The following is a 115,343-nucleotide window of genomic DNA, read 5'->3' as shown; positions in this document are numbered from 1 at the left end:
AGAACCATAGACAATCTGGACAAATACAAATTAAATAAACTGTTTCTTATCTCTGTTCCAGTGACATTGGAATTATTCCGCTGAAAAGAAACAATATATGCATAGACTTCTAAATGTTTTAAAGATTTACCCATTAACCAACAAATACAAATCCCAATAAAAACAGAGATAGAGAGAATTGTCCATTTATCACTTATAAAATGAAATGGGTTAAAGAACACTAGTAAAGACTGGATAATATAATGGTTGTAAATTAATAAGTAATTTTCCCTTACCAAGCTACTAGGTATATATTCAATAAAAGGAAAAAGAATAGAAAAAAAGAGTATAGTTATTATTATTTTTGTGAATAAAAGAAACAGGCTATAATTCAATCCAATTCTTTTACTTACTTTAGCCGAAATTATTTTCATCACTATATAGATTTTTAACGTCGCTACAATTAATATTATAGGAGTTATAAAAAGAAATAAAAACATCCCAGTTGCTAAACTAAAGTTCAGCTTTGCGGCTATATGAATGAAAAAGAGCACGAATATTACGAATAGTAGTAAACTTTTAAATAATTCACGCCCAATTAACTTACTGAGTATTATTTTATTAACAGATGGAACAATAGAAGATAGTAACTTAAAGTCTTTAAGTTCTAGCATACGGTACACATTAGAATAAACATTGCTAGTCAGAATGATTAATATTATTAATAAAAATAGTCTATAGGTCCATTCACTTTGCTCTTTTCTAGTTAATGGTTCTAAATTCTCAATCATAAATTCAACTGTATAAGAAGTAAAAAAATTAATAATAGTCAATGTAACAGTGATGATGATACTTCCTACAAGAAATGGGAGATAAACACTATGCATTCCACCATTTTTATGGGTATACAAAAATCTGTTTAAGATACTTCTAAATTTATATTTGTTAATCAAATAAATTTCTCTCATATCCATCTACCTCTAAACATCAAAATGATATTTAAAACTAACTTCATATATTTAGGAGTATTAATCCTTCAATCAATGACGCTGTGAATAAAAAAATAATATACATAGTAAGTAGGATAACCATATCTATTAAGTCCTGCTTCTGTATAAATTTCCGGTTTCCACGAATGGATTCAATCGTTATTTCACCAGGTTTTATAGCAAATGCAGTGACTAGAGCTATAGCAATCATCTCAAAAATCCCATGAAATATCGTGAATGTAATTACAGTTGAAATTGACATTGTTTGAGAGATGCTATAGATGGATACTCCAAGTAAATATCCTTGTAAGGAAACATATATTATTGATAAAAAACCGAGTGAAAAAACTCCAATTAACGCTGGCAGCAAGATAATGAAATTATGCGAAAAAATTGAGAAACAAACAGCAAACCCATCATTCTCACTATCACTAACCCCTTCCTCCAAATAACTAAGAGGAATGGTAGTCACGCTCATATCATTGTTAATCGATAAGAATAATATAGTACCGAAAAAGCTAATAAAAACAACTAATAAAGCCAACTTCAACACCCGGAAATTTCTCTTTATAAATAGTTTTAGCCAATTATATTTGAAATGGTTCAGTTTAGCCTTCATATAATCACCTTGTTGACTCAATTGGTTTTCTTTATGTTCTCAATTCGTTTTTCAAAAGAGGGGTGACTTTCACGCCATTCAGACTTTCTTCCATAATCTCCATCTTCTTCTTCAATAAGACTGCTTAATTTAATCAAAGTATTGAGATACAGTGTTTTATTCTCAAGATGGGAAACAGCAAAGTTATCAGCCTGAATCTCAAATAACCGGCTGATTTTCTTTGGCAACCATTCCGTTATGAAGATCATGAGAATTACTCCTACTGGGAAAATAAGAACATATTGCCACCATCCGTTAGCAAGCATAACCTGTCTGGCATAATACATACTGATGCCCATAAATAATGTTACGATCAAAGTTAGAAACATGGTATAGTGCGCATGTTTTAACTTCGCATGCCCCATTTCATGGTATAAGATAGCACGAATTTCATCTTTATCAAACTTATCTAACAACCCTTCTGTCACATACACATCGACTCTTCTTTTAAATGGAAGTTTAAAAGAATATATCCAAGCATTCACATCCTGTTGAGAGTCTTTTTTCACCCAAATATTTACCTTTTGTTTTGTCTTATTCTCAATATCCTTGCGAATATTCATGAATGCTTCCGTATTTAAAAGTTCATATTTGTTTATTATTTTTTGAATGATTGAGTAACCAAAAATAAATAATATGATTAGGGCGAAGTACCAGCCACAAAATAGAAAAAGGTTATCCATGATCTTCGCTTGAAACGACAAAGGAAGTAATAAATATGATCCGAAATATAACAAAGATAAGGTGGCAGCACCAAACAAAACAACTTGCTCCCTAACATTCATTAAGAACGAATTTCCTGACGCGCCTTCATTTTCTTCTAAATCTTCAGGCGTATCTTTTGTAGTATACTCAAATGAATAAGCTGTCAATAAAATTGACAGGAAACTAGGTACAAGTATAGAGAGAATAATGCTTAATACATAAGAGCCTGTTATTGATAGCACATACCCCATTAAGAAATAATAATTTAATCCCAAGGGAAGAAAGATGGCTAAAACAAAGGGAATAAATAATGTGAATAGGTTTTTCATAGATTCATGAAGATTAAAAAATAAAAATAACATAGCTGGAAAAAGAATTCCCATTAAGGTAATTAATATAATATATGTGGTATTATGCTTAAAACCTGTTTTGACCTTAGTAGTTTCTGTTAAATTCGTTAGATTGTATTTAGAGAAAAAAGGATTTTGCGATACCTGTTCCATCTTGATTTTATCATCATGAATAGGTACAAAACCTCTTCTTAGAAAAACTGTTGCCTTATCTTTCATTAATTTGTCAGTTTCAATTGTGCTAATTCCATCCCTAGATGGAATCTCTGTGAAATGTATTTGCTTTCCCCCCAATTGAAAGGCTGCTTCTGATCGATCTTTGGAGTGACCTTCTTGATAGGTTAATAAAAAATCACCTTGATAAAGGGAATGGGAGATTAATACTTTTGGATTGTTATCTTTGTTCGAATCAAGTAGAACAAATGGAGAAACAACTGCTGAACGGATACCAACTTCAATCAAAATGACTATTATTGTAATAATGCTTGCAATAAAATAAGAAAGTGAGGCTTTTCGTAACATTTCATCACATCCTACTAACTGATTATAGGGTTAAAACAATTACATAAATGAAGTGAAAATCTCTGGAATTATTTTTAAAATTGTGTTTAGTAAGAAGGTGAAAGCGATAATCATTATGGACATCCACTTACTAGAATCCCTTAACAAAATTTTCACACCTAAATACATGATTATGTACTGCCAAATGACAAAAAAATCTATATTTTTTAAAAAGCTGCTTAAAAGAGAATTATCGGTATCTTTTAATATACCAGAAAATCCTTTAATCTCGTACAATTCTCCAGAAAACATCACTAATAACGAGAAAGAAAACACCTTAATGGCTATTGGAACCCAACTATAACCGATAATACTGGATACCGCTCTGAATTCCCGGGTTTCAGTAGAAAACAGTGATACCATAAAATAGATGACAATTGCTTGAATCAACCACTCTATAAGTAATCCTCCACTTATAATAAAAGTGAAAATACCAATAATGATAGCTGAATTAGACAACTTGTCTTCTAATTCAAACAGGTGAGAAATTTCCTGTATTAAAAATTGTGAGGTGGATAGTACTAAAAATATTCCTATTAGCATAATTAAAATGAACGGATAAAAATTCTTAGGTTTTTCAATTAATTTATTAAATAAAGATACTGGTTCAAATAATACAGATACGAATGATTTAACGCCCTCTACAATTTCTTTCACCACACGGCTCCCCTTATACGTAATTAGTAAAGAAGAAGTAGTTATGAGGATCATAACTACTCTTCATTACTTACCAAGTAACAGCTGCTTTTTTACCTTTTCGTTTGATATACCACTTTAATGACATCCTTGCTGCCCAAGCAATAGCCGTTACGGTTCCAAATGAAAAGGCACCTAACACTATAGATATTGCCGAAGCAACGTCAGACCCCGTCATCACCATGTTGACAATTTTGGATGCCTTTTTTTGAGCCTGGTTCCAAGTAGTCTTTTTACTATATTTATTAATGATTTTGGCAAGGTTCACTTCTAATGATGATTTTTCTAAAGTCTGAATATTAGAATTACTAAATTCGTTTTGATTATACTTCACTGGTGACCCAATAGTTCCAAACATCACTAAAATAGATAAAAAGACCATCCCAAAAGCGGCTAGGATTTTAGAATGTTTACTATCAATTTTACCCACAATTACCACCTCCTCCTATTATTATCTAATATTACAATAAATAAAATTAGAGTTCAACATTATCATATGAAAAAAAGTTACTTTGTTACTATTTTTTGTTGGTTAAAAGATAGTTAACTTCTACAGGTATAAGGATGATGTAAGAGTAGGAAAAATAAGAGGGTGATTAACCATTGAGTTGATCTGTTTATATAAAAAACGTTATATTGACTGGGCTACAGCTGGAGAGGAACTTAATGATGCTTGAAGCATAATCCACATGAGAAAACGCCCTTTTCGCAGGGCGTTTTTTGATGTTTATTTTGAAATCAATTCACGAATTCTTTCTTCAATAGGTGTTACCGGCCGGCCTAGTAATGTTTCGAAATCTTCACTTTCGACAGCTAAAGCACCATCGCGTATGCCGCTTTGAATGGCTTTGACAAATGGCACTGCTTCTTTTGGTACACCATTTGAAGCTAAAAAGTCTCCAAATGTGTCTACATCTATTTTTTCTACTTTGATTTCTTTTCCACTCACCTTACTAACAATTTGTGCAAGTTCACTATGTGTCCGAAGCGGGCCTGACAGTTCATATATCTCCTGATCATGTACGGGAAGTGTTAACGCATTTGCTGCCGCTTCGGCGTAGTCATTTCTTGTTGCCCAGCCAACCTTTCCTTCGCCAATAGGGCTTAAAAATGGTGCGCCGCTGACTGACGCCAGAATCGTATCTTTTTCGTTATCAACATACCAGTTGTTTCTTAAAAATACATGAGGAATGCCAGAGGCCAAAATGGCTTCTTCTGTTTTGGCATGGTCATGTGCAAGGACAAGCTGACTCTCTCTTGCATTGACAACACTTGTATAAGCAATAAACCTCACATTTGCTGCTTTCGCCGCTTCAATTGCCGCTTTATGCTGCTCGACGCGGTCTCCATCCGCCGTTGAAATGATCAACAGACGGTCAATGCCTTCAAATGCTGATGTCAGGGTGTCTGGCTGAGTAAAATCTCCACGGCGTACATCCACCCCAGCATCCTTCAAATGTGCTGCTTTTTGCGGATTTCGAACACTGACTGCAATTTGTTCAGCCGGTACTTTTGTGAGCAAATGCTTGACGACGAGCGATCCAAGTTGTCCTGTTGCGCCTGTTACTAATAATTTCATTTGTTTGACCTCCTCATTTTTCGTTCAACGGTGATGTGCATACGTTATAATCAAAATGGTTACAACAAAGGGTTAAAAAAAGCTCCAATGTATGAGCTTTTTTATTCCGTCTCTGTCAATAATTGCTGAATAGTCACTTGCTTTAGGTGATTCTCAAGTGCAGTTTGTGCTTCTTTTAGTTCATGCCGAAGTCTCGTGTCCATCGCTTGACCAATCGGGCATGCGATGACGGGCTGATGAAAGTTAAATAATTCTTCATCCTCGCTTACATCCACAGCACGGTACACATCTAAGAGTGTGATATCCTCAGCCGGTCTTTTTAAATAAGCACCGCCTACTCCGCGGCGAATTTCAATGAGACCCGCCCGTTTGAGCATTGCCATCATTTTTCGAACAATGGCAGGATTTGAATTCACGCTCTCTGCAATAAAATCACTAGTACACTCTTTTGGAACACCTGCAATAAATGACACAATATGAACAGCAATCGGATACCTGCTGCTAATTTGTTTCACAATCTTTCACCACCGTTGTAATCAATATAGTTACAATGAGTGATTTTGTCAATCAATAAACGGATTTTTCTTTCGATCCCAGTCCTCATATGTCATGATATCGTAGTCTTCTCCTGTATCAAGCTCAAGCGGCGCAATGCATTCAAGCAGATTCTCATCTGGGTCAAGAAAATAGATCGCTGCATGAAATTGCGGCGGATTATCGAGAACTAAAGGCTGCTTTTCTTCTGAAAAACCAAACATTGGGTGAATGCTGATGCCTCTTTCAATCAGCCAAGTCTTAATCTGTTCGATACTGGACGTTGTAATTTGAAAGGCAACGTGCCGAGTCGAGGGATGGTATGGAAAATTGTTCATATCTACTTTCCACAGGCCAAGCCAGCTCTTTCCTTTCTCAATCCATAAAAAAGCAACTCTTTCATTTTCATGAGCAAGTGTCAATTCCAATTTTTCATAAAACGCAATCGATGTCTTCAAGTCACTCACAGGTAAATGTGCTTCATATAAACCTTTCATCATCATCAAAATCACTCCTTTTCTACCTTCTATTCTGCAGGAGTTGATGATATTCTGCCTCAGCAAAACGATGTATTTTATCCCTAACATTAGTTTGAGAGACATTGTATGTTTGACCCTTTGCAGATGGGGGAAGATGTTCAAATAAAATAAAAGAAAGGAGCGGTCCATATGCCTTGGACGATGAACGATTATCCAGCTTCATTTCAATCATTAGACAACGTCATTCGAAAAAAAGCGCTTGAGATTGCCAATAAAATGATCCAGGAAGGATATGAGGAAAATAGAGCCATTCCAATTGCAATCAGTCAAGCGAAAGAGTGGAAAAAGAACGCAACAGAGAAAGAGGTAGAGAATTTTTCATCTCATGGTTCTGTCAAACCTTCAGAGAGCAGCAGCTCCGCAAGACCAGAGCTCATGGATCATGCGCAGCATGTAGTGAAACACGAGGAAGGCTGGGCGATTCAAACAGAGAAAGCGAAACGAGCAAGTGAGGTCAAAGAAACAAAACAAGAAGCAGTTGACCGGGCAAAGGAGATTTCAGCTAATAAAGGAACTTCCGTTGTCATTCACCGAAAAGACGGGACGATTCAGGACGTGTTAAAGCCGCAATAAGACCGCTTGTCAGCGGTCTTAGCGTGTAGACAAACCCTCGCATTCGGTGTCAGTCCTGCGTGCCGGTGCTCACGAAGGTTAAATTCGCTCCGCTCCGGTACTCGTCCTTCCTAGGGCTGCAAAGGTTTTCTATCACGCTGAAGGAAAACAAAAGGCTAAAATAAAGATCATTTTAGTCTTTTGTTAACAATTTAAGACCGCTTGTCAGCGGTCATTTTTATGCATTTTTTTCTTTTTTCGCTGGTGTTTTTCTTTTCTTAGGTGCTGCTTTTTTCGCTTTGGCTGGTTTTGATCGGTCAATCGAGGCCTGTAGTGCGGCCATCAAATCAGTCACATTAGCTGCAGGATCTTTTTTGCCTGTCGTTTCTGGCTGAACGGTATGTTCTCCAGATATTTTATCGCCAATTAAATTCATCAGCTGTTCTCTGTATTCATCTTGATATGCCGCTGGATCGAATGTCGTGGTCAGCTGCTCGATTAAAAGGAGCGCTGTATCTAACTCTTTCTTTACAATGTTCTCCTCTTGGGGGATATTCGGTACATCTGATACTTGTCTAATTTCGTCAGGGAAATGAATGGTTTCCATCAGCAAAATATGTTCATAGCACCTAACGATTGCTAATTGTTCCTTTGAACGGATCATAATCTTTGCGACACCAATTTTCCCCGATTCCTCTAGAGCTTTTCTTAATAATGAATAAGCCTTTGCTCCGCCGGTATCCGGTGATAAGAAATAACTTCTTTCATAATAGATTGGATCAATCTCTTCAATTTTTACAAAATCAATGATTTCAACGGCTTTTTCTTCATTTTCTTTTCGCAGTTTTTCCAGCTCTTCATCGTCCAATTCAATAAATTTATTTTTCGCATATTCATACGCCTTGACGATTTGTTCCGGCGCTACTTCTTCACCGCAATTGGCACATACTTTCTTGTAGTTAATGGGCGTGTGACACTCTTTATGCAGCTGTCTTAATTTAATGTCTTTGTTCTCTGTAGCGGTAAACAGCTTGACTGGTATATTGACCAATCCGAAACTAATGCCGCCTTTCCATACTGTATGCATCGCGCTTCCTCCGTTCTTTTCTCCTTACTATGTAATGTTTTCATCAGACTTATGTATGTGATTGAAAATTTCATCCCACTATAAGAACACATGATATAAGGAAGTGACATGCACAATGAAACCTATGCGATTAACACCTGCACATGATATACCTGCCGGTGCAGACTGGGTATATGAATTAAAATATGATGGCTTTCGGGCTATTCTTGTATGGGAAGAAGACGAGATTCGTTTAGAAAGCAGGACCGGAAAACGGCTAAATAAGCAATTTCCTGAAGTAATGGATCAATGCGAACAATTAAGAAACCAATTTGCTCCTTTTTTACCGCTGACACTTGACGGAGAATTGGTCTTTTTACTAAGTGAACAGCAAAGTGAGTTTGCGAAGGTTCAGCAAAGAGGCAGGCTGAAAAACAAAGAAGCCATCCAAAGACAGGCTGAACGATTTCCATGTCATTTCATTGCATTCGATCTATTAAGCTGCAAAGGGAAACCTCTCGTTGATTCACCGTTGATGGAAAGAAAAAATCAGCTGCAGCAATTATTCCAAGAAGCTAAGCTCCCCTCATCAGTTCAGCTAGAGCACCCTTCCCTTTTGCAGGTCATTCATACAGACCCAGACTCTGATTACATGAAAAACGTGATGACGACGTATTTAGCAGAAGGACTAGTAGCGAAAAAAAAGACGAGTAAATGGCATGACAATACTCGTTCAAAAGAATGGCTAAAAATGAAAAACTGGCGGTATGTCTCTGTCATTGTCACCCGTTTTGACAAAGAAAATGGCTATTTCCAAGGATCCATTTATCAAGATTCGACACTCATCGAGGTTGTTCAATTCAAGCATGGTTTTTCTAAAGAAGAAGAACAAACGCTGCGTACACTATTTCAGACAAAAGGCCAGTTAACAGGAGGATCTTTATACGAAATCCCTCCTTCTATCGTTGCCAGCATTGCTTGTATATCCTTTGATGGCTCGGCGTTAAGAGAGCCGCGTTTTTCTTCCTTTTTACTAGATGCGGATCCAGCAGCATGTACATTTCAGCAAATGCTCAAACAGCTGTATCCACTCCCTGCTGCTATAGAAGTCACTCACCCTGAAAAACCGATTGTCCCGGCTCTTCAACTAAACAAGGCAGATTACTTACTTTATTTAAGACAAGCGGCTCCCTACCTTTTGCCCTTTTTACGTGAAAGGCGTCTTACTTTAATTCGGTATCCGCATGGCACTGGAGACGAATTCTTTTATCAAAAGTCGACACCTGATTATGCGCCGGATTTTGTTTTAACAGATGAAGTTGATGATATTTCTTATACGATCTGTAATGATCCTCGTACGCTTCTTTGGCTTGGCAACCAGCTGGCGATGGAATTTCATATCCCTTTTGAGACAAGAGATACGGATCGGCCGACAGAAATTGTCTTTGATCTAGACCCGCCATCTGTAAATGAGTTTCATCTAGCCATAGAAGCGGCTAAACGAATCAAAGCGCTTTTAGACGGGCTTTTTCTCACAGCCTTTATTAAAACAAGCGGAGGTAAAGGGCTTCAAGTCTATATTCCTTTAAAGAAAAACGCCTTCACATACGAAGAAACAAGACAATTCACCGCGTTCATATGCCAATTTTTATGTGAGCAAGCACCGGATCTTTTTACTCTGGAACGCCTTAAGAAAAAACGCGGCAAACGCTTGTATTTAGATTACATTCAGCACGATGCTGGGAAAACAATCATCGCTCCATATTCTCCAAGAGGAAATGAGCTTGGGCTTGTTGCGACACCGCTTGAATGGGACGAACTCTATCATGATGAGCTTCATCCTTCTCTTTTTACGATGCCGGCTGTTATAGAGCGTTTAAAGGAAAAGGGCGATCCGTTCCGCCGCATGAGGCACCTTGTGAATGATGATGCTTTTAGACAAGTTTTACATCAGCTTGCACACATGTGACCATCTCATCAGATGGACATTTGCGGTCATGACGCGTTACACTTATTCATTAGAGAGGAAGAAAGGGATGACTATTTTGACCGCACATTCATTTCGAAATACAGCTTTGATTTTCTTATGTCTTTCCGCAGGAATTGTGGATGTGATTGGCTATTTAAGCCTAGGGCATGTGTTTACAGCCAATATGACAGGTAATATTGTGCTGCTTGGCATTGCAGCAGGAAGCTCCTTGCAGCTAACAGCCCTTCATTCCATCATTGCTCTAAGTGGATTCGTTTTAGGGGTTTTACTTGCAGTGGTGATAGGCGGAAATCACGAGAAAACGTTTTGGCCAAAAGCCGTAACCCGCATTTTTATCATCGAATTGATGATTTTGCTTCTATTTGCTCTCATGACCATTTTCCCTTATACACAAGGTGCTTACTTTATGCTGATCATTCTTTTAAGTATGGCTATGGGCATGCAAACGGCGGCCGCACGTAAATTGAATGTTGCTGGCATTTCCACAACCGTTCTCACAAGTACACTTGCTAACCTATTTGAAGATGCAGCCCAGCGCATATCATACCGGGAAAAAAGAAAGGCCCCTATCCAGCTTGTAAGCTTGATGCGAATAGGCTCTATTGTCTTCTACTGCCTAGGTGCAGCTATTGCTGCATACACAGATCGTTACGATCCGTTTATCATCATATGGCTGCCGATCATCATTCTAGGCATCATTGTGATCACTGCTGGATTGAAGCACTTTCACCAATTGAAATAGCCTCTCTTTAGATGGCTATTTCAATTATTGTGATCTTACACTAATAACTCCTGACATAAAAACCAGGAGGGCGTCCCATGATGAACGTTGAACCATATGGATATCCAGAAAATGTCCCGAATCCCCCGTAACCAGGAAAACCGCCCAAGCCAGAGAACACACCAGGGCTCAAATAAGACCCGCCAAAGCCGATATGGGAACCAACAGGCCCAATATGTGCCCCGCCTCCGCTAAAACCGCCTCCATGAAAACCACCATAAACCCGCGGATACATACAATCACCTGCCTTCGAATCAGACCTTATCTCATCATATGCATGACGAATGGGCGGTGCTCCTGCTTTTTCTTTCCTTCTATGTACATTAGACCAATTTAATAAAATTTGAATGAAAAGTCCTGCAAAAAATTAAATTAAGCAAAGAAAAGTGACCTTTTTAACTTGTTGCTCTGCCCTATGTTTATTTAGAATAATGGAGCAGGTAATAAATTTGCACACCCCCTTTGTTGCGAATTCTTCTTATTAAACGTTCTTGCAGCGTTTAATAAGAAGAGCCTATTAAAACACAAAAAACCCTTGCTGACGATCATCAACAAGGGCGAGAGATAAATGGTATTAACCACCAATGATTTTTTCTGCAACTTCGAATGAACCCGCAACGTTTTGCGATAGAACAGTCGCAGCGACCGCTAAACCGACAACGAATAATACTTTTAATCCTGTTTTCATCTTAAATCAACCCCATTCTTTTCATATGTAAATCCGCTTCTAAACTTTTGTTCAAGTAAAAAACAGACTGCTCATAAAGTGATTGCTTTTCACAATATTTTGCTGCAAATTGTGATAGCTCTTTTACTTCATGATATTCATTCTTCTCTTCTAACTTTCTTAATTTCTCATCAATTTGCTGAAATCTTTGTGGCGCATGCGTTAAGTAAAGATCATGTACGATGCCTATTTTTAGCTGAAACACTTCATGAGAAGCATCTTTTATTCTGGCATATGCAGCCTCTATATATTGGCTTGCACGCTGCTTTTCACCAATCACACAGAGTTCCCGGCTGATCAGATACGTAGAATGGAAAAAGAAATCTGAATCATAATACTCTTGATGGGACAGTGCTTTTTCAAGATGACGTATCGATTCCTTCGGTTTATTCCAAAATGAATATAAAATGGCCACATTGTGATGAAGCTGAGCCAGCATAAAATCATCCTGCTCATTTGTCAAAACTTCTTCCGCCAGACGATAATTCTCAAGCGCCTCTTCATACCGGCCGATCTCCGTTAGATTCGCTGCTATAAGAGAGTATGAAAGGGCCGTTCTTCTTTCATACTGCTTGTGCCGCTTATAGACGTGCAGCGCTCTGCGGATATAGCTTAATGAGAGCATGATATGACTGAGCCGGTAATAAAGCCATGCCACTTTAAAATCGAAATCAGCACGTTCTATCTCACTTGGAATTTTATCTAAGAGCTTTTCAGCACTTTGATACATTTGCAATGCAACCTCATAATTACCTTGATGCTGCTCATACACACCCTCATAAAAATCAAAATAATAGGCAAGACGATTAGACAGGTCATCTTCTTTTTTTCCATAATGACCCTCTATGCTTTTCGTTGAAACATTGCCTTTTTGACCTCTTAAATTGTACATAAGAATGTGATGCCTCTTCTCAAGAAGAGAATAGTATATGAGGATATCCGCATCGTCAATTTCCTCTACCGCTTTTTTCGCTTTGGCAAATAACCGTTCTGCCTCATCTGCATGATCTTTTTTGATTTCCATGTTCCAGTCATTTAATAGTGATGCCAATTCCGCAACAGGAACTTTGCTCATTCTACACCCCCAATCACCTTCAGCTGCAACACATGATTTCACTAAATATGGAACTTCTATTAGCAATTGCTAATTAGTCCATTTGACATCATTTTAATATGAATCACTTGAATCTTCAATAACCGTTTCCATTGAAAGTACGTTTCTTTCTCCTAGTCAATGATATTTGCGAAAAAATTCCGCCTTTTTTTAAAATAAACATCTTGAGATGAAATGAAAAAAGCCCAATGTCGAGGCTTTCTAATCTTATGATGGTTCATAGCAGCTTTTCATTTATCCAGTTTCTTTATATAATATGATCAATCACTTACACGCCTCAGTAGCTCTAGAAGGGAAGAGCGCCGTAAAACAAATTGTAGCTGGCGGGTCGCAAGGCAAGGGTTTCAGAAGCACCGAAAAGCACATGAGCTGAGACAGGTGAAATTCCTGTCGGTGAAATTCCGTAGGGAAGCGTGTTGCCCCTAGCCTATGCTTACGAAAGGAGTGCGGGTTCGAATCCCGTCTGAGGCTTATGAGGTAGATGGATTGGGAGGTTAAAATATTATGCATGTGTTTGAAGAATATATCAGTAAAATCGGTAACCCTGAGCTGAAGCAGCGCACTCAAGCCATCTTACAATGGGTAGAAGACACATTCCCTCAATTAGAGCCAAGAATTGCTTGGAATCAGCCCATGTTCACAGATCACGGCACATTTATTATTGGGTTTAGCGTGGCAAAACATCACATTTCTGTCGCACCAGAAGCAAAAGGAATTGATCAATTTTCAGCTGACATTGTACAAGCTGGGTACGATCATGGGAAAAATCTGTTTCGCATGAAAGAAAGCTTGCCAGTTGATTATCCTCTCCTAAAAAAAATCATCGCATTTAATATCGAAGACAAAGCGGATTGTTCAACGTTTTGGCGAAAATAAACAGTACCCCGATCTCAGCTTTACAGATCGGGGTATTTTGCTGCAACAATATTATTTTGTTCTCTTCCCTACCAATTTTTGTTCAACCCATTCATAACATGACAAGAGGGCATCAACGCTCTTTTGGCATATCGGCAAATATACAACGGCGACGGCTGTTAAACACGCTATAGCAGCTCCTGCTAAGACATCAAATGGATAATGAACACCTACCCAAATCCTTGAAAAACCAACAGCACACGCAATGATCAGCCAATACATATGGCGTTTGTGAAACAGCCAAAAGATCACGCAAATCGAAAAAATAAAGATGGTATGATCACTCGGAAACGAGTTATTCACTTCCTTTTGAATCAAAAGATTGACGCGGCTCATTTCTGCAAAGGGCTGCTGATTAAAATAAAACACCCCAGCGATTTTCCCAAGTAACTCGGCGAGTACGAAGGTCAGTCCGGCAGAAACGACCATCGCCCTATTGTACCTGCTGCGATTTTGAAACCATACGAACAGACACACGAGCGCTGCCAGCAGCACTGTATATTCAGCTAGTCCAATAAATATTGGATTCAAGTAACCATGATCGATACTGAGTTCATTCACCCACCTAAATAAATCTTCATTAAGTCCCCGCATCTCATTTCATCCCTTTTTACTTGATTTACGATAAGGATAATTGTAATGAGATGTCTGCCTCCATCGATCGAACGAACAAACCATGGAATCATATGACATGTTTGTCACTTTGCTGTCACCTGAACTCATGTACTAACTAAAAACTCATCAAAAGCTATTAAATCACAGGAACAAAACTGTTATAATAGAACATAAGTTTGCATTTTATCAAAAAGGGGTTACTGCATATGATCAAAACGGTAGACGGCAATATATTAGAGGCAAGCGAAGACATCATTTGTCACCAGGTGAACTGTAAAGGAGTCATGGGAGCTGGATTAGCGAAACAGATCAAAAGCAAATATCCGAATGTGTACAAAGATTATAAACAGTTATGTACAGAACAAGGAGATGACTTGTTAAGCTCCGTTCAACTCATCACAACAAAAGACGGAAAAACAATGGCCAACTTATTTGCCCAAGCTGGATACGGAAGAACAAGACAGCAAACAGACTACGATGCCTTACGCAACTGCTTTCAACACCTAAAGGATACAGTGACACAATCACCTGAAGAGAAAAACCCAACGTCCATCGCCATTCCATACGGGATCGGCTGCGGATTAGCAGGCGGCGATTGGACGATTGTGGAAGAGATGATTGAAGAGGTGCTGGGTGATTGTGAAGTGACGGTTTATCGGTTTAGATAATGGAAATGAGATTTTATGAAACATATATGAGAAATACCCTCCTTAAATTGGAGGGTATTGTGCGTTAGTTATCGTCTTTATTTTTTATATAATTTAATACGGCTTCTTTATCTTCCTCATCTTCAGGGAGATATCCCAAATTTTCATATTCCCAAATAGCCATTCGTTGATAGGTATTGTAATGAGAGTTCAATACATCATCATAATTAAAATCAATGGTAAATCGATTCCTATTCTTGATTTTCAGCGTTAAATTTGTCCAAGTTTTTTGCTCATTAATTTTAAATTCATCTCTGAGTTTCTTAAAAGAATCCTGTAAATTAATTAATAAGTCATCATATATATTTTCACTGACCTCAAATATATCAGGAATATCATGAGAATAAATATATTCTTGTTGTTTGTTTGTATTAAAGAAAAAATAAACTTCACGAGAGTCATCCAGAATTTCCGCATATAGCAAAACATTCTCCCAATCAACAGGTATTATTTCATTTATTGTATTCAAAATTTCTTGATAAACTTCATTCGATGGTTCCATTTCCATTGAATTAACCTCCTGGCTTATTTTCAATCGATACCTTTTTAACTCTCCTAGCTCCAATTTTATACTTAATTTTAAATAAAGTTGGTCGCATAGAATCTCCTTCATATCTAATGCTTTCTATGGAAACTGATACTGTCTGAGGTGGATCTTTCCTCAAGGCTGCCAACCATTCCTGCTCCAACTGATACCATTTCCCACCACTACGATTAATCTGTGAACTCATCGGAACAAGGTTATCAATATCCCCGGAACCTTTAAAAATAGACGCTATCAAATGACCTCCATCATCATCCATTAATCGATCCGGCTTCCCTGAATTGGATTGGGCATATTGGTTTCTTTTAACCTCTCCGTATTTTAAATCACTTGCTTCGACTTTGACAATACGTCCGTAGTGGTCGGTTGTGTAGGTGTAGCCTTGCTTTGTTGAATAAACAACATTTGGTTTTAACACTTTTTTACGTTTCCATCTCACATAGTGATCTCCGTAACTGACAACGGTTGGTGGTGATTTTGGTGCTGGTAAGCGTCTGCCTGTCTTAGAGATGCCGTATCCTGAATTGTTGTCTAGACGCTTCGCCATAGAGAGGAGTTTATTTTTGAGATTTTCTCCGTCAAACACGTTATACGGCAGCTTCGGGCCGCCAGCCATTTGAAACTTTGGTGAGTATGGCAATAGATTCGGAATAGAGACATTGTCTAATGATTTTGCTCCTTGTTCAAGGCCTTTCTTCACCGTTGTTTTTGCCGCTGTTGTCCCCGTTTTTGTAATGGCACCTGCCCCTTTAGAACCAAAGACGATTTCTGCTAGAGAACCAGTTGCATAGGCGAACCAGTGTGATCGAGAATATGCATCACCATCGATGACTTCTTTTTGGAATGAGTCTGAAATCGACTTTCCAATCGCTTTCGATGTTTCAATTGGATGTGAAACAGCCGTTACGACCGATTCAACGGCACCTCCAGGATCTGTCACAAGATCGTAGATGCCAACTACTGTATCTTTGGCCACATCATATAGACCAACTGCTGCACCTTTTACAACATCAATAAACCCCTCTGATGCTTCTTCCTGCGCTTTGATCTGGAGAAGCTGGCTGTAATACATTTTTTGATCGTAAGAAAGATTCTCATATCCAATTTCGTTTACAATCTCAAAGTATTTCTCTTCTGATATACACGAAGGATCGTTGAGTTTTTCTTTCAATTCTTTGATTCTTCGTTTCTCTTTTTCTTCTTTTTTCAATTTTAAATATGCTTTCACCTGTGCATCGATTTTATCATGATTCTTGTACACATCTGTCTCATGAAATGCTTTTGCATCGTAATACATTGGCTGCGCATTTTTCCCTTTTCCTGTAGCAGCCATCATTTTTGTATAAAAGGTTGTAAGATGTTTCTCAATCGCTTCTGATTTTGCGTATTCTGTTTTTAGGGCATGATCTAATTTATGTACAGCATCAATTGCCTCTTTTCTTTTTTTATTCGCATCGTCTAAATGTTCATTGACCTCTTTACTTGAAAATACATTCAGTTCTATGAGATCACTGATGTCATCAAAAATAGTGGATAGGGCTTCTTTTTGTTCCTTGACCATATCTTTATTATTCTGAATCCCTTGTTTCAGTTGAGCGTCTAAGAAATGCTCATCAATAAATGTACTCCCGCCTAACGATTCATCATCAAGCTTTCCTTTTACCCCATCTAAAAAAGCTTTTTGCATATCAATAAAATCAAGATAAGTGTCCGTGTAAAGCGCAAGATCCTCATAAAAGGCTTTGATATTGTCTGCACCTTTTCCAGTAAATTCATCACCTAATCCCGACACACTTTTTAATGCTATTTTCACATGCTGCATTTCGTCTCGAAGCTCCTGATAGACTTTTGATCTTTGTTCGACAGCTGACAGTAAAGATGGAGCATCTAATATTTTCATATAAAAAAGACTCCTTTTATGGAATATTCTTTTACTAGAATACCATAAGGAGTCTTACACTTTAATCCACTTTATCGTTTTTTAACCAATTATCCTCCAGAGCTCCTTCTTGATGCGACGGTTTGGACATCATCATGTTGAGGTTGAATGAAACCACTTTTTATTTTATAAAAAGAGTGCTCTGAGTTTCTTTAAACTGTTTTTCGTTTAGATAGAACCTTGTCAAGAACTGTGACTCCGACAGCAATAGCAAGAGTAAAAGCCCCAATCCAAGGAAGATAATTCAACAAACCATTTTTGACAGCAATACCGCCGATACCAGCTCCACCTGCCATTCCAAGTTGTCCCAAAGCACTGTGCAAACTAAGCACAATGCTTGCCGCAGCAGGGGCAAGGCTTATTAACTGAAATTGTATTGGCGAGCCGGAAGACCAAGCTGCAAGCGCCCAGAAAATAAGTAATACATAGAAAAGAAAAGCAAACTGACCGATAAACGGGAAGAGCAATAGTGCAATAGCATGGAGTAACATTCCTCCAGTTAATGTACGAAATGCCCCCCACTTATCTGTACTAAAGCCTCCTAATTGAGCTCCAATAGCACTAGCAATCCCAAAAATAAAGAGTGCTGTCGTTACCCCATGATTGCTCATGCCGAATATATCTAGGAAATATGGTGAAATATACGTAAATACAACGGAATATGCACCTAACCATAGAAAAGTTATAAGCAAGTATGCTGCGATACGTGGTCTCATAAAAAATTTAAACTGCTCACGTAAAGGTACGGGTTTTTCAGCAACTGTTTTTGGTATAGCAAACAAAGTTAAGACAGAGAAAAGTAATCCTACTGCCCCAATTCCAATGAATATGACATTCCAATCATAATGTGAAGCCACAACTCTTCCTATAGGTACACCTGCAACCAAAGCAGAACTTTGTCCCATAATAACTGTAGCAATCGCACCTCCTTGCTTTCCTGGAGCTGCTAAAACTGCAGCAAGGGTTAGAACTGTGACTTGCATAACACCAGCACTAAGGGCAGAGATTATTCTAGCTGACATTAGCATTTCATACCCTGTTATTATCGCAATAAGAATATTAATGACAGAGAAAACGGTTAAAGCATAGACAAGAAGTTTTTTTCGGTCCATTCGAGCAAACATAGCAATTAGAAAGGGTGTCCCTGCACCAAAAGCTACTGAAAACACAGTGATTAACTGTCCTGCAGATGAAACTGAAATGTGATTAGCCTCAGCAATTTTGTCTAAGATTCCCGCAATAACATATTCTGATGTACCATTAAGAAAACTAATGGCAGCTAATAAATAAATTTTCCACATATTTGACAAAATAATTCACACCTATTTGTTTTATATTTCGATATTTCTAGAAATACAGATTTATTTTCATAAATTAACCGAGCGCTTGAAAAATTAACTGTAAAGAGCTTAAAGTGTTACGCTTCTTATACTTTTGGAGAACTTGCTTTGACAGCCGTTGTTATACTGGCTTTTACAATGTAGACAGGAACAAGTTCCAATTCAGTTACAGGTTCTGAAAAAGCAGTGGTAGTTGAAAATGTAACTCTCAAACAAGATAAGTAAAAGCTATGGGCGCCTTCCTCGGTAGAGAAAAGCCACTTTTTTGCAGATTTTTACTTGTTCTTAAGATACAGTCCATCCTCAAAAGCATCCCCTGCTTTTTCTCCTATTTTATGGTAATTCCTACTTCCCCTATCAAATACAAGTGGGCTGAATTTATCCAGATTGATTTTACCTTTCTCATCTAGTATATCCTCCTCAACACTGATGTTCACGATTTCAGCAATCATGCGCCATTCTTTTTCATTATAACTTTTCACTTTACACTCTAACGCAAATGGAAGTTCCTCAATCAGTGGTGCATCAACAAAGTCCGCCTTAACTGCATGAAATCCAGCTCTTGCAAATTTATCTGGAACCTCATTTCCAGTTTCATTTCCAAGATAATCACATGCCTCAAGAAAAGACGCATCTGACATGCTTACGGTAAATGCACCATGCAGCATAATATTCTTTAACGTCTTTCGTTCTGAACTAATGCAGATTGAAATTTCATTTTCATTACTAATACCGCCCCATGTAGAAGCCATGGCATTCGGAATTCCATTTTCGTCATACGCTGCAATAATAAAAACTGGTTGTGGTAACACGTAAGATTTTGCTCCAATATTTTTTCTCATTATCTTTCTCCTTTTGGTTTTATTTCGGTATTTCTAGAAATTTAGATTTAATTTCATAAATTAACCGAACGTTTGAAAAATTAGCTGTAAAGAGCTGATTTTTGCATGTAGAAAAAGTGATCTTTACAGTTTCTTTAAAAATGTTTTATAAAGGTGACACCCTTGAATTTAACGCACTTATGATAAAGATAGATGGTTCGCTTTAGCTTTTTTATATAAAGTACTAGTAATGGATCTACTCAAAATTTAGATGAGGATACCTATCGAGTAATTTAGCCATAATCCGGACAAGAAAAATCATACCTCTTATTTCTATATTTCCTTAAGTATAGAAATAAGAAAAATTACTCCATCACATATGGAGCATACTTTCCAATCAACTCACGGTCTAGGCTGTAGTATATATATGTGCCTTCTTTATAAGTACTCATTAGCCCGCAATCAGTTAATTGTTTTAAGTGATGGGATAAAGTTGATCCAGCAATTGATTCAAGTTTTATTCCTATATCTGAACAACATAAATTTGCTTCATTAGCAAGCAAACGAGCAATTTTTAATCGGGTTGGTTCACCGAGTGCTTTATATATTTTTGTCGCCTGCTGTAACTTCGAGTTATTCTCCATCATTATCACCCCCTTTCCTGAATAAATACTTCAAATGAGTACTAGCTAACCTTACAGTTATAAGAATAGATTTATTTCACAGATAACCCCTCTTCATTAGCATGAGCTGACTTAGTGATTTTCCATCCCAATAACATAACAATGAAACCTAAAAGTATAAGAAGATATAATGTTGGAACGAAACTGCCTAGAAAATCATGGAGAAAACCGATGATAAACGGGCCCGTTGCACCAATCATGTATCCAATTGCTTGAGTCATTGCTGACCAAGTACTTGCTTCCATAGGGGACGATGCCTTATCTATCGGTAATAATAAAGTGAGTGAGACAAGACCGCCACTGCCAATCCCTAGACATATACTTGAAACAATAGGTGTCACGTTTGTAAAACATAAAAGAGATAATCCAGTCATTACACTAAGGGTAAAGACTAAAATCCAAAGTCTTCTACTTGGCAGCTTCTTCAAGAGACTAGGCAATAAAAGAGTAGCTGGCAATTGTGCAATCATAGCTATTGTACCTACAAGACCACCAAATGCTGACGTCCATCCTTTTTCCTCTACGATGGCTGGTAGCCAAGCTGCAAAACAATAAAACATAAGAGTGACAAGCCCTACAAAAGAGGTTAATAACCACGCCTTTTTATTTTTTAATGGCAAGGAGGCACTTCTCTTTTGTGATGCTGTATGTGTATGAGAATGTTTAATGACCATAAGCCAAAGTGGAACAGCCATTAGAGCAAGAATACTCCAGAACGCTAATCCGTTTTTCCATGAATTATTGAGCCAGTGTTGAAGTGGTGTCGTCAGCCCAATAGAAATGGATGCTCCAACTACCATTGAAGTAGAATATACGCCTATCATGGAGGCTGCCTTCTCCGGAAAGTAACTTTTGATGAAACCAGAGAGCAAAGGACTTACAATCCCAATTCCCGCACCAATGAATAAAGCCGTTATCAATAGATAGATAGACGAATTTGTAAAGACACGCGAAAGCGTTACAATACCTATAAAAGCGATAAAAAATGTGATGGTTTTCTCTGATTGATAGCGATTTGCTAAACGACCAGCGAATAACGAGCAAAAGCCAAAACATAATAAAGGAATAGATGTAAGTAGACTAGCTGAAGCAGAACTCATGCCTAATTCATTTGATATTCCGTGCAAAACTGGACTAACTGAAGTTATACCAGGCCTAAGATTAAATGCAGCTAATATAAGTGCAAATAGAAATAATATATGACGACTGATCAAATTTGTTACCTCCGATACTTTTCTTGATGTGTAATCCTATTTAATGGTACATGAAGCCACAACATAAATAAAATGCATATTAATCATGCAACACATAAACAAATTGATATGACATTTTTAGTATAAAAGCAAAAAGCTGAAGCCTCCACCGCTGGGAGTCATCAGCTTTTTTGCTTTAATTAGGGCAAAGGATCTATCCTATCTTATAAATCTGGCATCGATAAGATTTTAATGGTTCGGAACCTGATATGGGGTCAATCTCATCGGTACCTATTAATTGATTGACATTTGCACCTTCTACTGAAAATGGATCAAATCCAGCTAATTCAAGTTCATCACACTCATCCCACCAGCCCGCTTGAGTATATATTGTCCCCACGGGTATACTTTCTGTCAGTCGAGCGACTGCCTTCATCCTGCCGAAAGGAGAGGCTAAATAAATCCATTCACCTTCATTTAGCCTATACATTTGAGCTGTTTGGGGATGGATTTCAGCAAAAGGATCGGGATGCAGTTTTCTTAGTCTAGCAATATTACGATGCTGGCTATGACAAAAACTTTTTAATTTAAAAGAAGAAAGAACTAACGGAAAATCATTCGATTGATTCTGATATTGCGGAACAGTTAATGGTTTTTCAAATTGAGGCAGTGGAGCATATCCATGCTCTAACAAAAACTCGGAATAAATCTCCAGCTTTCTTGTCGGAGTAGAAAAACCTTTGACTCTTTCATTCATTTTTTCTCTATATTTACAATATTTTATTTTTAAGGGCACAGACAGACCTTCAGGGTGAGATCGAAGTTGGTCTAATGTGACATTCACTGGTTTAAGATAGTCATTAAACGCTTTCTCAATATTTCCATTCCAAAACTCTTCTTGATAACCCATTTCAACCGCTATTTCCATGATTATTTGTAGATCAGGACGAGCTTCCCCAGGAGCCTTTGACATTGCAGGTTTGTATTGAATATGTTGATCCGTTTGTAAATTCCCTTCAAAGCCTGCCAACAAACTTGGGGACTCCCATGCATGTGCAGCTGGTAATACAATGTCTGCAAACTTCGTCATTGGACTATGAAACATGTCAACGTGTACATGAAATTCTAATTTTTTCAAGGCTTCTATCATATTCTTGGTTCCAGGGTTTTGAGTGACCATATTACCCCCAAAACTTAACAAGCCTCTCATATAATACGGAGATTCGTTTAATACAGCATGAACAAAATCATACCCTGAAGCAGATATTTTGGGAGCACCTAAAGGTCTCTGATCTAATCCTAAACGCTTCTGCTCTTGTGAAGTTGGCAGTAAATCTTGACCTTTTATTAAGTTTACTGGTAAAGACGGGAGGATAATATTCCCCCCTTGCTTATCAAAACAACCGGTCAGACTATAAAGGATACATAATGCTCGATTGGTAGATGAACTATTTACATGCTGTTCTAATCCATTCCATGAATAATAGGTTATCGGATTTTCTTGGCTTAATAATTCCCCAAGTTCCGTTAATTTCTCAGCTGGAATACCCGTTATTTTTTCCACATGTTCCATTCTAAATGAAGATACTTGTTTCAATAATTGAGAAAAAACGGTTTCTGAAGAAACGTCCTCATTTTCGTATTCGCCTGAAAGTAAAATATGTTCTGACCATGTCTCAGGATCTGCCCGAGTATCGATTTTAAATGGCTTCTGTTTTTGATCAAGAACTAAAAATTCATATGGCTGATGATGTGCTGGTCGAAGGAATTTTCCTGTTCGCTTATCCACTAAGAAAGGGGCATTGGTCCATTGGAGAAGAAATTGCTCATCATACGAATGGTTCTCAATCAAAAATTGAAGACACCCTAATATTAAAGCGATATCAGTTCCATGATTCGGAGAAATCCATAAATCTGCTGCGGCAGCTGTCGTTGTTCGGCGTGGATCGATGACTACTAGTTTACTGCCTCTTTTTCTAGCTGCCATGAGCCTTTTCCAAGTCTGAAGATTCGTATCTGCTGGATTGTGCCCCCATATCAATATCAAGCTAGCACGTTCAAAGTCGGGTTGAGGCAATCCAACACCATATGTGTATTTTGATCCCTCGTCCCTTGTCCACTGGCAGACATTGGTATGAGAAATATAGTTGGGGGTGCCGTATAGATTCATCAAGCGCTGTAAATATGGCCCCCAGCTAAAACTTCCGCTTGCACCAACTGTTGGAAAAGTGTAAGAAACTGTTTCTGCCCCTGTTTCAGAACGAATCTGTTTTAGTTTACTTGCAATGGTTTGGATGGCTTCTTCCCATGTGATTTTCTCCCATAGTGGATCTTGCCCCTTTGGGTTAGTTCTCTTTAAAGGAAAAACGATGCGATCAGGATGATTGACGATTTGAGGTGCTGCTGCTCCTTTTGGACAGATTCCCCCATTCGGATGATTTTTATCCGGGAGCACCTTTACTAACTGATCATTTTGTGTAACGGATATCACTCCACATTTTGAAACGCATTGCGAACAAAATCCCGCTCTTCTTTTTTCACTAGTACTCATCATCCTTCTCTCCTTTTTAAGATTGAAGTCATTGGTCAAAAACTAGGAATTTTTTCGGGTGAATGGTGAAGCATACATCTCAAATACGGATTTCTGTCATTTTAAGATAAAGAAAATATCTCTTCTAAATGCTGATCCGTCTTTTCAAATACTTTCTCCATGTCAGGCTTGAGCGCCGAATGATTTGAGAGTGTTTTTAATGGTTTCATCCCTATGAATTGCTGTGCTTTGTGCATTGCAACTAGGACCTCGTCTACTTCCTTCCCCTCAAAGAAAGGCTGCTCTATCGGATTATCGAACACCCATTCACCTGCACCCCAAGTAACAGAAAGCATGTAATGACGTCCTTCTAATAAACCTCCTTCACCATAAATATCTGTCCCTCTATAAAAAATTCCGTGCTCATATACAGTATCCATGTACTTCTTAAATGCAGCAGGATAGTGATACCAATAAACTGGTGTTTGAATAATCACAAAATCAGCCCATTTGAATTTTTCCTGTTCTTCTTTTACATCATAGTGATTTGCAACAATTGTGGTTTTAACATGATAAAGTGGGCTTAGCTTGTCTACCATTCTTTCTACTAATGTCTGGTTTAATTGGCCTTTGGCCATCTCATGGTACTCATGTGCGTTAATGATTAAAATATTTTTCACGTTAATCCTCCTATAAAATTCAAACCCAAAATGATAAGGTTATGATGATCATCACCTTAATGAGTATGATTAGCCTCACTTATTGTCTCGGATTATATCTTGAAGTTCTATTTTCTTTTATGGTACATTAAGTTCCAATATAAATGAAATGCATATTAATCATACAGGAGATAACAAAAACGCTATGAATAGATCGCAAATTCAACTAATTGTCCAAATTTCTGAAACAGGAAGTTTTACAAAAGCCGGTGAGGAATTACATATGACACAGCCGGCTGTAAGTCGAGCCGTAGCTACAATTGAATCGCAACTAGGAACAAAGTTAATTGAAAGAGATAAGAAAAATGGCTTATTTTTCACAGATATAGGAGAACGTATATTAGTTATTTTCAGGAAGGTTCTAAGTGAATTACAAAAAGTAGATGAATTAGTTGCAGCTGAACAAGGGTTAGAGATTGGGAAGATACATATAGGAGCTTACCGAACTGCTTGTACTAGATTTATTCCTAAAATCATACGTGCAATGGAGAATCAATATCCAGGCCTAGAAATCAAACTTTCAGAAGGGAGTGTAGATCAAGTTAAAGAGTGGTTACGTTCTAAATACATTGATGTGGGCATTATTATTCCTCCTGATAAAGATTTTGATACCGTACATTTAATGAAAGATCAACTGATTGTACTGATGCATTCAAGCCATCCTTTATATCAGAAAGAAATAATAAGTATTCCCGACTTACAAGGTGAAGATATACTATTGGGGAAAGGGGGTTATGAGGTACAAGTTCATGATTTATTTAAAAAGTATAACGTAACTCCTCACGTTCGGTTTGAAATGGAGTATATAGAGACAGGATTAAGTATGATACAAGAAGGTTTAGGAATAACCATTACAACTAAAAAAAATATTTGGTCACTGCCAGACCAAGTCGTTTTTCGTGAATTAACACCAGATACGTTCAGAGATATCAATATTGCAGTGCTTGATATGAAAGATATATCCAAAGCAACAGATGCCTTTATTCAAACAGCTCTTAGGCTTTTTGCTACCGAAGATGGTTAACTGTCTCTGGATAATTTTTAGTATTGCAGCATACCAGAAAGTTGATGATTCGACTTTTCGATTTTATCAACGAAGTCTGCAATAGATAAAGACCGCTGCTGTGAGGATTTTATATTAACAAGCATAAGCTGATGGCGGAAGCAAATTAATTGATAGTAGATCAGTAAATCCTGGTCTTCTTCTATTTATTCAATCTTTTGTTCTACCTCAGCTTTCAAAATCTCTGCGTCTGGAACACTGAATTGCCGGATCATTTTATACCATTCATTTATTTTCACACCAACATGTGAAAGAACTGTCTCCATGCCTCACTCTCCTTCCACCAAATCTCCTTATGTGACATTTATTATGACTTGCAGAAATTTACAAATCATCGAACAGAAACCGCAAAAAGGCTCCAGTAAAAGAGCTTTTTTGCGGTTATGGATTTAATATGAAGCTTGTTTATAAAAATACATCATTGAAAATTATTTATAATTGTATTCAATGCTTTCTTTAGCACAACCTTATCATGTTTTGACAAGTTTTGAAGCGCTGTTTTGTTCAGCTCAATTGTTGCTGCTTCAACTTTATCTCTAATGACTAAAGATTTTTGAGTAGCATCTACTAAAATATTTCTTCGATTTTTTGGATCTATTGTGCGTTCAATTAAGTCAGCTTTTTGCATTTTATCTAAAATTCCAGAAACTGTTGAGGCTTCTAAATACACAAGTTCTCCAATTTGTTTGGGAGATAGCTGGCCCTCTCTCCACAAACAGTTCAACACACCATATTGAGCGGGTGTCAAATCACATTCCTCTAAAAGCTTACTAAAGTACTTAAACACTTTATTTTGACTAACACTTAGTAAAAAATTTATGCACTCTGATAATTCCATCGTATCTCCCCCACATTGACTTTACCTATAATATCATGGTAGTTTTTTAATTGAAATACTTTTGCACCGGAAATGTTTTGTCATAATATATTTTTAGAGAGGAAGATAAATAATGGATTCATTTAAAGCGATTCTAGTTACAGAAAAAAATGATCAAGTTAGTTACGATCTTCAAAATGTAAGTGTTAATGATTTATCTGAGGGAGAAGTATTAATTAAAGTTGCATATTCTTCAATCAATTATAAAGATATGCTGGCCGTTCAAAAAAATGGAGGTGTTATTCGTAACTATCCAATGATTCCCGGAATTGATCTAAGTGGAACTATCGTTCATACAACAGATAATCGTTTCGTAGAGGGTCAACAAGTTATTGTCACAGGTTTCGCATTGGGCATGAGCCACACTGGAGGTTTTTCAGAATATGCTAGAGTACCTGCGGATTGGATTGTTCCTTTGCCAAATAACTTGACTTTAAAAGAAGCAATGATTTTTGGAACAGCAGGCTTTACTGCTGCTCTTTCGATCATGGCTTTACAGGAAAATGGTATGAATACAAAAAATCAACCTAATATACTCGTTACGGGCTCAACTGGTGGAGTTGGTAGCATCTCTATACAATTATTATCTAAAATTGGGTACAAAAATATCTTTGCTTTAGTGCGTAAAGATAATCAAGTTGACATAGCAAAATCTTTAGGAGCAAATGATGTCATTTTTGCAAACCAGTTAGGAGAGTTAAAAAAACCATTAAACAAGCAAAAATTTGACTTCGTATTAGATACTGTTGGAGGAGATGTAGCTTCTGTATTAATCCCTCAAATTTCTTACGGTGGAAGCATGAGCATGTGCGGAAATGCAGGTGGAATTAAATTAACAACAACTGTGTTACCTTTTATTTTAAGAGGGATCAACCTTCTGGGGATCGATTCTGTAAATGTGCCAATCAATAAACGCAAAGTAATTTGGAACGAGATAGCAAACGAATGGAATATCTCCCAAACGACTCTAGTCAATGAGATTACTCTCGATACGTTACCTGAAAAAATTGAAGCCATTAAAAATGGCCAACATTTAGGAAGAACAATTATTAAATATTAAAATAAAACAAACTTTATTACACAAGACAAAAATTGAATTTATTGATACAGCTACCCCATCCGGTTCAAGATGGGGTACATTTGTTTTAATATCCCGGATAGAAGTATACAGCAACCAGAGTCTTTTACTGATAATTAAAACTCTTGATTTTAGAGCAAAAAATCAAATGATCTATTGAGACCCAAAACCTTTACATCAATACGGCTCATAACATGACGCTAGACTCGTTCTTAATGACGTTTACCTGTATGAGTTGAATTTAGTAACTCTAATTGAAAGATGGATATCCCCTACCGAAATCATTTTTATTCAATGCATATGAACGTATGCTTAAACAAGCAGCCACACCGAAAATGCTCATCTATGCCCTTCGTTATACCCCAAAAAACAAAAACCCCCTGAAGCCAATGGCTCCAAGGGGTTTTTTATTAATACTGAGACATATACTGATCGCGTTCCCATGGGTGTACTTGGGTGCGGAACATATCCCATTCGATTTCTTTTGATTCGATGAAGTGCTCGAATAGGTGATCGCCTAGTGCGTTAATCATGACTTCGTTTGATTTCAGCAGCTCGAGTGCTTCTGCAAGTGTTGCAGGAAGGTCAGAGATGCCGTTTTCAAGACGCTCTTCTTTGTCCATGACATAGATGTTTCTGTCGATTGGTGCTGGTGCTTCTAGTTTGTTTTTGATTCCGTCAAGACCTGCTGCAAGTAATACGCTTAGTGCAAGGTATGGGTTTGCAGATGGGTCTACGCTGCGTACTTCTACGCGTGTGCTGATGCCGCGTGATGCCGGGATACGGATCAATGGGCTGCGGTTTTGTGCACTCCAAGCCACATAGCAAGGTGCTTCATAGCCAGGTACAAGACGCTTGTAAGAGTTTACAGTTGGGTTTGTGACCGCTGTAAAGCTTGTTGCGTGCTTGACGATACCTGCGATAAAGTGTCTAGCAGTCTCGCTTAATTGTAAATCTGCTTTTTCATCAAAGAATGCGTTTTTACCATTTTTGAATAATGATAGGTTACAGTGCATACCAGATCCGTTTACACCGAACAATGGTTTTGGCATGAATGTCGCATGAAGACCATGCTTTCTCGCAATGGTTTTGACAACGAGTTTGAACGTTTGAATGTCATCACAAGAACGGATCGCGCCTGCATATTTGAAGTCAATTTCATGCTGCCCTGGTGCTACTTCGTGGTGAGATGCTTCAATTTCAAAGCCCATTTCTTCAAGCTCTAGCACGATATCACGGCGGCAGTTTTCGCCTAGATCTGTTGGCGCAAGGTCAAAGTATCCGCCTTTATCGTTTAGTTCAAGCGTTGGCTCGCCTTTTTCATCTAATTTAAATAAGAAGAATTCTGGCTCAGGTCCAAGGTTGAAATCACTAAATCCTAGTTCTTCCATTTCCTTTAAGATACGCTTTAAGTTGTTACGCGGGTCTCCATCAAATGGTGTCCCGTCTGGCTTATAAATGTCACAAATAAAGCGTGCAACTTTACCTTTTTCTGCTGTCCAAGGGAAAATAACAAATGTGTTTAGATCTGGGTATAGATACATATCTGATTCTTCGATACGTACGAATCCTTCAATAGATGAACCGTCAAACATACATTTGTTATCGAGAGCTTTTTCTAACTGGCTCACAGGAATCTCAACATTTTTAATCGTTCCGAGAATGTCTGTAAATTGCAGACGGATGTACTTTACGTTTTCCTCATTTACTAATTTTACGATATCTTCTCTTGTGTACTTTGCCATTTCGTAAAACTCCTCCCCTACAAAAGGTAAAATGTGTGTATAGCAATGCTTTTGCTAATTGGTTAACGGAAGAACCTTGACATATCCCCCTGCCTAAAGGTCGTTCCTTGTTGGAAACGTCCAGCCTGAATGAGTTCTTTCTTCAGTAGCTTCCTGAGTTCATCATCTGTCAAGTTGTGCTTAGCTGTAGCTTTTTCCTCCGTCTTTGTATCAGACGATGGATTTTCTGCCTCAGCTTTGGCAAAAAGTTTTTTGATTCCTGCCATGTTTACACCTTGTTCGATGAGGTTTTTAATTTCTAGTAATTTATCAACATCATGAAAAGAAAATAATCGGCGGTTTCCATCACTTCTTGCTGGAAATACTAAACCATTTTCCTCATAATAGCGAATTTGTCTTGCAGATAATTCTGTTAGCTGCATGACAATCCCAATTGGGAATAAAGGCATTGAGCGGCGAATGTTATCACTCATCTCAACTGTCTCCTCCTCTTTGCTTAAATTTATTATATGTCATGTTATATTATGTGTCAACAAGATGTTAGGAATATTAACATGGATTTTTTTATTGAGCAGGTACTTCAATAAAACCTTGTTCCAATAAGGCATCGACAGCACTGCAAATCGCATTTTTCACATGAGCATACGTGAGTCCGCCTTGAACGTAGGCAGTATAAGGCGGTCTGATCGGACCATCGGCTGATAATTCAATACTGGCTCCTTGTACAAAGGTGCCCGCTGCCATAATGACATCGTCTTCGTAGCCTGGCATATAGCTTGCATGTGGTGTGACGTGACTATTAATCGGAGATGCATACTGGATTGCCTGACAGAACGCAATCATTTTTTTAGGATCTCCAAATTCGACTGATTGAATCAAATCTGTTCTCTTCGCATTCCACGCTGGGTTTGTTTGGAATCCGAGCTTCTCAAGAAAACGAGCCGTAAACACTGCGCCTTTTAAGCTTTGAGCTACAACATGCGGCGCCAAGAAAAAGCCTTGATACATTTCTTGAAGCGCATACAGCGATGCACCCGCTTCACTGCCGATGCCTGGAGAAGTCATTCGATAAGAGCAAGCTTCTACCCATTTTTCTTTTCCAACGATATAGCCGCCTGTTTTGGCAAGGCCTCCGCCTGGGTTTTTAATGAGTGAACCGGCCATGAGGTCAGCTCCGACATGACATGGCTCTTTTAATTCAGTAAATTCACCATAACAGTTATCTACAAACACAATGATTTCTTCATTCATCTCTTTCACAAATGAAATCATTTGCTCAATTTCTTCTATAGTAAAGGAGGGTCTTGACGCATAGCCTTTTGAACGCTGAATGCCGATGACTTTTGTTTTAGAGGAAATCGACTCTTTTACTTTCTCATAATCGACGGATCCATCTTGTCGTAAATCAATGGCTTTGTAGTCAATCTGGAAGTCTTTTAATGAGCCTGTCCCTTCTTTCCCGCGAATCCCGACAATTTCTTCTAGCGTATCGTATGGTTTTCCCGTCATATAGATCAATTCATCGCCAGGTCTCAGCACACCAAATAAGGCAATGGAAATCGCGTGTGTGCCGGAAATGATTTGCGGACGCACAAGCCCGCTTTCTCCGCCGAAGACATCCGCATAAATCTTTTCTAATGTGTCTCTCCCCATATCATCGTAGCCATATCCAGTCGTCGGATTAAAGTGAGAGTCACTGACTTTGTGCTTTCGATAGCTTTCAAGCACCCGCCACTCATTTTGTTCGCTCTTTTGATCAATTTGCTGATGCACGTGTAAAATCTCTTGTTCTGTTTCTGCTGCTGCTTTTTCTAAAATACTGCCGTGTTTTAATGTGTGAAACATCTTGATTTAATTCCTTTCCAACATATACTTCTTGATTTGACCTAAAATGGTCTGATCCTCACCACTATAGCCAGTGATGTCATATATCTCTGCTTCTTTTTGAAATTCTAGTGATTCCACAAGCGTTTCTGATTTTAATGCGGAGATGAGCTTGCCTTCATGCGCTGGAATCTTTACATGATATGGCTTTAAAAAGGCTTTTTTCAGCTCAGCCATAATATCCGCTTTTAACCTTTTTACATCTTCCTTGCGCTTAGCACTGATTAAGATGTGGCGATGCTTTGAAGATGGGATGAAATCTGGTCTAATTTGATCTTCCTTGTTATAAACAGTCAGCATCGGAATGCGGTCCGCTTCTAATTCTTCTAAAAGCTCATGAACCGTTCGTTCGTGCCCTTCATAATCCTCATTAGAAGAGTCGATGACATGAAGCAAATAATCGGCTTCCTTCACTTCTTCAAGGGTGGAACGAAATGCGGCAATCAGTGTGGTCGGAAGGTCTTGGATAAAGCCAACTGTATCTGAAATCAGCACACTGTAGCCAGATTCTAATGTCATCTTACGTGTCATTGGATCAAGTGTCGCAAACAGCAGGTCCTCTTCATGACTATCCGCTTCTGTTAATTGGTTAAACAAAGTTGATTTTCCGGCATTCGTATACCCGACAATGGCAATTTGGAACACACCATTTTTCTTTCGGCGCTCCCGGTATCTTGTTCGGTGTTCTTTGACTGCAGATAACTGCCCGTTAATTTCATGAATGCGGTTTCGAATATGACGTCTGTCTGTTTCAAGTTTTGTTTCACCTGGACCTCTTGCGCCAATTCCGCCCCCTTGTCTTGAAAGGCTGATCCCTTGTCCACTTAGTCTCGGCAAGGCATACTGAAGCTGGGCAAGCTCTATTTGCAGCTTCCCCTCTCTTGTACGGGCTCTTTTTGCAAAGATATCTAAAATCAGTTGCGTACGATCAATAATTTTTACATCTAAAGCAGTCGCCAAAGCTTTTAGCTGGCTTGGAGAAAGCTCGTCATTAAAAATAATGACATCACATTCGAGTTCCTCGCAAAGCACTTCAAGTTCTTCTACTTTCCCTTTCCCGATATACGTTGCACTGTCTTGTCTATTTCTCTTCTGCGTCATCACGCTGACAGCTGCACCGCCAGCCGTTTTGGTTAACGAAGCTAATTCTTCCATTGAGTATTGAAAGCGTTCATCCGTTACATGCGGCAATTGGCAGCCGACAAGGATCGCTTTTTCAGTCATTTCATGTTCATTCAACGTTAGTTGTTTCCTTTCTGTACTTAAGTTTTCAGTAGTACCATCATACCAAACACATCAGACGTATACCACTATTCGGATGGTTTATTTTAGTGACTCTTTATAAAAAGGATACGCCATTTCAAGAAGGCGTATCCTCTTTCATTTGAAGATCGTGACTTTTAATGGTCAGCAGATCTTTTTTATCATAATGATCCACAAGAAGCAGTCTCATCGCCTGGGTTCGTATGGCTTTTTCAATGGTGTTTCGCACAAACCGGCCGTTGCTGAATTTTGCCGGGCTTGTGGTACTTTTAATGTGCATTAAATAATCCCGCAGCTTCCATTCAGCTTCTTGTGTAAATACATATTCTCTGTCTGCCATCATTCGTTTTGCAATATCCATGAGCTGATCGACTGTATAATCAGGAAAGCTGATGTTGATTGGAAATCTTGATTGCAGGCCGGGGTTTAAAGAAAGAAAATGATCCATTTCCTTGGAGTAGCCTGCAAGAATGAGAATGAATTCGTGCTGTTTGTCCTCCATATGTTTTACAAGGGTATCAATCGCTTCTTTTCCAAAATCCTTTTCTCCTCCGCGTGCAAGAGAATAGGCTTCGTCAATGAACAAAATACCACCTAATGATTTTTTAATTAAATCCCTTGTTTTTTGCGCTGTATGACCAATGTACTCTCCAACAAGATCACCTCGTTCTGCTTCAATTAAGTGACCCTTTGAGAGCACATTCATTTCAAAGAAAAGCTTCCCGACAAGTCTTGCAACTGTGGTTTTTCCTGTGCCAGGATTTCCTTTGAACATCATATGAAGCGCTTGTTTTCCTACCTTTAACCCTTGTTCCTGCCGTTTTTGATTAACAAAAATCCAAGCATAAATCTCTTTTATGTTTCGTTTCATTTCATCCATACCGACAAGGCTGTTCATTTCACGCTCTATTTCCCGTAAGATGCTGTGTTTTGCCTCATTTTTCTGCAAGGCTTCTAGGTATTCTGCCTCTGAGTCTGCATCAACCAATACTTGCTTTTGTCCGTTAAGTATAATATTGATTTGGCCGTTGTTTTTATATGTGACAGCTCGGTCCAACGTATTCACCTCTCGCTCTTCTCTCTTTATTCTATTCGGGTGGAGCTGTAATCGTGACAATCGCCCGCTTAAGCCCAAGTTTGCTGTCAAAATGACCCGAGATACCGAATATTGTAGGGATTTCTGCGGTTTCCCAGGAAATGATGTGCTATTTCCATTGTATTCATCCCGTTTGGGCGGACAAACCAACAATTTGCTTTTTCTTAGAAAAATGTAGCTTTTTGATCACAAATGATGCAGAAAAGAGTCTCAATGATTTCCGCATTTTGTACAGGCAATTCTTCTATTTTCTCATAAAATAAAGACGAGGTGATGAATAGATGGTGAAAATTTTTATTGATCCTGGCCACGGAGGAACAGATTCTGGAGCTAGTGCTAATGGGCTTTTGGAGAAAAATATAACACTTCAAATCGCGCTTTTATTGAGAGACATTTTGATTAGTGAATATGATGGGGTTTCCGTCCGCTTAAGTCGTTCAACTGACCAATCCGTCACTTTGTCCCAGCGTACAAATGCGGCAAACAGCTGGGGAGCTGACTATTTCGTGTCTATTCATATTAATGCTGGCGGGGGCACAGGGTTTGAAAGCTATGTGTATCCTGGCGTTTCAGCACCGACCACCACGTATCGCAATGCCCTTCATGATGAAATTGTCCGCTCGGTTGATTTTGCGAACCGCGGCAAGAAAACTGCGAACTTCCACGTTCTTCGAGAAACTTCTATGCCCGCTATTTTAACAGAGAATGGTTTCATCGATACGGCAGCTGATGCTAATAAGCTCCGCAACGCAACCTTCCTTCAAGGCATCGCTCGCGCTCATGCGACTGGTCTAGAAGAAGCCTTTCAATTGAAAAAAAAAGCAAGTAATCTTTATAAAGTGCAGGCAGGAGCTTTCAAAGTGAAAGCCAATGCAGATGAATTAGCAGCAACACTTAAATCCAAAGGCTTTGACGCGTTTGTTGTATTAGACGGCGGCATGTTCCGAGTGCAAGCCGGGGCTTTCCGTACAAAGCAAAATGCAGATGATCTCGTCGCAAGATTGAAGCAGGCCGGTCACGACGCATTCGTTTTCCAATAAGCTGAAGCTGTTGTAACGAAACAAACCGGCTCAAGTCTTCTGCTGAGCCGGTTTGTTGTGTATTCATTTACGCTAAGATGTTAACGACAAATTGAGACCATGTTTCAAGACGATCGAAGTATTCAGGCTTTTTCAAATCGGCTGCTTTCATCCATTTTCCTGAGATTTGATCTGTTTCTTTTACTTCCACATGAGCACCCGGAGATAGCTCAAGCGCTGATAACAGTCCGATGTGCACACGGCCGACACTGTTGTCATCGTCATTGATTAACCCAAGGGTTTTCATTTCAAGTTTGTCTTCTTCTTGAATTGAAAGTTCTTCGTCCAGTTCACGATCTGTATTTTCTTTTAGAATCTCAGCAAAGTTTTTTCCTTCGATGAAATTCATATGCCCCCCAAAGCCAAGAGATAACTTATGATGTAAGCGAGTCTCTCCTCCGCCTTGAAGTCTTTCGTATACATACACTTCGTCCTCACGCTTAATCACGACATAAGGAATCGGCTGCTTGAAGTCAGGATTTTCTTCTGCATCGCCTCTTCGCATTTGCTCGAAGTGCTCTTCGATTTCTTTCATAATGGTGCTGATTGTTTTCTCTTCACTGTTCACACCATTAAACGCAAGTGTTTCGTTTTGAAACACGCGTGCGCGTGGTGCTACTAAAATGATTTCGTCCATTTTTCCCATGTTGGTAACCTCCAGTATGTAACTATCACATTGTTAGAAATGGCAAAAAGCCAAAACGAGTGATGCGTTTTGACTTTTACGCTTTCCTTATGATTCATCTCCAAAGAAGAAGTCGTCATCTTTTAACGGCTCAACTGTTGCTTTTTTGTAGCCGTTCCCTTTCATTGAGAAGAAGTCATGCGATTTTGTTTTTGTATTGAGTCCGTTCAATACAATAGGGTTAATCTCTTCTTCTTCAAAATAAGGGGCAAATCCAAGGTTCATTAACGCTTTATTGGCATTGTAACGAATGAACTTTTTCACATCATGCGATAAATTGACTTGGTCATAAATATCTTCCGTGTAATGAAGTTCATTTTCATAAAGCTCGTTTAAAAGGTCAATAGAGAAATCATACAGCTCTTTTTGCACGTCAGGTGTTTGTTTGTTGTAAATTTCTTGTGCTAATAATCCAACGTACACACCATGAATCGCTTCATCACGCAAAATTAAGTTGATGATTTCACCACTTTGCATGAGCTTTCCTTGTCCATAGAAATAAAGAGGGTAGTAAAAACCACTATAAAATAGGAAGCTTTCTAAATAAACAGAAGCAACCATTGCTTTAAAGAGAGAAATAGGATCGTCCTTTTGAATCGAACGGTATAAACTGACAATCATATCTGCTTTCTTTTGCAGGAATTTATTCTTCTTGACCCATTCAAACACTTCACTGATCGTTTCAGTTGGTGCGAGTGTCATGAAGATATTTGAGTATGATTTCGCATGCACCGCATTTTCCATCATTGCCATAAAGTTGAGTACTGCTTTACGCTGATGGCCGTCCACATGTTCAGCAACAATCGGCATCCCTGTATTTCCTTGTTCTGTATCAAGTAAAGTCAGTCCAGCAAGTACCTTCATATACGTATCTCGCTCTTTTTCGCCTAAATATTTCCATGTTAAGAGATCTCCGTTTAAGGAAATCTCTTCTGGAAGCCAGAACTGCTTTACATTTTGGTTGTAAAACATTTGTGTAAAATCGTCTTCGTGTTTTGACCAGTTGGCTGCATCATAAATTTTTGTCACGTTAAACTCTCCTTTAATCAAACAACACAAGAAAGACAGCCTTCCTGCCCTGTATCCTTCGTTCTTGCATAATAAAGTGTCTTAATGCCTTTATGGTGTGCATAAAGATCGATGCGGTTTAAATCACGCGTTGTCATCGTATCTTTTAAGAATAGTGTAAAGCTGATTCCTTGATCGACGTGCTGCTGAATCGTTGCGATCATATCGACCACTTTAAACATGTCCATATCGTACGCTTCTTTATAGAAGAACCAGTTTTGGGCTGAAAGACCTGGCATTGGGTAATAGGTTTTGCTGTTGCCGTATGTTCTTTCTTCGATACGTTCCATAATTGGCATCACAGAAGCTGTTGCCGATTGAACATAAGAAATGGAACCTGTTGGTGCAATACATAAACGATAGCTGTGATACATGCCATGTTCCGCTACAAATTCTTTGAGTGCGGCCCAATCTTCTTTTGTTGGAATGTGCATACCTTCAAATAGTGCTGCTGCTTTTTCTGTTTTTGGTGTGAAATCATTCTCCACGTATTTATTGAAGTACTCACCAGTTGCATAGCCAGAGCCTTCATAACGATGGAATGTTTCTCCTTTTTCTTTCGCAAGCTCACTTGAGCGTTTAATTGAATAATAGTTCACCATCATAAAGAACGTATTTGCGAAATCTCTTGCTTCTTCACTTTCATAAGCAATTTGGTTTTGAGCTAAATACCCATGAAGGTTCATCGCACCAAGTCCGATTGACTTCATCGCTTTGTTCGCTTTTCGAACAGCTGGTGCATTGCGAATGTCTGTTGTTTCAGACACAAGCGTTAGTGAGTCTGTTGCAAGCTTAACCGTTTTTTCAATCGATTTGTTTTTCATGACATTCATGATATTTAATGAACCAAGGTTACAAGAAATATCAAGACCGATTTCATCTTCTTGATCATAGTCCGTGTAAGAAGAAACCTCTGAAGCCTGAAGCACTTCTGAGCAAAGGTTTGAGAATTTCACTCGTGAAATATGGTTCAAGGCATGCTCTCTGTTTACATTATCTTGGAACATGATATATGGATAGCCTGATTCTGAGCGTAGAACAGCCAATTTTTCAAGAAGCTTTCTCGGATTGACTTTTTCTTTTTTAACTTTTGGGTTTTCTACAAGCTCGTCATACATTTCTTCCATGTCCATCTCATCAAGGTGCTGTCCATATTCTTTATAGACTGTATGCGGATAGAAAGTGTAAGCTGTTTTATCTTCTCTAGCAAGCTCGATAAATTTATCCGGGATGACAACTCCAATGGATAGAGTTTTCACGCGAACATCTTCATCGGCAGAGATTTTTTTCGTATCTAAGAAATCATTGATATCTCTGTGGAAAATATTCAGGTAGGCACTGCCTGATCCTTGTCTTTGCCCCATTTGATCTGCATATCTGAATGCATTATCAAGAAGCTTCATCACACCGACGACACCTTTTGTCGCGTTTTCGACATCTTTGATTGCTTCGCCTTTTGCACGAAGTTTTGACAGGTTCAAACTGACGCCGCCACCTAGTTTTGACAACTGCATGGAAATATCAATCGCTCTTGAAATATCGTTTAGTGAGTCATTCACTTCAAGCAAGAAGCAGCTCACAAGCTCACCGCGTCTTTTACGTCCAGCGTTCAAGAAGGTTGGTGTACTTGGCTGGTACTCTTGATTGATCATCAGTTCTACAAACTCAAGTGCTTTTTCTTTATCCCCGCCCGCAAAGAAAAGTGCTACAACTGAAATGCGGTCTTCATAGCGTTCAAGGATTTTCTTTTTATCATTTGTTTTCAGTGCATAGTCATTGTAAAACTTAAATGCACTCATAAATGATGGGAATCTAAATTTTTTGGCATATGCAGCTTCAAAGACTTCTTTAATATCTGCCATGCTGTATTGTCTTAAAAATTCTTCCTCATAGTAGTCGTTTTCTATTAAGTAATCAATCTTCTCTTCTAGATTGTGAAAAAAGACCGTGTTTTGATTAATGTAATCTACGAAATAACTATGTACAGCTTCTTTGTCCTTATCGAACTGAAACTTTCCTTCTTTTTGAATCATAATTTCGTTATTTAATTGTATCCACTTTGGAACCTGATTTTGTGACAATTCTTTCTACCTCCTGTGTAAACAATTCAACATCCCTTTTTGTTCCGCTTAGTTCAAAGGTGTGCAAAATAGGAACTTGATATTGTTTAGAAATCGTATCGGCGCTTTTTGCAAAATTATCTCCCCACACTTTGTTGCCACTCACCGCAACACCTAGTAAAAGGTGAGCATTTTTCTCTAAAAAGGACTGAGTGGTACTAGGGACTTGTCCAAATCCTGTTGTAAAGGTGACGAGAATAAACGGCGTATCCAAAAACTCTTCTCCAGTCAATTTTCGTTTGTCTGTAAAAGGGGTCTTGTCCAAAAAGCGTTGAACATTTCCTGTTTTTGAATCAAATACGATTTGAATCAATTCCATCACGACCTAGTTTTTAGTATTGTTGATCATTTCGCTATTCACTATATATAGTATACTATGTTTTTTCAAAACACAACATATAGATGTTCGAAACGAAAAAAATCAACCAACCCGGCCGAACCTTCATAGCCGAACTCGTACGTTCAAATAAATAGAGCAGAACAGGATCTAAAAATAGACTGCTCTACTCCCTATTCAACTGAAACCGAAATCTATCATAACACGAAAAAAAATCGCTTAGTAGACTAGACTTTTTGTTTTATTTTTTGTAGGCATCGCACTGTAAATCTTCTGACACTTCTGTAATTTCCACTTCAACACCTAATTCTTTTAGCACCGCTTCAAGCGCAGAAACGATTGAAGCTTCTCTCACTAATTCTTTCCCATTTACAGAAACACTCGTTCCATATTCGAAACAGGAATCGTCTTCACAAGTTTGTTCCCAATGATTAATTTTAATTTTATGTGTCATGAACTCATCCTTTTCTGTCTAGATGTCTGATGCATGATTATAGTGTAGCGGCTTCACATTCATTTGTAAATTTACGTGCTTACTCTTCTTCCTCAGAGCCATCATCATATTCTTCGTCGTCCCATTCATCTATGTATTTCGTTGTAACGAGAGTCAGCTCTCCTTCTTTTTCATCAAATCGGTACACATGTACTTGATCATCTTTCACAACAGCAAAATGATTATTTTTTAGTGCAGCAGATGATGGTAAAACTCCATCTGCATTTTCATGAGAATGGTTATTCCAACTTTCTTGTCTCGTTTCAATGTTTGAGATAGCGCACGATCCAAACAAGACAACAATTCCAATCAAAAGGAGGATCACTCTAATCCTTCTTAATTCAAGCTCTGCATTTTCCATATAAATCCCCTCACCCTTCTAATATCCAATAAGGAATGATACGGAAATTTGGCAGAAAAGTTTCATTGCATGCAAAATAGCCCCTCTGCACTGACAAAAAACGTAGCGGGTTCCGGCCGGTTTATTCGCAGAGGCATGGGGCTATTTTAAATACAACCTATCCTATTCTAATTCTAGATTTACATTCTTTTGAGGTGCAAATGTAGAAATGGCGTGTTTATAAATAAGCTGCTGCTTCCCTTCTGTTTCAAGCAGCACCGTGAAATTGTCAAACCCTTTCACTTGACCGCGAAGCTGAAAGCCATTCAGCAAGAATACTGTGACAAATGTATTGTCTTTGCGGATCTGATTCAAAAACTGCTCCTGAATATTAATCGGTTTCATGTTTCGTCCTCCTTGATTCTGATAACTACAGTTTCGCTTTAAGTCCAAGCTTTCCTGCTATATATGCGAAAATTTCCTCTTTTTTGTCTGAAAAGTGGCAAGGCGGTGTCATATCAAACCAAGTGACCGCCATTTTATTACGGAACCACGTGAACTGACGCTTCGCATATCTACGGGAATTTTGCTTTAATTGCTGGATGGCTTCATCAAGTGAGCAGTCACCTTGAAAATAGGCATACAGCTCTTTATAACCAATGGCTTGAACAGACTGACAATCCTTCAAGCCAGATTGATAAAGTGCTCTCACTTCTTCAATTAAGCCTTCATCTATCATCATATCAATTCTTTGATGAATGCGCTCGTACAAAACCTCTCGATCCATTTTCAGCCCAATGAAGGCTGTATCATAAAGAGGAACTTCTTGATGCCCGTTTTGCATCTCCGACATTTTCTGACCTGTTGTATGAATCACTTCCAGCGCCCGGATCACGCGGCGGACGTTATTTGGATGAATAGCGTTTGCCGCATCAGGATCTACTGCCTTTAGCTTTTCGTGCAGCAAAAGCGCGCCGTGCTGCTGTTCAAAGAGCGTCATTTCTTCTCTAAAAGCAGGATCACTTTTCTCATCCGTAAATGTGTAATCATATAAAACAGATTGGATATAGAGGCCTGTTCCGCCGACAATCATTGGCGTTTTCCCTCTAGCGGCAATCTCTTTGATTTTCGCACGAACCAGCTGCTGAAATTCAGCTGTCGAAAAAGATTCGTCCGGCTGTTTAATATCAATTAAATGGTGCGGGATGCCATTCATTTCTTCGGGTGTGATTTTAGCTGTTCCGATATCCATCCCTTTATAAATCTGCATAGAATCCCCGCTGATAATCTCTCCATTAAATGCTTTGGCTATATCAATGCTCAATTTGGTTTTGCCGACAGCCGTCGGCCCTACTAACACGATTACTGGCTGCTTCGCTTTATTCATAACATCACTCACTTTTACAAAACTGCCTACAGTATAGCATAACTTTTCTTACTCTCCTATCTCCTGCCCATTACCAGCCAAGCGGTTCATTTCCAACCACTTCATATGTTTTTCCTTTTAAACGATGCTTATGTGTTGGCCGCTTCTCATCTGGACTATAGACGACACCTCCATATGGGATGGGAACAGAATCGAGATAGGCTGAATAGGTGACTTCCTCAATCTCGTGATAATGTGTTCCATCCACTCTCGGAATTGCAGGCCCTGTGATACCGTAGTACCTGTGAAAATGCCCTCTTTCAAAGGAAGTGATCCCCCGATAAAAATGAGTATGCCGGTCGGTACTGCTTCCATTTACAGGCTGAGAAATACCTTCTATTAAATGATAATGCCCCTCCGTTACATCTGTACGTGCTTTATATGCATGAGCATGCGGCGGACATTTTGCCCAATCTGATGGATACAGGCCCATTTCTAACATTCCTCCTTATATTAGGCGTCCACCCAAACATCTGTAGGCAACTGGAATACACTGATGTCAGTTACAGTGATTTTATGAGAAAGGAGCCTTTTATTATGAATTATTTTGATACACCTCCATTTATTCAAGAAGAAGACATGAGAAGACCTTTTGGTTTTGGACGCCCTGGATTTGGGTTTGGGAGACCCGGATTTGGCTTTGGGAGACCTGGATTCGGCTTTGGACGCCCTGGATTCTTTGGACCTCCATTTTTAGGAGGTTTTGCTGGAGGCCTGCTTGCTGGATCTCTGCTTGCGCCAGGATATGGCTATGGATACCCTTATCCGCCGCCATACCCGCCATATGGACCATACCCTTGGTATTAAATATGACGTTTAAGTGAAAACATCCATTCATAAAATGAATCGATTGACACACTCTTTTTTCATGGGTTAACATTTACTTTACCGACTGTTCAGTAAAGTAGGTGTTTTTTTTATGTCTAAAACCACAAAAGAGCCATTTTGATGCAGTTCACCGCCTGATAAGAAGGATTAAGACAGCTCTCCCTTCAGCAGATGGCAGAGCATGCTGTTTTTCGGAAATATTTCAGCTTGAACCGCTGAAAAGAGAGGATAAAAACCCTTTTTCTTCATCGGATTTTACACCTATTAGAGGAGGGATGATCATGATCCTCGGATATCTTTTTTTGGCTGTGGCCATTTTTTCAGAAGCCATTGGAGCCGCGATGTTAAAATTATCTCATGGTTTTACGCGCTGGAAGCCTAGCGCGGTTGTTGTGGCTGGCTATACACTTGCTTTTTATATGCTGTCATTGACACTCAATATCATTCCGCTAAGCATGTCTTACGCAACATGGTCTGGAGTTGGTACGGTCCTCACGGCTATTTTTGGCGTGCTCTTTTTCAAAGAAACCTTGAACCAAAAAGCAGTCATTGGCATGGCGATGCTTGTCTCAGGGGTCGTACTATTAAATATGTCATAAAGGATGTGGGAGATGATGAAAGGAATACTCTACTTAACAGGAGCCATTTTGACGGAGGTTTTTGGCAGTACAATGCTGAAGCTTTCTCAAGGCTTTTCGCAGCTGCTGCCGAGTATCGGGGTACTGATCGGATTTGGATGCGCCTTTACTTTCCTGAGCTTGGCACTTAAAACCATCGAGCTCTCGTCTGCCTATGCAACCTGGTCTGGCGTTGGAACAGCTCTCACTGCTCTTGTAGGACTTGTGCTGTTTAACGAAACGATCAGCACGAAAGGCTACATCGGCCTTGCACTTGTCATCTGCGGCGTGATTGTCTTAAATCAGTCCAAGAAGCAAAAGAACGAAACTAAAGCACAACTCGATCAAACCGAATGGACGTCATAAAAAAAGTCATTTTCTCCATATTTCAAGAGAAAATGACTTTTTTGTTTTAACGGCCGACTTGAATGGTTTCTTCTAAGGAAATGTTCACATTCCCCTGAACAGCTCTTGAAATCATACAAGAGCTTTCGGCTTTATGCGCAAGCTTTCGGGCCAGCTCAATTTCATGTGCGGAAGCGGACTCTTTGAGGGTGATGACAGGTCGATGAATGATTTCCTCATAAGTAAACACACCATTTGTCACATCTACGACGGCTTCAGAGCTCATCGATAAATCCTCTTTCTCTAATTGACTTCGCTCCATCATGGCTGCAAGTGTAATGATATAACACGTAGCCGCTGCACCTAAGAGCATCTCATCTGGATTGGTTCCAATACCTGGACCGTCCATTTCCTTTGGAATCGAAATCTTTGTTTTTAATTGTTCACATGCGATTGTACCCACATCGTTACGCAGACCGGGCCAGCTTGCCTGAAGATGAAAATGATGACGCGCCATATCCGTCTCTCCTTTTGTTATCACTGTTCATAGTGTAACAAGAATTCCACTCCTTGTCTTAACATGTGCACAGCCCTTATGTATATTCTTCATCCAGCACTGTCCGAATCGCCCTTACATAACGATAGAATGTCTCGTTTTTTGTACTTGACCGCCTCCGAAAATCGAAACTGTCAAATAAAGCTTCACGCTGACTTCTACTAATCTCAAGCTGCACACTCTGCCCTGTTTTTGTAAGATTATTAATATTATGATTGCTTGTCCCGCTCAGGGTTGCGTGTGCGACAGCTAGTTCAGCAGAAAACCCGTTCCGCTCTAATGAGTTGACAATTTTCTCTGCACGATCGTAATCTGTTCCGCCGACGAGAGTATGGTCAATTCCTTCCTCGCCTTTGTATCCATGCACTGCTAAGATGTAATCATGTGCTTTTGCCTGCGCGACGCCGATTGGCTCATCAAAGTTTGTACTTGTAATATGAAGTTCTGATGCATTCTCTCTTAGACCTTCAAATAAATACGTCGAAAAATCGTTGTCAAAAAAATGGACGATCTCGCTCACGCCGCCTTCGATCCTCCCACCATGAGGTGACATCACAAGAAGGCGGCTGCCGGGCACTGGGTTGGCTGTAATGTTATAGCTGCTCGTTGATTCGTTTTCTTCAAGTTCTTTAAAATTTCGATAAATATCATTTGAACCGCTTTCGTCTTCCCCACCTGATGACACTGGCTCATCATGTTCCTGTGCTTGCATGGTATAATAAACGCCCCATCCGATCGCAAGCAGGAGAAGCAAAGCAAAAAACTTCTTCATTCCCGTTCTCCTTTAACAGATTTCTAAGCCGTTTCTATGATTTATATTGAATCATCATTTCTTATCATTTTTTCCACATTTTCTCTTCACATTTGATCATAACACTCTAGATCATGAGATTCCTCAAAAATAAGATAATTGCATTTATATACACAGAAACGCCTCTCCTCTTTGAAAACAGAGTTAGAATAGTATGACAAACAAATGACGTTATGTTTAATATGACCTAGTCCTATCCAGTCTGTTTTCTTTAATTCGGCTTTTTTTGATAAGGATTTGATGTTTTCCATCTGTCACGCATCACATTTATATGAGCATTGACCCTGTCCACAGCCCTCCTTTTTCTGCAAAATCCTTTGTTTCACTGGTTCTCTCAGAAGAACTCTCCCACCTATCATCGGCAGATTCTATATGATTTCCACCTTTTTCTATTATTTTACAAAATGTAAGCGCTTTTCTTTTTTTGAAAGACTAAGCAAGCCGCCAATATAAAGAAAAGGAGGGACAAGAATCCGAACCAAGCAGTTCTCATTCTCATAACGTAAGAGTGTACGAGAATGGATAGCTGGAATGGAGGGCATCACATGTTTGGATTTTCTATGGTGCAAATGGTCAGAACACATGCTAGTAAACTAGATCAGCCTTTAAGAGAGACCGTTCTTCACCTTTATAAACCTTTTAAATGGACGCCATGCTTTCTTCATCGTTTTTTCGAAGGCAGGCTGAAGAAGAAAAAGAAGCTTCGTGTGATCATTGAATTTAAGGAAGGTGCAGCCGAGGCAGGGATTCAAAGCACAAAACAGTTCATGAAAAAAAGCAGAAAAACAAATATAAAACGGCATTTTTCACATATCGACTGCTGCGCTGCTGATTTAACGCCTGCTGCTTTAGAGGAGCTATTAACAAACGGTGAGCATATTCGTAAAATTTATTTAGACCGGAAAGTTCATGCGTTGCTGGATGTAGCCACACAAGCGAGCCATGCTGAAGAAGTCACCCGAAACGGGACAACTTTAACCGGAGAAGGCATTACGGTCGCTGTCATTGACACAGGAATTTATCCGCATGAAGATTTAGATGGAAGAATTCGAGATTTTGTGGATTTCGTCAAACAAAAAACAAAACCTTATGATGATAATGGCCACGGTACTCACTGCGCGGGAGATGTCGCTGGAGATGGAGCCGCTTCAGATGGCTTATACAAAGGACCCGCCCCAAAAGCAAATCTAATTGGCGTGAAAGTGTTAAATAAACAAGGGGCTGGATCACTTTCTACTATTATAGAAGGGGTTGAATGGTGCATACAGTTCAACGAAGACCACCCTGATGATCCGATTCATATTATCAGTATGTCGCTAGGCGGAGCTGCGCAGCGTTATGATGACGAACAGGACGATCCAATGGTGCGTGCTGTCAATGCGGCTTGGGATCAAGGGATTGTTGTATGCGTCGCTGCCGGAAACTCTGGTCCTAACAGCCAGACGATTGCAAGCCCTGCTGTCAGTCAAAAAGTCATTACGGTTGGAGCCTATGATGACCGGAATACACCAGAATCAAGTGACGATGTCGTGGCACCGTTTTCAAGCAGAGGGCCAACTGTTTATGGGGAAGCAAAGCCTGATATCCTCGCACCAGGCGTAAACATCGTTTCTCTCAGATCACCAAGATCCTTTCTGGATAAACTCGATAAATCAAGCAGAGTCGATGAGGATTATACAACGTTATCTGGCACATCGATGGCAACACCGATTTGTGCTGGTATTTGCGCTCTACTGTTAGAGCATTCACCAGATTTAACGCCAGATGAAGTCAAAACCCTGTTAAAAGAAAATACTAGCAAGTGGTCTGGGGATGACCCGATGATTTATGGAGCAGGTGCAATTGACGCAGAAAAAGCAATCAAAGAATAAAGAAAAAAGCCCTTTACGTTTTGCGTAAAGGGTGTTGTTTGTCTCATTTTTAAGTGTGAAGTCTTTCATCTACTTGAGCAGCTGACATGTTATGCTTCGTTCTCATACATCTCATCTCCTTTTTGAATGTGCGTACGCGCTTCGATCACAATCTCAAAAAAAGTGGAGGATTCCTTGTACATGTCGCGTTCCTTATAATAATTAGCCGCATCAAGTGCTAATTCCTCTAAATCAGCAAACATTTTTTTATTTCTCAGACCAAAAAGAGCCGACCTCAATTGCTCACAGCCGTCTTTCTCTATATAGAGCGCCTGCAAAAATTGGAATTTCAACTGATAAATTTCATCTTCCAATACACAAGCTTCTTTCATTCCTGTAGATATGGCCTCGCCCGCCCGCTGAATATCTCCGAGTTTAAAACAAGTAAGGGCAAGTGAAAACAACGATTTGATCATCGTGGATGCTTGATCTTTCTGATAAAGTGAAATGGCTTGTTCAAAAAAGACAGTCGCTGTATGGTACGTTCCCATACTATAATGACAAGTGCCTAAGTTATTAAGAGCCATTGCTTTAAAGTAAGATGTGCATTCTTTTTGTTCCATCGCTTCACAGACCTTTAACGCTTTTTCTAAATAAGGAAGCGCTTTTTGATACTGATTAACATCAATCCAATTACCTGCCATGACAAAATCACATTGAATGCTTCTTTTTCCATAAAGCTGATGTTTCTTGTAGATATCTCTTGCCTTTTTAGCGTAGTGCATGGAGAAATAGGTTTGTTTCATATGATAGTAAACTTCTGCGATTTTATAGTAAAATTCTGCTTTTTCAATCTCATCTGTCACTAAAATCAGTTGATGTTCCGCATGCTTGTAATATGAAATGGCCTCGATATAGCGGCGCTGGATAAACGCATACATTCCATGAAAAAAATGAAAATAATAGCCGAGTAAGCCTGTCATCTCATCTTCTGCATCGTCAATTTCTTTAGGAAAGGACACTGCTTGAAGCGTTTCACTCCCTGCATGGACTGGCGCTAAGTGCTGAAGCATCATTTGATGGCGAAAATCCATTAGAGAATAGTATAGGAGTAAATCTTGATCCTCTTCCATATCATGAATTTCTTCTTCAACAAGGCGCTTCATGCCGTTTGCCTGTTCAACTTCAAATTTGCAAATATGCGTGTACCATTGATTGATCTTTACACCTACTTCGGAAGATGGTATTTTATGTGCCATCCACTTCAGCCCCATTCTATCATATCAAACTGATAACTATTATTTTACATAATTTATGTTTTCAAGGCAAATTGTAAGTTATTACATATTTTATGTTCAAATCGCATATTCCTATCTTTTTTACCAAGTTTAAATAGAGTACTTTTGCCCATCAAAATTTTTTACGAAGAAGGGTCGAATTCTCTGAGCACTTCTTTTAACGCATTAATATAGCGTCTGAATGTTTTTTTCTTTCCCTTTCTCGTCTCAAAATTGTCAAAAAAAGCTTCCCTTTGCGCTGTACTAATTTCGAGCTGAACGCTTTCACCACTCGCATTTCGATTATTTATATTTTTAGGGTCTGTACCAGAAAGCCGTTCGCCTTTTTGTACCATTTCTGCGGAAAATCCCCGATCTTTTAGTTCTCGTACAACTGCTCTTTGCATTTTTTCATTTGTGCCGCCAACGAGCGTGTGTCTTTTATCACTTTTATAGCCATGGATGGAAATTGAAAAAGGATACGTTTTAATCATTTGAACCAAAATGGGTTCATCAAAATTGGTACTCGTGATATGCAGATCCCGGTTATTGTCTTGCTTTGTACCTTCGAACAAATACGTAGAGTACTTTTCTTGAAAGGCTTCTACAATTTCACTTGTTCCTGGTTCAATTTCACCTCCATGAGGAGAAAATACAAGTAAATCACTTCCACCCTTTTCGTGAAATTCTATCTCATAACCGTCTCTTTCATATCGCATGAGCTGTTTAAAGTTTTCATATTGATCGCCTTGTTTTCGCTCTTTTTGATACTTTTCTACCTCTTGATGATGCTGCTTTTGCTCTTTTTTTTCTTGAACAGAATGGCTGCATTTCACCATTAAAAGAGTACACAGAATAAGAAAGATGAATCCACATATTAGTAACCTTTTCATTTCACCGCTCCTTTTTTCTCTTAGGTGTCATCTTACCGCAATATTTTACTATCAATGGCTTAGAAAATTCAAAGGTTGTCCGGCTCATTTGAATGAATCAGGAGAAGTTACCTGTTTTTTAATATTATCTAGGTATTTCAGAGGTCTTTAAATTTTTGTTGTGAACGTAAAAACTAAATCGTATGACCTCATTTCAATTTTAGTTAAAATCACCTACAAAAATGGCAATATTACTCTTTTTTTCAAACAAAAAAGCTGTAAACAAAAGAAGTAGTCCCCTTCAGTTTACAGCTAGTCTCTGTATATCATCATTACATTCTTAATTCATTCTCTAAAGCTGTCATCACTTCATCTTGCGTCAATCCCTGTGCAAGTGAAATCTCACTCACTAACATGCCTCTTGCATCTTCAAGCATCTTCTTTTCACTTGAATTTAACGCTTTCTTCTGATTTCGTCTCATTAGATCTTTGACAACGTCTGCACCATCTTCGATCGCACCTGTTTTTAGCTTTTTCAGATTTTCATCATATCTTTGCTTCCAAGTAAGCGTGTCGTCGTTTGTTTCTTCTGCAAAATTGTTCATCACAACTTTCAGCGTTGCTTGATCTGCTACCGGACGTATACCTAGTTGATTGATTCTGCCTTTTGGGACCATCATCTGCATATTCGGCATTTGAATCAGGAAATATTCCTGCGTTTTACCTAAAATCTCTTTTTCTTCCATTCCTTCAATCACACCGGCTCCATGCATTGGATAAACAATTTTATCACCTATTTGAAACAAATCCGCCACCTCCGAAAGTATTCACAATATCATTATAACACATTTCATCAGAGGATAGAAATTTATATTTTATCATGTTAATTTAGCACTAGTCAATTCTTTTTATTTGAGTTTTTTTAGAAAAAGCCTTTTTTTATAAAAGAAGCATGAGCATCCAGTCCTCATGACTCTTTCTTGCATATACTAGCATTGAGTCACATTTAGGAGGGATGACAATGTGCAAATGCAAGTGCAAACATTCCCACTCACACTGCCATAAAAAGCATGACGATCATTACCATGAGGATCCATGTAAAGAAAAAAAGTTTTGTCATAAAAAAGATAAATGGTTTGAGAGCGATTTTTGGGATACCTCTCGAAGCTACGATCCCTGTTATTTTCCTAAAAGTGTCTGCAGCAGATGTAAAAAGCGTCGCAGAAGAAGACACAGCTACACAATTTAACGCTTGACGCTTTACCTGCTTTTCCTTTTCCCGGCTGAAAGGCCGGTTTTTTTCTTTCATATGGATAGGCTCATGAAGCAGATCTGTCTCATAGGATATGGCAACCTGACATAAAGGATGAGATATACATGAACGATATGAACAGCCAAATGAATCATTATCACCAAGAAAATCCCTATCACACATTTGAAAATGTGTATACAGCCAATCATGAGCATATGGTCGCGCCAAACATGCATGATCATATGAATATGCCAAACCATTATCATAGCGGCAAAAAAGATGTGTATAACGCGCACCATCCACATCATCATTCAGTTTATTCACCGTTTCCAAATCAGCATGATACCTTTTCAAAGCATGTTCCAATGAAGGACCATCATCATCTAGGCCATTATGGTGGATACGGGATGATGCCACATCATCCATATGGTTATCAAGATATGCATATGATGATGCCAACAAACCAGCAAATGCCAGGCCATTATTACGGAATGAATCAACCAAATGCGCTATTTCCCCGCTATTACTAAAGAATGACAAAATAAGGGTATAATATCCCATTTAATACCATATGGTGATATGGTAACATTATAGGTAAATAATGGGTGTAATCATCTATTATTTACCTATATTCAACAAGGGGGAAGAAAAAAATGAAAAAAACGTGGACGATTCTTATGATGGGGATGCTCACATTGGTTATGGCACTGTCAGTACCGCTTTCTGCATCTGCTGAGGAAGCCGGCAAAGCAACAACCAATGCAAAACCAGCTGCACTTTACGCAAAAATTACAGGAGCAAGTAAGCAGGAATGGTCTTTTTCTGACATTGAGCTGACGTACAGCCCAAATTCTGTTCTAAGTCTCGGTGCGGTTGAGTTCACTCTGCCAAAGGGTTTCCAAGCAACAACTAAAGACATTATGAACGGTAAAGCATTAAAAGACAGCTACATTTTGAACAACGGACAAACCGTTCGTATTCCGCTCAGACTGGATTTACTTGGAATTTCCAAATATACATTAAAGCTTTCACATAAAGTACTCCCTGCTGCAGGTACATACACGTTCCGTGCAGAAAATCGAGCCATCAGCATCGGTTCCACATTTTATGCAGAAGATACGATTGATATTAATACACGGCCAGTTGTGGTCACACCTCCAGATCCTTGCGGATGCTAAATAAAAAAGCGCTCTGATTAGAGCGCTTTTTTATATCACATCACCCGTTTAAACATCTTCTCCATTTCATAAGTGGAGTGATGAATGATGATCGGCCGGCCATGCGGACAGGTGAATGGGTCCTTCGTTTGCCGAAGTTCATCTAATAAGGCTTTGATTTCATCATGACGCAAATGACGATTTGCTTTGATTGAGCCTTTACAGCTCATCATAATCGCCGCTTCTTCTCTGAGTTTCTTGATATCAACACGTTTTTCATCAAGCACTTGCTCGATAATCTCTTCGATCAGTTCAGCCTCTTCACCTTTTGGAAACCACTGCGGATGCGACCGAACGATGTAGCTTCCTGAACCAAAGGGCTCTAAGAAGACCCCCACTTTCGCTAGAATATCCTTATGCTCTTCAATGATCAGCATATCGTTTTTAGAGTAGTGAAATGTTAAGGGGACGAGCATTTCTTGCACTTCCTGTTCGATCTCTCCCACCTTCTCACGATAATACTCATACTTGATTCGTTCTTGAGCCGCATGCTGGTCGATGATATAAAGACCTCGTTCATTTTGAGCCAATATATATGTGCCATGCATTTGTCCAATTGGATACATCACAGGGACGCGTTCATTTTCAGGAATCGTTTCTGTCACTTCTTCGTGCAGTACCGTCTCTACATCTTCAAGTGAAGCGGCGGATTCCTCTGAATGCTCTCGCTCAGATGAGGCTTCTTCATAAAATACCGGTGATGATGCTTCCGTCTTCTCTTGTTTAGGTATTCCGTATGCTTCGGTATGACTTGTCTCATATACGATCGATTCGAGCGGCTCCGGCTGATAGGTTAGCGGTGTTTCCGCTGGGCTTGAGTTCCTTTGTTTCGCATCGAAGGTTAAGGATTGCTGCTCATTTTTCACAGCTGGCATTGGTGCTTTTTTTGGTACTGAAGCACTTGGAATGAGCTGCTGCTTTTGAAATACTTCCTTAATTCCTTGTTTAATCAGATCATGAAGTTCCTGTTCTTTACTTAGCCTCACTTCTAGCTTCGAAGGATGAACGTTCACATCCACTAGAATGGGATCCATCTTCATCTCAATGAATGTAATTGGATGACGGCCAATCGGAAGCAGCGTGTGATACCCTTCATGGATCGCTTTCACGAGCGGAAAATGTTTGACATATCGGCCGTTTACAACAGAAGACATATAATTCCGTGATGCCCTCGTCACTTCTGGTAAGGAAATATATCCTTTCACTTCAAAATCAAGTGATTGTACGTGAAGCGGCAGCATTTTTTTAGCCACAGCAGTCCCGTAAATAGCCGCAAGTACATGACGTACATCTCCGTTTCCATTCGTCTGTAGCAGGACTTTCCCTTGATGACGCAAACGGATCGATACTTCGGGATGAGCTAGCGCAATTCGATTGACAACATCCGATATATTACCAAGTTCCGTATGAACGGTTTTCATGTATTTTAGGCGGGCTGGCGTATTGTAAAATAAGTTGGTGACCACAATTTCGGTGCCGCGGCGGCCAGAGGTTTTTTTCTCTGAAATGATCTTCCCGCCTTGCAAAGCTAAGTGTGTCCCAGCTCCTTCGCCAGTACTTGTTTTCATTTCTAGGTGAGAGACGGATGCAATACTTGGCAGCGCCTCTCCCCTGAATCCGAGCGTTCTGACACGAAACAAATCATTTTCGTCTTTAATTTTACTCGTTGCATGGCGCTGGAAGGCGAGCTTACAATCTTCAGCATCGATTCCAACACCATTATCAATAATCCTGATAGAAGAAAGACCAGCTTCTTCTACATCGATTTCAATCACTGTACTTTTTGCATCGATCGCATTTTCCACAAGCTCCTTTACAACAGAAGCCGGGCGCTCGACCACTTCACCTGCAGCAATTTTATTGGATAGGTCATCGGATAACTGAATAATCTTTGCCATTTCTGCTCACCTCACTTTACATTATAATTTCTTTTGCAATTTATACAGCTTTGTCATCGCTTCAAGCGGCGTCATATCCATTAGGTTGTAAGACTTTAATTCGTCTATGACCGCTTGATCCTTCTGTTTTAGCGCAGCTTTCGGCTGCGGTTTTTCTTCTACTTCAAAGAAAGATAGCTGCTGTTTTTCTTCAGCCTTTTCTGCTTTTGGTGCTGCAGATACGGTTGGGGTCACGTCATGTGATCCGCTCTCAAGCTCCGTTAAAATAGTCTGGGCTCTATTAATGATGGTATCAGGCAATTCCGCAAGCTGCGCTACATGAATACCATAGCTTTTATCAGCTGCACCTTCTTTGATTTGATGTAAGAAAACGACCGTGCCTTCATGCTCTTCAGCTCGCACATGAACATTTTTCAGCTCGCTTAATTGAGATTCAAGGACCGTGAGCTCATGGTAATGTGTAGAGAATAGGGTTTTAGCCCCAATATGATCATGAACAAATTCAATGATCGCCTGCGCAAGAGCCATTCCATCATAGGTGCTTGTCCCGCGTCCAATTTCATCAAATAAAATCAAGCTGTTTTTGGTTGCGTGCACCATCGCATTTTTTGCTTCGAGCATCTCTACCATAAAAGTACTTTGACCAGAAATCAAATCATCTGCTGCACCAATACGTGTAAAGATTTGATCGAAGATTGGAAGCGTCGCCTTTGACGCAGGCACGAAGCAGCCAATCTGCGCAAGAATCGAGATGAGCGCCATTTGTCTCATATACGTACTTTTCCCTGACATATTCGGTCCAGTGATGAGTAAGGTTTGTCTGCCTTTTCCCATATGGCAGTCATTCGGTACATATTCCTGGTGATCCAGCACTTTTTCAACGACTGGGTGACGGCCATCTTTGACATCCACGTCATCCTCTGAGAATTCCGGCCGGATATAACGGCGCTTTTCACTGACAGTCGCAAAGCATTGAAGCGCATCAAGCTCGCTCATTTGTTTTGCAAGCAGCTGTAATCTAGGAATATAGCCTTTTACTTGCTCCCTGAGAGCTGTAAATAGTTCATATTCCAATTCGTTAATATTTGATTCTGCTTCAAGAATCAGTGCTTCTTTTTCTTTTAATTCAGGTGTGATATACCGCTCTGCATTGGCAAGCGTTTGTTTTCTTTCGTAACGCCCTTCCTCCAGCAGATGTGTATTTGCGCGTGTCACTTCGATATAATAACCAAACACTTTATTAAACCCGACTTTTAAGGAGCGAATGCCGGTATATTCTCTTTCCTGCTGTTCAAGCCGTGCAATCCAGTCCTTTCCGTTTCGGCTGGCATCACGGTATTCATCTAATTTTGCATTGTAGCCATCTTTAATCAAATTGCCTTCTTTTATCGTCATCGGCGGATTTTCATGAAGTGCATCTTCTAATAAATCAAGCAAATCACCACAAGGATCAATCTCATTCGCTCTTGATTTTGCCATTTCTTCTGGTAATGAATGAACGAGTTGTTTAATATCCGGTACTTGTTTTAAGGATTCTTTGAGCTGGATGAGATCACGGGCATTCACGTTGCCAAATGCCACGCGGCCCGCTAAACGCTCAAGATCATATACTTGCTTTAATCGTTCGCGCAGATCCTCTCGCTCAAAGAAATGATCCATCAAGATTTGCACCATTTCCTGACGCTCATTAATTTGCGAAAGGCGAATAAGCGGCCGGTCGATCCATTGCTTGAGCAGTCTGCCGCCCATCGCTGTTTTTGTTTCATCTAACAGCCATAATAAAGAGCCTTTTTTGCTTTTTGAACGAATCGTTTCTGTTAATTCAAGGTTTCGTTTTGAGTAAAGATCGATTTTCATCGTTTGTTCAAGCTCAAACACTTGAACCTTCTGAAGATGATCCAAGCTTCTTTTTTGCGTTCTTCTTAAATAGGCATAAAGTGTTAAAAATGACGTTTTTAACTTTTCGTCTAGATGGGAAACGAGCCGTTCAGCTTCATCTAATAATTCATCACTATCTTCGTATGAAATAGTTGCTTGGCAGCGTTCTTTAAGGGTTTTGATTGTTTCCTCATCCAGCTGCTTTGACACCACAATTTCTTTTGCACCGACAGAATAAATTTCTGATACGACTTCATCTAATCGATCGATGAAAGCTGCCATGTTTTCACCTGTTGATAAATCAGACAGCGCAAGACCGTACCCATTTTGAAAGCTGGTAACAGACGCAATAAAGTTGTTCTCGTTTTCACTTAAACCTTTACCATCCATGACGGTTCCTGGTGTAATCAGTTGAACGACTTCCCTTTTGACTACACCTTTTGCTGTTTTAGGGTCTTCCACCTGCTCACAAATGGCGACCTTGTAGCCTTTTGAAATCAACTGTTCTATGTATGCAGAAGCAGAATGATAAGGAACGCCGCACATTGGAATTGTGCCGCCGTCTCTGCTTGTTAACGTAATTTCTAGTTCTTGCGCCGCTTCCTTTGCATCATCAAAAAACATCTCATAAAAATCGCCTAGGCGAAAAAATAAAAAGGCATCTTGATAATCTGCCTTGATCTTTAAATATTGCTGTATCATGGGCGTATAACTTGCCATATTTCTAATCCCTCACTATATTACTTTCGAATTCATACCATCTCTAATTATAGCATAAAAAATCACCTTTTTTCTCCTAGATCAGGCACAAAAAAACTAGGGGGATATGCGCCCTAGTCATTCCTTACTCTTCTGTCTCACCTGCTAGGAATTCTGGATGAATATCCTCTAACTCCTCATCCACTTCTTCTTCCCACTCGTGATCATCTTTTTCTTTCCAGCTTGAATCGACCTCTACGACAATTTTTGTTTCACCGACTACCTCAGCAATGAATTCACGCTCTGCCTGAACGATAATTTTATTGCCATTTGGAGAAATGGTCACTTCTAAGCAATTGGGCTGCTGCAATACTTTCGCAATTACTTCGTGCTCATCATCAAGGAAATTTTTATCTTTATATCTCAGTTTAATGATGTCTACATACTTCACACGCTCTGTGACGACTTCTGTTTTCGTGTTGTCGGCGTAAGAGTACCATACGTTAATATCAAATGTTCCTTCGATCTCAACGGTTTTACCGACCTTTTCAGCATCATACTTATGATTAATGATCCAACCACCTAGGATGCTGGTTGGTTTTTGCGATGGAGAAATGGTGTGTGTGCTTTGGGTGAATTTCCTCCCTTTTGCAACCACCGCTTTTGTAATAATTTCTCTGTATTCAGACATTCCGGCATGCCTCCTTGTTCTTGATCGTTTTATCTTATGCTGGGCATTCGTCTAGTGTGTCACGATTTTGAACTTCATGTTCAATTAAATTCATTTCTGTTTCAGTGTATGCATGGTCGCCCATAAACTTGCCTTGAAAATTGGAAAAGTTGGAGAGTGAGAGGTTTGGAGGCGATGAAGCAGGAAAAAGAATGGGTAGTGCTTTTCAAAAAATGTTAATAGGAAAGCAAAAAACCCCGCATCTGCGGGGTTTTCTCATTTAATGGAGCAACTTGGTGATGAGTTTTTCACTTTTGAACCGGTTTCTCCTAATAAGAGATCACCGCCGGTTGAGAGAATGATTTCATCTGTTACTTGATTCGAAATCGTGTGCGCTACAAGTTGAAGCAGGGAATTGACTTCCATTTGTGATTCTTTGAATTCTTGAATCACTGGGATGTCATCCAGTTCTTCTTGCAGGGCATCGATTTTTTCTTCGACTTGCTTTAAGGCTTCATGTTTGCCGTAATGCTTTAAGTTCACAGCTTGTTTTTGAAGCGCCTTAATTTGATTAATGATCGTTGAAATTTTTGTATTTTCATTGATTTGCGCTTCTGCTTTTTTGAAGAAATCAACTTCTTCCGTTTCAGAAATCATTTTAGCGAGCTCTCTTGCACGCTCGACAATTTCTTTCTTTGAATAAAGTGTCATTTTAATTCACCTCGATAGCTTCTCCAACCATTTCTCCGTCAAGAGACCAAGTTTTGGCTTGTGTGATTTTCACTTTGACGATGTTGCCAATCGCTTCTTTTGGTGCTTTAAAATTCACAAGCTTGCTTTTACTTGTATATCCGGCTAGGATCTCAGGGTTGTTTTTACTTTCACCCTCTACTAATACTTCGACAATCTGCCCTTCATATTCCTTCATTTTTTTCGCAGAAATTTCATTCACAAGTGCATTTAGGCGCTGCAGACGTTCTTTTTTCACACGCATTGGCACGTTGTCTTTCATTTTCGCTGCAGGCGTTCCTTCTCTTGGAGAATAAATGAATGTATAAGCAGCATCAAACTCAACCTCGCGATAGAGGGAAAGTGTTTCTTCAAACTGCTCATCTGTTTCATTTGGGAACCCAACAATAATGTCCGTTGTTAATGAAGCATTCGGCATCGCTTCTTTGATTTTGCGCACAAGATCAAGGTAACGCTCACGGTCATATTTTCTCGCCATAAGTTTCAGCACAGAAGAACTTCCGGATTGAACTGGCAGGTGAATATGATCGAGAAGGTTTCCGCCCTTGGCAAGCACTTCAATTAAGTGATCATCAAAATCACGCGGGTGGCTTGTTGTAAAACGGATACGCGGAATATCAATTTTTCGCAGCTCATCCATCAGGTGGCCAAGACCATATTCCATATCTTCAAAATCTTTTCCATATGCATTCACGTTTTGACCAAGAAGGGTAATTTCCTTATATCCTTCTGCCGCTAAACGTCTGACCTCTTGAATAATTTCATCTGGGCGGCGGCTTCTTTCTTTTCCGCGCGTGTAAGGCACGATACAGTATGTACAGAATTTATCACAGCCGTACATAATGTTCACCCAGCCCTTGATTTTACCTTGACGGGCTCTTGGAAGGTTCTCAATCACGTCGCCTTCTTTTGACCAAACCTCAATGACCATTTCTTTTGAAAGGTAGCATTCAGATAACAGCTCTGGCAGGCGGTGAATGTTGTGCGTGCCAAAAATCAAGTCAACAAATGGGTGTTTCTTCAAAATACGGTTCACGACAGATTCTTCTTGTGACATACATCCGCAGACACCTAAAATTAAATCTGGCTTTTCACGTTTTAATGCTTTTAAATGTCCAAGCTCTCCAAACACTTTATTTTCTGCATTCTCACGAATAGCACAAGTGTTTAATAAGATAACATTTGCATCTTCCGTTGAGTTTGTTGGTTCATAGCCAAGCGCCATAAAAATACCAGCCATCACTTCTGTGTCATGTTCATTCATTTGACAGCCATATGTGCGAATATAAAACTTGCGGCCGTTCCCTAACCCTTGAAACTGCTCGTCAATTTGAAATTGATTGTATTCGACTTCTTCTTTACCCCGTTTTTTTGCATCTTTTAAGGAAGGCGGAATGTACACAGCTTCAAAATATTTGCTGTAGTCCTTCTCGGATTTTTTGTCCGATGAACTTACTTGTCCGCTCGCTTTTCTCTGCTCTTCATTCATGAATTTGTACTCCTTTCAAACCAAGTTCCACCCTACAGTATAGACTATTTTGTGATGAATTGAAAATAAATCATATACGGTTCTTCTATGAAAATTGCCTATTAGTCATAACCATTTTTCACAAAAAGAAAAAAGAGAGCCTGCGCTCTCTCAATCAAGTATGTTTAGTTTTTTTGCTTCTTCTTCAATGATTGTCAGTGCCCGGTCTAGTTCTTCTTTTGTGTGCTCGGCTGTGATGATGGCTCTAATTCTTGCCTTGCCTTTTGCTACAGTTGGGAAGGCGATGCCTTGGGCAAACACGCCTCGTTCTATTAAAGCCTTTGAGAATCGAAAAGTAAGTGCTTCGTCTCCAATCATGATTGGGATAATCGGTGTCTCTGTTGGGGCGACTTGAAATCCTAGGCTGATGACCTTTTCTTTAAAATAAGCGGCGTTCTCCCAAAGTGTATCGATTCGTTCCGGTTCATCTAACAGCACTTCAATCGCTTCTTCACACGCTCTAGTTACAGCTGGCGGATGAGAGGTGCTGAATAAAAACGGTCTTGCTTTATGCTTTAAATAATCAATTAAAACCGCTGAACCAGCCACATAGCCGCCGAGCACTCCGACAGCCTTACTAAGTGTCCCGACCTGAATGTGCACTCTGCCGTCGAGTTTAAAATGGTTGACCGTCCCGCGCCCATTCTCACCAAGCACGCCCGATGCATGTGCATCGTCTACCATCACAAATGCATCATATGCCTCTGCGAGCCTGACGATCTCAGGAAGTGGCGCGATATCTCCATCCATCGAGAACACACCGTCTGTAACGATGAGGCGGACGCGGTAATTCATTGATTTTTTCAAAATCTTCTCCAGCTCTTCCATATTGGAATGACCGTATACCTTTTTATCTGCTTTTGTTAATCGGATGCCATCAATAATTGAGGCATGATTCAGTTCATCCGAAATGACAATATCATCTTTTGTCAAGATACTGGATAAGACCCCTTGATTGGTCGTAAAGCCTGATTGGAACACAAGTGCTGCTTCTGTCTTTTTAAATGAAGCAAGCTTTTTTTCAAGACGTTCATGCATCGTCATTGTGCCGGCGATGGTACGTACAGATCCTGTACCCGCACCGAATTCATCGATTGCCTCTTTTGCTGCTTTCATCAGCCTTGGGTGTGAGGTGAGCCCTAAGTAGTTATTTGAGGAGAGTTGTATGACAGATTGTTCATTTAATGTCACAGTGGATGATTGTTTTGAGTCGATCTCTTTCAAAGTTTGGTGGGTGCCTTGCTGCTTCATTGTTTCCAATTCATCTTGTAAATACGTGAATTCTTTCATCATTTCTTCCCCCTTTGATATGATGGCATCATCAGTACGACTTTCCCGCACGTACCGCTTTGCATAAGTTCAAATCCCTTTTCGAACTCTTCAAATGGCAGTGTATGAGTGACAACTGGCTTTACATCAATGGTATTCGTTCTTAATAGCTCAGAAACTTGACGCCACGTCTCAAACATTTTTCTCCCCGTGATCCCTTGCACGGTTAATCCCCTAAAAACAATTTGATTCGTAATATCAATTGTTACTGGCCGTTCTGGCAAGCTTAGTATATTGACTTTTCCTCCATTTGCACAAGCTTCGAGTGCTTGATTAATGGCAGCTGGATGACCTGACATCTCGCACATCACATCTGCCCCTTCCATCCGCGTGAGCTGCTTAATTATCGCGACTGGATCACCTTTTCCAATATCCACAATATGATCTGCACCCATTTTTCGGGCAAGATCGAGCCTGTATTCATTTTTATCAACAGCGAACACTTGAACAGCCCCGGAGGCTTTTGCGACAGCAATTGCCATTAAACCGATTGGTCCGCAGCCAAAAATCGCCACTGACTTACCTGAAACAGGTGTGTGCAGTACAGTATGAACAGCATTTCCTAGCGGCTCTTGTATAGAGGCAAGCTCGATCGGCATTTGAGTTGGATTATGCCACACATTTTGTTCAGGTACTTTGACATATTCAGCAAAACAGCCATCAATGTCTACCCCTAAAATTTTCGTTTCACTGCACAAATGCTGCTGCCCTGTTAAGCACATATAACATTGATTACATACAACATGCGTCTCAGCCGATACAAAGTCCCCTACCTTTGCTCGTGAGACCTGCTTCCCCACTTTAACAACTTCCCCTGTAAATTCATGTCCAAAAATGTAAGGCGCTTTGACTCTTCCCTTAGCCCAATCATCCCAATTATAAATATGCACGTCTGTTCCGCATATCGAAGTGGCTTTCACTTGGATCAAAACTTCATGATCTTTGATTTCTGGAATCGGCATCTTCATCATCACCGCTCCGTAAGCGCTTTCTTTTTTAACAATTGCTTTCATCGTTCCACACATGACGTACAACCCCTTTGTTAAAAAACTTCTCCTAATCAGATTTTAACACGACTTATTTTAGTCGTAAATACCACTGTCTACTAGAAAAAGACAAATGAACACCCCACATATTTTTTTGGATATTTTTCTAAAAAAAAAAAGCAAATCTCCTTTCGATCGGAGATTTGCTTTCATCATCAGCGTTTCTTTGAAACGGCAACATATAGTGCTGGCACAATGAATAATGTCAGTATTGTTGAGAAAAAGACACCAGATACAATGCAGATGGCCAGCGGCTTAAAGAGTGGATCATGACTTAATGCAACAGGCATTAGTGCAATAAGTGCCGTAAATGCTGTTAAGAGAATCGGTCTAATCCTTGCTCTTCCTGCTTCAATGACAGCTGTCTGTTGATCAAACCCTTGCTTGCGCCGCTGTTCAATAAATTCAAATAGGACGACCGCATTTCGGACGACAATACCAGCCAATGAGACAATTCCCATTGTTGCCATAAAGCTGAATGGTGTTTGTGTGACAAACAGTCCGATAATGGCTCCTGATACGGCTAAGTAAACCGTTCCTAGAACTAACAGCGGAAGCATCAATGAATTGAACTGGAATGCGATGGTCACGTAAATGAGCAGCAAGACTACTGCAAATAAGAGACTAATTTCAATAAAGAACTGGGTCTGATTTTCATTTTCTCCACCCTGTGAGATGGTCAAATCCTTCGCTGCAGCGCTTTTCCCCACTTGATTGACGACTTCTTTCATATCGTCTTTAAACGAATCTGATGCGCCGGGATACGCCTTCAGCGTAATGGTCGGAACTCCATTTTCATGTGGAATGCTTTCGTACTGCTCTGTTTCTTTTTCTTTTACATATCGGCTAAGCGGCTCAAGTTGAGGCATACCGCCCTCATTTGTCTTCACAGGCACTTTCATTTCTTTTAGCTTTAAACCATTTTGATGTGTGCCTATATCCTGTTTCACTACTAAATCGATATCATTTGTTCCTTGTTGAAAGGTACCTAATGGCATACCTTCTGTCACAAGACCAAGCTGTCTGCTGACAAATTGAGCACTGAGCCCATCCTCTGCCATCCGCTCGCGGTTTAATTCAAAGGAGATCGTTTTCACCGGCTGATTGACATCGTCCGTAATCAAGCTTGCCCCTTTGTCTTTCATTTCATTTGTCAGTGTTTCTTTGACATCAATGAGCTTTGAAAAAGAGTCACCCGCAACCGTTACTGTCACTGGCGCTCCAGTTGGCGGTCCTTGTACAATGGTTTTCATAAAGATTTCAGCCTCTTTGAATGTCTCTCGCAAAGGCTCGGTCATACGATCTATTAATGCCTTACTTGTCATCTGATCATTGTCTACTCTCACGACAACCTGACCCGTGTGGTCACTTGCATTTGAAATACTTTCATTAAACAGGTTCGGCACACCGCCGCCTGCAAAAATCGCCGTTTCTTCAATGCCTTTTTGCTGTTTGATCTCTTGTTCTATTTTCTTTAGTGTTTCATTTGTTTTGTCTAATGTTGTTTCACTTGGAAGCGTGACAGTGACCACCACTTCTTTCTTATTCGCCGCAGGGAAAAATTCAAATGGTGTGACGAAAATAAGTAAAAAGGCAAGCGTTGCAACGAGCAAACCACTTAGTCCAATAACGAGCGGCCGCTTCACAATGTTTGTCAGCACACGGTCTGCATAGAAATCAGCCAGCCTTTTTAATGGTTTCCCTAGGAATCCCGGCTCTTTTTGACTGTTTTTGTTCTTTCTTTTCCGGTTCACAGTATATTGATAGACCGGTACAAGTGTCAGAGAAATCACCATGGACGCAAGCACAGTCGTCACTAGAACAGACGGTAATGCCCGAATAAATGAACCATTTGCACCTGATAGGAATACAAGCGGCAGGAAGGCAAACACAACAGCCAGTGTTGATGTCAAAATGGACCCTGCGACTTCTTTCACCCCTGCAATTGTTCCTTTAAGCGGACTTTCGTATTTTTTCATTTGTCTTAAAATATTATCATTGACGACAATGGCATCATCGACAAGTATCCCTAAAGCAATGATAAAGCCGATGATCGAAATTTGATTGAGGTCCACTTGTAAAAATGGCAGCGGAATCGTTCCAATTGTAATGGATAGCGGAATGGCGAGTGAAACGATAAACGCCCCGCCAATCGTGAGTCCAAGTGTGGTAACAATTATGACAGCAATGACCGCAACAATGGCTTCTTTTATTAAATCATTGAAAATGGTATCCACTTCACTTTTTTGTGAATAGTAGTCTACCCACTCCACCCCATTTGGCAGCTGCTTTTCTTTCTCAAGGACATCACTGACTTTGTCATACATTTTAGGAATATCAAGCCCTTGTTTAATATTCACAGTAAATGAATAAGCGGGCTTTCCGTTATACGACACAATATCACTTTTCTGTTTTTCTACTTCTTTTAAACTGCCAAGCTGACTAATTGTGACCGGCTCTCTTTTCGTTTTTGAGAAAAGCTCAATTTTTTTAACTTGATCTAAGCGGTCATATGTATCGATGGACAGCTTCACCTTCTCTTTGCCTGCCCGAATATCGCCTAGTGGAGATGTGTCAAATTCCTGATTGAAGGCATCTGTGACATCAGTTACATTGAGCCCTTCACCCTCCAGCTTGTTTGAATCTAAGTTTAATAGCGCTTGTTTGTCATTGAAGCCTTTGATAATGACACTGTCTACCCCTTTGATGTCCTCTACTTTTTCCTTCAATGCACGCAGCGATTGCTGACTCTTTGCTAAGTCCGATGATTCACTCGACACAATCATATAAGAGCCAACCGGCACGCTGCCGAATTCATCCTTTACTTCCGGCTCCTTCACCCCGTCAGGAAAAGACGACGCAGCACTTGTGGTTTCATTCTTAATTTGACTTGCCACCTTTTGAAAGTCGGCTTGGTCCTCAATTTCAAGCACAATATTTGAGAAACCAATGGCAGAAACCGAGCTCGTTTTCTCTACACCATTGATATCTGATAGTGCTGATTCCAGTTTATTGGTGACATCTCTTTCCACCTGTTTTGCATCTGCACCAGGAAAAACGGTAGAAATCGTGACGAGATTCGCCTCGAATTCTGGCAGTTCTCGTTTAGGAAGCTGCGCGAATAAATAGCCGCCAGCAATGAGAACGATAAAAAATAAAATAAAAACAAGCTTTCCTCTTTTCAAAAAAGCTTCAAACATTATTTCACCTACTTAAATATTTATTTTTGATGAAGTAAATTCAACTTAATCTTAATTTATCATCACGGTGAAAAAATGCAAGCTCTAATATGTCATTTTTATCTATTTCACGAACTGAATATGTTATATAAGAAATGTATAGCGGTAAACAAAAACAACCTGCTTACATGATGTAAGCAGGTTGAAAATAATAAAATTAGAATTATCGTGGTTCAACAATCAATTTGATGGCTGTTCTTTCTTCTCCATCGATCAGAATGTCAGTAAAGGCTGGAATGCATATCAAATCCACTCCGCTTGGCGCGACAAATCCCCTTGCAATGGCGACAGCCTTAACCGCCTGATTCAGTGCTCCAGCGCCGATTGCTTGTATTTCCGCTGCACCGCGTTCACGTAAAACGCCGGCTAATGCTCCTGCTACTGAATTCGGATTTGACTTTGCTGAAACTTTTAAAATTTCCATTTCTGCTCCCCCTTAAATTTACAATGGATAAGTGAGTGTTCATTAGAACAATCTTTGTTAGATGATGCTATTTTTTTGAAAATCCATCCCCAAAATGTTTTTCAAAAATAGCAGGCTACCTACCATTTTTACTATATTCACGATAGAGGGCGCATATTCCTTCTTTCTGATTAATATTTTTCTGAAATAAATATGTGAACATTTATTCAAAGAAAATATGGTCATCATTTATCAAAATTCGATCAATTTTGACAGCTTTTTTCGACTGTTCGTCAATTTCTACGATTACTGCACTTAACGTCGTGCGGCCTTCTGCAATTTCAAACCGGACTGGGAGACTTGTTTTGAATCGTTTAATGATCGTTTCTCGGTCAACACCTAAAATGCCGTCATAAGGTCCTGTCATCCCGACATCTGAAATATACGCAGTTCCTTTTGGCAATACGCGGTTATCTGCTGTTTGAACATGTGTATGCGTGCCAACGACACATGATGCACGGCCGTCTGTATACCAGCCCATCGCCTGCTTTTCACTTGTGGCTTCAGCATGAAAATCAATAAAAATAAACGGTGTTCGTTTGGATGCTTCCGCAATTAATTCATCTACTTTTTGAAATGGGCAGTCAATTGGCGGTAAAAACGTACGCCCTTGCAGGTTGATGACAGCCAATTCTTTTCCTTGTTTTTTAATAAACGTGAGACCTTTTCCAGGTGTGCCTTCTGGGAAGTTAGCAGGGCGGACCATATTAGCTGCATCATCGATGAAATCGAAAATGTCTCTTTTATCCCATGTATGGTTGCCCATTGTGAGCACATCAGCTCCTGCTTGCAGCAGCTCATGATAGATTTTTTCAGTCAGACCTTTCCCGTGAGCAGCATTTTCTCCGTTGACAATGGTAAAGTGCGGCTGATATTTTTTCTTTAGCTTTGGCAAATATTCTTTCAGTGTGTCTCTGCCAGGTGAACCGACAATATCTCCAACAAATAATATTTTCATGCGCTTTTGAACCCTTTCTCTTTTAAATTGATCTTCTTATCAGTGTTGCATATTTACACAAAAAAATAAAGCGGCGCTAAGCGCACCGCTCTATTTTGCATACTCTACTGCGCGAGTTTCTCGAATGACTGTCACTTTAATGTGACCAGGGTAATCGAGCTCGTCCTCAATTCGCTTACGAATATCCCTTGCTAGACGGTGAGCTTCAAGATCATTAATTGAATCTGGCTTCACCATAATACGTACTTCACGTCCAGCCTGTATCGCAAACGATTTTTCAACACCTTCATAAGATTCAGAGATATCTTCTAATTTCTCAAGTCTCCGAATGTAATTTTCAAGCGTCTCACTTCTTGCACCAGGGCGTGCTGCAGATAATGCATCAGCTGCCGCAACAAGAACAGCGATAATAGATGTCGGTTCTTGGTCACCGTGGTGAGAGGCAATACTGTTGATGACAACAGGATGCTCTTTATATTTCGTCGCAAGCTCAACGCCAATTTCTACGTGGCTTCCTTCTACTTCGTGATCAATGGCTTTTCCAATGTCATGCAGAAGACCTGCTCGTTTTGCAAGCTTTGCATCTTCTCCAAGCTCTGAAGCCATGAGACCTGCAAGATGTGCAACCTCAATTGAATGCTTCAGGACATTTTGTCCATAACTTGTACGGAATTTTAAGCGGCCGAGAATTTTGATCAGATCCGGATGCAGACCGTGAACTCCGACTTCGAATGTCGTTTGCTCACCCATCTCGCGGATATAATCATCGACTTCACGGCGTGATTTTTCCACCATTTCTTCAATTCGTGCAGGATGAATGCGGCCATCCTGGACTAGCTTGTCCAGAGCTATCCTCGCTGTTTCACGTCTAATCGGATCAAAGCCCGATAGTATAACAGCTTCAGGTGTATCATCTATGATCAAGTCAATACCTGTTAACGTTTCTAACGTACGGATATTTCGTCCTTCACGTCCGATAATACGACCTTTCATCTCATCATTTGGAAGATTGACTACAGATACCGTTGTTTCAGCCACATGATCAGCTGCACAACGCTGTAACGCAAGTGAAAGAATATTTTTCGCCTTTTTGTCAGCCTCTTCTTTCGCTCGGTTTTCAGATTCTTTCGTCATGACTGCAATGTCGTGGGAAAGCTCATTTTCAACTTGATCCAGAATGATTTGTTTCGCTTCATCTCGAGTTAGACTTGAAATACGTTCCAACTCGGCTTTCTGCAAACGAATCATATCATCCACTTTGCTTTCCATCTCTTCAATATGTTGTTGTCGTTCATTCAGAGAATGATCTCTCTTCTCCAACAGGGACTCCCGTTTATCTAAAGATTCGTCTTTGCGATCAAGATTTTCCTCTTTTTGAAGTAAACGGTTTTCTTGTCTTTGAAGCTCATTTCGTCTTTCACGAACTTCTTGCTCCGCCTCTACACGAAACGAATGAATTTCATCTTTCGCTTCCAAGAGCGCTTCTTTCTTCAATGCTTCCGCATCACGCTTTGCATCCTCAACAATTTGTTCGGCCATGTTTCTTGCGCCGGATATTTTTGCTTCTGCAATGGTTTTACGAACAAAGTAGCCAACAACTAAACAGATTAGGCTCAGCAAAATGGAGATGATCGTAAACATCGTAGGCGACATATTTTCACCTCCTCTTGCTATGAACTTGGTTTTACAAATAAAGTGTCGGCATGTACATTGTTTTGTGTCTCAACATACAGGGCCTTCACAGGGAATGAGATCCTCACTGCCCTTGTCAAGTTTAAATTAGTTATCAATCATGTTAAGAAAAACAAGTGATACATTCCCATTGTAATTGTGTCGGAAATACTTGTCAAGCTAGCCATCTTAGCGTTTGCAAAAGCAGATCAGAATTATTCTTGATTCAGCAGCTGATATACTTTATTGTTTACTTGGCCCAGTTTAGTGTTATTTTGTATATTTGAAAACAAAACAACGATGGTTTGCCCAGATTTGCTAAAGCTGTTCAAAATGTTGAAGCCCGGCATGACACCATGGTTTGAATAGCTACCGGGAGCAACATAAAATCCCATTCCGTATGTGGAGCTGCTTCCTGGCGTAAACATCTTTTTATAGCTCTTCTGCGAATACAGTTTGCCGTCTATCAGGGCTTGGTCAAATTTGTACATATCTATAGCACTCATATAAATATCTCCAGCACCGTAAAGCTGAGATAGATCGGGCATATACGGTGTAACCGCTTTGCTGCCTTTCAGCTTATACCCAACAGCAGGATAAGGTTCTTTTTCATATGTTTTGTAAAAGCCTGCATGCGTCATTCCCGCCGGTTTAAAAATATGATTCGTTATATATTGTTCATAGGACTCACCGCTCACTTCAGCCACAATATAAGCAAGAATAGAATAGTTGGAATCCTTATAGCTCCATACGCCCGGCTGACGATTAATTCCCTGACGTTCTATGTCTTTTATTAATTCGTCCGGAGTAATTACACCATTTCCTTCAATATGTCCGTTTATTCCCGATGTATGTGTCAGCAGATTTTTCAAAGTAATCGTTTGTCCGTTAGGGAAATGAGGTAAATACGTGCTTATCGGAGCACTTGTCTGAAGTTTTCCCTTTTCCTCAAGCTGCAAAATAGCGGTTGCAATCAGCGCTTTTTGTGACGAGCCGACATAAAAAGATGTCAAAGGATTATTTCGAACTTTTTGTTTACGGTCTGCATAACCAAAACCTTTATTTGTTACGATTTCTCCATTTCTAACAATCATGGCTGTTCCGCTGAAACCGATCCCATTTAAATAACTGCTGATTTTGTGATTACGGTCCACTGTTTTGATTTGTTTCTCTGATATTTTAGCGGTTTTCCTTTTAACTTCTTTATTCTGGCTGTTTTCTAAAGCTACTGCAGTTTTTTGAAAAGGGTTCTTCTCTTCACTATTTCGATGAAGCACATTCCACATCGTTAAGCAAATCATCGCTGATAAAAAAACAAGCACAAGTTTTCCCCTCTGACTCGGTTTTCTCCGTCTGCGTTTGGCAGTTCTTCTGCGGGTCGGGCTTGTCATTATTTTTTCCTCCCAAAATAAATTCCATTTTGTACACTTTAGACGGATGAAGTACTGAAAAAGTTGTCGAAAGTTTTTTGCAAAAATAAAAAAGGCTGAGTTTTTTCACCCAGCCTTTTTTATCATTTCATACTGATTTTAATTTTATTCTAATTCTAATTGTTCTAGCGCCTCTTCAGATTCCTGCTGCACTGTTCCGTTATTATCCAAACCGTAATGTTCGCGAATTTGCTCCTGGATCATCAGCATGATATCTTTATTTTCTTTTAGGAATTGTTTCGCATTTTCACGGCCTTGTCCAAGACGTTCCTCTTGGTAAGAATACCAAGCACCGCTCTTTTGTACGATATCTAGCTCGCTTCCAAGGTCGATGATTTCTCCCTCTTTTGAGATCCCTTCACCGTACATAATGTCTACTTCGGCAATACGGAATGGCGGTGCTACTTTGTTTTTGACCACTTTAATTCTCGTTTTATTCCCCATAATGTCATTGCCTTGTTTCAGCTGTTCAGCACGGCGCACTTCTAAACGAACAGACGAATAGAACTTCAGCGCACGTCCACCTGGCGTTGTTTCAGGGTTACCGAACATGACCCCAACTTTTTCACGAATTTGGTTAATAAAGATGGCAATTGTTTTTGATTTATTGATAGCACCTGATAGTTTACGAAGTGCTTGGGACATCAAACGTGCTTGAAGACCAACATGTGAATCACCCATATCTCCTTCAATCTCTGCTTTTGGTACAAGAGCAGCTACAGAGTCAATAACAACAATATCAACTGCCCCGCTGCGGACAAGAGCTTCTGCAATTTCAAGTGCTTGCTCTCCTGTATCCGGCTGAGAAAGTAACAGTTCATCAATGTTGACACCTAGTTTTTGAGCGTAAACTGGATCGAGTGCATGCTCTGCATCAATAAATGCAGCTTGTCCTCCCTGCTGCTGAACTTCAGCAATGGCATGAAGGGCTACTGTCGTTTTACCAGAACTCTCTGGACCATATACTTCGATAATACGGCCTCGGGGATATCCGCCTATTCCAAGCGCAGTATCAAGTGCTAACGAACCACTAGGTACTGTTGAAATACGTGTATCTGTTTGCTCTCCTAGTTTCATAATAGAGCCTTTACCAAACTGTTTTTCTATTTGTTTAAGAGCCATATCTAATGCTGCTTGACGATCACTCATTCTATTGTTTCCTCCTTTATCAATTCCACTATCTATACTATACCTTGTTTTACGTCATTTGCCAAGAAAAAAACGAACACATATTCGATTTTTTTCTCGGCAGATTTTTTAAGAAAAGAGTGTTTTCTATTAGAAAAAACGCTCTTTTATAAAGGAGTAAACCTAACAAAAAACAAAATTAACTCTCTTTTAATAAGTTGAGTAAGTGATGCAGACCATATTTCACAGCGCGCTTTCGAATGCCTGACCGGCTGCCTGTAAACATCCATTCAAACACGTCTGTCTGGTCTTTCGTAGATAGTCCAATGAACACTTTTCCAACAGGCTGACCCTCTTGGGTATCAGGTCCTGCTACACCCGTAAAGCTAATGCCAATATCACTTCCGGTCAGCTTTCTAACCCCTTCAGCAAGCTCTAAAGCACACTCTTTGCTGACAGCACCATGAGAAGACAATGTTTCTTCCCGGCAGCCAAGTACCTGCTGCTTGACTTGGTTTGTATAACAAACCACACTTCCGTTCAAAATGGATGATGCTCCTTCGAGATCTGTCAGCCATTCGGAGAACATTCCGCCAGTCAGGCTTTCTGCTGCTGCTACTGTTTTCCCGTGCTCGTGCAAGGCTTTGGACGCTTCGCGGACAAGTGATGTATCCCCATATCCGTAGAAGTACTCTCCTACCCGCGCTAAAATTTGCGCTTCTGTTTCTTTTAACAGACGCTCTGTTTCTTTTTCATCCTCATGCTTAGCAGTCAGCCTTAGCGTCACTTCACCGTCAGATGCGAGTGGTGCAATCGTCGGGTTGGTTTGAGCATCAATTAAATCTTCTAGGTCTGTTTCAAGCTGCGATTCACCGACTCCGAAGAAGCGCAGAACAACAGACACGATCTTTTCCTTTAAGCCAAGTTTCTCAGAAATCAGCGGCTTTGCCTCGTTTTCAAACATCGGGTGCAGTTCACTTGGCGGTCCAGGAAGAAGCATATAAAACGTATCGTCTTCTTGAACAAACATACCCGGGGCCATCCCGAAACGGTTCACGAGCACATCAGACCCTTCTAGAACGAGTGCCTGCTTACGGTTGTTCGGTGACATAACGCGTCCGGTCTTTAGAAAGTAATCTTGAATTGATTCAAATGCTTCTTCATTTAGTACAAGCTCTTTGCCAAGCGTACTCGCAATGGTTTCTTTTGTTAAGTCATCTTTGGTTGGTCCAAGACCACCTGAGAAGATAATAAAATTAGATCTTTCCTGCGCCACCTGAATGGCCTGTTTTAAACGCTCTGGATTGTCACCAACTGCTGTGTGGTAATAAACATTCACACCAATTTCAGCTAGTTGTTTGCTGATGAATTGTGCATTCGTATTCGTAATTTGCCCTAGCAATAGTTCGGAACCGACTGCAATAATTTCTGCTTTTCTCTCTGACTTCAAAGCGTACACGTCCTTTTTAGTTAGAATTCTTTAAAGCTTCCCAGTTTTTTGCAAAGTAATCCCAGCCTGAGACAACAGTGAAGAACACCGCTACCCACATCGCTAGATCACCAAACGGGAATGACACAAGTTCAAACGGCAGGTTATGCAGTAAAAGTGCTGAAATCGCAATGATCTGCGCCCATGTCTTCACTTTTCCAAGCATATTCGCTGCCACTACTTCACCGCCTCCGGCTAGTACAAGCCTTAGACCTGTTACAGCAAATTCACGGCTGATGATCACAATCGCCATCCATGCCGGTGTGAGGTTGTATTGAACAAGTATAATTAAAGCAGCTGAAACAAGCAATTTATCTGCAAGCGGATCTAAAAATTTACCAAAGTTCGTCACTAAATTAAGCTTACGTGCGTAGTATCCATCAATCCAGTCAGTTGTTGAAGCGACAATAAACAGGATCGCTCCAACAAGGTGCGTCACATCGATGCTGACGTCGCCAAAGCGCGCAACACCCCAATCTAGCGGTGCAAGCATAATAATCATAAAAACAGGGATCAAGGCGATCCTAGAAAGGGTTATTTTATTCGGTAAGTTAAACATGAAATCCAATCCTCCAATAATGCAATTTTATTATGTATATAATAGTAGGAACAAAAGAAAAGTCATCTACTTGCTTAAGATGACTTTTCCTTTCCTTTATTCACAATCACAATGTTTTGTGTCATGGTGTCCTTAGGGTCTAATTCGTACTTAAGTGTCTCGTCATTTACCTTGATATCAATTCCAGACGCATTGCCTAGACGGATATCGACCTGAGAAAGATCAGACAGGTCTGTTTTAAACGATTCGCCATCTTTTAGTTCACCCATCTTCAGCACTTTTCCAGATTCGTCTCTTACACGCAGCCATGAAGCTTGCGACGCAGAAATTTTTAACTCCATTTCGTCTGCACCTGATACTTCATACGTTGTTGTCGAGCCTTCTGTATTCGTCGCCTTTAAAGATACAGTTTCATCGTCTTTTGATGAATCATCTTTTTTAGATGATTTTTCTTTATCATCTGACGAAGCTTTTTCTTTTTTCTTTTGATCTTTTGCAAGAGATGAACCCTCAGATACTTCATATTTAGATTCTGATTGCTGAGGGGCCGCCTGATTATTCTTCTGTCCGCTATCATGATTGACCGCCTGCACGATCACATAAATGATGGCGATGACCACAATGATGCCTCCAATAATTAAAATTGTCGGCAATAGTTCAAGCACTTTCGAAGCAGGCTTTGGCAGCTCTCTTTGCGGTTTAATATTTGATAATTTATCAGATACTTCATCGTTATACGTGCTTGGAACATCTTTACGAAATTCTTCGAACAATTGTTCAGGATTCAGTCCAACGGCTTCGGCATATTGTTTAATAAACGCTCTGACGTAAAATTTACCTGGAATAATATCATAGTTTCCTTGTTCGATTGCTAGCAAATAGCGCTTTTGGATCTTGGTCACCGTCTGAAGATCCTCCAGCGACATCCCTTTTTCCTCTCTGGCCTCAACGAGCCGTTTTCCCAATTCAGTCAAAACAAACACCTACCATTACCATATTAAAAATCGAAGCCGGAAAAACCAGAATGATCAAACACTTGTGGTTCTTCAGCGTGTTCATATGTAATCTCTTCGTCTGCGCTATTACGCAATTCAATGATATAGTCGAAATCATCCATTGTATATTCTGAATTTTGAATAAAGATGTCTGGATGCTCGACCACCTTCGTTGCCGGCAGTCTCATAATTTCCCTTAAAAGCTGCAAGTGCTTCTCAGAACCTCTTCTTGTCGACACAATCCCATCAATAATAAAGACGTTATCTGGGCTGTATTCATCTGCGATCAGCTGACTTCGAATCGTCTGTTTCAAAAGAGTTGATGATACAAACAGCCATCTCTTGCTTGCACAAACACTTGAAGCCACAATTGATTCTGTTTTTCCGACACGCGGCATTCCGCGAATCCCAATCAATTTATGTCCTTCTTTTTTAAAGAGTTCAGCCATAAAATCAACAAGAAGACCGAGCTCGTCTCTTTCAAAACGGAACGTCTTTTTGTCATCCGCATCACGCTGTATGTATCTTCCATGACGAACAGCTAAGCGGTCACGAAGCTTCGGCTGTCTTAATTTCGTTACTTTTATCGTTTCCATTGTATTTAAAATTGATTCAAGCCGCTTAATTTGATCTGTTTGGTCACAGCGTAAAAGCATTCCGCGTCTTGATACATCAACACCATTAATTGTCACAATATTAATTGAAAGCATCCCCATTAGAGAAGAAATGTCTCCTAAAAGTCCGGGACGGTTTACCTGTATCTCATATTCAAAATACCATTCGAGCTTTGCCAAATGATATTACCCCCTTCATTGTGGCAAATTTTTACCTTCCTTTATCATAAAGCATTTTCACATTTTTAGAAAGCACAATGTTGTGAAACGGTTAAAATAAAAAGAGAGGCACAAACGACCTCTCTTTTTGTTTAGTGCGAGCTATTATTTTCAACCAGCTTGACCATCATATTTGCAATGGCACGCTGCTCATCTTCTGATGCAACGCTCCAAAGGTCAGCAAGTACTCTTTCCTGCTCGTTCTTTGCCTCAACTTCGTTAGCTAGATATCCGCCAATTTCATACGCAAGGTTATTGATGGTCTCATCTTCTAAACCTTTATCCTGCGCATGATTTAAGCGATCACCTAAAAAGTTTTTCCAATGGTCCCAGTTCTCAAGTACAGACATGTCGATTCCTCCATTCGAAAAGATGAATTACAGCCATAGCTTTTGTCATGGAGAGCCGAATTATACACGTTTTTTAACAGTACCAGCCGCCATTGACAGATAAAATTTGACCTGTGATATAACTTGACTGTTTTGAGGCGAGAAACCAAATGACATCTGCAACCTCCTCAGGCGATGCAAGCCGGCCAAGCGGAATTTCTTCTTCCAGCATTGCGATGTCTTCCTGCGTAAAACGATTCATCATGTCTGTTTTGACAGCACCTGGCGAGACAGCATTTGCTCTAATTCCACTTGGAGCAAGCTCTTTTGCTAATCCTTTGATAAACGCATTTTGCGCACCTTTGACCATGCTGTACAGCACTTCACATGATGCTCCCGTTTCTCCCCATATCGAGCTGACCGCAATGATATGGCCTGCTTTCTTTCGAATCATGGCGGGTAAAAGGGATTGGGTAAGCTCATATGGACTTGTGACATGAAGCTGCACCATACTGGCTAATACGTCTTTTTCTGTGTCTGTCACCAATCCGACATGGCTTCTGCCGCTGTTTAAAACAAGAATATCTGGACAGAGCGGCAGACGGCTGACAAGCTCATCTGCTCCGCCCGTTTTAGATAAATCGGCTTGAACGACGTGCGTTTGAATGGAATATGCCTCATCCAAATGAGCGGCGAGGCGCACAGCTGCCTGTTCATTTTTATGATAATGGAGCATCACATGGCAGCCTTCTTGGGCAAGCTTTTTCGCTGCTGCCTGCCCAATCCCGCCACTGGCACCTGTTATCAGCGCCCAACGACTCATCACATTGATTCCTTCTTTCTATATAGAATACCTATTCTTTTCGTTTAAATGGGAACCAGTTGGCTGATCCGAACAATTTCACCATTACAGGTACGAACAATGGTAGCACAACGAGTGCGTACAGTAAAAGTCCTGTGAGGACAAGTGTTGCAATCTGCAGGAGAGACAGCACACCTGATGGAAGCATGGCGGCAAATGTTCCTGCCAAAATAACAGCAGCAGACATAATGACAGACCCCATATTTTTCATTGATTCAGTCATGGCAAACTGGATGTCTTTTGTTTTGTATTCATTGAACCGCTCCATTAAGAAAATCGAATAATCGACTCCGAGCGCCATTAAAATCACAAATCCAAAGAATGGTACAGCCCAGTTAATGCCAGGATATCCGAAGAAATGGGTGAAAATAAATTCTGTTACACCGATTGCTGTAAAGTAAGTCAATATGAGTGAACCTACCAAGTAAAGCGGCATGACAAGCGAACGGAACAAGATCACCAAAATAAGGAAAATACCAATCATCATGTAAAGCACTGTCTTATTGAAATCTTGGTCTGACAGTTGTTTTAGATCAGCGTTCATACTTGATACACCTGAGACGCCAAATGATGCATCTTTTAGGTTTGTTTCAGGAAGTGCCCGCTCGACAGAAGCTTCCACTTGTTTAATCGTCGACAAGGCGTCATTTCCATATGGATTTTTCTCTAAAATGACATCAATCTTTGTCATCTTGCGATCATCTGACATGTATGAATCAAATACTTGCTTGAATGCTTTATTTTTCAAGACGTCTTTTGGAATAAACCAGCCGGCCATGTCTTGATCTGGTGCATTTTTCAGTTCGTCTAAGTAGTCACCTGCACCCATTAAGCCGCTCGAAATTTTCTCCAGTCCATTTACACTTTTGTTCAGGCCGTCTGTCAGCTTGGTCAGGTTATCCCCAAAGCCGCCAATCTTTTCTTTCATTTGCTTTTGGCCATTAATGATGTCCCCCGCTCCATTTGCAAGCTTTGGCATATTTTCGGCTAATTGTCCTTGACCTTTAGACGTTTGATCCAGTCCATTTTCAACTGCATCTAAGCCAGCAATGAGTTCATCGATTTGATTTGTCAAGACTTTTTGCTGCTCAGAAGCTTTTGCGATAAAGGCATCAGCTGCTTCAAGCTGCTTTCTAGCTTCTTTCGCTTGTTTGGCATAGCTGTCTGCCTGTTTCGCCCCTTCTTGCAAGGTCGCAGAAAGTTCATTGTACGAACCTTTAATCGCTTGATACGATTGATTTTCTTTTACTTGCGGGATTTGCTTTTCAAGGGTACTAAATTGTGTATTTGCTTGTTTGATTAACGCTTTTACATCTGCTGCGGCAGAGGATGACGTATCCACTTGCGCTAATGCTGCCTTTAATTCTTTGGAAATACTTTTATATAGTGAAACTTGCTGATCCACTTGTGCGACTTGAGCCATTAATTCCTTTTTTGCACCTTTGATTTCATTTTTAATGGCTGCTACACCTTTTTTATTTTGGTCGATGCCGTTTTGCAATTTTCTTAAGGATTTTTCAACATTTTGAATCCCTGTTTGCACAGATTCTGTACCAGAAATCAATTTGTTAATGCCTTTTCCTGATGATTTGATTTGCGGTGTTTGATCCTCAATGGATTGACTCATTGTCGTCAGTGCATCTTGGATGTTTTTCAAGCCTTCATTGCTTTTATCAAGTCCTGTGTTCAGTTCTTTGGCTTGTGATTTCACGTACAGATCACTCAGCCCTTTACCGACAGGACGGGTGGCACTTCTCACTTTACTGACCCCATCTGTTTGTTCAATTGCACGGCTGAGTTTTTCGACGGCAATTAGCCCTTCATTGTTGTCTAAAAGGTCAGATGATTTCACGACGACTGTTGCCGGAAGTGCTTCACCCGGTCCAAACTTATCAGAAATGGTATTGAATGCGTTAACCGATTCGTATTTATTACCAATTTCATCTAAGCTGTTATAAGAAAGAGTTCCTTTATACATGAGAATTGGCGGAAGCGTAATGATTCCTACAATTAATAAGCTGAAAAGCGGTTTCTTAAATGAAAAACGGCCTGCTGTTTCCCACATTTTTGACTGCGGATGGGCCATATCGCCTTTAATCGGCCAAAATAACACCTTTCCTAAAACTGCCATAAAGAACGGCACAATCGTGAGAAGAGCCACAATGAGCACAGCAACCCCAACTGCTACTGCAACAGCTGATTTATAAAGCTGGAATTGTGCCAGACCAATACATGTAAAGCCGATCAGCACTGCAATTCCGCTGAATAAGACGGTCTTTCCTGCTGTTTTATACGTAATTAGAATCGCTTCAATTTTATCTTTACCGTGTGCGATCTCTTCCTTAAAGCGGCTGAGAAGCAGTATGCAGTAGTCCGTTCCAATTCCAAACATGATCGCGACCATAAAGATCTGAGTAAAGGTCGAGAGCGGAAAGTCTACATATTTTACTAAATAAGCCACGATTGATTGACTCACCAAATAAGACAGTGCCACTGCGACTAACGGAACGAAAGGCGCCACAGCTGACCTAAAAACAAGAATAAGGACAACGAGAATAAACCCAATCGTAATGAATTCTGTTTTCTTCAGGCCTTCCTGCGAACTTGTGATAACATCATCATCAATTAACGGCTGCCCTGTCATTTCAAATTTCAGGTTTAAGCTTTTCAGCTTTTCATTGACTCTTTCTTTAAAATCGGACGCTTTGATTTTGTTTGAGTCGTATGTAACTGGCACAAGGAGTGTCGTTTGATCTTTAGAGAGCATTTGTTTTTTGATATCTTTATTGGCTTCAAAGTAAGAAGTGATGTCCTCTATGTGGAGATCTTGATCCTTTTCTAAAATATCCATTGCCTTTTTTAAAGATGTTTCTCTTTCTTTCACAATGTTCTTTTCTTGAAAGACAATGACAATTGATTTTTCTGTATCGCCGTTTTCAGACATTTTCTTTAATAACTGATTGGCATATGAGGACGGATAGCCGTCTGGTACAGAAATTTGTCCCTTTTCCTTTGTTAATTGCGCCATATTAGGAGCGGTGATGAGTAACACTGCCGCTAATACGATCCACAGAATCGTGATCAGCCATTTACCCTTTATGATTGCTCTCATTAGTACTTTGTGCCTCCTCTTCGATGATCACTTGATAGATTTTTTCATATGTTTGAATAAATGATTCCATTTCTTTTTCTTCAAGCTTTTCAAAATAAGACCGAACCAGGTCTTGAAGCTGCTTTTCCATTCGGCTGACCACTTCTTTGCCCTCTGGCGTGACGTACAGGTGAACATTCCTTCTATCAGCTTGATCATGTTCACGAAAAATATAGTTTTTCGTAAAAAGACGATTAGTCATGGATGTTACAGCACTTTTGTTTACATTACATACATAAGCCAGGTCCGTTGATGTACATCCTGGATGTAGATTGATGTATCGAAGCGAGTAATATTGATCAAGCGTCAGCTCTTTATCAAGCTTTTCGGTGATCATACTCGATACTTTTTTCTCCAACATGAGATAGACATCTGTATACCTCTGGATAAGCTGGGCAATTTTATTTTGTTCCATACGCTGCTCCTTTTTAGTTTAAGTGTTTAACTATTAAAGAGTTTAACTAATGACCAAAACAATTGTCAATCAATATCCTCGTAAATATAGCGGCTTTTTCAATGAACATAAAAAAGACAAACTCTGCCGATATGAGTTTGTCTTTTTAAATTTATTTTGTTTTTGGGACGACTTTGAAAACAGACATCCGTTCTTCATCAATTTCTTCTTCTAAAATTTGCTGAATATCAGCTAATTGAATTTGTTCCAGCATTGTGACGACATCAAATAAGCTCATGTCTAAGAATGCATATCGAGTAAATTGGTTCGCAATATATTCTGGAGAATTCATGGCTTTTAAAAAGCTGCCGATTTTTTTCTTGCGCGCGAGTTCAATTTTCTCTTCTGTCATGAGGCTTTTTGCTTGAAGAAGGGTTTCTTTTAATACCTTTGCGAGTTGATCAGGATCATTTGTATCCCCGCCAACTGAAGTGAAGCCAAAGCCGCCCTCTTCTGTATAATCGTAGCTGAATGTTTCATCAATTAAGCCTTTTTCATACATCTGTTCATATTGTAAGGAGCTTTTGCCAAACAGCGTCTCTAAAATGAGGTTCATCCCAAGCTCATGCTTTAGCAGCTGATTTCCTTTTTTATGCGGGTTCTTTGTTTTCAAACCGAACATACATTTAGAGCCTTGTACGTTCATTGGAAGTTCGTATTCTTTCCGGTACACACCTTCTGGCTCATTGATGTCTTTTCGTTTGATCTCCGGCTGGTCTGTAAATGGCTTTTTCGCCTGATTCGCTCTGACTTGATCTAAAATTTGCTTCGGATCAACAGGCCCGACGACGAATAGAAGCATATTGCTCGGGTGATAGAACGTTTCATAACATTCATACAAATGATCTTTTGTAATAGGGGCAATGCTCTCTACTGTTCCAGCAATATCTATTCTCACAGGATGCTCTTGATATAAATTTTCAATCAGACCAAAGAATAAACGCCAGTCCGGATTGTCATCATACATGTTAATTTCTTGACCAATGATGCCCTTTTCTTTTTCGACTGTTTTTTCAGTAAAATAAGGCTCTTGAACAAAATCAATGAGTGTCTCAAGGTTTTGTTCGACATTTGAGGTGCTTGAAAATAAATAAGCCGTTCTCGTAAACGTTGTAAAAGCGTTTGCGGATGCTCCCTGTTTACTAAAAGTATGAAACACGTCTCCATCTTCTTTTTCAAACAGCTTATGCTCTAAGAAATGGGCAATTCCGTCAGGCACTCGAATCATGTCTTCTTTTCCAAGCGGCACAAATTCGTTATCGACAGAGCCATATTTTGTTGTAAAGGTCGCATAGGTTTTGTTAAACCCTTGCTTTGGCAGCACATAGACGTCAAGTCCGCTTTCCATTTTTTCGTGATAGACCGTTTCTTGCAGCTGATCGAATTGAATTGTTTTCACTGTCATGAAGCACCCTCCGTTCCTTTAAGAAAATAGGTCGTATCCCATTCGATTTTCTGACCCACTTTGATGATGTCCTCTTTTGTCACTCGGTCTAATGCTTCTAAAAAGGAATCAAGGGTTTCCCCAGTTGGAACAACGGCATGCTGATACAAATATTCTGCTGTTCCATAAGACGTATCGATCGTTTCAAGCAGCTGGTTTTTGACGACTGCTTTTGTTTGATCAATTGCTTCATCTGAAAAATCACCTTTTTGCATCGCTTCAAATTGTTCTTTGATGATGTCTACTGCCTGCTGGTAGTTGCCGACTTCAATTCCTGACATGACCATCATCAAGCCTTTAAAGCTCTCAAGTCTAGACACAGCATAGTACGCAAGACTTGCCTTTTCACGAACATTGATGAATAGCTTAGAATGCGAGAAACCGCCGAATATGCCATTAAACAAATGCAGGGCTGGATAATCTTTATCTGCAATTGTTGTATGTGTACGAAAGCCGATATTCAGCTTGCCTTGTTTCACGTCCTCTTCATCAATGACTTCTTTTGGTTCATTTTGAGGCCTTGCTGATTCAGCCTGCTGTTTGACTGGTTCTCTTTCACTTGTTTTAAAGTATTGGGAGACCATGCGGCTGATGTCTTGTTCGTCAACATCTCCGACAACATAAAGATCAAGCTGGTTTGATTGAAGCGCATGCTCATAAGCTTCAAAGAGCGAGTGAGGTGTGATTGCGTCGATGTCTTCCATTTCACCATTGACGTGCAGCGCATATGGTTCACCTTTACACATTTCCTGCACGAGTCTTAAGTTCGAATAACGCATTTTGTCATCATAAACTGCCTGAATTCGCTGTTTTAATGTGCGTTTTTCTTGGTCTACATATAATTGACTAAACACTCCTTCTTCAACATACGGGTTGAATAATAGGTCAGATAGTAAGGCAATCCCTTTTTCTAGTAAAGGGGTTTGATCCTTTAAATATTTTTCATTCGCCATTTCTAGGCGAAAGGTAATGATGTGATTCTCACCTTTTTTCGCCATGTCAGCGGAAACGGTTGCGCCATAGAGCTCATCAAAATAGGCACGCAGTGCGCCTGTTTTCGGCATCTTTTCTGTTCCTCTTAACAGCACATGCGGGAAAAGAGAACGCATGGTGACGTCATCTTTGGATAGCGGTGCAAGCATTTTAAAAAGGATTGTCACGGTTTTAAATTTTTCTGTTTTGACAATATGAGTATGAAGACCCGGTGTGTCCAGTGTCTTCTCTTGTAAGTACGTCATGAGAAACCTCCTTTGTTCATCCTATTTATTATGTATTAGAACATAGCTGATATATACGTGAAACAGCCATTTAATAGACATTATATCAATCAGAGGAAAGGATAGGAAATAAAAACGCCTCTGCTCAGAGCAGAGACGCCAGTCGTTATTTCATTCTAAACGGCCACCAATTCCATTTACCAAAAATACGAACCATGACCGGAATAAAGAGGGGCAATACAACAAAAGCATATAATAAAAGTCCAATGAGTACGACTGTTGCAATTTCAACAAGCGATAATACTCCTGATGGCAGCATAGCAGCGAACGTACCTGCTAAAATGGCCACTGCAGAAATAATAACAGAACCCATATTTCTCATCGCTGATATCATCGATGCTTGTACATGCTCTCCCTTCCATTCATTAAAACGATCCATGAGGAAGATGGAATAATCGATCCCGAGCGTCACAAGAATGACAAAGCTGAAAAATGGAACAGCCCAGCTGACACCATCGTAGCCAAAAAATGTTTTAAAGATCCATTCTGTTAACCCGATTGATGTAAAATACGTTAAAATCAGTGAAAGTGTTAAGTATATCGGCATGACGATTGACCGTAATAAAATAATTAAAATAATAAAAATACCAATTAACATGAAGATAACAGTTCGAATAAAGTCACCGTCAGACGTTTCTTTTAAGTCCACATTTAAGCTTGAGATACCAGATACACCGTATTTGGCATTTTTGAGTCCACTTACAGGTAAATATTGATCAAGGGTTTCCTCAATTTTCGCGACACCTTTCATCGCTTCATTACTGTATGGATTCACATTTAAGATGACTTCAAAAGTCGTTAATTTACGATCTGGAGACATATACGTATGAAAGATTTGCTTAAATTCTTGGCGTTTCAGCACTTCTTCTGGAATAAACCAGCCCGTTATTTCTTCATCTGGCGCTTGCTGAAGCTGCTTTAAGTAGCCGTCAGCCTCGGTGAAGCCGCTTTTGACCTGCTCAAGCCCTTCAATACTTTCACCTAATCCATCTGTTAACAACGTAAGTTTTGATGAAAGCTGGCTAAATCCTTTTTTGATGGCTTTTTGGCCGTCTGTCAGCTGATCTGCTCCATCTTCGATTTTAGGCATTTCTTTAATCAATTGTTTTTGGCCCTCATTTGTTTGGTCAAGGCCGTCATAAATTTGATCAAGCCCATCCATGAGCGCTTGCACTTGGCGTTTTACTTCTTTTTGCTTGCTTGATAAGGTTTGAATCACTTGATCTGCCTGCTTGATCTTTTGCTTAAAGTGAGCGGCTTCCTCTTCATATACACTCATTTGATCCCCTGCTTGATCAAGCATTCCTTTTGTTTCTTTGAATACCTTCTTGATTTCTTTATATTCATCCATGTCTTTTACTTCTGGAAGACGATTTTCTAGTGCTTCAAATGATAGATTTTCATAGGATGCCCTTACTTTCTTAATGGTTGTCATCAGCTGCTGATTCGATTTCGCATGGCGTTCAAGTGTATTCACCACTCGCTCTAGCTCTTGAATCATCGTTTCGCTGCTGCGATATTCTTGCTCTAATTCTTTTTTCGCTTTTTTGATTTTACTTCGAATGGTGCCGACGCCTTCCTTACTGCGTCTCACCCCATCTTCTAAAGAGATTAAGGATTCCCTGACTTCTCCGATACCGCTTTTGATTGCTTTTGTTCCATCAATCAGCTGGTCAATGCCTTGAGCGGATTCTTCAATTTTTGGTTTTTGTTTGAGAAGAGCGAGATTTGTTTCGGTCAAGCCATCTGAAATTTTCCCGATTCCTTCATGGCCTTTGCCAAGTTCTCCTCCCAGCTCTTTCGCTTGAGAGGTGACATAAAGCTGGCTCAGCCCGTCCCCAACAGGCCGCGTGACACTGCGGACTGTTTTGACTTCGTCAATGTCATTTAATTTACGAGTCAGTTTTTCAATCATGACAATCTTTTCTTGATTATCCAGCTTATGATCATTTTCGACAAGCACATTCAGCGGCAGCGCTTCACCAAAGCCAAATTGCTCTGATATCGTATTAAATGCTGACACCGACTCATACTTATTCCCAATTTCATTTAAACTGTTATAAGATAGGGTGCCGTCGTACATCAGAATAGGAGGTACCGTAATAAGAGCGACTAACCCTAAGCTGATCAGCGGTCTTTTAAATGAAAAACGCCCAGCCCATTCCCACATTTTACTTTGCGGGTGCCGAATGTTTTCTCTTTTAGATGGCCAGAATAGAGATTTTCCGAAAACAGACATAAAAAAGGGAACGATGGTGACAAGGGCAATCAGCAGAATGCCTACTCCAACGGCAACACTAACGGCTGATTGATACAATTGGAATTTAGCAAATCCAATACTTGAGAAGCCGACTAACACGGCTAAGCCGCTGAAAAATACCGTTTTCCCTGCACATTGATACGTGACGATAATCGACTCTTTGACATCACGGCCTTGACCGATCTCCTCTTTAAAACGGCTTAACAGCAGGATGCAATAATCCGTTCCGATACCGAACATAATGGCTACCATAAAAATCTGAGTAAAATTAGATAGAGGAAATTGTGTATATTCTACGAGAAAAGCCACAATACACCGGCTGACAGCGTAAGAAATGCCTATCGTAATGAGCGGAACAACAGGTGCCAATATCGATCTGAAAACAATAATTAAAATAAAGAAAATAAAAATCATCGTGATAAGTTCAGTTTTCTTCAGACCTTGTTGAGAGCTTTGAATGACATCTGAATCCACAAACTTTTGACCCGTTATTTCATATGAGACATGATAGGGCTTTAAAACTTCCTCAATTTGTTCTTTAATCTTCACAGCTTTTGTTTCGTAGTGGTCGAATTTGAATGGAACAAGAAGTGTACTTTTATCCTTTGATAAAAGTTGTTTTTGAATGTCCGGATCTACATGAAAATACGAAGTAATTCCGTCAATGTGGAGTTCTGGGGCATTTGACATGAGTGCAGCTAAAGCCTTTTTTAATTCCTGCTCTTTCGCAGGGAACAGATGTTGTTCGGAGAATACAAGCACACCTGTATCTTTCTTCCCGTTCTTATCTGACAGCTTATCCAATAGGTGAAGTGCCTCAGCTGTTGGTGTCCCCTCCGGAACCTTTAATTGCCCTTTTTCTCTTGTTAATTCCTCTAAATCGGGCGCAGTAATAAACAGAATCACAGCTGTTATCATCCACACCACTAATACAATCCATCTTGCTTTAATTATTTGCAACATAGCTGCTTCAAGCTCCTTCTACTTCTTCAATCAATTTGCTGTATTTGAGCGTGTCTGAAGTGCTGACTGCGTCTCCTTCAAATGGCAGGATGACCTATTCAATTGTCCTTTCGTGTTGAAGAAGCATATCTCCATCATCAGCACGCGAGCTCAATTTCTGCCTAAAGAAAGACAGAAAATGAATGTTTTTGAACACCTCCAATTTGGGATAATTTAAAAGATATTACTATACATTAGTTTAACTATCAAAATTTTACATGTCAATTTATAAAAAAGAAAAAAGATGGCAAAATACCATCTTTTTTCTATATTTAAACCGTTTTTAATTGTTCACTCTCATCCTCTTCATCTGGCTGGATGAAAAAGAGGACCAAAAATAGTGAAATGAGACTGCAAATGGTCGAGAGAATAAAGACTATGGAGTCCCCTTTATCCATTAGATAGGCAAAAATCGGAGGTCCTAAAGCAACACCGATAAAACGCATACTGCTATAAAATGACGTAATGGTACCGCACTGCTCTTTTTCAATTCCTTCTGTAATCAGCGCATCAAGTGCAGGCAGCACAATACCGATGCCCACTCCGCCAATGCTTAAACAGATAAACAATACGAAAAAGCTGTGATTCCACCATAAAAAAATATAAGAAAGTGATAACAAAGCCATCCCTACGATTAAAAAGATTCTCATTTTTCCTTTTTCTTTTCCAATCGTTTTTCCAGCAATGTAGGAACTGATTGATAGAAAAAGGAGCGGAATACTCAGCAGGAGTCCTTTTTTAACGCCTTTTATTTGATAAGCTGCCTCGAGGTTATCGGATAAGTAAAAAAGCACACCAAAAAGAAGAAACATAATAAAACCGCCAATAGCAAAAATGGCATAAAGCCAGCGTCCCTCATGCTTAAAAATGGTCTTTGTTGATTTTAAAAATTCTTTAAATGTAGGCGGATCCTCCTCTTTTTTCGCCGACTCTACCATGAACAGTACCATGAGAAAGCTGATGATCGAAAAGAACGGAATGAACCAAAACGGCACAAACCAAAACCATGAAGCAAGAAGTGCCCCAATAATAGGGCTTAGTACCTTACCTGCTGTATTAGAGGTTTCAATGGCGCCAAGTCCGGCACTGACCTCTTCATCATCATGAAACAAATCTCCAATAAACGGCATAACGACAGGTGCGGCTCCAGCTGAACCAATCCCTTGAAGGACCCTGCCAAACAAAATCCACATATACGGTTCTTTCATGATCGTTGAGGCGACTGCTGCCACAGCCCCTCCAAGTCCGGCGATTAAAAGACACGGCAGCAGTACCTTTTTTCGCCCAATCCGGTCTGATAAGTAACCAGCAATTGGAATACATAAGATGGCTACAACCGAATATACCGTAATAATGAGAGAGACTTGAAAGGAAGTAATCGAGAGTTTCTTTTCTATCTCTGGCAATACAGGTATTAACATCGAGTTCCCAAGTGTCATGATTAGAGGCACTGATGATAATGCAATGATATTCTTTTTACTGACTGTTTTCTCGCCCAACATCATTCACCCAATTCTATATACTGTTACGTATTAGTGTGGCAAGTTTGACGGGTTTTATGTATGGGCAAACAAAAAGCAGCCGCATATGGAAGCGACTGCTTATTAAAATCGTTTGCGTATAACATGAAAGCTGAATTTATCCGCTCGAAAATAATTGAGGGAGTATAAGACCGGCTGATCATCCTGATCATAGTGCATTTGTTTTAGTAATAATAACGCCGTTTCAGGGTCACAATCTAGAATTGGTGAGATCTGATCGTGGTAGCCAATTGGTTCGATGTCAGCAACTGCATATTTAATCCCGTTGTGCGGTTCTCTTCCAAACAGCTCAAAAAGAGACTCTTCTTCATGTGTAAAAGAAGCGGGAAGATGTTTGACTGGAATTTTATCTAAACAATAAACAACTGGCTGTCCATCTGCCGTTCGAACACGTTCCATTGAAAAAATCTCATCAGATTCATCACATTGAAAACGAATGATATCATTCTCTGTTGGCTCCCCTTCTTGCGAGGATAAAAAGATGGTACCAGGCGTCATATTGACTTGCTCAATCATTTTCGTGACACTTGTCAGCTGTTCTATGCCCGTCGAAAAAAGTGGTCTTGAATTGACGAAAGTTCCCACACCATGCCTTCTAATTAAATACTTCTCTTCTTCTAGTATACGAAGGGCTTCACGCAGTGTCGCTCTGCTCACACCTAAAAGCTTTGAGAGCTCAAACTCAGAAGGCAGCTTTTCTTTTTCGGTATATACACCTGTTTGAATATCTTCTTTAATACGGTCAATCACTTTCAAATATAAATGGCGATTGTCTGTTTTGGTCGACATGTTTTCCCTCCGTCTAATCAATGCAAATGATAAGATGAGAAATCTCTATTCCGAGATAAGTTGAACATAACTATATCATGTTTTTGCAAATAAATAAATAGTCTGACATCCAGTTAACATAATCATACTATTGTTTACTGTTTTTCAGGAAAGCTCTCTTCAATTTATGAAGAGAGCTCGTCATATTGTTCTTTTGAGAGAAGAACTTCTCTCGGTTTACTTCCTTCATACGGGCCTACAACGCCCCGCTCTTCCATTGCGTCAATGAGACGTGCCGCCCGGGTATAACCGATGCGAAATCTTCTTTGCAGCATAGAAACAGAAGCCGTCTGCATACCGATGATCAATTCTACTGCTTCATCATATAGATCATCTTCCACAGCCGCAAGCTGATCCTGCGTTTCTTCGCTCGGAATCATTTCCTCTTGGTATTGTGCTTTTTGCTGTGTGATCACGTGATCCACAACATGTTCCACTTCTTCATCTGATAAAAAGGCGCCTTGCACACGAACGGGCTTGTTTGCACCAACAGGTAAAAACAGCATGTCCCCTCTGCCCAGCAGCTTTTCTGCGCCTCCCATATCCAGGATCGTCCTTGAATCTGTTTGAGAGGATACGCTAAAGGCAATACGGGACGGGATGTTGGCTTTAATGACACCTGTAATGACATCGACAGAAGGTCTTTGTGTGGCGATAATCAAATGAATTCCCGCAGCACGAGCCATTTGAGAAAGTCTTGTAATGGAATCTTCCACATCAGAGGAAGCGACCATCATTAAATCTGCAAGCTCGTCTACAATGACAACAATATAAGGAAGCTCTGGCTGTTTAGCATCTTCTGTTTGATTCATCCGTTTAATGTAATCATTGTATCCTTCAATATTTCTTGTCCCCGTATGCGAAAACAATTCATAGCGGCGTTCCATTTCGCTGACTACTTTTTTAAGAGCCTGCGATGCTTTCTTAGGGTCTGTTACGACAGGAGCCAAAAGATGCGGAATGCCGTTATACACATTTAATTCAACCATTTTCGGATCAATCATCATCATTTTCACTTCATGAGGCTTCGCTCTCATGAGAATGCTTGTGATAATACCATTGATACACACACTTTTTCCGCTTCCAGTCGAACCTGCTACAAGCAAATGCGGCATTTTGTTCATTTCAGCAAGAACAGCTTCACCCGAGATATTACGGCCAAGTCCAATGAGGAGCTTAGCATTTGGACGGTCATTTTGCTTCGATTCTAATACCTCTTTTAATGAAACCATCGCAATTTCTGCATTCGGAACTTCGATGCCGATGGCTGATTTACCAGGAATCGGCGCCTCAATTCGAATGTCTTTTGCTGCAAGGGCAAGGGCTAAATCATCACTTAGATTGACGATTTTGCTGACCTTCACGCCGACATCTGGATATACTTCATATTTGGTCACAGCTGGACCTAAATGAACCTGTGTGACTTTTGCTTTCACACCAAAGCTTTGAAATGTTTTTTCAAGCTTTCTTGCATTTTCATAAATATTTTTCTTATCTGTTTGCTGACCTGAATGCTGAGGCTCTGCCAAAATATCAAGTGACGGCAATTCATAATCTTTGTTTTCAAGTTCTGTAAATGTCATCGGCGGCGCCTCTTTTGGTTCATCGGCTGTATCTGATTGAACTGGTGCACTTTGCACAGAGTCCTGAAGAGGCGCTGTCTCTTTTGCCGCCTGCTTGTTTTGAACCGGCGGGGTGAGAATGTCATCTCTGTCTGCAAAGCTTGAAATAATCGGCTGGCTATTATCAGAAGACGGCGTTTCCTCTTCGATCAAAATCAGATCATCCTCGTCTCCTTCTTGAATGCGTGAACGTTTTTTCTTTTCACCTGTTTTCTGAGAGGACGCGCTCTTTTTCGCCTGCCTGATTCCTTTCATATCTTCAACAAAGGCTTTCCACTGCTTCACCATAAATTGTGATACAGGAATCGTCACTTTTTTCACCATTTCCTGAAGGGATCGGTTTGTAATCAGGACAATTCCAATCAGCATCAGAACAATCGCCATGATTTGCGAGCCTGCTTGCGCAAATAAGAAATAAGAAGCAGCAAACAATACGGCGCCGATCATGCCGCCCCCTAAATCAGGCGATCCTGTTTCACCTTTCATATCCATCAAGAAAAGCTCAAATGTATTTCTAATCACACTTTGAGAGCCAATGACGCCAGCAGATGAAAGATGCTGAAAGAGCTTCACATGTGACAAAAGCAAGATACTCGCAATGATGCAGTAGAGACCTGCTTTTCTTCTTGTTAAAATATCTGGGATTTGTTTTTTCCAGAAAATCGTCACACCAAAAAGAAATAATCCGATAAGACAGAGAATGAACCATTCACCTGCAAAGAATCGGAATAGATGTACAAAGGTTTGTCCAACAACGCCCAGCTGTAAAATGGCAATGATCGCTATGGCAATACAGACTAACCCATTTAATTCATATTTCAGTTTTAGCTGTTTATTTTGTTTTTTTCTCGTTTTCCGTTTTCTCTTTTTAGCCATACTCATCACCTTACTACGAAAGAAAATATAACCTACCGAAAGATCAGAAAGAAAGCAGCCTGGTTTTGGCTGCATCTTGTTGTAAGTTTTCCCTTTATTATAGCATAGAATCATTCATATGAGTCGGTTTGATTGGTGCCTAAATGTAACTTCAATCGCTTGCCTGGTGCAAGCTCTTGATTGAGAAAATCCATAGGATTGGTGCTCATGACTTGAACGATTTCTGCTTCATCTTCTTTCATTTCAACCATCACTGGCACACCTTGAATGTTTACCTGCTGGAGTTTGCGTTCTCCCTGTTCCTCAGCGTAAATGGCTTCATATGGCATAGGCGTATATAAAATCATTGGATCAGCCCCTCGTTTTGAGATGCCCTGTCTCCGATAAGTTCGTTCAACTTTTTAATCGCTTGTCCTACACCGCCCACTTCATTCATGAGTCCGTATTCTGCTGCCTCATGACCAACGACATTTGTTCCGATGTCTCTCGTCAAATTGCCTTTTGAGAACATGAGCTCCTTAAACTTCTCTTCTGTAATGTTGGAGTGGCTTGTGACAAAATTAATGACTCTTTCCTGCATTTTATCTAAGTATTCAAAGGTTTGCGGAACACCAATCACAAGACCTGTTAAACGCACAGGATGAATGGTCATCGTAGCTGTTTCTGCAATATACGAATAGTCACACGATACAGCAATCGGGACACCTATCGAGTGGCCGCCGCCAAGCACAATCGAGACAGTTGGCTTTGATAAAGAAGCAAGCATTTCTGCAATCGCAAGTCCCGCTTCAACATCTCCCCCTACTGTATTTAAGATGATCAGAAGACCTTCTATTTTAGGGTTTTGTTCAACGGCTACGATTTGTGGAATGACATGTTCGTATTTGGTTGTTTTATTTTGCGGTGGAAGCTGCATATGGCCTTCAATTTGTCCAATAATGGTGAGGCAATGGATATTTGTATCTTGCGGCAGCTGCGGAACGGCTGTTTCACCAAGCTGCTGTATTTTGCTCATAATACTGTCTTTTTCTTCTGGCTTTCGCTCAGGCTGCTGTTCATTCTTTTCGTCCATTTGTCTCCATCCTTTCCTCAAACTCTTCTCCTATTATGAACAAATAGGGCATATTCCATCCGCATTCCTCATGCCACATCAAAAAAGCCCAAAGAGCTTATACTCTTTGGGCTTTTCTCATCACACTTCCATAATAATTGGAATGATCATCGGCTTACGTTTTGTTTTTTCATATAGGAATTGATTTAGCACATCGCGCATGGATTGTTTCAATGTTGACCATTCAACAATTGAGTTTTCCGTTTGCTCTTTGACAATCCCTTTGACCATTTCTGTTGCTTTCACAATCAGCTCTTCGGATTCTCTTACATAGACAAATCCTCTTGTGATGATTTCAGGTCCAGAAATTAATTGTTTCTTTTGTTTATCGAGCGTAATGACAACAATCAGGATGCCGTCTTGAGACAATAGACGTCTATCGCGTAACACGATGTTTCCGATATCACCAACACCAAGACCATCGATCAAAATGTTTCCTTGGTGAACTTTTTCACCGATTTTGACGTTCTGTCCTCTAAACTCAACAACATCGCCTTTATCAATCAAGAAAATGTCACTGCGTTTCATGCCTACTTCTTCAGCAATACGAGAATGTGCTTTTTGCATACGATATTCGCCATTCACCGGAATTAAATACTTCGGTTTTAGTAAGTTCAGCATTAGCTTTAACTCTTCTTGGCAGCCATGTCCAGATACATGTACACGTTTTTGCGCAAAAATGACTTGTGCTCCGCTTCTTGTAAGGAAATCCACTGTTTTAGAATATGTGAGTTCTTGTCCAGGAAGAGGTGTAGATGCAATCACAACTGTATCATCTTTTTCAATATGAAGCTGTTTGTGATTTTGCTTCGCCATTTTTGTTAAAGCAGCAAGCGGCTCTCCGTGGCTTCCAGCGGTCAGAATAACTACGTCGTTTTTCGCCATTTTCTTCACTTCTTGAACGGGTACAAATAATTCTTCGTCTGCTGTAACATAACCAAGCTTGATCGCCAGCTGAAGGGTTGTCATCATATTTTTCCCTGCAACGGCAAGCTTACGGCCATTTTGATTTGTTGCGTTAATGATTTGCTGCACGCGGTTAATATTAGATGAAGACACAGCAACAATCACACGATTTTCAGCATTGTACATCGCATTTGAGATTTCGTCTTGGACGAGCGCCTCAGAAGGTGTATAGCCTGGTTTTTCAGCATTTGCACTGTCTGAAAGTAGTGCTAAAACGCCGTTATTTCCAATTTTCGCAATCTCTCCGATGTCACAGGCTTGGTTAAGCGCTGGGGTTTGATCAAATTTAAAATCACCTGTGCATACGATTGAACCAAGAGAGGTTTTGAAGCTGATCCCAACTGAATCAGGAATGCTGTGATTCGTTCTAAAGAACGATACTTTTGTTGTTTCAAAAGTAATAACTGATTTTGCATGTACCTCACGCAAATCAGCTTTTTGATTGAAGCCATACTGCTTTAATTTTTCTCGAAGTAACGCAAGGGTCAGCTTCGTTCCGTAGACTGGTACAGACAATTTGCTCAAGCAATGGAATACGCCTCCGATTGCTTCATCATGTCCGTGGGTAAGAAAAATTGCTTTCACCCGATCAGCACGCTCTGTTAAATAAGAGATATCAGGAATGACGACGTCAATGCCCAGCATTTCATTTTCTGGATGCATTAAACCTGCATCTACTACATATATGTCCGAATCAATCTCAATGACATATAGGTTTTTTCCGATTTCTCCAACGCCTCCGAGTGCAATAATTCTTACGTTCTCTGTATTTTTCTTTTTCAAAATTCTTATCCTCCTAGTCTCAAGCCCGTCCATCATCGCTTAATGCTATTATAACTGAATCTAATTTTAGAAAACAAGATGAAGTCACATTTTAAGAAAGTGTTTATGTATAAAAAACGGTCATACTCAGGGACATCTGAGAATGACCGCTTACGAAATCTTTTGTTTTGATCAGCTGTTTAAAACGCTGCTTAAATCCAGTCTCTCTTCTTCTGACAAAGGCAAAAGCGGAAGACGAACAGATCCGACGTCTAGTCCTTTCAGCTGAAGGGCTGTTTTGACAGGCGTTGGATTTGGTGCTGAGAAAAGCTGTTTCATGATTGGAAGCAGCTTTTGATGGATCAATGCTGCATTCGCTGTTTGGCCTGAAGCATAGCTTTTCAGCATTTGCTGCATATCCAGTCCTACGATATGAGACGCAACCGAGACAACTCCTTTTGCACCAACAGATACAGCTGGAAGTGTTAAGCTGTCGTCCCCTGAATATACGTCGAAATCTTCTGGCGTCTCTGCAATGATTTTTGTCATAGCATCAAGATCGCCGCTTGCTTCTTTAATGGCAACAATGTTAGGTATTTGCGCAAGCTTAATCGTTGTTTCTGGTGCTAATGAAGCTGCCGTTCTTCCTGGTACATTGTAAAGCATGACAGGAAGAGATGTAGACTCGGCAATGGCTTTAAAGTGTGCATACATGCCTTCCTGTGATGGCTTGTTGTAATAAGGTACGACAAGCATCACTGCATCAACGCCCGCTTCTTCTGCTTTTTTCGTTAGTTTGATAGACGCATTTGTATTATTACTGCCTGTTCCTGCAATGATTTTACAACGACCATTTGCTAATTTGACCGATTGCTGAAAAAGAGCGACTTTTTCTTCATTCGATAAAGTTGGCGATTCGCCTGTTGTCCCTGCAACGACTAAGGAGTCACTGCCGTTTTTTAACAAGTAATCAATGAGAATTGATAGCTTTTGGAAATCGATGTTGCCCTTTTTATCAAAAGGTGTAATCATAGCTGTTGCGATATTTCCGAAATTCATTTTTTTCACCTCATCATGATTCAATCACATTTATCTTGAAAGTTCAAACACTTCATGCAGGGCATTGACAGCCGCTCTCATGTTTTCTTCGTTCACTAACACCCAAATGGTCGTATGACTGTCAGCCGATTGTAAAATCGGAATGTTTTGCTCGGATAGAGCCGTTACAATTTTCGATGTGACACCTGGTACACCCATAATGCCTGCGCCAACAGCTGATACTTTCGCACAATTTGTTGTCACAATTGGTGTATAGCCAAGATCTTTTAGGATCGACGTTGCCTTTTCAGTCATTGCACCTGTCACTGTATACACAATTTCACTCGGTGTGATGTTGAAGAAGTCGACACTGATTTGTGCGTTTGCCATTGCTTTGAAGACCTCTGTTTGTACGCTGTACTGACCTTCTTTTGCAGGGACTTTGATTTGTGTCACATCATTGACATGTGCAATACCCGTAATGAGGCGGTCGTACACATCATGGCTCATTTTATCGGAGTAGTGTGATGTAACGAGTGTGCCCTCATCATCAGAGTATGTTGAACGGACCCTCATTGGTACTTTTGCCTGCATCGCAATTTCGACAGCTCGCGGGTGAATGACTTTTGCCCCTTGATATGCGAGGTTGCAAATTTCCGTATATGTCACGACTCTCAGCGGTTTTGCATTTTCAACAATGCGGGGATCTGCTGTCATAACGCCTTCTACATCTGTAAAAATATCAATAAAGTCTGCCTGCAATGCAGCGCCTAAAGCAGCAGCGGACGTATCACTGCCACCTCGTCCGATTGTTGTCACGTCTCCATTTTTCGCGGCTCCCTGGAACCCAGCGACAACGACCACATCATGTTCAGACAGTGCTGCCTCCAGACGTTCGCACTTCATGTCAATAATTTTCGCACTTGTATGCTCCTTATCTGTCACAAAGCCCGCCTGAGCTCCAGTCATCGCTACAGCCTTTAGCCCGTTTTCATTCAGCATACTTGAAAACACAACAGCTGAGATATTCTCTCCGCAGGAAACAATCAAGTCTTTTTCTCGATTTGTCATATGCTGCGCGCTGCCGTAAAGCAGACCAAGCAGCGTATCTGTCGCATAGGGATCGCCTTTTCGTCCCATTGCAGAAACGACAACAACCGACTTATAGCCTTTCTCTTTTGCAGATAAGATATGTGCAAGTGCCCTTTTTCTACCTTGATCATCTTTGACAGATGTACCGCCAAATTTTTGGACAATTATTTTCACTGTTTTCACTCCAAGTTCATTCTGACGTAACAGAAGAGAGCAGGCGAAAGATGCCTAACTCTCTTCTGTTCGTCCTCATCATCCATTGAATGTTAAACTAATTTTAATGCTTTTAAGCTTTCTGCAATTTGAACTGAGTTCCATGCAGCGCCTTTAAGCAGGTTATCAGATACAATCCACATATGGAACCCGTTTGGACGGTCCAAATCTTTCCGAATGCGGCCGACAAATACGTCGTTTTTCCCAACAGCATCTGCAGGCATTGGATAAATTTGCTGAGACGGATCATCTTGCAGCGTAATTCCTGGTGCATCTTTTAGAATTGATTTGAGGTCTTCCACTGTTGCATCATTTGATTCTAGTTCGACGTAGACAGATTCTGAATGACCTGTTTCAATTGGAAGCCTTACGCATGTTGCCGCTACTTCCAGCTCAGGCATATGCATGATTTTTTTCGTTTCATTGATCATTTTCATTTCTTCGAATGTATAACCGTTGTCTTGGAATTTATCAATTTGCGGGATCGCATTAAATGCAATTTGATAAGGCATGACTTCTGGTGTTACATCCTCTTTATTTAAAATGGCTTGTGATTGGCTGTATAGTTCGTCAATGGCTTCATGTCCCGCACCTGATACTGCTTGATACGTAGAGACAATGACTTTTTTCATTCCATATGCCTGACGAAGCGGTTCTAATGCCGCTACCATTTGAATCGTTGAACAGTTAGGGTTTGCAATGATCCCTTGATGATCATGCAAATCTTTTTCGTTTACCTCTGGTACGACAAGAGGGATGTTTTCGTCCATACGAAAAGCACTTGTGTTGTCAACAACAATCGCACCTCGTTTGACTGCTTCAGGAGCCAGCGCTTTAGAAACATTTCCTCCAGCACTGAATAATGCGATGTTCACTCCTTCAAAGCTTTCAGGTGTTGCTTCCTGAACAGTGTACTCTTGACCTCTGAATGTCACTTTTGTTCCAGCAGAACGTTTTGAGGATAGTAGAGTAAGTTTATCCATTTCAAAATCTCTGTCAGCTAGTGTTTTTAACATTTGTTGACCGACAGCTCCAGTCGCTCCAACTACAGCTACATGCAATCCTCTTCCCATCAGTAAAACTCCTTCCGACCCATCCATGATTCTTTTCTTTCGGATGGCCATCCTATGACTTTTTACATTTTATTTTACCATAGAAAAGCAAGGCTTGAAGCATCTTTTTTGAATCTTTCATGATTTTCTAGTGAATCTATTATTCGTTTGGTCCAATTAAAATTGGTTGAATTTGTCTATGCTGGAGTGCCTCTTCTACTGTTTGAGATAGCAGATCCATGTTCGCGACCATAGAGGTCGGTTTTTTGAATGGATCATCCTGACCAAACGGAATAAAGAAAATATTTTTTGTTGACATGAGCCTCATCAGATTTGTACCATTTAAACCTAACGCATCATTTGTTGAGATACCTAAAACGACAGGTCGATGATTCCGTATGGTTGCTTTTGCAGCCATTAAAACAGGACTGTCTGTCATGGCATTTGCAAATTTCGCCATCGAGTTACCAGTTAGAGGAGCAATGACCATACAATCAAGCGGCAGCTTAGGCCCGAGCGGCTCTGCTTTCACGATTGAGTCAATCGCTTGAAACCCAGTCAGCTTCTCAATCCGCTCGATCCACTCGGCTCCATCTCCAAATCTCGTATTCGTGCTCTGCACCGTGTACGACACCACTGGACGCACCTCTGCCCCTTCATCTACAAGCGCTTCGATTTGCGGAAAAACAGCTTCATACGTACAGTGGGAACCTGTTAAACCAAAGCCGATTCTTTTCCCTTTTAATGTTGTCATGATTCCATCCCCCTTTTTTCCTCCGCAAGTTCACATAAAAGCCCGGAAAGCACTTTTGCAATGATTTGTCCTGCTGTTTTTGGTGCAACAATCCCCGGGAGTCCTGGTGCAAGAAGTGCCTTCACTCCGTGCTTTTGTGCAAAGTCAAAGTCTGTTCCGCCTGGGCGTGAGGCGATATCCAAAATGAGTGTCTTTGGTGTCATGCTGACGATGACAGATGAATCTAATACAAGACTTGGAATGGTATTGATGATAATATCAACATCCGTTACTTCCTCTTTTAACTGGTCCATTGAAAATGGATTAAGCCCCATCTCAAATGCCCGCGCTAAATGTGCTGTGTCTGCCGCCCCTACTTTTACGTCTGCCCCTAGTGCCCGAAATGTGCGGGCAATGGTGAGTCCTGTTCTTCCAAGTCCGAGAACAGCGACATGAGACCCGTGAATCGTATAGTCCGTTTGCTGAATGGCCATCATGATAATTCCTTCAACTGTTGGAATAGAGTTATATATGGCAATATCATCTCGCTCAAACAGCTTCACAAGCTTCCGGTTCACCTGCTTTGCCAGATTATCTAAGTACGTATTTGAAATACCTGAGTACAAGATACAATGGGCAGGGGTTCTTTCTAAATATTTAGCTTCCAGCAAGACCTGCTCGTTTGAAAAAACGGTAGCAACAGCGCCTTCATCCGTTGTCCCAGATACTGGCAGGATCATACTGTCTACTTGTTCGAATGGAAGTTCAGACATTTTCAGCTTTTCAGCACCGATAAATCCATGATCCAGCTGGTCAAATCCAACCAAAAATACTTTGGCATGCTGCTGTGACAACTTGCGAATAATTTCAAGCTGCCTTGCATCTCCCCCGATCACCGCAACCGTTAAACCGCTCAACATACTGACCGTTCACCTTCTTTATTTAAAAAAGTCTGTAATATTTTCTGAATCTCCCTTTCAGCATATGAGGAGAGGATTCAGCCTGTGAACGAATCAGAGAGAGAAAAGAAAAAGAGCACCCATTATTGCGGGTGCTCTTTTTCTCCGTGCGGCTGAAGTTCTTCAGGCACATCGAGAATGATCATATCTGATCCTATTTTTTGAATGTGATTCCACGGTACGCGGATGTCATTTCCTTGTTTTCGAAAGCCAAACCACTTCACGGAAGGTATAATGAGTGCTGTAATTTGACCGTCCTGTTCATTGATTTCAAGGTCGGTTTGTCCAAGCACGCCAAGCCGCTCCGCTCTTTTAATATCGACGATCTCTTTTCCTGACAGTTCACTCAGCCTCAAAATCGCATCACTTCCCTTCCGTATCATATATGCAGCAAAAGGAAGAAATAGACCGTCCTGCTCTTTTCAAGTTATGTATGATGTGAGTTGGTATACCAAACAGGCTTAAGTTGATGAAAGCAATTATGATCTTTTAGCATTCTCTCCACTCGTTTCACCATGTCTTTTACATGTCCCGGATCATAGGAAAGCGTCCAGATGATAGATGAAAAGCAGCTCATTGCTGTATAGATGGAAAAAAGAAGCCAAAAATCGTTTGTAGACTGCGTACTCACGTATTGATCCAGTTGTCCAGCTGAGAACGGAATGCTGCTTTCTCGACTAAATAAGGACAATTTATAAAAGTCATGAACCGGGTCGCCCCAGTCGGATTGATCGAAATCAATCACACCGGCATATTGATTACCTTGTATGATGATATTCCCTAAATGAAAATCATCATGCTGGAACTGGTTAGGCCTCTCTTTTACCGCATCAACATTCGACTTGATAAAATCTAATACAAACTGATCATTGGAAAACGTCACGCCACTTGATTGATAGGCATGTACATACCGTTCATGTTTTGCCATGACTTTCTCATCCCACGGACGAACATGAGAAGGTGCACGGCATGTATGCATCAAACTTAGCTCTCTCGCTGCCCGCCTCCCGATTTCATACTGCTCTTCATTTGTAAGTAGATGGATGGAGTCTCTAGCATTCTCGCCTTCGATAAAGGAGAAAATACGATAGGTACAGTTTAGTTCAGCACTCATTCCAATCTCAATCACTTCAGAACAAAGAATCCCTCGATCTTTTAACTTCCGCTGAAATGATGCTTTTCTTTTATAACGCGAATACGTTTGAATGTCTGATAACTTAAGCACCAGCTTTTCACTAGATGATATTGTAACCAAAAAGGTACGATCTCCCGAAAAACCAGATGTCATGGCTTGGAAAGAAGCTTGTGTCAGAAGTGGAGAGAGCTGTTTCAGCTTTTCATGTTCCATAAAAAGCAGAACCCCTTTCTTCTTTACCTACAATAAAACGGCAGACTTTTTTGAGTCTGCCGTGTTGTTTACATTATGATGGCTGATCACCCGTCGGACTAATAAGCGAGAGCGCATAATCTTCTGTAAAGATGCGTTTAGATAAGTTATTCACGCCGTCTAATGTGACGCTGTTGATTTCATCAATAATTTCATCGAGTGTCCGATGTTTGCCAAGGAGCAGTTCATTTTTACCGTTTCGGCTCATTTTGCTGTTTGTGCTTTCAAGGCTGAGCATAAGGTTTCCTTTCATTTGCTCCTTAGAGTTCTCTAGTTCTTTCTGCGTGATTCCCTCACGCTTTAAGACGTCTAATGTTTGTAAGATGGTCTCAGAGAGCAGGTTTAGCTGCTTCGCTCCAGTCCCGCCGTAAATCGTCAGCATTCCATTATCTGCAAATGAACTGTGATAGCTGAAGACGGAATAAGCAAGTCCTTTGTCCTCTCTTACATCTTGGAATAATCGGCTGCTCATGCTTCCGCCAAGAACATTATTTAAGACGATTAAGTCATAGATGCCCTTATCTCCAGCTGGAAGGCCATTAAAGCCCAGGCATAGGTGCGCTTGTTCCGTTTCCTTTTTGCGTGTGAGCTTGTCATAATGAAATGCTGGAGCTTCTACAGGCTGCTTTTTCCCTTTTCCTTCATAAGAACCGAACAGCTTTTCAACCTCACGAATAAAGGTCTCATCTACGTTCCCTGCAACAGAGATCACGACGCGGTCCGGCGTATAGAATTCATCCATATATTTTCTAAGCGAATCTCCGTTAAAGGTAGAGAGTGTTTCCTCAGTTCCTAAAATCGGATATCCTAATGAATGATCCCCATAAATGGCTTTGCTTAATAAATCATGAACGATGTCATCAGGAGTATCCTCATACATTTTAATTTCTTCGTACACCACATTTTTTTCTTTTTTCAGCTCTTCTTCATCAAAAGCTGAGTGAAAGAACATGTCGCTTAATACATCGAGGGCATAGCCAGCATGTGAATCAAGCACCTTCGCATAGTAGCAAGTGTATTCTTTTGATGTAAAGGCATTCACCTGACCACCAATGCGGTCAAAGGATTCTGCGATATCACGTGCAGATCTTGTCTTTGTCCCTTTAAAGAACATATGCTCTAAAAAGTGTGAGATCCCATTAATTTCAGGTGTCTCATGTCTAGAGCCTGTTCCAATCCAGACGCCAATTGCGACAGACCTTACAGTGGGATTGTTTTCGAGTACAATTCTTACTCCATTTTGGCATGTATACGTTTTGACCAAGTTTTGCTCCTCCTATTCAACAAACAGATCGCATCACGGATGTCTTTTTTCACTTAGGAGGTCAGAAACCGTCCCTAATTCATATCCTCTTTCCTTGATTTGAGTGATAAGTGCGTCAAGACTTTTCGCTGTTGCATCTGTTGGATGCATTAATATCATCGCCCCATTGTGAATTTTCCCAAGCACCCGCTTTTGTAAAATAGCCGGGGATGGTTTTTGCCAGTCGATGGTGTCTACTGTCCACATAATGGTTTCCATGCCTTCTTGTTTGGCAAGCTTGACTGTTTCTTCTTTAAAGCTGCCGCTTGGAGGCGCAAACCATTTTGGTTTCTTCCCAAGGGATTCTTCAATTTGGCGATTTGTTTTCGTTATCTGCTCTAATGCTCGTTCTCTTGTCAGTGTGCGCATATCTGGGTGATTGTATGAATGATTTCCAATTTCATGACCATCTGCCACGATTTTTTTAGCAAGCTCTGTGCTTTTTTTCACCCATTTGCCTTCTAAGAAAAAGGTCGCCTTGACTTGATGCTTTTCCAGCGTCTTTAACATGTTGATTAAATGCTCGTCACCCCAAGCCACATTGATCAGGAATGCATTCATTTTTTTATCTGGATGTCCCTTATAAATGGGCTCTGGACCAAGCTCATGTAAATGAATAGATGGTTTTGTTTCATTAAAAACAAGCAGCTTTTCATCGAATGACCCCTGTTTCTTCATTTTTTCATAAGAGGCATCGATATCAACCGTCTGTCCATTTAAGCCAGGCATCTTTTTCCACACTTTATCAATCTTAGCATTTTGAGCCTTTACTTCATAGTCAGAAGACTTCGATTCAATTTCCTGAAATAAAATATCTTTTGAAACAGATGCAACCTCGGCATGCTCTTTCATTGATTCAATATATGTAACAGCAGCCGGCTGCTTCATCGTTTGATATGACACGAGCAGTAAAAATACAAACACAATGAATGGTAACGTTTTTTTCAATGGTTGTCCCTCCCCTTTACCACAAATTATGACGGGGAGAAACAAGCTAGAACTATTGTTAGCGCAAGAAAAGAAAGAAGCCTGGCACGGATACCTGGCTTCTAACACATTTTATTTGATCTCATTAAGACTGCTTTTCTTCTTTTTCCTTTTCTTCACGTAAAACAGCTTTCCGAGAAAGGTTCACACGGCCTTGTTTATCGATTTCAGTGACTTTGACAAGTAATTCATCGCCAAGTTTCACGACATCTTCTACTTTGCCCACACGCTCAAGCGCAAGCTCAGAAATATGAACAAGTCCATCTTTTCCGCTGAAGATTTCAAGGAAGGCACCGAATTTTTCAATGCGTTTGACTTTACCTAAGTAAAGCTGTCCTACTTCAACTTCTCTCACAAGATCTTCAATGATTTTCTTCGCTTTTTGGTTCATATCTTCTTCTGTAGAAGAAATAAAGATTGTACCATCTTGTTCAATATCGATTTTCACACCGGTATCTTCAATGATTTTATTGATTTGTTTACCGCTTGGTCCAATGACATCGCGAATTTTATCTGGATTGATTGTCATCGTTAAGATTTTAGGTGCATAACGAGACAATTCTCCTCTAGAAGCAGGAATCGTTGACAGCATGCTGTCTAAGATTTCCATTCTTCCTTTTTTCGCTTGTTGAAGAGCCTCTTCTAAGATGTCTTTTGACAAGCCATCGATTTTGATGTCCATTTGAAGGGCTGTGACACCTTTTGATGTACCTGCCACTTTAAAGTCCATATCTCCAAGTGCATCTTCCATTCCTTGAATGTCTGTCAGCACTGTGTAGTATTCCCCAGATTTCACAAGTCCCATTGCAATCCCTGCAACTGGTGCTTTAATTGGAACACCCGCATCCATCATCGCAAGTGTGCTCGCGCAAATACTTGCTTGTGAAGTAGATCCGTTAGATTCTAATACCTCTGAAACGAGGCGAACCGTATAAGGGAAATCTTTTTCGGATGGAATGACTGGTTCTAGTGCACGTTCACCTAGTGCACCATGTCCGATCTCACGACGGCCTGGACCGCGCATTGGACCTGTCTCACCAACACTGAATTGCGGGAAGTTGTAATGGTGCATGAAGCGTTTTGATTCTTCAACACCTAGACCATCAAGAATTTGCACATCGCCAAGTGCACCTAATGTACAAATACTGAGCGCCTGTGTTTGTCCTCTTGTAAATAGGCCTGAACCGTGCGTTCTTGGCAGAAGTCCTACTTCTGAAGAAAGTGGACGGATTTGATCTACGCCGCGTCCATCTGGACGTACTTTCTCTTCAGTGATCAGACGGCGAACTTCGTTTTTGACAAGCTTGTTTAATACATCTTTCGCTTGTTTAATCGTTGCTTCGTCACGTTCTTCTGCTTCAAACTTCTCAACTACAGCTTTTTTCACAGCACTGATCGCATCCTCACGCGCATGCTTCTCATGTACTTGAATCGCTTTCAGCAGGTCAGCTTCAGCAAGTGCTTTTACTTCGTCTGCTAACGTTTGATCTACTTCATATAAAGGAATATCGATTTTTTCTTTACCGACTGCCTTCACAATTTCTTCTTGGAATTCAATTAAGCGTTTGATCTCTTGGTGACCGTACATGATCGCTTCAAGCATTGTCTCTTCCGGTACTTCATCAGCACCAGCTTCTACCATGTTGATCGCATCTTTTGTTCCGGCAACCACAAGATTGATGTCACTTTGTTCAAGCTGCTCCACATTTGGGTTAATGATCAGCTTTCCATCCACTCGTCCTACTGTAACGCCGGCGATTGGTCCCTCAAATGGAATGTCAGACACACATAAAGCTAAAGATGAGCCAAACATTGCAGCCATTTCAGATGAACAATCTTGATCCACACTCATGACGATACTAATGACTTGTACTTCGTTTCTAAATCCATCTGCAAACAGCGGACGAATTGGTCTGTCAATTAAGCGGCTCGCAAGGATCGCCTTTTCACTTGGACGGCCTTCTCTTTTAATGAAGCCGCCAGGAATTTTACCTACTGCGTATAGTCTTTCTTCGTAGTTCACAGTGAGCGGGAAGAAATCAAGTGGTTTTGGTTCTTTAGAAGCTGTTGCTGAGCTAAGCACAGCCGTATCTCCGTAGCGTACGAGGACCGCTCCGTTTGCTTGCTTTGCAAGCTGGCCAGTTTCAACTGTCAGTTGACGTCCAGCCCAGTCTATGGTGAAGACATGTTTCTCTTGTCCCATTCTGAGATAAACTCCTCTCTTATCGTAAAATTTTAGTTAGTTCTTATTATGAACAAAATGATTTTCACATATCAATGTGAAAGCTGTATGTAGAAGGGTATTTGCCATTCTTTCAACATTTTAACCATAAAATATTAGTGATTATACGATAAAAAAGCGGGAATCCTCCCGCTTTTTACGATTATCGACGTAAGCCTAGTTTGTTAATTAACTCACGGTAACGAGTTACGTCTTTATTACGTAGATACGTAAGAAGATTACGACGTCTACCTACCATTTTCAAAAGACCGCGACGTGAGTGGTGATCTTTCTTATGAGTACGTAAATGCTCGTTCAAGTTGTTAATTGATTCTGTTAGGACAGCGATCTGAACTTCTGGAGATCCAGTATCAGATTCGTGTGTTTTGAACTCATTAATTAATTGCGTTTTACGCTCTTGAGTAATTGCCATCCTGTTTCACCTCCAAATCATGTTAGCCCCATCTACCTCGCAGCCGTCGGTGAAGTCGGCCTGCCAAGTAAGTGGTTTTAAAGCTACAGGAATAATCATACTAAAAATATGCTGAATTTGCAAATGGTAGAGCAGTTTTTCTATGATTTTTTTGTTTGCTTATGCTGATCTTGAAAAAACTGAATCGCTTCTTCTTTATCTTGACTGATTTGAGCCGTCAGCTCCTGGATTCCGTTAAATTTTCGTTCACTTCGAATGCGCTTGAACCATTGTAATTTAATCGGCTGGCCATATATTTCTTCGTTAAAATCAAAGAGGTTTACTTCAATGGCAGGCTGATCAGGACGTTTTTCATAAAATGTTGGTTTATAGCCAACGTTACAAACACCGTCATATACTTTACCTTTTACTTCTGCTCTTACAGCATATACCCCTGTTGGCGGAATAATGTATTCAGCAGATAAGCCGACATTAGCTGTCGGAAACCCGATCGTCCGTCCGCGTTTGTCTCCATGGATGACAATGCCGCGAAGCTGATAAGGTTTTCCTAAAAGCTCGCTCACATATTCAACATCCCCATTTTTTAATGCGGAACGGATGAGAGTGGAGCTGACTTTTCTGTCTTGATTGGACAGCTTAGGTACGATGGTTGCATTGATACGGCCTTTTCCGTATTCGTCGAACGTTTCCATTGTGCCTGCACCAAAACGGCCAAACGTAAAATCAAACCCCGCTACTGCGTGCTTCACATTCAATTCATCCAAATATTGATCCACAAATTCTTGAGGAGATAGAGCTGCAAAGCTCTCGCTGAATTGTACGATGTATAAATAGTCAGCGCCCAGCTGTTCGATAAAATCAATTTTATCCTCAAGCGGTGTAATTAAGTCTTTTGGTTCCCGTGCCTTTTGCAAAACATGTGATGGATGCGGATGAAAGGTCATGACTGCTAAGGCCAATCCTTCTTTTTCCGCAATGCTTTTCGCTTCGTCAATGACTTTTTGATGCCCGAGGTGAACACCGTCAAAGTACCCTAAAGCCATAACAGACGGGACTTGATCCTTTTGATTCAATGTATGTGGGTGTGAAATATGTATAGTCTTCACGAGATGTCACCTTTTCTTTAAGATTGCTTGTCCTGAGATAAGATCTTCGCCGGCTTCATCAGGTTCTGTTTGGTCGGGTGCTTCATATATATCGCCAGACAACGGCCTGAAGGAGCAAAAACAGCGACACGATCCGCCTCTGCGAAATGAGCAAATTCATCAGGCATTGGCAGGACTGCACCGTTTTCCACTTTACTTGCTAATGTATCATTTATCTCCCATTTCGGCAAATGATTGAGCGCACGCTCGATCGGGACAAGGTGCTCATCTACAGTTCCTTCCTCGCTTATATCTCGCAGCTCATCCAGCGTGATACATTCATCAAGTGTAAAATCACCAGACCCTGTACGAATGAGATGTGACATGTGGGCTGGGAACCCTAGTTTCTTTCCGATATCAACCGCTAATGTCCTCACATACGTTCCCTTTGAGCATAGAACGGTAAACCTAAATGACACGCTACCATCCTCATATGTGACAGGTGTAGTCCGCTCGATACGGTGAATAGTAATTTCTCGGCTCGGCCGCTCAATTTCAATGCCTTCTCTTGCATATTCATAGAGCTTTTTCCCGCCAATTTTCACAGCAGAAAACATGGGAGGAATTTGTTCTATGGTTCCTTCAAACTGCTTCAGCGCCTCATCAATTTCTTTTTCTGAGATCGGTTTTTCCACTTTTTTTTCTTCTACGATCTCACCTGTTTGGTCTTCTGTTGTTGTAGAAAAGCCAATCGTGATCTCCGCATCATACGTTTTCGATTTATCTGTTAAGTATTCTACAATCTTCGTTGCTCTTCCGATACAAATAGGAAGAACACCTGAAACCTCTGGGTCGAGGGTGCCTGTATGGCCGACTTTTTTTGTGTGCAAAATTTTTCTTACTTTAAACACACAGTCGTGTGAGGTCATGCCTCTTTCTTTATGTAATAAAAGAACACCATTTATCATCTGCGTTCTCTCCTTTCATAAACGATGAAAAAGGACAGACGATCATCGCCTATCCTTATTTCAACGTCTTATTCGTGATCTTTTGTGTTTAATTCAGCAATCAGGCTTTCAATTCGATTTCCGTAATCTACAGATTCGTCGAATTCAAAGTGCAGTTCTGGTGTTTTGCGAAGTCTGATTCGATTGCCAATTTCAGAGCGGATGTACCCTTTAGCCTTTGCAAGACCTTTTAAGGTTTCCTCTCTTTTCTTCTCGTCGCCAAGAACAGAAATGTAGACTTTGGCAATTTGCAAATCACCGGATACTTCGACATCAGTTACAGTCAAAAAGCCGATTCTTGGATCTTTTAGCTTTCTGCCTAAGATGTCGCCCAATTCTTTTTTCATTTGCTCACCCACACGGGTTGCTCTCATACTCATGATCTTATCACCTCTAATTAAAACCACTCAGTTTTCGTGATCGTTCGTTCAATTTCAGGAAAAGAATCGATAAAGCTTAATACACGCTGAAGCTCCTTTTCCACTTGAACCCGAGATGAGGAAATCACGGCGATTCCGATTGATGTACGCTGCCATGTATCCTGGTAATCCATTTCAGCAATGGTTACATTGAATTTATGACGCGTTCTTGTCGATATTCGCTGAAGAACCGCACGTTTTTCCTTCAGTGAGGATGCATCATAGATCATGCACTCACATTCGGTATAACCGATCATTTTCTTTCGATTTCTTGCATAACGAATGATTCCATGACATCACCTTCACGGATATCATTGTATTTCTTAATGGTAATACCACATTCATAGCCTTGTGAAACTTCTTTCACATCATCTTTAAATCGTTTTAACACGTCAACTTCGCCTTCAAAAATAACGACGCCGTCACGGATTAAGCGGATTCCGCTATCTCTTGTAATCGTTCCTTCAGTTACATAGCCGCCAGCAATTGTACCGATTTTAGATACTTTGAACGTTTGACGAACTTCAACTTGACCGATGACTTTTTCTTCATATTCAGGGTCAAGCATTCCTTTCATCGCAGCTTCAATTTCATCGATGACTTTATAGATAATGCGGTGCAAGCGGATATCTACGTTCTCTGTTTCAGCTGTGCTCTTCGCATTTCCATCAGGACGTACGTTAAAGCCAATCACGATAGCATTAGAAGCACTTGCTAAAATGATGTCTGATTCTGTAATCGCTCCAACACCCGTATGGATGATTTTCACTTTTACGCCTTCGACTTCAATTTTTTGAAGAGCTGCTGTTAATGCTTCAGCAGAGCCTTGTACGTCTGCTTTCACGATCAAGTTGATATCTTTTACGTCACCTTGTTTGATTTGCTCAAATAGGTCGTCTAGAGATAATTTTGCTTTATCTGAACGCTGTTCGTCCAGCTGTTTAGAAGCACGCGCCTCACCGACTTGACGAGCTGTCTTTTCATCTTTGAATACAAGGAACTGATCCCCTGCATTCGGTACATCGTTTAAACCAGTGATTTCAACAGGTGTAGATGGTCCTGCTGTTTTCACGCGGCGGCCGATGTCATTGACCATTGCACGTACACGGCCAAATGTATTTCCGACAACGATTGGGTCACCTACATGAAGTGTACCTGTTTGAACAAGAAGGGTTGCAACAGAACCTCTTCCTTTATCAAGCTCAGCCTCGATGACAGTCCCTTTTGCCGCACGATTAGGGTTGGCTTTCAGTTCTGCTACTTCGCTGACAAGAAGGATCATTTCGATCAATTCGTCAATGCCTTCACCTGTTTTCGCAGATAGTGGAACGAAAATGGTTTCGCCGCCCCAAGCTTCTGGTACAAGACCATGCTCAGTTAATTCCTGCATCACGCGGTCAGGGTTCGCTGTTGGTTTGTCAATTTTGTTAACAGCGACAATGATTGGCACTTCTGCCGCTTTCGCATGGTTAATCGCTTCAATTGTTTGAGGCATGACACCATCATCTGCTGCAACGACTAGAATTGTCGTATCCGTTACTTCGGCACCACGTGCACGCATCGTTGTAAATGCTGCGTGTCCAGGTGTATCAAGGAACGTAATTTTTTTGCCGTTTTCTTCAATTTGGTATGCACCGATATGCTGCGTGATTCCACCTGCTTCGCCTTCGACGACTTTTGTCTTACGAATACTGTCAAGAAGAGTTGTTTTCCCGTGGTCAACGTGTCCCATGATCGTTACAACTGGAGGGCGTACTTGCATATCTTCTTCTTTATCTTCAACTTCATACTTTTCAAGTTCAGTTTCTTCTAAAATAATGACTTCCTCTACTGAAACACCATATTCAGAAGCGATTAATTCAACTGTATCTTTATCAAGTTCTTGGTTGATCGTTGCCATGACACCAAGCATCATCAGCTTTTTGATGATTTCAGCTGTTTCTTTTCCAAGCTCATCAGCCAGCTGGCCGACGGTCATTGAATTTGTAAATTCAATTTTTTCAGGAAGCTCTTTTTTAGGCTTCACAGGTCTAGCTTGCTGATGCTGCGGTTTGTTATTTCCACCGCGTTTATTTTTGTTTTTATTTTGGTTGTTGTTTTTTTTGTTTTTATTAAATTGATTATTCTGCACGTCATTCTTCTTTCTATCATTGTTTTTGTTAGATGATTGTTTTTTTTGTTCTGCGGGTTTCTCGTTAGCTGTCTCTTTTGCTTTGGCTTTTTTATAGATAGCGTCTAGCTTTTTCACAGTGTCGTCTTCAAGCGTCGCCATGTGGTTGTTCACTTCCACGTTCATATCCTTAAGCGCTGCTATAATATCTTTACTTGAAACATCTATGGCTTTTGCGTATTCATATACTCTCACTTTAGCCATTCGTTCACCCCCAAATAAATTAATCGAGCAAGCTTATGAGCTTCTTAGCGAAGCCTTGGTCAGTGACAGCGACAACTACGCGAGCTTCTTTCCCAATAGAACGTCCGAGAACGGAACGGTCTTCAACTTTTCTAACCGGAACATTATAAAATTTGCATTTGTCAGATACCTTTTTCTCTGTGTTAGATGAGGCATCTGCTGCAAGAAGAACCAGCTTAGCACGCGCATGTCTAATTTCTTTGATCACCAGATCTTCTCCTGACACGACTTTACGAGCTCGATTTGCTAGACCAAGCAAAGGATACCATTCAGATTCATTCATTAGGTTTTTTCACCTTTTCAGCTAGTTCTAGTAATTCTTCAAATATGTGTTCGTCAATCTGTGTCTGAAATTGCTGCTGTAAACTGCGTTTGTTCTTTGCCGCAAGAATGGTTTCTTTATCGAGAGAAAGGTAAGCTCCGCGTCCGTTCATTTTTCCGGTAGCGTCAACAGACACTTCTCCTTCTTTAGAACGAACAACACGGATCAGTTCTTTCTTTGGTTTCATTTCTCCCGTCACGACGCATTTTCTAAGCGGGATTTTTTTTCGGCTTTTCACCTTTAATATCACCTCTTATTCGTCAGATTCCTCAGCTACTGGTTCAGCCTCTAAGAAAAGAGATTCAGAGTCTTCAGTTCTTGGGAAAATACCGAGTTCCCTTGCATCTGTTTCGCTTTTAATGTCGATTTTCCAGCTAGTCAGCTTCGCTGCAAGGCGGGCATTTTGACCTCTTTTACCAATCGCTAATGACAGCTGATAATCAGGGACAATGACTGTTGTCGCCTTGTCTTCTTCATTCACAATGACATCAAGTACTTTTGATGGACTGAGCGCATTGGCAACAAATTCAACCGGGTCATTAGACCAATGGACAATGTCAATTTTTTCGCCTTTTAGCTCATTGACAATTGCTTGTACACGCTGGCCTTTTGGTCCAACACAGGAGCCAACTGGATCAACATCAGGATCATCTGTACGAACAGATATTTTAGAACGGTCCCCAGCTTCTCTAGCAACCGATTTAAGCTCTACAGTACCATCATAAATTTCTGGTACTTCAATTTCAAATAAACGCTTTAAAAGACCTGGATGTGTTCTAGACACATAAATTTGTGGTCCTTTTGTTGTTTTTTCTACTTTTGTAATGAACACTTTAATGCGGTCATGTGGTTTGTATTCTTCATTTGGCATTTGTTCATTGACAGGAAGAAGGGCTTCGATTTTGCCAAGTGACACGTAAATAAATTTACTGTCAATCCGCTGAACGATTCCCGTCATAATGTCTTCCTCGCGGTCGATGAACTCAGTGTAGATCACACCACGCTCTGCTTCTCTCACTCGCTGCGTCACAACTTGTTTCGCTGTCTGAGCTGCAATGCGTCCGAAGTCTTTTGGTGTGACTTCAATCTCAACGACGTCACCAACCATGTAATTCGGGTTAATATTGGCTGCATCATCTACTGAGATTTCAAGGCGAGAATCATACACTTCATCTACAACATCTTTTCTTGCGAACACGCGAATTGTTCCCGTTTCGCGGTTTAAATCAACACGAACATTTTGTGCTTGATTAAAATTACGCTTATATGCAGAAATGAGTGCAGCTTCTATCGCTTCAATGATAATTTCTTTACTAATACCCTTCTCTTTCTCAAGAACAGTCAGGGCATCTAACAACTCACTACTCATTTTTATGGTTCCCCCTTATATCAATGAAAAGGTTAATTGAACGAAACTGCTAATCTTGCGTTAGCAATTTTTTCGTATGGAATATTGATCTCTTTCTTTCTTGTCTTGATCTTCACTGTCACTGTTGCAATCTCACCATCAAAGCTTGTAAGCTCACCTTCAAATGCTTTTTCACCATCAATTGGTTCATATGTTTTCATGAAAACATTTTTTCCAAGTGCTTTTTCAAAATCAGCTTTTTTCTTTAATGGGCGCTCCGCTCCAGGAGAGGACACTTCAAGAAAGTAGTTTTGGCTAATCGGATCTGCCTCATCAAGCTTTTCGCTCAAGGCTTCGCTCACTTTGGCACACTCTTCGATATCGACACCTTTATCAGAGTCAATAAACACGCGAAGGAACCAGTTTTGACCCTCTTTGACAAATTCAACATCAACGAGTTCAAGCTGTAAGCCATCTAAAATTGGCTGCACCATTTCGCTTACGACATCCACTACTTTTTTGCTCATTCTCTTCCTCCTTGTGCTTTCGATAAACGCTCTTATCAATCATTCTGCATAAAAACCCTGCTTTATGTGAGCAGGGGGAGCAGAAAACGGATGAATAATGTCGAGACAAAAATTGCCTGTTCAATACAAAAGAGCGGGTTTCCCCACTCTTGTCTCGGTAATCGTTAGCATTTCCATAAAAACTATACCATATCCAATTTTTTTATGCAAATGAAGTTCCTCCTTATAATAGGTACTTGCTCAACGATTACTGCAGCATGTTCAGTACCATTAATACCTCTCTCTTCCTTTATATATAAACGGAAAGCCACTATGAATAGAGCGGACTGGTAATAATGCACCTGAATGCAATGAGCGAAGAACAGAGCTCCCCTATGAAAGAAAGTAACATCTACACTAAGCCATCTCTATTTCCAAAAAACATTTTGTATGACACAGTATGGTTATTTATATAGAAGCAAAGAGTGTATCAGTAAACAGCCTTCACTTTCAAATTTTTCATCCCCCCTAATGGATAAGTACTTTAACGTTAAAGAAATAAGCACTTTGCCTTTGTCACTCACTTCAGAGAACCGCGTTCTAATTTTTAGGGAATAGCAATGTAAAGATCATTCATATTGAACTCCCCGAAGAGCAGGCGGAGACTGAACGGATAACCTTCATATTATACATAGAGAAAGAACCATGTTTATATGGAATGAATTTATCCAGACTGTTTAATCAGCCATGCATGTAAAAGTAAAGGTGTCTTCTGTGCTGAATTGCTATATTCATCTGGAACCTGCCTTAACGTTTGTTGTAAATTTTCATTTCCTATTAACGATAAAAATTCCATACTAAATGGGCTAAACCCTCCAATTATAGAAGTACCAATCTTATACATCATATCTTTTCTAGTTTTGGTCATATAGGTGAGTAACTGCTCGAACTCAGATAATGTCAATGAGGCGTGATATTGATCATATAAATACAGTTCTTCTTCTTTGTTCTCAACTGAACTCAATCCACTTTCTATACTATCTCGATTTAAATCAACTATATAAATAATAGATTCATTTGATAAATAAGGAAGTAACTGTTCTAATAATGCTAAAGGATCTTCAAATAGCCCAAAACACAGATGTATTAAAATCGCATCATAACTTTTCGCATGTGATGAAAAATTTTTGATATCTGTACAAATAAAATTAGCTTTTAAATTCAATTGATTTGCACAATGTATGGCTTCTTCAGATGAATCAATTCCAGTCAAATCAGCTTGAGGTAATTGCTTAGATAAATACTCAAGCATCTGCCCTTGTCCACATCCTATATCTAAAATAGAGGCAGGGGTTTTTTTGAATGTTAGTTGATAATAAGAAATGAAAGTTTCAGCTGATAGACATCGAGTAAATGGCGTTTCTCGATTATCATAATTTGAACTTATTTTTCTTTTTTCTGAATCCAAAAACCATGACTGCGCCAGAGCTCTTTTCCCTTTAAGCTCTTTCATCTTTTCTTGTATTATCACAGGGTTTACCACCTTTATAAAAAGTCTCACCAATCAGTTTCAGATAATACGGGAGGTTTCGTTTTGAAGTTCTTTATTTTGCGAGGTTGAAAAAAATGAATGAACAGATTATGTGAAATATGAAATGCTATCGCTGCTAGAATACCAAATGTTAAGTATGAAATAACTGTGATTAATGTAAAAAGCGACATATAAGCAATAGACTTAACACCGCCTATTGGTATATGCAGCAATATAAATCCTATTGAACTGATACAGATCGCTACCGCTACAGACTCCACAGAATTCGTTAGTAATAATAACGGAAGAAAGAACCGCCAAATCAATTCTTCTGATAGAGCCGTTAATGGAAGAAAAAAGATTGAATCAACATTGACAACATATCTGCCTCTAAATGCAACAACTTTGTTTTTTAATTTCCATAGAACTGACGGTAATAGGACACCTAATAAAAAGAAGAATAAAACACCATACACATTTTTATTATTAGAAATTTCAACTAAGAGCTCTTGAGAAAATGCTCCACAGCATATAGAAGCTCCGATAATCGTGAATCCATCATAGCTCCTCTGAGGAGTGATATATGTTATTAACTTTCGATCGGATATTGGTTTATCTCTCTTGATTTTGATCACCATTTTAGAGCTTAAGGGACCCAAAAAGTGAATGAGGATCCCTAAAGCTGCTACCATTGAAATCATCTATTTAAGTACCCGCAATCAATGTATAAATTGGGGCATCATCTACTCCATTAAATCCACCGATCAGTTCCATTAACTCATCATCGATAAACCCTCCGAATGGTCGGCTATTAATCTTCTGTGCAGTAGATAGCAAAATCATATTTTGCATGACATGTCCTGCCTCCATAAAAACGAAGCGATAAGAACGATGTCCATACTTAAATCGAGAACGCCAAAAATTAGCTGAAATGACTACAGCAAATGCAAAATCTTGAACGGATTCTTCTTGTAACATTATTTTCTCAAATTCTTTTTCAGAGTAATCACCCATTTTGGTCAATCCTTTTCTATACGGATCGAAATGATAAATACCTTTGTCTAAAGAATCCACTTTGTTGGCTACAATAAATAGATCTAGAGGATAAAGTGCCCCGCCAGATGGTATAGGGCGTCTAGGTCCTTCTTTACGCTCTACCAATCCATAACTCTTCTGTAAAACTGTTGAGAGTTGTTCTAATGAAACACTCCCCCCGCTAAAATAATCTGCACTTCTTCGTTCCTTAATGACATCATCTAAAGTTATATTTGTATTTAATGGTTTAGGCAGTAAAATTAAAGGTAGGTCATCAAATCTTTTACTTGCATGTGTAGCAATCTTTTGCAAAGTTTGAGATCGCAGAAGCCCTGCAACACCAGGTGCGTCCCATGCCATTGAACCCCTATAGATTTTTGTTGCCTCAAACCAATTTTCAGAAGGATCATCAAACCGTAATGCTTCGTTTCCATACACAACATCAGCCAAATTAGTAGCATGTCTTTCAATACTATTCATATATTTAATCACCTTTCTACGATATTAAGGAAATGGATGCGGAATTGGATTCAGTTCTTCTAACTTAAAAGGTTTATCTACTAAACCTAAATGATAAGAATGTTTTAAAATTCGTTCTCCGCCCAACATTCTACCTCTATAAAGAACGTCAATCGGTTTATATCCAGGAATAATTGATTTTACGACATAGGCACCAGCATCTTTTATATCAGGGCTGGTTAAGTCAAAAGTTGCCACATGATATCCTTGTTTTGATAAATGACTGACAAGGTTAGTCCATAAAATGTCTGGAGAACGATCATCAAACGGTGCATAGTCTTTAACGTCCACTAATTTCTCACTCGCTGTTAAAAAATCAGCTTCTTTCACAATAGCTGTTCCCGCATAGAGTTTAATATGATCTTCAAAACTGTTAATATCTCGATGATAATCTACATCCACTAAGGCGTTCCCTAATCGTTGTTCTGTTTTTACCCAAGTTCTTGTATACATTCCCTCTATTGCAGCTTTCTCACATGCTCTTTCAATTGAATGAGCAGAGGCCGCGCCAATAGCAAATGGAGCTAAATCTGTATGAGGATTTCTTATCACTGCCAAAATAGTAGGAACACCAGAAAAAATGCTCATGTCTACTAAATGCAAATCAAGAGAAGTAGGTTTAATATATCTTTCATAGAAGTGTTTTAATCTAGGTGAGGTATTAATATCGATCTGCGGTAAACTTAACTTATTGTACCAAGTAAGCATAAATGCATCTCTTTCAATTGTTTCAAATAAACCTGAGATTGCAGCTTCTTGATATGTAATACCACAAGCTAGTCCATTACTAGTTGCATGACCAATATTGGGGTCTCCTGGCCACTCAGTATAGTTTGCAATATGAATTAATTGAGCAGGCGTCCAAACTTCTTCATTATTTTCAGCAATATGACCTTTTCTCCACCATAATTTTGTATCTTCATTCCATCTATCATGAGGAAAATTCGGGTCTTCATATTGAGTGACAGCATACATCTCCCACTTATCAAAGCCAATTACTGATTTGCCTTCATTGATTAAGTCCTTTTGAGTACCAAAACATACAACATCAGAGTTTAAAGGTAAATAAGCGGCACTATATCTTTCCACCGTTTCACCTATAGCTGCTAATCTGGCTGCAGCTGGATTAGCAGATCCTCCCCCATTATATGAATTAGATGGTACTCCAAATAAAATATTGCTGTCTGTACCATGCGCTCCATATGAATGACCCCATATATCATCAACGTCTCTGAGTTTTCTATACTCTCTACGGACTATCCCAACATAAGGATCTGCCAATTGGTCGAGTATTTCCCATGACTCTTCTAACGTTGTCCATTTATTAGCCATAATTAATTATTCACCTCACCATGAAACCAAACTTGAGGAAAACCTGTATCTGCAGTTGGGGAACACTTTGGGCATCTAGGAACTCGATAAACACGATGATGATTACATGAGACACCTTTATCATCTAAATTAATTGTTGTAAATCCACCTGGTGTTGCACTTGGTGCGTAATCTTTTAGTGTGAGCCATTCTAAAATTAAATTACTTGCAATTCCGATTTGAACTAAATTAATCGGCATATGATAAACCGGTTTCTTTTCAGGATTTATAGGTTTTATTTTCATTAAGTCTGATCGCAATACTTCGTCAGAAAAATTTGCTGATTTTCGAAGGTTATAGCAATGTAAACAAGCTG

Annotated in this window: 110 protein-coding genes and 1 pseudogene (2 of these 111 only partly in view); 14 read left to right on the top strand and 97 right to left on the bottom strand. The window is 40.1% G+C overall.

From position 1 onward, the window contains the following. From MHI23_RS08720 to MHI23_RS08685, 8 genes are all read right to left on the bottom strand, one after another. Window positions 1-947, bottom strand: the 5' portion of a protein-coding gene (locus MHI23_RS08720; protein ID WP_254966782.1) for a hypothetical protein. Its footprint begins 742 nt before the window's first position; 947 of the gene's 1,689 nt are visible here — the first part of the coding sequence; the start codon lies at window positions 945-947; the stop codon falls past the left edge of the window. 43 nt (window positions 948-990) lie between these two features. Beyond that, window positions 991-1,512: a stage II sporulation protein M gene (locus tag MHI23_RS08715; RefSeq protein WP_254966785.1), complete on the bottom strand. Its 522-nt coding sequence runs from the start codon at window positions 1,510-1,512 to the stop codon at window positions 991-993. Between the two features lie 92 nt (window positions 1,513-1,604). Next, the gene (locus MHI23_RS08710; protein WP_342492441.1) at window positions 1,605-3,203 is read right to left on the bottom strand and encodes a M48 family metallopeptidase; all 1,599 of its coding nucleotides are present in this window, start codon (window positions 3,201-3,203) and stop codon (window positions 1,605-1,607) included. 39 nt (window positions 3,204-3,242) lie between these two features. Next, entirely contained in the window at window positions 3,243-3,899 is a 657-nt protein-coding gene (locus MHI23_RS08705; RefSeq protein WP_254966789.1) for a YIP1 family protein, read from the bottom strand. Window positions 3,900-3,969: 70 nt separating this feature from the next. Then, window positions 3,970-4,368, bottom strand: coding sequence for an uberolysin/carnocyclin family circular bacteriocin (locus MHI23_RS08700; RefSeq protein ID WP_254966791.1), 399 nt, complete (start codon window positions 4,366-4,368; stop codon window positions 3,970-3,972). A gap of 297 nt (window positions 4,369-4,665) precedes the next feature. Further along, a complete protein-coding gene (locus MHI23_RS08695) occupies window positions 4,666-5,517 on the bottom strand; it encodes an SDR family oxidoreductase (protein ID WP_342492440.1) in 852 nt (283 codons plus the stop codon). Between the two features lie 101 nt (window positions 5,518-5,618). Further along, a complete protein-coding gene (locus MHI23_RS08690; protein ID WP_254966794.1) occupies window positions 5,619-6,032 on the bottom strand; it encodes an Rrf2 family transcriptional regulator in 414 nt (137 codons plus the stop codon). 48 nt (window positions 6,033-6,080) lie between these two features. Next, complete coding sequence (locus MHI23_RS08685; RefSeq protein WP_076839712.1) at window positions 6,081-6,554, bottom strand: glutathione transferase; 474 nt, start codon at window positions 6,552-6,554, stop codon at window positions 6,081-6,083. A 165-nt stretch (window positions 6,555-6,719) separates the two neighbouring features. Here MHI23_RS08685 and MHI23_RS08680 point away from each other — a divergent pair, with 165 nt between their 5' ends. Continuing rightward, window positions 6,720-7,163: a DUF2188 domain-containing protein gene (locus tag MHI23_RS08680; protein ID WP_202739018.1), complete on the top strand. Its 444-nt coding sequence runs from the start codon at window positions 6,720-6,722 to the stop codon at window positions 7,161-7,163. 217 nt (window positions 7,164-7,380) lie between these two features. Here the strand turns inward: MHI23_RS08680 and MHI23_RS08675 are convergent, their stop codons facing one another. Beyond that, window positions 7,381-8,229, bottom strand: a complete 849-nt coding sequence (locus MHI23_RS08675; protein ID WP_024425113.1) for a Ku protein — start codon at window positions 8,227-8,229, stop codon at window positions 7,381-7,383. A gap of 115 nt (window positions 8,230-8,344) precedes the next feature. Between MHI23_RS08675 and MHI23_RS08670 the strand changes: the two genes are divergently transcribed. Together MHI23_RS08670 and MHI23_RS08665 are read left to right on the top strand one after the other, a co-directional pair. Continuing rightward, on the top strand, window positions 8,345-10,177 hold the full coding sequence (locus MHI23_RS08670; protein WP_342492439.1) for a DNA ligase D: 1,833 nt from the start codon (window positions 8,345-8,347) through the stop codon (window positions 10,175-10,177). Window positions 10,178-10,244: 67 nt separating this feature from the next. Beyond that, window positions 10,245-10,940 carry a YoaK family protein gene (locus tag MHI23_RS08665; RefSeq protein WP_149126624.1) on the top strand — a complete coding sequence of 232 codons (696 nt, stop codon included), beginning with the start codon at window positions 10,245-10,247 and terminating at the stop codon, window positions 10,938-10,940. Between the two features lie 40 nt (window positions 10,941-10,980). Here the strand turns inward: MHI23_RS08665 and MHI23_RS08660 are convergent, their stop codons facing one another. Together MHI23_RS08660 and MHI23_RS08655 are read right to left on the bottom strand one after the other, a co-directional pair. Further along, complete coding sequence (locus MHI23_RS08660; protein ID WP_044335602.1) at window positions 10,981-11,214, bottom strand: hypothetical protein; 234 nt, start codon at window positions 11,212-11,214, stop codon at window positions 10,981-10,983. Window positions 11,215-11,668: 454 nt separating this feature from the next. Further along, entirely contained in the window at window positions 11,669-12,781 is a 1,113-nt protein-coding gene (locus MHI23_RS08655; RefSeq protein WP_024425110.1) for a tetratricopeptide repeat protein, read from the bottom strand. 543 nt (window positions 12,782-13,324) lie between these two features. Here MHI23_RS08655 and MHI23_RS08650 point away from each other — a divergent pair. After that, a complete protein-coding gene (locus tag MHI23_RS08650) occupies window positions 13,325-13,696 on the top strand; it encodes an iron chaperone (protein ID WP_076839706.1) in 372 nt (123 codons plus the stop codon). 51 nt (window positions 13,697-13,747) lie between these two features. Here the strand turns inward: MHI23_RS08650 and MHI23_RS08645 are convergent, their stop codons facing one another. After that, window positions 13,748-14,329: an undecaprenyl-diphosphatase gene (locus tag MHI23_RS08645; protein WP_268414416.1), complete on the bottom strand. Its 582-nt coding sequence runs from the start codon at window positions 14,327-14,329 to the stop codon at window positions 13,748-13,750. Between the two features lie 227 nt (window positions 14,330-14,556). On the opposite strand from MHI23_RS08645, the gene MHI23_RS08640 reads away from it, so the two are divergent. Next, the gene (locus MHI23_RS08640) at window positions 14,557-15,018 is read left to right on the top strand and encodes a macro domain-containing protein (RefSeq protein ID WP_024427058.1); all 462 of its coding nucleotides are present in this window, start codon (window positions 14,557-14,559) and stop codon (window positions 15,016-15,018) included. 64 nt (window positions 15,019-15,082) lie between these two features. On the opposite strand, the gene MHI23_RS08635 is transcribed toward MHI23_RS08640, so the two are convergent. From MHI23_RS08635 to MHI23_RS08600, 8 genes are all read right to left on the bottom strand, one after another. Continuing rightward, complete coding sequence (locus MHI23_RS08635) at window positions 15,083-15,565, bottom strand: antitoxin YezG family protein (protein ID WP_024427057.1); 483 nt, start codon at window positions 15,563-15,565, stop codon at window positions 15,083-15,085. A gap of 4 nt (window positions 15,566-15,569) precedes the next feature. Next, window positions 15,570-17,501, bottom strand: a complete 1,932-nt coding sequence (locus tag MHI23_RS08630) for a T7SS effector LXG polymorphic toxin (protein WP_125587364.1) — start codon at window positions 17,499-17,501, stop codon at window positions 15,570-15,572. 191 nt (window positions 17,502-17,692) lie between these two features. Next, window positions 17,693-18,841: an MFS transporter gene (locus tag MHI23_RS08625; RefSeq protein ID WP_051149977.1), complete on the bottom strand. Its 1,149-nt coding sequence runs from the start codon at window positions 18,839-18,841 to the stop codon at window positions 17,693-17,695. Window positions 18,842-19,155: 314 nt separating this feature from the next. Continuing rightward, the gene (locus tag MHI23_RS08620) at window positions 19,156-19,722 is read right to left on the bottom strand and encodes a flavin reductase family protein (protein ID WP_024427054.1); all 567 of its coding nucleotides are present in this window, start codon (window positions 19,720-19,722) and stop codon (window positions 19,156-19,158) included. Between the two features lie 344 nt (window positions 19,723-20,066). Continuing rightward, window positions 20,067-20,348, bottom strand: a complete 282-nt coding sequence (locus MHI23_RS08615; protein ID WP_024427053.1) for a metalloregulator ArsR/SmtB family transcription factor — start codon at window positions 20,346-20,348, stop codon at window positions 20,067-20,069. Window positions 20,349-20,416: 68 nt separating this feature from the next. Then, window positions 20,417-21,598 carry an MFS transporter gene (locus tag MHI23_RS08610; RefSeq protein WP_051149976.1) on the bottom strand — a complete coding sequence of 394 codons (1,182 nt, stop codon included), beginning with the start codon at window positions 21,596-21,598 and terminating at the stop codon, window positions 20,417-20,419. 193 nt (window positions 21,599-21,791) lie between these two features. Further along, window positions 21,792-24,128: a molybdopterin-dependent oxidoreductase gene (locus MHI23_RS08605; RefSeq protein WP_024427051.1), complete on the bottom strand. Its 2,337-nt coding sequence runs from the start codon at window positions 24,126-24,128 to the stop codon at window positions 21,792-21,794. A 101-nt stretch (window positions 24,129-24,229) separates the two neighbouring features. Beyond that, the gene (locus MHI23_RS08600; protein WP_024427050.1) at window positions 24,230-24,787 is read right to left on the bottom strand and encodes an NAD(P)H-dependent oxidoreductase; all 558 of its coding nucleotides are present in this window, start codon (window positions 24,785-24,787) and stop codon (window positions 24,230-24,232) included. 184 nt (window positions 24,788-24,971) lie between these two features. On the opposite strand from MHI23_RS08600, the gene MHI23_RS08595 reads away from it, so the two are divergent. Next, the gene (locus MHI23_RS08595) at window positions 24,972-25,850 is read left to right on the top strand and encodes a LysR family transcriptional regulator (protein WP_024427049.1); all 879 of its coding nucleotides are present in this window, start codon (window positions 24,972-24,974) and stop codon (window positions 25,848-25,850) included. A 20-nt stretch (window positions 25,851-25,870) separates the two neighbouring features. Here the strand turns inward: MHI23_RS08595 and MHI23_RS08590 are convergent. Together MHI23_RS08590 and MHI23_RS08585 are read right to left on the bottom strand one after the other, a co-directional pair. After that, a pseudogene (locus MHI23_RS08590) lies at window positions 25,871-26,155 on the bottom strand (aspartate phosphatase); the annotation flags it as partial. Between the two features lie 152 nt (window positions 26,156-26,307). Further along, a complete protein-coding gene (locus tag MHI23_RS08585; RefSeq protein WP_024427048.1) occupies window positions 26,308-26,727 on the bottom strand; it encodes a MarR family transcriptional regulator in 420 nt (139 codons plus the stop codon). 112 nt (window positions 26,728-26,839) lie between these two features. On the opposite strand from MHI23_RS08585, the gene MHI23_RS08580 reads away from it, so the two are divergent. Beyond that, on the top strand, window positions 26,840-27,826 hold the full coding sequence (locus tag MHI23_RS08580) for a YhdH/YhfP family quinone oxidoreductase (protein ID WP_098676905.1): 987 nt from the start codon (window positions 26,840-26,842) through the stop codon (window positions 27,824-27,826). 428 nt (window positions 27,827-28,254) lie between these two features. On the opposite strand, the gene glnA is transcribed toward MHI23_RS08580, so the two are convergent. The 5 genes from glnA to spoVK form a co-directional block, all read right to left on the bottom strand. Next, complete coding sequence (glnA, locus tag MHI23_RS08575; RefSeq protein WP_024427046.1) at window positions 28,255-29,589, bottom strand: type I glutamate--ammonia ligase; 1,335 nt, start codon at window positions 29,587-29,589, stop codon at window positions 28,255-28,257. A gap of 62 nt (window positions 29,590-29,651) precedes the next feature. Next, a complete protein-coding gene (locus MHI23_RS08570) occupies window positions 29,652-30,062 on the bottom strand; it encodes a MerR family transcriptional regulator (protein WP_025093274.1) in 411 nt (136 codons plus the stop codon). 91 nt (window positions 30,063-30,153) lie between these two features. Beyond that, window positions 30,154-31,434 carry an aminotransferase class I/II-fold pyridoxal phosphate-dependent enzyme gene (locus MHI23_RS08565; protein ID WP_034281939.1) on the bottom strand — a complete coding sequence of 427 codons (1,281 nt, stop codon included), beginning with the start codon at window positions 31,432-31,434 and terminating at the stop codon, window positions 30,154-30,156. Window positions 31,435-31,440: 6 nt separating this feature from the next. Then, window positions 31,441-32,712 (bottom strand): GTPase HflX, encoded by a 1,272-nt coding sequence (gene hflX, locus MHI23_RS08560; RefSeq protein ID WP_342492438.1) that lies wholly within the window; start codon window positions 32,710-32,712, stop codon window positions 31,441-31,443. A gap of 121 nt (window positions 32,713-32,833) precedes the next feature. Next, window positions 32,834-33,793, bottom strand: coding sequence for a stage V sporulation protein K (gene spoVK, locus MHI23_RS08555; protein ID WP_342492437.1), 960 nt, complete (start codon window positions 33,791-33,793; stop codon window positions 32,834-32,836). 320 nt (window positions 33,794-34,113) lie between these two features. Between spoVK and MHI23_RS08550 the strand changes: the two genes are divergently transcribed. Further along, window positions 34,114-34,872, top strand: coding sequence for an N-acetylmuramoyl-L-alanine amidase (locus MHI23_RS08550; RefSeq protein ID WP_024427042.1), 759 nt, complete (start codon window positions 34,114-34,116; stop codon window positions 34,870-34,872). Window positions 34,873-34,939: 67 nt separating this feature from the next. Here the strand turns inward: MHI23_RS08550 and MHI23_RS08545 are convergent, their stop codons facing one another. The 9 genes from MHI23_RS08545 to MHI23_RS08505 form a co-directional block, all read right to left on the bottom strand. Continuing rightward, the gene (locus MHI23_RS08545; protein WP_024424084.1) at window positions 34,940-35,557 is read right to left on the bottom strand and encodes a hypothetical protein; all 618 of its coding nucleotides are present in this window, start codon (window positions 35,555-35,557) and stop codon (window positions 34,940-34,942) included. An 87-nt stretch (window positions 35,558-35,644) separates the two neighbouring features. After that, complete coding sequence (nrdF, locus tag MHI23_RS08540) at window positions 35,645-36,625, bottom strand: class 1b ribonucleoside-diphosphate reductase subunit beta (protein WP_024424085.1); 981 nt, start codon at window positions 36,623-36,625, stop codon at window positions 35,645-35,647. A gap of 17 nt (window positions 36,626-36,642) precedes the next feature. Further along, on the bottom strand, window positions 36,643-38,745 hold the full coding sequence (gene nrdE, locus MHI23_RS08535; RefSeq protein WP_024424086.1) for a class 1b ribonucleoside-diphosphate reductase subunit alpha: 2,103 nt from the start codon (window positions 38,743-38,745) through the stop codon (window positions 36,643-36,645). Beyond that, window positions 38,705-39,097, bottom strand: coding sequence for a class Ib ribonucleoside-diphosphate reductase assembly flavoprotein NrdI (nrdI, locus tag MHI23_RS08530; RefSeq protein WP_008360380.1), 393 nt, complete (start codon window positions 39,095-39,097; stop codon window positions 38,705-38,707). The genes nrdE and nrdI overlap by 41 nt, the downstream gene beginning before the upstream one ends. A 265-nt stretch (window positions 39,098-39,362) precedes the next feature. Next, window positions 39,363-39,575 (bottom strand): hypothetical protein, encoded by a 213-nt coding sequence (locus MHI23_RS08525; protein WP_003212415.1) that lies wholly within the window; start codon window positions 39,573-39,575, stop codon window positions 39,363-39,365. Window positions 39,576-39,654: 79 nt separating this feature from the next. Beyond that, complete coding sequence (locus tag MHI23_RS08520) at window positions 39,655-39,975, bottom strand: YmzC family protein (protein WP_342492436.1); 321 nt, start codon at window positions 39,973-39,975, stop codon at window positions 39,655-39,657. Window positions 39,976-40,137: 162 nt separating this feature from the next. After that, a complete protein-coding gene (gene hfq, locus MHI23_RS08515) occupies window positions 40,138-40,359 on the bottom strand; it encodes an RNA chaperone Hfq (protein WP_024424088.1) in 222 nt (73 codons plus the stop codon). Between the two features lie 25 nt (window positions 40,360-40,384). Further along, entirely contained in the window at window positions 40,385-41,341 is a 957-nt protein-coding gene (gene miaA, locus MHI23_RS08510) for a tRNA (adenosine(37)-N6)-dimethylallyltransferase MiaA (RefSeq protein WP_025093277.1), read from the bottom strand. 70 nt (window positions 41,342-41,411) lie between these two features. Next, complete coding sequence (locus MHI23_RS08505) at window positions 41,412-41,813, bottom strand: YmaF family protein (protein WP_034623557.1); 402 nt, start codon at window positions 41,811-41,813, stop codon at window positions 41,412-41,414. Between the two features lie 104 nt (window positions 41,814-41,917). Between MHI23_RS08505 and MHI23_RS08500 the strand changes: the two genes are divergently transcribed. The 3 genes from MHI23_RS08500 to MHI23_RS08490 all read left to right on the top strand — a co-directional run bounded on the left by MHI23_RS08500 (window position 41,918) and on the right by MHI23_RS08490 (window position 43,191). Next, complete coding sequence (locus MHI23_RS08500) at window positions 41,918-42,187, top strand: hypothetical protein (RefSeq protein ID WP_041109145.1); 270 nt, start codon at window positions 41,918-41,920, stop codon at window positions 42,185-42,187. A 302-nt stretch (window positions 42,188-42,489) separates the two neighbouring features. After that, complete coding sequence (locus MHI23_RS08495) at window positions 42,490-42,807, top strand: multidrug efflux SMR transporter (protein WP_024424092.1); 318 nt, start codon at window positions 42,490-42,492, stop codon at window positions 42,805-42,807. A gap of 15 nt (window positions 42,808-42,822) precedes the next feature. Further along, complete coding sequence (locus tag MHI23_RS08490; protein WP_024424093.1) at window positions 42,823-43,191, top strand: multidrug efflux SMR transporter; 369 nt, start codon at window positions 42,823-42,825, stop codon at window positions 43,189-43,191. A 46-nt stretch (window positions 43,192-43,237) separates the two neighbouring features. Here the strand turns inward: MHI23_RS08490 and MHI23_RS08485 are convergent, their stop codons facing one another. Further along, the gene (locus MHI23_RS08485; protein ID WP_076839619.1) at window positions 43,238-43,687 is read right to left on the bottom strand and encodes an OsmC family protein; all 450 of its coding nucleotides are present in this window, start codon (window positions 43,685-43,687) and stop codon (window positions 43,238-43,240) included. A gap of 76 nt (window positions 43,688-43,763) precedes the next feature. Next, complete coding sequence (locus MHI23_RS08480) at window positions 43,764-44,498, bottom strand: poly-gamma-glutamate hydrolase family protein (protein WP_024427035.1); 735 nt, start codon at window positions 44,496-44,498, stop codon at window positions 43,764-43,766. A gap of 584 nt (window positions 44,499-45,082) precedes the next feature. Between MHI23_RS08480 and MHI23_RS08475 the strand changes: the two genes are divergently transcribed. Continuing rightward, the gene (locus MHI23_RS08475) at window positions 45,083-46,408 is read left to right on the top strand and encodes a S8 family peptidase (protein WP_254966879.1); all 1,326 of its coding nucleotides are present in this window, start codon (window positions 45,083-45,085) and stop codon (window positions 46,406-46,408) included. Between the two features lie 89 nt (window positions 46,409-46,497). Here MHI23_RS08475 and MHI23_RS08470 read toward each other — a convergent pair whose 3' ends face one another. From MHI23_RS08470 to MHI23_RS08455, 4 genes are all read right to left on the bottom strand, one after another. After that, complete coding sequence (locus MHI23_RS08470; RefSeq protein ID WP_034281920.1) at window positions 46,498-47,646, bottom strand: Rap family tetratricopeptide repeat protein; 1,149 nt, start codon at window positions 47,644-47,646, stop codon at window positions 46,498-46,500. Window positions 47,647-47,807: 161 nt separating this feature from the next. Further along, window positions 47,808-48,557 carry a poly-gamma-glutamate hydrolase family protein gene (locus MHI23_RS08465; RefSeq protein WP_056766526.1) on the bottom strand — a complete coding sequence of 250 codons (750 nt, stop codon included), beginning with the start codon at window positions 48,555-48,557 and terminating at the stop codon, window positions 47,808-47,810. Between the two features lie 311 nt (window positions 48,558-48,868). After that, window positions 48,869-49,342 (bottom strand): CarD family transcriptional regulator, encoded by a 474-nt coding sequence (locus tag MHI23_RS08460; protein WP_024424099.1) that lies wholly within the window; start codon window positions 49,340-49,342, stop codon window positions 48,869-48,871. Between the two features lie 245 nt (window positions 49,343-49,587). Continuing rightward, complete coding sequence (locus MHI23_RS08455; RefSeq protein WP_041109139.1) at window positions 49,588-49,845, bottom strand: hypothetical protein; 258 nt, start codon at window positions 49,843-49,845, stop codon at window positions 49,588-49,590. Between the two features lie 68 nt (window positions 49,846-49,913). On the opposite strand from MHI23_RS08455, the gene MHI23_RS08450 reads away from it, so the two are divergent. Together MHI23_RS08450 and bslA are read left to right on the top strand one after the other, a co-directional pair. Beyond that, complete coding sequence (locus tag MHI23_RS08450) at window positions 49,914-50,318, top strand: hypothetical protein (RefSeq protein WP_034281914.1); 405 nt, start codon at window positions 49,914-49,916, stop codon at window positions 50,316-50,318. Between the two features lie 123 nt (window positions 50,319-50,441). Further along, the gene (gene bslA / locus MHI23_RS08445) at window positions 50,442-50,966 is read left to right on the top strand and encodes a biofilm surface layer hydrophobin BslA (protein WP_024424102.1); all 525 of its coding nucleotides are present in this window, start codon (window positions 50,442-50,444) and stop codon (window positions 50,964-50,966) included. Window positions 50,967-51,001: 35 nt separating this feature from the next. On the opposite strand, the gene mutL is transcribed toward bslA, so the two are convergent. From mutL to MHI23_RS08170, 55 genes are all read right to left on the bottom strand, one after another. Continuing rightward, the gene (gene mutL, locus MHI23_RS08440; RefSeq protein ID WP_342492435.1) at window positions 51,002-52,903 is read right to left on the bottom strand and encodes a DNA mismatch repair endonuclease MutL; all 1,902 of its coding nucleotides are present in this window, start codon (window positions 52,901-52,903) and stop codon (window positions 51,002-51,004) included. Window positions 52,904-52,924: 21 nt separating this feature from the next. Further along, window positions 52,925-55,501: a DNA mismatch repair protein MutS gene (mutS, locus tag MHI23_RS08435; RefSeq protein ID WP_342492434.1), complete on the bottom strand. Its 2,577-nt coding sequence runs from the start codon at window positions 55,499-55,501 to the stop codon at window positions 52,925-52,927. Window positions 55,502-55,625: 124 nt separating this feature from the next. Beyond that, the gene (gene cotE / locus MHI23_RS08430; protein WP_024424105.1) at window positions 55,626-56,171 is read right to left on the bottom strand and encodes an outer spore coat protein CotE; all 546 of its coding nucleotides are present in this window, start codon (window positions 56,169-56,171) and stop codon (window positions 55,626-55,628) included. 255 nt (window positions 56,172-56,426) lie between these two features. Then, a complete protein-coding gene (locus tag MHI23_RS08425; protein ID WP_008358013.1) occupies window positions 56,427-56,861 on the bottom strand; it encodes a RicAFT regulatory complex protein RicA family protein in 435 nt (144 codons plus the stop codon). Between the two features lies 1 nt (window position 56,862). Continuing rightward, complete coding sequence (miaB, locus tag MHI23_RS08420) at window positions 56,863-58,389, bottom strand: tRNA (N6-isopentenyl adenosine(37)-C2)-methylthiotransferase MiaB (RefSeq protein ID WP_024427027.1); 1,527 nt, start codon at window positions 58,387-58,389, stop codon at window positions 56,863-56,865. A gap of 150 nt (window positions 58,390-58,539) precedes the next feature. Next, window positions 58,540-59,718, bottom strand: a complete 1,179-nt coding sequence (locus MHI23_RS08415) for a glycine C-acetyltransferase (protein WP_024427026.1) — start codon at window positions 59,716-59,718, stop codon at window positions 58,540-58,542. Continuing rightward, window positions 59,718-60,782 carry an L-threonine 3-dehydrogenase gene (gene tdh / locus MHI23_RS08410; protein ID WP_268423135.1) on the bottom strand — a complete coding sequence of 355 codons (1,065 nt, stop codon included), beginning with the start codon at window positions 60,780-60,782 and terminating at the stop codon, window positions 59,718-59,720. Before tdh ends, MHI23_RS08415 begins: the two co-directional genes overlap by 1 nt. A 176-nt stretch (window positions 60,783-60,958) precedes the next feature. Beyond that, complete coding sequence (locus MHI23_RS08405; protein WP_342492433.1) at window positions 60,959-64,003, bottom strand: efflux RND transporter permease subunit; 3,045 nt, start codon at window positions 64,001-64,003, stop codon at window positions 60,959-60,961. Between the two features lie 202 nt (window positions 64,004-64,205). After that, window positions 64,206-64,466, bottom strand: coding sequence for a stage V sporulation protein SpoVS (spoVS, locus tag MHI23_RS08400; protein ID WP_003211281.1), 261 nt, complete (start codon window positions 64,464-64,466; stop codon window positions 64,206-64,208). A gap of 202 nt (window positions 64,467-64,668) precedes the next feature. Next, the gene (locus MHI23_RS08395) at window positions 64,669-65,463 is read right to left on the bottom strand and encodes a TIGR00282 family metallophosphoesterase (protein WP_125586747.1); all 795 of its coding nucleotides are present in this window, start codon (window positions 65,461-65,463) and stop codon (window positions 64,669-64,671) included. A 90-nt stretch (window positions 65,464-65,553) separates the two neighbouring features. Further along, entirely contained in the window at window positions 65,554-67,116 is a 1,563-nt protein-coding gene (gene rny, locus MHI23_RS08390; RefSeq protein ID WP_003211958.1) for a ribonuclease Y, read from the bottom strand. A gap of 233 nt (window positions 67,117-67,349) precedes the next feature. Next, window positions 67,350-68,525, bottom strand: a complete 1,176-nt coding sequence (locus tag MHI23_RS08385; RefSeq protein ID WP_342492432.1) for a serine hydrolase domain-containing protein — start codon at window positions 68,523-68,525, stop codon at window positions 67,350-67,352. A gap of 144 nt (window positions 68,526-68,669) precedes the next feature. Continuing rightward, the gene (gene recA / locus MHI23_RS08380; protein ID WP_024424111.1) at window positions 68,670-69,713 is read right to left on the bottom strand and encodes a recombinase RecA; all 1,044 of its coding nucleotides are present in this window, start codon (window positions 69,711-69,713) and stop codon (window positions 68,670-68,672) included. Window positions 69,714-69,891: 178 nt separating this feature from the next. Next, entirely contained in the window at window positions 69,892-71,142 is a 1,251-nt protein-coding gene (locus MHI23_RS08375) for a competence/damage-inducible protein A (protein ID WP_125586751.1), read from the bottom strand. A gap of 16 nt (window positions 71,143-71,158) precedes the next feature. Further along, complete coding sequence (gene pgsA, locus MHI23_RS08370) at window positions 71,159-71,740, bottom strand: CDP-diacylglycerol--glycerol-3-phosphate 3-phosphatidyltransferase (protein ID WP_125586753.1); 582 nt, start codon at window positions 71,738-71,740, stop codon at window positions 71,159-71,161. 74 nt (window positions 71,741-71,814) lie between these two features. Beyond that, window positions 71,815-72,714, bottom strand: a complete 900-nt coding sequence (locus MHI23_RS08365; protein WP_025092608.1) for a helix-turn-helix domain-containing protein — start codon at window positions 72,712-72,714, stop codon at window positions 71,815-71,817. 23 nt (window positions 72,715-72,737) lie between these two features. Beyond that, window positions 72,738-73,529 (bottom strand): DUF3388 domain-containing protein, encoded by a 792-nt coding sequence (locus MHI23_RS08360; protein WP_125586755.1) that lies wholly within the window; start codon window positions 73,527-73,529, stop codon window positions 72,738-72,740. A 131-nt stretch (window positions 73,530-73,660) separates the two neighbouring features. Then, a complete protein-coding gene (locus MHI23_RS08355; protein ID WP_024424114.1) occupies window positions 73,661-73,918 on the bottom strand; it encodes a DUF3243 domain-containing protein in 258 nt (85 codons plus the stop codon). 73 nt (window positions 73,919-73,991) lie between these two features. After that, window positions 73,992-74,720, bottom strand: coding sequence for an SDR family oxidoreductase (locus tag MHI23_RS08350; protein WP_024427021.1), 729 nt, complete (start codon window positions 74,718-74,720; stop codon window positions 73,992-73,994). Between the two features lie 31 nt (window positions 74,721-74,751). Beyond that, a complete protein-coding gene (locus tag MHI23_RS08345) occupies window positions 74,752-77,871 on the bottom strand; it encodes an MMPL family transporter (RefSeq protein WP_125586757.1) in 3,120 nt (1,039 codons plus the stop codon). Next, window positions 77,849-78,325, bottom strand: a complete 477-nt coding sequence (locus tag MHI23_RS08340; protein WP_024427019.1) for a MarR family transcriptional regulator — start codon at window positions 78,323-78,325, stop codon at window positions 77,849-77,851. The genes MHI23_RS08345 and MHI23_RS08340 overlap by 23 nt, the downstream gene beginning before the upstream one ends. A 151-nt stretch (window positions 78,326-78,476) precedes the next feature. After that, complete coding sequence (locus tag MHI23_RS08335) at window positions 78,477-79,769, bottom strand: pitrilysin family protein (protein WP_125586759.1); 1,293 nt, start codon at window positions 79,767-79,769, stop codon at window positions 78,477-78,479. Next, window positions 79,766-81,046: a pitrilysin family protein gene (locus tag MHI23_RS08330; protein ID WP_024427017.1), complete on the bottom strand. Its 1,281-nt coding sequence runs from the start codon at window positions 81,044-81,046 to the stop codon at window positions 79,766-79,768. The genes MHI23_RS08335 and MHI23_RS08330 overlap by 4 nt, the downstream gene beginning before the upstream one ends. Window positions 81,047-81,191: 145 nt before the next feature. After that, entirely contained in the window at window positions 81,192-84,308 is a 3,117-nt protein-coding gene (locus MHI23_RS08325; protein WP_125586761.1) for an MMPL family transporter, read from the bottom strand. Window positions 84,309-84,619: 311 nt separating this feature from the next. Beyond that, window positions 84,620-85,852, bottom strand: coding sequence for an MFS transporter (locus tag MHI23_RS08320; protein WP_169510834.1), 1,233 nt, complete (start codon window positions 85,850-85,852; stop codon window positions 84,620-84,622). Window positions 85,853-85,951: 99 nt separating this feature from the next. Continuing rightward, the gene (locus MHI23_RS08315; RefSeq protein ID WP_048239805.1) at window positions 85,952-86,677 is read right to left on the bottom strand and encodes a GntR family transcriptional regulator; all 726 of its coding nucleotides are present in this window, start codon (window positions 86,675-86,677) and stop codon (window positions 85,952-85,954) included. 164 nt (window positions 86,678-86,841) lie between these two features. Continuing rightward, a complete protein-coding gene (locus MHI23_RS08310; protein WP_342492431.1) occupies window positions 86,842-89,214 on the bottom strand; it encodes a DNA translocase FtsK in 2,373 nt (790 codons plus the stop codon). 110 nt (window positions 89,215-89,324) lie between these two features. Continuing rightward, window positions 89,325-89,561 carry a YlzJ-like family protein gene (locus tag MHI23_RS08305; RefSeq protein WP_008344712.1) on the bottom strand — a complete coding sequence of 79 codons (237 nt, stop codon included), beginning with the start codon at window positions 89,559-89,561 and terminating at the stop codon, window positions 89,325-89,327. After that, window positions 89,558-90,286, bottom strand: a complete 729-nt coding sequence (locus tag MHI23_RS08300) for a ClpP family protease (protein ID WP_024424124.1) — start codon at window positions 90,284-90,286, stop codon at window positions 89,558-89,560. Before MHI23_RS08300 ends, MHI23_RS08305 begins: the two co-directional genes overlap by 4 nt. Window positions 90,287-90,406: 120 nt before the next feature. Continuing rightward, a complete protein-coding gene (rnjB, locus tag MHI23_RS08295; RefSeq protein ID WP_012010007.1) occupies window positions 90,407-92,074 on the bottom strand; it encodes a ribonuclease J2 in 1,668 nt (555 codons plus the stop codon). Window positions 92,075-92,245: 171 nt separating this feature from the next. Further along, complete coding sequence (gene dapA / locus MHI23_RS08290) at window positions 92,246-93,112, bottom strand: 4-hydroxy-tetrahydrodipicolinate synthase (protein ID WP_024427012.1); 867 nt, start codon at window positions 93,110-93,112, stop codon at window positions 92,246-92,248. Window positions 93,113-93,142: 30 nt separating this feature from the next. Beyond that, window positions 93,143-94,357: an aspartate kinase gene (dapG, locus tag MHI23_RS08285; protein WP_342492430.1), complete on the bottom strand. Its 1,215-nt coding sequence runs from the start codon at window positions 94,355-94,357 to the stop codon at window positions 93,143-93,145. A 92-nt stretch (window positions 94,358-94,449) separates the two neighbouring features. After that, a complete protein-coding gene (gene asd / locus MHI23_RS08280) occupies window positions 94,450-95,469 on the bottom strand; it encodes an aspartate-semialdehyde dehydrogenase (RefSeq protein WP_125586767.1) in 1,020 nt (339 codons plus the stop codon). A gap of 139 nt (window positions 95,470-95,608) precedes the next feature. Beyond that, entirely contained in the window at window positions 95,609-96,202 is a 594-nt protein-coding gene (dpaB, locus tag MHI23_RS08275; protein WP_125586769.1) for a dipicolinate synthase subunit B, read from the bottom strand. Next, window positions 96,199-97,101, bottom strand: coding sequence for a dipicolinic acid synthetase subunit A (gene dpaA, locus MHI23_RS08270; protein ID WP_024424129.1), 903 nt, complete (start codon window positions 97,099-97,101; stop codon window positions 96,199-96,201). The genes dpaB and dpaA overlap by 4 nt, the downstream gene beginning before the upstream one ends. 122 nt (window positions 97,102-97,223) lie before the next feature. Continuing rightward, window positions 97,224-97,496: a YlmC/YmxH family sporulation protein gene (locus tag MHI23_RS08265; RefSeq protein ID WP_024424130.1), complete on the bottom strand. Its 273-nt coding sequence runs from the start codon at window positions 97,494-97,496 to the stop codon at window positions 97,224-97,226. A 71-nt stretch (window positions 97,497-97,567) separates the two neighbouring features. Further along, window positions 97,568-98,488, bottom strand: coding sequence for an aminoglycoside phosphotransferase family protein (locus MHI23_RS08260; protein ID WP_034623581.1), 921 nt, complete (start codon window positions 98,486-98,488; stop codon window positions 97,568-97,570). A 73-nt stretch (window positions 98,489-98,561) separates the two neighbouring features. Then, the gene (locus MHI23_RS08255; protein WP_025092599.1) at window positions 98,562-99,791 is read right to left on the bottom strand and encodes a pitrilysin family protein; all 1,230 of its coding nucleotides are present in this window, start codon (window positions 99,789-99,791) and stop codon (window positions 98,562-98,564) included. 33 nt (window positions 99,792-99,824) lie between these two features. Continuing rightward, window positions 99,825-100,778 carry a polysaccharide deacetylase family protein gene (locus MHI23_RS08250; protein ID WP_024424133.1) on the bottom strand — a complete coding sequence of 318 codons (954 nt, stop codon included), beginning with the start codon at window positions 100,776-100,778 and terminating at the stop codon, window positions 99,825-99,827. A gap of 124 nt (window positions 100,779-100,902) precedes the next feature. Further along, a complete protein-coding gene (gene pnp / locus MHI23_RS08245; RefSeq protein WP_024424134.1) occupies window positions 100,903-103,020 on the bottom strand; it encodes a polyribonucleotide nucleotidyltransferase in 2,118 nt (705 codons plus the stop codon). A 181-nt stretch (window positions 103,021-103,201) separates the two neighbouring features. Further along, window positions 103,202-103,471 (bottom strand): 30S ribosomal protein S15, encoded by a 270-nt coding sequence (gene rpsO, locus MHI23_RS08240; protein ID WP_008354438.1) that lies wholly within the window; start codon window positions 103,469-103,471, stop codon window positions 103,202-103,204. A gap of 140 nt (window positions 103,472-103,611) precedes the next feature. Beyond that, window positions 103,612-104,577 (bottom strand): bifunctional riboflavin kinase/FAD synthetase, encoded by a 966-nt coding sequence (gene ribF / locus MHI23_RS08235; protein WP_034623584.1) that lies wholly within the window; start codon window positions 104,575-104,577, stop codon window positions 103,612-103,614. A gap of 17 nt (window positions 104,578-104,594) precedes the next feature. Next, on the bottom strand, window positions 104,595-105,524 hold the full coding sequence (truB, locus tag MHI23_RS08230; RefSeq protein WP_024427004.1) for a tRNA pseudouridine(55) synthase TruB: 930 nt from the start codon (window positions 105,522-105,524) through the stop codon (window positions 104,595-104,597). A gap of 68 nt (window positions 105,525-105,592) precedes the next feature. Continuing rightward, on the bottom strand, window positions 105,593-105,943 hold the full coding sequence (gene rbfA / locus MHI23_RS08225) for a 30S ribosome-binding factor RbfA (RefSeq protein ID WP_007499525.1): 351 nt from the start codon (window positions 105,941-105,943) through the stop codon (window positions 105,593-105,595). Window positions 105,944-105,960: 17 nt separating this feature from the next. Beyond that, complete coding sequence (locus MHI23_RS08220) at window positions 105,961-106,239, bottom strand: DUF503 domain-containing protein (protein WP_342492429.1); 279 nt, start codon at window positions 106,237-106,239, stop codon at window positions 105,961-105,963. Then, on the bottom strand, window positions 106,236-108,356 hold the full coding sequence (infB, locus tag MHI23_RS08215) for a translation initiation factor IF-2 (RefSeq protein ID WP_024427003.1): 2,121 nt from the start codon (window positions 108,354-108,356) through the stop codon (window positions 106,236-106,238). Before infB ends, MHI23_RS08220 begins: the two co-directional genes overlap by 4 nt. A 19-nt stretch (window positions 108,357-108,375) precedes the next feature. Next, window positions 108,376-108,678 (bottom strand): YlxQ family RNA-binding protein, encoded by a 303-nt coding sequence (locus tag MHI23_RS08210; RefSeq protein ID WP_024424138.1) that lies wholly within the window; start codon window positions 108,676-108,678, stop codon window positions 108,376-108,378. Further along, a complete protein-coding gene (locus MHI23_RS08205; RefSeq protein ID WP_024424139.1) occupies window positions 108,671-108,955 on the bottom strand; it encodes a YlxR family protein in 285 nt (94 codons plus the stop codon). The genes MHI23_RS08210 and MHI23_RS08205 overlap by 8 nt, the downstream gene beginning before the upstream one ends. A 15-nt stretch (window positions 108,956-108,970) precedes the next feature. Beyond that, complete coding sequence (gene nusA, locus MHI23_RS08200) at window positions 108,971-110,086, bottom strand: transcription termination factor NusA (RefSeq protein WP_024424140.1); 1,116 nt, start codon at window positions 110,084-110,086, stop codon at window positions 108,971-108,973. Between the two features lie 32 nt (window positions 110,087-110,118). After that, window positions 110,119-110,592, bottom strand: a complete 474-nt coding sequence (gene rimP, locus MHI23_RS08195; RefSeq protein WP_003211398.1) for a ribosome maturation factor RimP — start codon at window positions 110,590-110,592, stop codon at window positions 110,119-110,121. Window positions 110,593-111,295: 703 nt separating this feature from the next. Next, the gene (locus MHI23_RS08190; protein WP_034623589.1) at window positions 111,296-112,102 is read right to left on the bottom strand and encodes a class I SAM-dependent methyltransferase; all 807 of its coding nucleotides are present in this window, start codon (window positions 112,100-112,102) and stop codon (window positions 111,296-111,298) included. 26 nt (window positions 112,103-112,128) lie between these two features. Continuing rightward, complete coding sequence (locus MHI23_RS08185; protein ID WP_241218566.1) at window positions 112,129-112,794, bottom strand: CPBP family intramembrane glutamic endopeptidase; 666 nt, start codon at window positions 112,792-112,794, stop codon at window positions 112,129-112,131. 13 nt (window positions 112,795-112,807) lie between these two features. Further along, on the bottom strand, window positions 112,808-113,617 hold the full coding sequence (locus tag MHI23_RS08180) for a SagB/ThcOx family dehydrogenase (RefSeq protein WP_111927386.1): 810 nt from the start codon (window positions 113,615-113,617) through the stop codon (window positions 112,808-112,810). A 24-nt stretch (window positions 113,618-113,641) separates the two neighbouring features. Further along, window positions 113,642-114,988, bottom strand: a complete 1,347-nt coding sequence (locus MHI23_RS08175; protein WP_034623592.1) for a YcaO-like family protein — start codon at window positions 114,986-114,988, stop codon at window positions 113,642-113,644. Window positions 114,989-114,990: 2 nt separating this feature from the next. Next, a protein-coding gene (locus MHI23_RS08170) for a TOMM precursor leader peptide-binding protein (RefSeq protein ID WP_125586771.1) crosses the window boundary here: on the bottom strand, window positions 114,991-115,343 show its end. The gene runs 628 nt beyond the window's last position; the window shows 353 of its 981 coding nt (coding positions 629-981); its start codon lies off the right edge, out of view; the stop codon is at window positions 114,991-114,993.

The organism is Bacillus sp. FSL M7-0003 (assembly GCF_038628485.1).
In the GTDB taxonomy this organism is placed as follows: Bacteria; Bacillota; Bacilli; order Bacillales; family Bacillaceae; genus Bacillus; species Bacillus safensis.
This window is presented reverse-complemented; position numbering and strand designations above follow the sequence as displayed.

Bases quoted from the DNA above. Each gene is read 5' to 3' on its own strand.
- MHI23_RS08710 (WP_342492441.1), bottom strand. From the start codon at position 3,203: ATGTTACGAAAAGCCTCACTTTCTTATTTTATTGCAAGCATTATTACA.
- MHI23_RS08695 (WP_342492440.1), bottom strand. From the start codon at position 5,517: ATGAAATTATTAGTAACAGGCGCAACAGGACAACTTGGATCGCTCGTC.
- MHI23_RS08685 (WP_076839712.1), bottom strand. From the start codon at position 6,554: ATGATGATGAAAGGTTTATATGAAGCACATTTACCTGTGAGTGACTTG.
- MHI23_RS08680 (WP_202739018.1), top strand. From the start codon at position 6,720: ATGCCTTGGACGATGAACGATTATCCAGCTTCATTTCAATCATTAGAC.
- MHI23_RS08675 (WP_024425113.1), bottom strand. From the start codon at position 8,229: ATGCATACAGTATGGAAAGGCGGCATTAGTTTCGGATTGGTCAATATA.
- MHI23_RS08670 (WP_342492439.1), top strand. From the start codon at position 8,345: ATGAAACCTATGCGATTAACACCTGCACATGATATACCTGCCGGTGCA.
- MHI23_RS08665 (WP_149126624.1), top strand. From the start codon at position 10,245: ATGACTATTTTGACCGCACATTCATTTCGAAATACAGCTTTGATTTTC.
- MHI23_RS08660 (WP_044335602.1), bottom strand. From the start codon at position 11,214: ATGTATCCGCGGGTTTATGGTGGTTTTCATGGAGGCGGTTTTAGCGGA.
- MHI23_RS08655 (WP_024425110.1), bottom strand. From the start codon at position 12,781: ATGAGCAAAGTTCCTGTTGCGGAATTGGCATCACTATTAAATGACTGG.
- MHI23_RS08650 (WP_076839706.1), top strand. From the start codon at position 13,325: ATGCATGTGTTTGAAGAATATATCAGTAAAATCGGTAACCCTGAGCTG.
- MHI23_RS08645 (WP_268414416.1), bottom strand. From the start codon at position 14,329: ATGCGGGGACTTAATGAAGATTTATTTAGGTGGGTGAATGAACTCAGT.
- MHI23_RS08640 (WP_024427058.1), top strand. From the start codon at position 14,557: ATGATCAAAACGGTAGACGGCAATATATTAGAGGCAAGCGAAGACATC.
- MHI23_RS08635 (WP_024427057.1), bottom strand. From the start codon at position 15,565: ATGGAAATGGAACCATCGAATGAAGTTTATCAAGAAATTTTGAATACA.
- MHI23_RS08630 (WP_125587364.1), bottom strand. From the start codon at position 17,501: ATGAAAATATTAGATGCTCCATCTTTACTGTCAGCTGTCGAACAAAGA.
- MHI23_RS08625 (WP_051149977.1), bottom strand. From the start codon at position 18,841: ATGTGGAAAATTTATTTATTAGCTGCCATTAGTTTTCTTAATGGTACA.
- MHI23_RS08620 (WP_024427054.1), bottom strand. From the start codon at position 19,722: ATGAGAAAAAATATTGGAGCAAAATCTTACGTGTTACCACAACCAGTT.
- MHI23_RS08615 (WP_024427053.1), bottom strand. From the start codon at position 20,348: ATGATGGAGAATAACTCGAAGTTACAGCAGGCGACAAAAATATATAAA.
- MHI23_RS08605 (WP_024427051.1), bottom strand. From the start codon at position 24,128: ATGAGTACTAGTGAAAAAAGAAGAGCGGGATTTTGTTCGCAATGCGTT.
- MHI23_RS08595 (WP_024427049.1), top strand. From the start codon at position 24,972: ATGAATAGATCGCAAATTCAACTAATTGTCCAAATTTCTGAAACAGGA.
- MHI23_RS08585 (WP_024427048.1), bottom strand. From the start codon at position 26,727: ATGGAATTATCAGAGTGCATAAATTTTTTACTAAGTGTTAGTCAAAAT.
- MHI23_RS08580 (WP_098676905.1), top strand. From the start codon at position 26,840: ATGGATTCATTTAAAGCGATTCTAGTTACAGAAAAAAATGATCAAGTT.
- glnA (WP_024427046.1), bottom strand. From the start codon at position 29,589: ATGGCAAAGTACACAAGAGAAGATATCGTAAAATTAGTAAATGAGGAA.
- MHI23_RS08570 (WP_025093274.1), bottom strand. From the start codon at position 30,062: ATGAGTGATAACATTCGCCGCTCAATGCCTTTATTCCCAATTGGGATT.
- MHI23_RS08565 (WP_034281939.1), bottom strand. From the start codon at position 31,434: ATGTTTCACACATTAAAACACGGCAGTATTTTAGAAAAAGCAGCAGCA.
- MHI23_RS08550 (WP_024427042.1), top strand. From the start codon at position 34,114: ATGGTGAAAATTTTTATTGATCCTGGCCACGGAGGAACAGATTCTGGA.
- MHI23_RS08545 (WP_024424084.1), bottom strand. From the start codon at position 35,557: ATGGGAAAAATGGACGAAATCATTTTAGTAGCACCACGCGCACGCGTG.
- MHI23_RS08525 (WP_003212415.1), bottom strand. From the start codon at position 39,575: ATGACACATAAAATTAAAATTAATCATTGGGAACAAACTTGTGAAGAC.
- MHI23_RS08520 (WP_342492436.1), bottom strand. From the start codon at position 39,975: ATGGAAAATGCAGAGCTTGAATTAAGAAGGATTAGAGTGATCCTCCTT.
- hfq (WP_024424088.1), bottom strand. From the start codon at position 40,359: ATGAAACCGATTAATATTCAGGAGCAGTTTTTGAATCAGATCCGCAAA.
- miaA (WP_025093277.1), bottom strand. From the start codon at position 41,341: ATGAATAAAGCGAAGCAGCCAGTAATCGTGTTAGTAGGGCCGACGGCT.
- MHI23_RS08505 (WP_034623557.1), bottom strand. From the start codon at position 41,813: ATGGGCCTGTATCCATCAGATTGGGCAAAATGTCCGCCGCATGCTCAT.
- MHI23_RS08500 (WP_041109145.1), top strand. From the start codon at position 41,918: ATGAATTATTTTGATACACCTCCATTTATTCAAGAAGAAGACATGAGA.
- MHI23_RS08495 (WP_024424092.1), top strand. From the start codon at position 42,490: ATGATCCTCGGATATCTTTTTTTGGCTGTGGCCATTTTTTCAGAAGCC.
- MHI23_RS08490 (WP_024424093.1), top strand. From the start codon at position 42,823: ATGAAAGGAATACTCTACTTAACAGGAGCCATTTTGACGGAGGTTTTT.
- MHI23_RS08485 (WP_076839619.1), bottom strand. From the start codon at position 43,687: ATGGCGCGTCATCATTTTCATCTTCAGGCAAGCTGGCCCGGTCTGCGT.
- MHI23_RS08480 (WP_024427035.1), bottom strand. From the start codon at position 44,498: ATGAAGAAGTTTTTTGCTTTGCTTCTCCTGCTTGCGATCGGATGGGGC.
- MHI23_RS08475 (WP_254966879.1), top strand. From the start codon at position 45,083: ATGTTTGGATTTTCTATGGTGCAAATGGTCAGAACACATGCTAGTAAA.
- MHI23_RS08470 (WP_034281920.1), bottom strand. From the start codon at position 47,646: ATGGCACATAAAATACCATCTTCCGAAGTAGGTGTAAAGATCAATCAA.
- MHI23_RS08465 (WP_056766526.1), bottom strand. From the start codon at position 48,557: ATGAAAAGGTTACTAATATGTGGATTCATCTTTCTTATTCTGTGTACT.
- MHI23_RS08455 (WP_041109139.1), bottom strand. From the start codon at position 49,845: ATGAAAGAAAAAAACCGGCCTTTCAGCCGGGAAAAGGAAAAGCAGGTA.
- MHI23_RS08450 (WP_034281914.1), top strand. From the start codon at position 49,914: ATGAACGATATGAACAGCCAAATGAATCATTATCACCAAGAAAATCCC.
- bslA (WP_024424102.1), top strand. From the start codon at position 50,442: ATGAAAAAAACGTGGACGATTCTTATGATGGGGATGCTCACATTGGTT.
- mutL (WP_342492435.1), bottom strand. From the start codon at position 52,903: ATGGCAAAGATTATTCAGTTATCCGATGACCTATCCAATAAAATTGCT.
- mutS (WP_342492434.1), bottom strand. From the start codon at position 55,501: ATGGCAAGTTATACGCCCATGATACAGCAATATTTAAAGATCAAGGCA.
- cotE (WP_024424105.1), bottom strand. From the start codon at position 56,171: ATGTCTGAATACAGAGAAATTATTACAAAAGCGGTGGTTGCAAAAGGG.
- MHI23_RS08425 (WP_008358013.1), bottom strand. From the start codon at position 56,861: ATGACACTTTATTCAAAGAAAGAAATTGTCGAGCGTGCAAGAGAGCTC.
- miaB (WP_024427027.1), bottom strand. From the start codon at position 58,389: ATGAATGAAGAGCAGAGAAAAGCGAGCGGACAAGTAAGTTCATCGGAC.
- MHI23_RS08415 (WP_024427026.1), bottom strand. From the start codon at position 59,718: ATGAAAGAATTCACGTATTTACAAGATGAATTGGAAACAATGAAGCAG.
- tdh (WP_268423135.1), bottom strand. From the start codon at position 60,782: ATGTGTGGAACGATGAAAGCAATTGTTAAAAAAGAAAGCGCTTACGGA.
- MHI23_RS08405 (WP_342492433.1), bottom strand. From the start codon at position 64,003: ATGTTTGAAGCTTTTTTGAAAAGAGGAAAGCTTGTTTTTATTTTATTT.
- spoVS (WP_003211281.1), bottom strand. From the start codon at position 64,466: ATGGAAATTTTAAAAGTTTCAGCAAAGTCAAATCCGAATTCAGTAGCA.
- MHI23_RS08395 (WP_125586747.1), bottom strand. From the start codon at position 65,463: ATGAAAATATTATTTGTTGGAGATATTGTCGGTTCACCTGGCAGAGAC.
- rny (WP_003211958.1), bottom strand. From the start codon at position 67,116: ATGTCGCCTACGATGTTTACGATCATCTCCATTTTGCTGAGCCTAATC.
- MHI23_RS08385 (WP_342492432.1), bottom strand. From the start codon at position 68,525: ATGACAAGCCCGACCCGCAGAAGAACTGCCAAACGCAGACGGAGAAAA.
- recA (WP_024424111.1), bottom strand. From the start codon at position 69,713: ATGAGTGATCGTCAAGCAGCATTAGATATGGCTCTTAAACAAATAGAA.
- pgsA (WP_125586753.1), bottom strand. From the start codon at position 71,740: ATGTTTAACTTACCGAATAAAATAACCCTTTCTAGGATCGCCTTGATC.
- MHI23_RS08355 (WP_024424114.1), bottom strand. From the start codon at position 73,918: ATGTCTGTACTTGAGAACTGGGACCATTGGAAAAACTTTTTAGGTGAT.
- MHI23_RS08350 (WP_024427021.1), bottom strand. From the start codon at position 74,720: ATGAGTCGTTGGGCGCTGATAACAGGTGCCAGTGGCGGGATTGGGCAG.
- MHI23_RS08345 (WP_125586757.1), bottom strand. From the start codon at position 77,871: ATGAGAGCAATCATAAAGGGTAAATGGCTGATCACGATTCTGTGGATC.
- MHI23_RS08340 (WP_024427019.1), bottom strand. From the start codon at position 78,325: ATGGAACAAAATAAAATTGCCCAGCTTATCCAGAGGTATACAGATGTC.
- MHI23_RS08335 (WP_125586759.1), bottom strand. From the start codon at position 79,769: ATGACAGTGAAAACAATTCAATTCGATCAGCTGCAAGAAACGGTCTAT.
- MHI23_RS08330 (WP_024427017.1), bottom strand. From the start codon at position 81,046: ATGACGTACTTACAAGAGAAGACACTGGACACACCGGGTCTTCATACT.
- MHI23_RS08325 (WP_125586761.1), bottom strand. From the start codon at position 84,308: ATGTTGCAAATAATTAAAGCAAGATGGATTGTATTAGTGGTGTGGATG.
- MHI23_RS08320 (WP_169510834.1), bottom strand. From the start codon at position 85,852: ATGATGTTGGGCGAGAAAACAGTCAGTAAAAAGAATATCATTGCATTA.
- MHI23_RS08315 (WP_048239805.1), bottom strand. From the start codon at position 86,677: ATGTCGACCAAAACAGACAATCGCCATTTATATTTGAAAGTGATTGAC.
- MHI23_RS08310 (WP_342492431.1), bottom strand. From the start codon at position 89,214: ATGGCTAAAAAGAGAAAACGGAAAACGAGAAAAAAACAAAATAAACAG.
- MHI23_RS08305 (WP_008344712.1), bottom strand. From the start codon at position 89,561: ATGATTTTATATACGCCTATGCCATATGAAGCCATTTACGCTGAGGAA.
- MHI23_RS08300 (WP_024424124.1), bottom strand. From the start codon at position 90,286: ATGGACGAAAAGAATGAACAGCAGCCTGAGCGAAAGCCAGAAGAAAAA.
- dapA (WP_024427012.1), bottom strand. From the start codon at position 93,112: ATGAATTTCGGAAATATCGCAACAGCTATGATTACACCTTTTGATAAA.
- asd (WP_125586767.1), bottom strand. From the start codon at position 95,469: ATGGGAAGAGGATTGCATGTAGCTGTAGTTGGAGCGACTGGAGCTGTC.
- dpaB (WP_125586769.1), bottom strand. From the start codon at position 96,202: ATGACAACATTAAAAGGGAAAAGAATCGGCTTTGGTTTAACAGGTTCC.
- dpaA (WP_024424129.1), bottom strand. From the start codon at position 97,101: ATGTTGAGCGGTTTAACGGTTGCGGTGATCGGGGGAGATGCAAGGCAG.
- MHI23_RS08260 (WP_034623581.1), bottom strand. From the start codon at position 98,488: ATGGAACATGAAAAGCTGAAACAGCTCTCTCCACTTCTGACACAAGCT.
- pnp (WP_024424134.1), bottom strand. From the start codon at position 103,020: ATGGGACAAGAGAAACATGTCTTCACCATAGACTGGGCTGGACGTCAA.
- rpsO (WP_008354438.1), bottom strand. From the start codon at position 103,471: ATGGCAATTACTCAAGAGCGTAAAACGCAATTAATTAATGAGTTCAAA.
- truB (WP_024427004.1), bottom strand. From the start codon at position 105,524: ATGATAAATGGTGTTCTTTTATTACATAAAGAAAGAGGCATGACCTCA.
- rbfA (WP_007499525.1), bottom strand. From the start codon at position 105,943: ATGAGTATGAGAGCAACCCGTGTGGGTGAGCAAATGAAAAAAGAATTG.
- MHI23_RS08220 (WP_342492429.1), bottom strand. From the start codon at position 106,239: ATGATCGGTTATACCGAATGTGAGTGCATGATCTATGATGCATCCTCA.
- infB (WP_024427003.1), bottom strand. From the start codon at position 108,356: ATGGCTAAAGTGAGAGTATATGAATACGCAAAAGCCATAGATGTTTCA.
- MHI23_RS08210 (WP_024424138.1), bottom strand. From the start codon at position 108,678: ATGAATGAATCTGAATGGTATCCTTTGCTTGGTCTAGCAAATCGAGCT.
- nusA (WP_024424140.1), bottom strand. From the start codon at position 110,086: ATGAGTAGTGAGTTGTTAGATGCCCTGACTGTTCTTGAGAAAGAGAAG.
- rimP (WP_003211398.1), bottom strand. From the start codon at position 110,592: ATGAGCAAAAAAGTAGTGGATGTCGTAAGCGAAATGGTGCAGCCAATT.
- MHI23_RS08185 (WP_241218566.1), bottom strand. From the start codon at position 112,794: ATGGTAGCAGCTTTAGGGATCCTCATTCACTTTTTGGGTCCCTTAAGC.
- MHI23_RS08180 (WP_111927386.1), bottom strand. From the start codon at position 113,617: ATGAATAGTATTGAAAGACATGCTACTAATTTGGCTGATGTTGTGTAT.
- MHI23_RS08175 (WP_034623592.1), bottom strand. From the start codon at position 114,988: ATGGCTAATAAATGGACAACGTTAGAAGAGTCATGGGAAATACTCGAC.